99 protein-coding genes, 4 tRNA genes, 1 other RNA gene, 1 pseudogene and 1 riboswitch (2 of these 106 cut by a window edge) are annotated in these 115,343 nt (G+C 44.8%); of the genes and pseudogenes, 82 read left to right on the top strand and 23 right to left on the bottom strand.

Going from position 1 to position 115,343, the window contains the following annotated elements:
- From ACFI6L_RS03180 to flhB, 9 genes are all read left to right on the top strand, one after another.
- Nucleotides 1–1,558, top strand: partial view of a flagellar hook-length control protein FliK gene (locus ACFI6L_RS03180; protein WP_156078031.1) — the 3' portion only. It extends 758 nt beyond the left edge of the window; 1,558 of the gene's 2,316 nt are visible here — the last part of the coding sequence; its start codon lies off the left edge, out of view; its stop codon occupies nt 1,556–1,558.
- A gap of 227 nt (nt 1,559–1,785) precedes the next feature.
- The gene (gene fliL, locus ACFI6L_RS03185; protein WP_014948637.1) at nt 1,786–2,325 is read left to right on the top strand and encodes a flagellar basal body-associated protein FliL; all 540 of its coding nucleotides are present in this window, start codon (nt 1,786–1,788) and stop codon (nt 2,323–2,325) included.
- A gap of 27 nt (nt 2,326–2,352) precedes the next feature.
- Entirely contained in the window at nt 2,353–3,411 is a 1,059-nt protein-coding gene (gene fliM / locus ACFI6L_RS03190; RefSeq protein ID WP_014948638.1) for a flagellar motor switch protein FliM, read from the top strand.
- Between the two features lie 17 nt (nt 3,412–3,428).
- The gene (fliN, locus tag ACFI6L_RS03195; RefSeq protein ID WP_014948639.1) at nt 3,429–3,836 is read left to right on the top strand and encodes a flagellar motor switch protein FliN; all 408 of its coding nucleotides are present in this window, start codon (nt 3,429–3,431) and stop codon (nt 3,834–3,836) included.
- A 28-nt stretch (nt 3,837–3,864) separates the two neighbouring features.
- Nucleotides 3,865–4,317: a flagellar biosynthetic protein FliO gene (gene fliO / locus ACFI6L_RS03200; protein WP_462573403.1), complete on the top strand. Its 453-nt coding sequence runs from the start codon at nt 3,865–3,867 to the stop codon at nt 4,315–4,317.
- On the top strand, nt 4,310–5,065 hold the full coding sequence (fliP, locus tag ACFI6L_RS03205; RefSeq protein WP_014948641.1) for a flagellar type III secretion system pore protein FliP: 756 nt from the start codon (nt 4,310–4,312) through the stop codon (nt 5,063–5,065). Before fliO ends, fliP begins: the two co-directional genes overlap by 8 nt.
- Before the next feature lie 8 nt (nt 5,066–5,073).
- Nucleotides 5,074–5,343: a flagellar biosynthesis protein FliQ gene (fliQ, locus tag ACFI6L_RS03210; RefSeq protein ID WP_012517675.1), complete on the top strand. Its 270-nt coding sequence runs from the start codon at nt 5,074–5,076 to the stop codon at nt 5,341–5,343.
- A gap of 12 nt (nt 5,344–5,355) precedes the next feature.
- Nucleotides 5,356–6,135, top strand: coding sequence for a flagellar biosynthetic protein FliR (gene fliR, locus ACFI6L_RS03215; RefSeq protein WP_110287691.1), 780 nt, complete (start codon nt 5,356–5,358; stop codon nt 6,133–6,135).
- Between the two features lie 6 nt (nt 6,136–6,141).
- Entirely contained in the window at nt 6,142–7,266 is a 1,125-nt protein-coding gene (gene flhB, locus ACFI6L_RS03220; RefSeq protein ID WP_131137291.1) for a flagellar biosynthesis protein FlhB, read from the top strand.
- Between the two features lie 69 nt (nt 7,267–7,335).
- On the opposite strand, the gene ACFI6L_RS03225 is transcribed toward flhB, so the two are convergent.
- Nucleotides 7,336–8,310 (bottom strand): D-Ala-D-Ala carboxypeptidase family metallohydrolase, encoded by a 975-nt coding sequence (locus ACFI6L_RS03225; RefSeq protein ID WP_462573404.1) that lies wholly within the window; start codon nt 8,308–8,310, stop codon nt 7,336–7,338.
- Complete coding sequence (locus ACFI6L_RS03230) at nt 8,303–9,910, bottom strand: L,D-transpeptidase family protein (RefSeq protein WP_456252280.1); 1,608 nt, start codon at nt 9,908–9,910, stop codon at nt 8,303–8,305. Before ACFI6L_RS03230 ends, ACFI6L_RS03225 begins: the two co-directional genes overlap by 8 nt.
- A gap of 242 nt (nt 9,911–10,152) precedes the next feature.
- Between ACFI6L_RS03230 and flhA the strand changes: the two genes are divergently transcribed.
- From flhA to ACFI6L_RS03320, 18 genes are all read left to right on the top strand, one after another.
- Complete coding sequence (gene flhA, locus ACFI6L_RS03235) at nt 10,153–12,252, top strand: flagellar biosynthesis protein FlhA (RefSeq protein WP_039224872.1); 2,100 nt, start codon at nt 10,153–10,155, stop codon at nt 12,250–12,252.
- Between the two features lie 29 nt (nt 12,253–12,281).
- The gene (gene flhF / locus ACFI6L_RS03240; RefSeq protein WP_462573405.1) at nt 12,282–13,691 is read left to right on the top strand and encodes a flagellar biosynthesis protein FlhF; all 1,410 of its coding nucleotides are present in this window, start codon (nt 12,282–12,284) and stop codon (nt 13,689–13,691) included.
- A 5-nt stretch (nt 13,692–13,696) separates the two neighbouring features.
- Complete coding sequence (locus ACFI6L_RS03245; RefSeq protein WP_014948648.1) at nt 13,697–14,563, top strand: MinD/ParA family protein; 867 nt, start codon at nt 13,697–13,699, stop codon at nt 14,561–14,563.
- Nucleotides 14,560–15,291 (top strand): RNA polymerase sigma factor FliA, encoded by a 732-nt coding sequence (locus ACFI6L_RS03250; protein ID WP_014948649.1) that lies wholly within the window; start codon nt 14,560–14,562, stop codon nt 15,289–15,291. The genes ACFI6L_RS03245 and ACFI6L_RS03250 overlap by 4 nt, the downstream gene beginning before the upstream one ends.
- A gap of 36 nt (nt 15,292–15,327) precedes the next feature.
- Complete coding sequence (gene cheY, locus ACFI6L_RS03255) at nt 15,328–15,711, top strand: chemotaxis response regulator CheY (protein WP_012517682.1); 384 nt, start codon at nt 15,328–15,330, stop codon at nt 15,709–15,711.
- Nucleotides 15,712–15,745: 34 nt separating this feature from the next.
- The gene (locus ACFI6L_RS03260; RefSeq protein WP_014948650.1) at nt 15,746–16,501 is read left to right on the top strand and encodes a protein phosphatase CheZ; all 756 of its coding nucleotides are present in this window, start codon (nt 15,746–15,748) and stop codon (nt 16,499–16,501) included.
- 12 nt (nt 16,502–16,513) lie between these two features.
- Nucleotides 16,514–18,748, top strand: coding sequence for a chemotaxis protein CheA (locus ACFI6L_RS03265; RefSeq protein WP_462573406.1), 2,235 nt, complete (start codon nt 16,514–16,516; stop codon nt 18,746–18,748).
- Nucleotides 18,749–18,776: 28 nt separating this feature from the next.
- Entirely contained in the window at nt 18,777–19,907 is a 1,131-nt protein-coding gene (locus ACFI6L_RS03270) for a protein-glutamate methylesterase/protein-glutamine glutaminase (protein ID WP_462573407.1), read from the top strand.
- A gap of 28 nt (nt 19,908–19,935) precedes the next feature.
- Nucleotides 19,936–20,700 (top strand): ParA family protein, encoded by a 765-nt coding sequence (locus tag ACFI6L_RS03275; RefSeq protein WP_014997659.1) that lies wholly within the window; start codon nt 19,936–19,938, stop codon nt 20,698–20,700.
- Between the two features lie 7 nt (nt 20,701–20,707).
- Nucleotides 20,708–21,514 (top strand): chemotaxis protein CheW, encoded by an 807-nt coding sequence (locus ACFI6L_RS03280; protein WP_462573408.1) that lies wholly within the window; start codon nt 20,708–20,710, stop codon nt 21,512–21,514.
- A gap of 17 nt (nt 21,515–21,531) precedes the next feature.
- Nucleotides 21,532–22,023, top strand: coding sequence for a chemotaxis protein CheW (locus ACFI6L_RS03285; RefSeq protein WP_014948654.1), 492 nt, complete (start codon nt 21,532–21,534; stop codon nt 22,021–22,023).
- 59 nt (nt 22,024–22,082) lie between these two features.
- Entirely contained in the window at nt 22,083–22,517 is a 435-nt protein-coding gene (locus tag ACFI6L_RS03290) for a DUF2802 domain-containing protein (RefSeq protein ID WP_370242809.1), read from the top strand.
- Between the two features lie 110 nt (nt 22,518–22,627).
- Complete coding sequence (gene metA / locus ACFI6L_RS03295; protein WP_462573409.1) at nt 22,628–23,566, top strand: homoserine O-succinyltransferase MetA; 939 nt, start codon at nt 22,628–22,630, stop codon at nt 23,564–23,566.
- A 3-nt stretch (nt 23,567–23,569) separates the two neighbouring features.
- Nucleotides 23,570–24,637 carry a homocysteine S-methyltransferase family protein gene (locus ACFI6L_RS03300; protein ID WP_014997663.1) on the top strand — a complete coding sequence of 356 codons (1,068 nt, stop codon included), beginning with the start codon at nt 23,570–23,572 and terminating at the stop codon, nt 24,635–24,637.
- A 9-nt stretch (nt 24,638–24,646) separates the two neighbouring features.
- Nucleotides 24,647–27,271, top strand: coding sequence for a methionine synthase (gene metH / locus ACFI6L_RS03305; RefSeq protein ID WP_462573410.1), 2,625 nt, complete (start codon nt 24,647–24,649; stop codon nt 27,269–27,271).
- Nucleotides 27,272–27,294: 23 nt separating this feature from the next.
- Nucleotides 27,295–27,885 carry a DUF938 domain-containing protein gene (locus ACFI6L_RS03310; protein ID WP_338853203.1) on the top strand — a complete coding sequence of 197 codons (591 nt, stop codon included), beginning with the start codon at nt 27,295–27,297 and terminating at the stop codon, nt 27,883–27,885.
- A 79-nt stretch (nt 27,886–27,964) separates the two neighbouring features.
- Complete coding sequence (gene ppnP, locus ACFI6L_RS03315) at nt 27,965–28,249, top strand: pyrimidine/purine nucleoside phosphorylase (RefSeq protein WP_014948660.1); 285 nt, start codon at nt 27,965–27,967, stop codon at nt 28,247–28,249.
- 474 nt (nt 28,250–28,723) lie between these two features.
- A complete protein-coding gene (locus ACFI6L_RS03320) occupies nt 28,724–30,745 on the top strand; it encodes a methyl-accepting chemotaxis protein (protein WP_462573411.1) in 2,022 nt (673 codons plus the stop codon).
- A 135-nt stretch (nt 30,746–30,880) separates the two neighbouring features.
- Here the strand turns inward: ACFI6L_RS03320 and ACFI6L_RS03325 are convergent, their stop codons facing one another.
- Both ACFI6L_RS03325 and ACFI6L_RS03330 read right to left on the bottom strand, forming a co-directional pair.
- Entirely contained in the window at nt 30,881–31,768 is an 888-nt protein-coding gene (locus ACFI6L_RS03325; protein WP_039223024.1) for a LysR family transcriptional regulator, read from the bottom strand.
- Nucleotides 31,769–31,785: 17 nt separating this feature from the next.
- Nucleotides 31,786–32,754, bottom strand: a complete 969-nt coding sequence (locus ACFI6L_RS03330; protein ID WP_014948663.1) for a hydrogen peroxide-inducible genes activator — start codon at nt 32,752–32,754, stop codon at nt 31,786–31,788.
- Nucleotides 32,755–32,912: 158 nt separating this feature from the next.
- Between ACFI6L_RS03330 and ACFI6L_RS03335 the strand changes: the two genes are divergently transcribed.
- From ACFI6L_RS03335 to betI, 4 genes are all read left to right on the top strand, one after another.
- Nucleotides 32,913–33,566, top strand: coding sequence for a carbonic anhydrase (locus ACFI6L_RS03335; RefSeq protein ID WP_014948664.1), 654 nt, complete (start codon nt 32,913–32,915; stop codon nt 33,564–33,566).
- Between the two features lie 11 nt (nt 33,567–33,577).
- On the top strand, nt 33,578–35,215 hold the full coding sequence (locus ACFI6L_RS03340) for a SulP family inorganic anion transporter (RefSeq protein ID WP_014948665.1): 1,638 nt from the start codon (nt 33,578–33,580) through the stop codon (nt 35,213–35,215).
- Nucleotides 35,216–35,468: 253 nt separating this feature from the next.
- On the top strand, nt 35,469–37,892 hold the full coding sequence (locus tag ACFI6L_RS03345; RefSeq protein ID WP_462573412.1) for a TonB-dependent receptor domain-containing protein: 2,424 nt from the start codon (nt 35,469–35,471) through the stop codon (nt 37,890–37,892).
- A gap of 73 nt (nt 37,893–37,965) precedes the next feature.
- Nucleotides 37,966–38,541, top strand: coding sequence for a transcriptional regulator BetI (gene betI, locus ACFI6L_RS03350; protein ID WP_069943918.1), 576 nt, complete (start codon nt 37,966–37,968; stop codon nt 38,539–38,541).
- Nucleotides 38,542–38,769: 228 nt separating this feature from the next.
- Here the strand turns inward: betI and ACFI6L_RS03355 are convergent, their stop codons facing one another.
- Complete coding sequence (locus ACFI6L_RS03355) at nt 38,770–40,845, bottom strand: M13 family metallopeptidase (protein WP_110287704.1); 2,076 nt, start codon at nt 40,843–40,845, stop codon at nt 38,770–38,772.
- Nucleotides 40,835–42,160: a GNAT family N-acetyltransferase gene (locus tag ACFI6L_RS03360; protein ID WP_462573413.1), complete on the bottom strand. Its 1,326-nt coding sequence runs from the start codon at nt 42,158–42,160 to the stop codon at nt 40,835–40,837. The genes ACFI6L_RS03355 and ACFI6L_RS03360 overlap by 11 nt, the downstream gene beginning before the upstream one ends.
- A gap of 118 nt (nt 42,161–42,278) precedes the next feature.
- Between ACFI6L_RS03360 and ACFI6L_RS03365 the strand changes: the two genes are divergently transcribed.
- The 10 genes and pseudogenes from ACFI6L_RS03365 to ACFI6L_RS03410 all read left to right on the top strand — a co-directional run bounded on the left by ACFI6L_RS03365 (nt 42,279) and on the right by ACFI6L_RS03410 (nt 51,238).
- Nucleotides 42,279–42,737, top strand: a complete 459-nt coding sequence (locus tag ACFI6L_RS03365) for a regulatory protein RecX (protein WP_014948670.1) — start codon at nt 42,279–42,281, stop codon at nt 42,735–42,737.
- 297 nt (nt 42,738–43,034) lie between these two features.
- Nucleotides 43,035–45,632, top strand: a complete 2,598-nt coding sequence (gene alaS, locus ACFI6L_RS03370) for an alanine--tRNA ligase (RefSeq protein WP_462573414.1) — start codon at nt 43,035–43,037, stop codon at nt 45,630–45,632.
- Between the two features lie 134 nt (nt 45,633–45,766).
- Nucleotides 45,767–45,958, top strand: coding sequence for a carbon storage regulator CsrA (gene csrA, locus ACFI6L_RS03375; RefSeq protein WP_012517705.1), 192 nt, complete (start codon nt 45,767–45,769; stop codon nt 45,956–45,958).
- A 565-nt stretch (nt 45,959–46,523) separates the two neighbouring features.
- Nucleotides 46,524–46,615 (top strand) — tRNA-Ser (locus ACFI6L_RS03380).
- A 37-nt stretch (nt 46,616–46,652) separates the two neighbouring features.
- Nucleotides 46,653–46,729: transfer RNA gene (locus ACFI6L_RS03385), tRNA-Arg, on the top strand.
- Between the two features lie 53 nt (nt 46,730–46,782).
- Nucleotides 46,783–46,859: transfer RNA gene (locus tag ACFI6L_RS03390), tRNA-Arg, on the top strand.
- 141 nt (nt 46,860–47,000) lie between these two features.
- Nucleotides 47,001–47,434: pseudogene (locus tag ACFI6L_RS03395) on the top strand (acyl-CoA thioesterase).
- 542 nt (nt 47,435–47,976) lie between these two features.
- Nucleotides 47,977–48,264 (top strand): OadG family protein, encoded by a 288-nt coding sequence (locus tag ACFI6L_RS03400; RefSeq protein ID WP_462573415.1) that lies wholly within the window; start codon nt 47,977–47,979, stop codon nt 48,262–48,264.
- A gap of 19 nt (nt 48,265–48,283) precedes the next feature.
- Entirely contained in the window at nt 48,284–50,104 is a 1,821-nt protein-coding gene (gene oadA, locus ACFI6L_RS03405; protein WP_462573416.1) for a sodium-extruding oxaloacetate decarboxylase subunit alpha, read from the top strand.
- Nucleotides 50,105–50,107: 3 nt separating this feature from the next.
- Nucleotides 50,108–51,238, top strand: coding sequence for a sodium ion-translocating decarboxylase subunit beta (locus ACFI6L_RS03410; protein WP_462573417.1), 1,131 nt, complete (start codon nt 50,108–50,110; stop codon nt 51,236–51,238).
- Nucleotides 51,239–51,409: 171 nt separating this feature from the next.
- On the opposite strand, the gene ACFI6L_RS03415 is transcribed toward ACFI6L_RS03410, so the two are convergent.
- Genes ACFI6L_RS03415 through pspF form a run of 6 tightly spaced genes read right to left on the bottom strand, consistent with a single transcriptional unit; the run spans nt 51,410 to nt 58,006 of the window.
- Nucleotides 51,410–52,216, bottom strand: coding sequence for an ATP-binding cassette domain-containing protein (locus tag ACFI6L_RS03415; protein ID WP_014948676.1), 807 nt, complete (start codon nt 52,214–52,216; stop codon nt 51,410–51,412).
- On the bottom strand, nt 52,216–53,211 hold the full coding sequence (locus tag ACFI6L_RS03420; protein WP_014948677.1) for a peptide ABC transporter ATP-binding protein: 996 nt from the start codon (nt 53,209–53,211) through the stop codon (nt 52,216–52,218). Before ACFI6L_RS03420 ends, ACFI6L_RS03415 begins: the two co-directional genes overlap by 1 nt.
- A 1-nt stretch (nt 53,212) precedes the next feature.
- A complete protein-coding gene (locus ACFI6L_RS03425; RefSeq protein ID WP_014948678.1) occupies nt 53,213–54,106 on the bottom strand; it encodes an ABC transporter permease subunit in 894 nt (297 codons plus the stop codon).
- The gene (locus tag ACFI6L_RS03430) at nt 54,093–55,061 is read right to left on the bottom strand and encodes an ABC transporter permease (RefSeq protein ID WP_014948679.1); all 969 of its coding nucleotides are present in this window, start codon (nt 55,059–55,061) and stop codon (nt 54,093–54,095) included. Before ACFI6L_RS03430 ends, ACFI6L_RS03425 begins: the two co-directional genes overlap by 14 nt.
- Nucleotides 55,062–55,120: 59 nt before the next feature.
- Nucleotides 55,121–56,881: an ABC transporter substrate-binding protein gene (locus ACFI6L_RS03435; protein WP_014975926.1), complete on the bottom strand. Its 1,761-nt coding sequence runs from the start codon at nt 56,879–56,881 to the stop codon at nt 55,121–55,123.
- Nucleotides 56,882–56,884: 3 nt separating this feature from the next.
- Nucleotides 56,885–58,006 carry a phage shock protein operon transcriptional activator gene (pspF, locus tag ACFI6L_RS03440; protein ID WP_039226406.1) on the bottom strand — a complete coding sequence of 374 codons (1,122 nt, stop codon included), beginning with the start codon at nt 58,004–58,006 and terminating at the stop codon, nt 56,885–56,887.
- Between the two features lie 222 nt (nt 58,007–58,228).
- On the opposite strand from pspF, the gene pspA reads away from it, so the two are divergent.
- The 7 genes from pspA to maiA all read left to right on the top strand — a co-directional run bounded on the left by pspA (nt 58,229) and on the right by maiA (nt 64,682).
- Nucleotides 58,229–58,912: a phage shock protein PspA gene (gene pspA / locus ACFI6L_RS03445; protein WP_014948682.1), complete on the top strand. Its 684-nt coding sequence runs from the start codon at nt 58,229–58,231 to the stop codon at nt 58,910–58,912.
- Nucleotides 58,913–58,987: 75 nt separating this feature from the next.
- Entirely contained in the window at nt 58,988–59,227 is a 240-nt protein-coding gene (gene pspB / locus ACFI6L_RS03450; protein WP_014948683.1) for an envelope stress response membrane protein PspB, read from the top strand.
- Nucleotides 59,224–59,670 carry an envelope stress response membrane protein PspC gene (pspC, locus tag ACFI6L_RS03455; RefSeq protein WP_014948684.1) on the top strand — a complete coding sequence of 149 codons (447 nt, stop codon included), beginning with the start codon at nt 59,224–59,226 and terminating at the stop codon, nt 59,668–59,670. Before pspB ends, pspC begins: the two co-directional genes overlap by 4 nt.
- 203 nt (nt 59,671–59,873) lie before the next feature.
- Nucleotides 59,874–60,674: a phenylalanine 4-monooxygenase gene (phhA, locus tag ACFI6L_RS03460; RefSeq protein WP_014948685.1), complete on the top strand. Its 801-nt coding sequence runs from the start codon at nt 59,874–59,876 to the stop codon at nt 60,672–60,674.
- A 215-nt stretch (nt 60,675–60,889) separates the two neighbouring features.
- On the top strand, nt 60,890–62,446 hold the full coding sequence (gene tyrR / locus ACFI6L_RS03465) for a transcriptional regulator TyrR (protein WP_014948686.1): 1,557 nt from the start codon (nt 60,890–60,892) through the stop codon (nt 62,444–62,446).
- A gap of 416 nt (nt 62,447–62,862) precedes the next feature.
- Nucleotides 62,863–63,873 carry a fumarylacetoacetate hydrolase family protein gene (locus ACFI6L_RS03470; protein ID WP_014948687.1) on the top strand — a complete coding sequence of 337 codons (1,011 nt, stop codon included), beginning with the start codon at nt 62,863–62,865 and terminating at the stop codon, nt 63,871–63,873.
- 155 nt (nt 63,874–64,028) lie between these two features.
- Nucleotides 64,029–64,682 (top strand): maleylacetoacetate isomerase, encoded by a 654-nt coding sequence (gene maiA / locus ACFI6L_RS03475; protein ID WP_014975930.1) that lies wholly within the window; start codon nt 64,029–64,031, stop codon nt 64,680–64,682.
- Between the two features lie 45 nt (nt 64,683–64,727).
- Here the strand turns inward: maiA and ACFI6L_RS03480 are convergent, their stop codons facing one another.
- The gene (locus ACFI6L_RS03480; RefSeq protein WP_014948689.1) at nt 64,728–65,195 is read right to left on the bottom strand and encodes an Lrp/AsnC family transcriptional regulator; all 468 of its coding nucleotides are present in this window, start codon (nt 65,193–65,195) and stop codon (nt 64,728–64,730) included.
- Nucleotides 65,196–65,503: 308 nt separating this feature from the next.
- Between ACFI6L_RS03480 and ACFI6L_RS03485 the strand changes: the two genes are divergently transcribed.
- Both ACFI6L_RS03485 and ffs read left to right on the top strand, forming a co-directional pair.
- Nucleotides 65,504–66,562: a Glu/Leu/Phe/Val dehydrogenase dimerization domain-containing protein gene (locus tag ACFI6L_RS03485; RefSeq protein ID WP_014948690.1), complete on the top strand. Its 1,059-nt coding sequence runs from the start codon at nt 65,504–65,506 to the stop codon at nt 66,560–66,562.
- Nucleotides 66,563–66,648: 86 nt separating this feature from the next.
- An RNA gene (gene ffs, locus ACFI6L_RS03490) (signal recognition particle sRNA small type) lies at nt 66,649–66,745 on the top strand.
- Between the two features lie 15 nt (nt 66,746–66,760).
- Here the strand turns inward: ffs and ACFI6L_RS03495 are convergent.
- On the bottom strand, nt 66,761–67,042 hold the full coding sequence (locus tag ACFI6L_RS03495; protein ID WP_014948691.1) for a late competence development ComFB family protein: 282 nt from the start codon (nt 67,040–67,042) through the stop codon (nt 66,761–66,763).
- A 236-nt stretch (nt 67,043–67,278) separates the two neighbouring features.
- On the opposite strand from ACFI6L_RS03495, the gene ACFI6L_RS03500 reads away from it, so the two are divergent.
- The 8 genes from ACFI6L_RS03500 (at nt 67,279) to ACFI6L_RS03535 (ending at nt 80,598) form a co-directional block, all read left to right on the top strand.
- A complete protein-coding gene (locus ACFI6L_RS03500) occupies nt 67,279–68,367 on the top strand; it encodes a tryptophan 2,3-dioxygenase family protein (RefSeq protein ID WP_039226413.1) in 1,089 nt (362 codons plus the stop codon).
- Nucleotides 68,368–68,658: 291 nt separating this feature from the next.
- Nucleotides 68,659–71,607 (top strand): TonB-dependent receptor, encoded by a 2,949-nt coding sequence (locus ACFI6L_RS03505; RefSeq protein WP_039226416.1) that lies wholly within the window; start codon nt 68,659–68,661, stop codon nt 71,605–71,607.
- Between the two features lie 55 nt (nt 71,608–71,662).
- On the top strand, nt 71,663–73,132 hold the full coding sequence (locus ACFI6L_RS03510; RefSeq protein WP_462573418.1) for a tetratricopeptide repeat-containing sulfotransferase family protein: 1,470 nt from the start codon (nt 71,663–71,665) through the stop codon (nt 73,130–73,132).
- A 337-nt stretch (nt 73,133–73,469) separates the two neighbouring features.
- Nucleotides 73,470–76,307, top strand: coding sequence for a TonB-dependent receptor (locus ACFI6L_RS03515; protein WP_462573419.1), 2,838 nt, complete (start codon nt 73,470–73,472; stop codon nt 76,305–76,307).
- Nucleotides 76,308–76,376: 69 nt separating this feature from the next.
- Nucleotides 76,377–77,516 carry a 2OG-Fe(II) oxygenase gene (locus tag ACFI6L_RS03520; protein WP_462573420.1) on the top strand — a complete coding sequence of 380 codons (1,140 nt, stop codon included), beginning with the start codon at nt 76,377–76,379 and terminating at the stop codon, nt 77,514–77,516.
- Between the two features lie 17 nt (nt 77,517–77,533).
- Nucleotides 77,534–77,791 carry a hypothetical protein gene (locus tag ACFI6L_RS03525; protein WP_462573421.1) on the top strand — a complete coding sequence of 86 codons (258 nt, stop codon included), beginning with the start codon at nt 77,534–77,536 and terminating at the stop codon, nt 77,789–77,791.
- Nucleotides 77,792–77,846: 55 nt separating this feature from the next.
- Nucleotides 77,847–78,806: an aspartyl/asparaginyl beta-hydroxylase domain-containing protein gene (locus ACFI6L_RS03530; RefSeq protein ID WP_462573422.1), complete on the top strand. Its 960-nt coding sequence runs from the start codon at nt 77,847–77,849 to the stop codon at nt 78,804–78,806.
- A complete protein-coding gene (locus ACFI6L_RS03535; protein ID WP_462573423.1) occupies nt 78,784–80,598 on the top strand; it encodes a tetratricopeptide repeat protein in 1,815 nt (604 codons plus the stop codon). The genes ACFI6L_RS03530 and ACFI6L_RS03535 overlap by 23 nt, the downstream gene beginning before the upstream one ends.
- 6 nt (nt 80,599–80,604) lie before the next feature.
- On the opposite strand, the gene ACFI6L_RS03540 is transcribed toward ACFI6L_RS03535, so the two are convergent.
- The gene (locus ACFI6L_RS03540; RefSeq protein ID WP_014975937.1) at nt 80,605–81,162 is read right to left on the bottom strand and encodes a 2OG-Fe(II) oxygenase; all 558 of its coding nucleotides are present in this window, start codon (nt 81,160–81,162) and stop codon (nt 80,605–80,607) included.
- A gap of 460 nt (nt 81,163–81,622) precedes the next feature.
- Between ACFI6L_RS03540 and ACFI6L_RS03545 the strand changes: the two genes are divergently transcribed.
- From ACFI6L_RS03545 to ACFI6L_RS03570, 6 genes are read left to right on the top strand one after another with little or no spacing between them, the layout of a single operon-like run.
- Complete coding sequence (locus ACFI6L_RS03545; protein WP_014948702.1) at nt 81,623–82,384, top strand: DUF3450 domain-containing protein; 762 nt, start codon at nt 81,623–81,625, stop codon at nt 82,382–82,384.
- Nucleotides 82,385–82,390: 6 nt separating this feature from the next.
- A complete protein-coding gene (locus ACFI6L_RS03550) occupies nt 82,391–83,749 on the top strand; it encodes a MotA/TolQ/ExbB proton channel family protein (protein WP_462573424.1) in 1,359 nt (452 codons plus the stop codon).
- 1 nt (nt 83,750) lies between these two features.
- Nucleotides 83,751–84,275, top strand: coding sequence for a MotA/TolQ/ExbB proton channel family protein (locus ACFI6L_RS03555; protein WP_012517736.1), 525 nt, complete (start codon nt 83,751–83,753; stop codon nt 84,273–84,275).
- Nucleotides 84,276–84,286: 11 nt separating this feature from the next.
- Nucleotides 84,287–84,685, top strand: a complete 399-nt coding sequence (locus ACFI6L_RS03560) for an ExbD/TolR family protein (RefSeq protein WP_012517737.1) — start codon at nt 84,287–84,289, stop codon at nt 84,683–84,685.
- A 1-nt stretch (nt 84,686) separates the two neighbouring features.
- Nucleotides 84,687–85,298: an energy transducer TonB gene (locus ACFI6L_RS03565; protein ID WP_014948704.1), complete on the top strand. Its 612-nt coding sequence runs from the start codon at nt 84,687–84,689 to the stop codon at nt 85,296–85,298.
- Nucleotides 85,299–85,300: 2 nt separating this feature from the next.
- A complete protein-coding gene (locus tag ACFI6L_RS03570; protein ID WP_014975939.1) occupies nt 85,301–86,566 on the top strand; it encodes a tetratricopeptide repeat protein in 1,266 nt (421 codons plus the stop codon).
- A 229-nt stretch (nt 86,567–86,795) separates the two neighbouring features.
- Here ACFI6L_RS03570 and ACFI6L_RS03575 read toward each other — a convergent pair whose 3' ends face one another.
- Nucleotides 86,796–89,057 (bottom strand): tRNA(Met) cytidine acetyltransferase TmcA domain-containing protein, encoded by a 2,262-nt coding sequence (locus tag ACFI6L_RS03575; RefSeq protein ID WP_462573425.1) that lies wholly within the window; start codon nt 89,055–89,057, stop codon nt 86,796–86,798.
- A gap of 59 nt (nt 89,058–89,116) precedes the next feature.
- Between ACFI6L_RS03575 and ACFI6L_RS03580 the strand changes: the two genes are divergently transcribed.
- From ACFI6L_RS03580 to ACFI6L_RS03625, 10 genes are all read left to right on the top strand, one after another.
- Nucleotides 89,117–89,542 carry an acyl-CoA thioesterase gene (locus tag ACFI6L_RS03580; protein WP_012517742.1) on the top strand — a complete coding sequence of 142 codons (426 nt, stop codon included), beginning with the start codon at nt 89,117–89,119 and terminating at the stop codon, nt 89,540–89,542.
- A 130-nt stretch (nt 89,543–89,672) separates the two neighbouring features.
- A riboswitch (TPP riboswitch) is annotated at nt 89,673–89,776 on the top strand.
- A gap of 55 nt (nt 89,777–89,831) precedes the next feature.
- Nucleotides 89,832–91,922 (top strand): TonB-dependent receptor, encoded by a 2,091-nt coding sequence (locus tag ACFI6L_RS03585; RefSeq protein WP_110287715.1) that lies wholly within the window; start codon nt 89,832–89,834, stop codon nt 91,920–91,922.
- 17 nt (nt 91,923–91,939) lie between these two features.
- The gene (locus ACFI6L_RS03590; protein WP_014948708.1) at nt 91,940–92,203 is read left to right on the top strand and encodes a hypothetical protein; all 264 of its coding nucleotides are present in this window, start codon (nt 91,940–91,942) and stop codon (nt 92,201–92,203) included.
- Complete coding sequence (pnuC, locus tag ACFI6L_RS03595; protein ID WP_462573426.1) at nt 92,203–92,847, top strand: nicotinamide mononucleotide transporter family protein; 645 nt, start codon at nt 92,203–92,205, stop codon at nt 92,845–92,847. The genes ACFI6L_RS03590 and pnuC overlap by 1 nt, the downstream gene beginning before the upstream one ends.
- A complete protein-coding gene (locus tag ACFI6L_RS03600; RefSeq protein ID WP_462573427.1) occupies nt 92,804–93,655 on the top strand; it encodes a phosphotransferase in 852 nt (283 codons plus the stop codon). The genes pnuC and ACFI6L_RS03600 overlap by 44 nt, the downstream gene beginning before the upstream one ends.
- Nucleotides 93,656–93,866: 211 nt before the next feature.
- Nucleotides 93,867–93,943, top strand: a tRNA-Trp gene (locus ACFI6L_RS03605).
- Nucleotides 93,944–94,250: 307 nt separating this feature from the next.
- A complete protein-coding gene (locus ACFI6L_RS03610; RefSeq protein ID WP_278347138.1) occupies nt 94,251–94,979 on the top strand; it encodes an alanine acetyltransferase in 729 nt (242 codons plus the stop codon).
- Between the two features lie 8 nt (nt 94,980–94,987).
- Nucleotides 94,988–95,488, top strand: a complete 501-nt coding sequence (gene rimI, locus ACFI6L_RS03615) for a ribosomal protein S18-alanine N-acetyltransferase (protein ID WP_101563744.1) — start codon at nt 94,988–94,990, stop codon at nt 95,486–95,488.
- A 394-nt stretch (nt 95,489–95,882) separates the two neighbouring features.
- Nucleotides 95,883–96,179, top strand: coding sequence for a hypothetical protein (locus ACFI6L_RS03620; protein ID WP_014948713.1), 297 nt, complete (start codon nt 95,883–95,885; stop codon nt 96,177–96,179).
- 228 nt (nt 96,180–96,407) lie between these two features.
- A complete protein-coding gene (locus tag ACFI6L_RS03625; protein WP_014948714.1) occupies nt 96,408–97,337 on the top strand; it encodes a DMT family transporter in 930 nt (309 codons plus the stop codon).
- A gap of 7 nt (nt 97,338–97,344) precedes the next feature.
- Here the strand turns inward: ACFI6L_RS03625 and ACFI6L_RS03630 are convergent, their stop codons facing one another.
- Entirely contained in the window at nt 97,345–98,241 is an 897-nt protein-coding gene (locus ACFI6L_RS03630; protein WP_014948715.1) for a LysR family transcriptional regulator, read from the bottom strand.
- Nucleotides 98,242–98,433: 192 nt separating this feature from the next.
- Here ACFI6L_RS03630 and ACFI6L_RS03635 point away from each other — a divergent pair, with 192 nt between their 5' ends.
- The 4 genes from ACFI6L_RS03635 to ACFI6L_RS03650 are packed head-to-tail and all read left to right on the top strand — an operon-like array spanning nt 98,434 to nt 102,376.
- Entirely contained in the window at nt 98,434–99,633 is a 1,200-nt protein-coding gene (locus tag ACFI6L_RS03635; protein ID WP_156078058.1) for an MFS transporter, read from the top strand.
- Nucleotides 99,634–99,643: 10 nt separating this feature from the next.
- Nucleotides 99,644–100,552 carry a TIGR03571 family LLM class oxidoreductase gene (locus ACFI6L_RS03640; protein WP_278347137.1) on the top strand — a complete coding sequence of 303 codons (909 nt, stop codon included), beginning with the start codon at nt 99,644–99,646 and terminating at the stop codon, nt 100,550–100,552.
- Between the two features lie 21 nt (nt 100,553–100,573).
- Nucleotides 100,574–101,410 (top strand): 2,5-didehydrogluconate reductase DkgB, encoded by an 837-nt coding sequence (gene dkgB, locus ACFI6L_RS03645; RefSeq protein ID WP_110287720.1) that lies wholly within the window; start codon nt 100,574–100,576, stop codon nt 101,408–101,410.
- Between the two features lie 30 nt (nt 101,411–101,440).
- A complete protein-coding gene (locus ACFI6L_RS03650; RefSeq protein ID WP_462573429.1) occupies nt 101,441–102,376 on the top strand; it encodes an alcohol dehydrogenase catalytic domain-containing protein in 936 nt (311 codons plus the stop codon).
- Nucleotides 102,377–102,819: 443 nt separating this feature from the next.
- Here ACFI6L_RS03650 and ACFI6L_RS03655 read toward each other — a convergent pair whose 3' ends face one another.
- From ACFI6L_RS03655 to ACFI6L_RS03680, 6 genes are all read right to left on the bottom strand, one after another.
- Nucleotides 102,820–103,851: a DUF2955 domain-containing protein gene (locus ACFI6L_RS03655; protein ID WP_462573430.1), complete on the bottom strand. Its 1,032-nt coding sequence runs from the start codon at nt 103,849–103,851 to the stop codon at nt 102,820–102,822.
- Nucleotides 103,852–103,860: 9 nt separating this feature from the next.
- Complete coding sequence (locus ACFI6L_RS03660) at nt 103,861–104,934, bottom strand: HlyD family secretion protein (protein ID WP_049585766.1); 1,074 nt, start codon at nt 104,932–104,934, stop codon at nt 103,861–103,863.
- The gene (locus ACFI6L_RS03665; protein ID WP_014948722.1) at nt 104,931–105,386 is read right to left on the bottom strand and encodes a MarR family winged helix-turn-helix transcriptional regulator; all 456 of its coding nucleotides are present in this window, start codon (nt 105,384–105,386) and stop codon (nt 104,931–104,933) included. The genes ACFI6L_RS03660 and ACFI6L_RS03665 overlap by 4 nt, the downstream gene beginning before the upstream one ends.
- A gap of 220 nt (nt 105,387–105,606) precedes the next feature.
- Nucleotides 105,607–106,335, bottom strand: coding sequence for a two-component system response regulator YehT (gene btsR / locus ACFI6L_RS03670; RefSeq protein WP_462573432.1), 729 nt, complete (start codon nt 106,333–106,335; stop codon nt 105,607–105,609).
- 2 nt (nt 106,336–106,337) lie between these two features.
- Nucleotides 106,338–108,029, bottom strand: coding sequence for a LytS/YhcK type 5TM receptor domain-containing protein (locus tag ACFI6L_RS03675; RefSeq protein ID WP_423089272.1), 1,692 nt, complete (start codon nt 108,027–108,029; stop codon nt 106,338–106,340).
- 122 nt (nt 108,030–108,151) lie between these two features.
- The gene (locus ACFI6L_RS03680; protein ID WP_014948725.1) at nt 108,152–109,645 is read right to left on the bottom strand and encodes a carbon starvation CstA family protein; all 1,494 of its coding nucleotides are present in this window, start codon (nt 109,643–109,645) and stop codon (nt 108,152–108,154) included.
- A 346-nt stretch (nt 109,646–109,991) separates the two neighbouring features.
- On the opposite strand from ACFI6L_RS03680, the gene prfC reads away from it, so the two are divergent.
- The 4 genes from prfC to ACFI6L_RS03700 all read left to right on the top strand — a co-directional run.
- Nucleotides 109,992–111,581 carry a peptide chain release factor 3 gene (gene prfC / locus ACFI6L_RS03685; protein ID WP_014948726.1) on the top strand — a complete coding sequence of 530 codons (1,590 nt, stop codon included), beginning with the start codon at nt 109,992–109,994 and terminating at the stop codon, nt 111,579–111,581.
- Nucleotides 111,582–111,614: 33 nt separating this feature from the next.
- The gene (argS, locus tag ACFI6L_RS03690; protein ID WP_462573433.1) at nt 111,615–113,345 is read left to right on the top strand and encodes an arginine--tRNA ligase; all 1,731 of its coding nucleotides are present in this window, start codon (nt 111,615–111,617) and stop codon (nt 113,343–113,345) included.
- A 288-nt stretch (nt 113,346–113,633) separates the two neighbouring features.
- Nucleotides 113,634–114,200 (top strand): NADPH-dependent FMN reductase, encoded by a 567-nt coding sequence (locus ACFI6L_RS03695; protein ID WP_014975958.1) that lies wholly within the window; start codon nt 113,634–113,636, stop codon nt 114,198–114,200.
- Between the two features lie 219 nt (nt 114,201–114,419).
- A protein-coding gene (locus tag ACFI6L_RS03700) for a tetratricopeptide repeat-containing sulfotransferase family protein (protein ID WP_462573434.1) crosses the window boundary here: on the top strand, nt 114,420–115,343 show its 5' portion. Its footprint extends 1,035 nt past the window's final position; 924 of the gene's 1,959 nt are visible here — the first part of the coding sequence; its start codon is at nt 114,420–114,422; its stop codon lies off the right edge, out of view.

Below are 115,343 nucleotides of genomic sequence, written 5' to 3' on the forward strand. Positions count from 1 at the left end.
AAAACTATGGAAGCTTCCGGAGGATGTGGATGCGAGCGATATGCCATCGGTCATGGCTCATCTTTTGTCGCAACTTAATAGTAACAATGATGGTGAATTAGCCATCGAATCCCTGTCGTCTGAAGCACAACAAACACTCACTGCACTAACTTCACTTCTTATTGGTGGCAACGCTAACAATCAACAGAGTGGAAGTGATAGTGAAGCAAACAATGCGTCTTCAAATGCGCAAACCGATATCAATACTAATTTAGATAAAAAAGTAAAAAATGACAATGAGCTTTCAGCATTAATTGCCAAGCTCATGCAGACTGAGCACACAGAAAATCCCGAACAAGGTCTAGCGTCAGACACTGAAGCCGCAAATGCATTAAGCGGTATGTTAGAAACGTTAAATGGGCTATCTGAAAGCGGTAAAAAATCGGCTGATGAATCGCTCGTACTAAGTCTACTAGCAGATGAACTTAACAATATTCAGGCCAAATCTCTTGATGACAATCTCGCCGAGGCTCAAGAGTTATTGGCCGAGTTAACTTCAGAGGCAGCTGTTGTCGGCAGCGTGGCGGTAAATACAGCAGCATCAAACGACGCTAAATCAGTATCGTCTGAGGGGCTGTCAAACGTTGATAACAGCGGCGAGCAAACCAAGGTAGTTGATTCTTTTGGTGCTACAGAAATTTCAAGCGACCTGCTTTCAGCGATAAGTGAGCTATCGCCACAAAGCGCGCAAAAGGCAACAGAAGCGTTTGCAGAGCGTGTAGTCGCGGCTCTGCCTGGTGGTGCACAGCAACAAGCGGTGAAGGCTAACATTATCGCTGGCATTAACGAGTTTCAGCAACAAGTCCAGCAAGGTAGAGAGCCTGGCATTGATTTATCAACTATTGTAGCCGATGCCGCAAAAGATGCTGCGGTAAGTGCTGATGTGGTTGCTTCAATGACAGCGCGTGTAGACGGTCAAGCCAGTCAATTCTTAAATTTGATGACGCAAACTCAAGCAAGTGCTCAACACGCTATTGCTGGATTGGTCAATCCAACTGAATCGGTTATGCAGGAAAACTCTCAGCTTCGCGCTGAAGCGTCAAAAACTCAGCAGCAGTTTGAAGGTTTTGATAAAGCGGTCAATATTCATAAGAGCGACGGCCAGCAGCAGCTTAGTGAGAAAATTCGCTGGATGGTTAATGCGCGAAATACCATGGCTGAAATTCGCTTAGATCCTCCCGAGCTTGGCAGTATGCAGGTGAGAGTAAATGTGGCGGGTGACGCTGCAAGCGTGAGCTTTGTTGTGCAATCACAGCAAGCTAAAGATGCGTTGGCCGATGCTATGCCTAAGCTAAGGGATATGCTCTCAGAACAAGGTATTGAGTTAGGCGACGCCCAAGTTAGGAAAGATAATTCTTCTGGTCAAGAAAATGGCCAGCAACTTGCAGGAAACAGTCACCAAGGTCAGGGAGCTGGGGATCGTGGAGAAAATGACGGTGTAGACGACACGGATGGCATGCGGGTTATTGAGCAGTCGATTTCGCGCGCGGACAAGGGCGGCATAGACTTTTACGCTTAACCACATCCCGTATGAATTATTACCAATAGGTCGCATAGAGAGAATACGTAAACGCTGCTATGTTTTGAATGAAAGGAGTGAGCAGTAGGTGGTATTAGAGGGTATTAGGAAGCGTGAAGACGCAAAAAAGTACCCGTACACATATTGTTTTCCTCAAATAATGGCATTGCCATTTTTGACGGAACCTTGATAATACGTTTTTTCCGAGCATTACTGACGAGTTACACATGGCTGAAGAAGAATTACAAGTAGAAGAAGGCGGTAAAAAGAAAGGCAAAATGATGTTGATCATCATTATCGCTGTGGTTCTTTTAGGAGGCGGAGCAGCTGCCTATTTCTTATTGTTTGCAGGCGGCGATGAGCCAGCAGCCGAACAGCTTGCCGAGACTGATGCCGCAGCAGCGGCTGCGAGTGCACCAGCATCAGCAGCAGGGAAAGCTGAAATGGGCACTGCGCTTTACGTAGCGATGCCGCGACCATTTGTTTTTAACGTGCCGGGCGCAGGAAGAGACAGGTTGGTTCAGATAAAAGTGCAGTTGCTTGTGCGCGGTTCTGACAATGAAGAGCTGGCGAAGACGCATATACCGCTAATTGAAGGGACATTACTACAGGCTTTTAGTACTTCAAACGCAGACGATCTGGTTACCGAAGCCGGTAAAATTGAGCTTCGCGAGCAGGCAGTAACTGAAGTACAAAAAGCATTAAAGGACATTACGGGCAGCGATGTAGTTGAGCGCGTATTGTTCACTGGGTTTGTCATGCAGTAATGCATTGACTAAGTAAGGTAGAAGACGGTGAGTGATTTATTATCTCAAGATGAAATCGATGCCCTATTACACGGGGTAGATGATGTAGAAGAAGAAGAGGTCGGCGGCAGCGACTCTGATGCTTCTACGCTCGAGTACGACTTCTCCTCGCAAGACAGAATTGTGCGTGGGCGTATGCCTACGCTTGAAATAGTTAATGAACGTTTCGCACGTCACATGCGTGTGAGTTTGTTCAACATGATGCGACGATCAGCTGAAGTATCGATTAACGGTATCCAGATGATCAAGTTTGGCGAATATATTCACACATTATTCGTTCCAACGAGTTTGAACATGGTGCGTTTCCGTCCGCTTAAAGGCACGGGGCTTATCACCATGGAAGCCCGCTTGGTATTTATTCTGGTAGACAACTTCTTTGGTGGCGATGGTCGCTATCATGCGAAAATTGAAGGCCGGGAGTTTACGCCAACGGAGCGCCGTATTATCCAGATGCTGCTTAAAATAATCTTTGAAGATTATAAAGAAGCCTGGGCACCGGTCATGGATGTGTCGTTTGAATATTTGGACTCAGAAGTAAACCCTGCGATGGCGAACATTGTGAGCCCGACCGAGGTGGTGGTCATCAGTTCGTTCCATATCGAACTAGATGGCGGCGGTGGCGACTTCCACGTGTCCTTGCCATACTCAATGTTAGAGCCCATTCGCGAATTGCTTGATGCAGGTGTTCAAAGCGATAAAGAAGATACAGACTTACGTTGGAGTAAGGCGCTTCGCGATGAAATCATGGACGTTAAGGTGGCGTTAACTACGCATATGCTAGACGTTGATGTACCGCTTCGCGATGTGATGGAGTTTAAACCTGGCGATATCATCCCTGTGGAGATGCCAGAAACCATCACAGTATTAATTGAAGATTTACCCACGTTCAGGGCTAAATTAGGTCGCAGTCGCGACAATTTGGCACTGAAAATTGTAGAGAAGATTGCAAGACCGACTTCAGTGAAGTCTGAGCTACAGTTATTAACCCGCGGTGGGCGCATTATTGATAATGACGCAGAACTGCAAGTACTCGAAGAAGACCTGTAAGGTAGAGGGGAGTTCCCATGAGTGAAGACGGTATGGACGATTGGGCAGCGGCAATGGCCGAACAAGCCGAATCTGAAGCGGAACAAGAGGCTGGCGATAACGAAGACGTACAAGTTGCTGAACTTGACGAATTAACTGACGACGCGCCGATTACGCAAGAAGAAAAGAAAAAGCTAGATACTATTCTAGATATTCCTGTGACTATTTCGATGGAAGTCGGTCGTAGTCAAATAAGTATCCGAAATCTGCTACAGTTGAACCAGGGTTCTGTGGTGGAGCTGGATCGTGTTGCCGGTGAGCCACTAGATGTATTAGTTAATGGCACGTTGATTGCTCATGGAGAAGTAGTAGTGGTCAACGACAAATTCGGTATTCGATTAACGGATGTTATTAGTCAAATTGAGAGAATCAAGAAGCTCAGATAAAACTTCTTATAAAATAAGGGGTTGCGCAATGCTGCCCCTTTTATTTAGCCAGCTAGCCGTCGCGCAGTCGACCCAGTCAATTACCAATCCCACGTCGGTACTGTCAATTTTCCTTTCTTTACTTGTCGTTGTTGGCGTGATTTTCGCCCTTGCTTATGTGATGCGTCGATTTAATGTCACTGCGATGGGGGGAAATCAAATGAAAGTCGCGGCCAGCATGGTTGTTGGCACAAAAGAAAAGATCATGGTGATTCAGGTAGGTGAAGAACAGCACCTTATTGGCGTGACCAGTCACAACATCTCTCATTTAAGCAAATTAGATAAAAATCTCGATGTGCCTGTGAAAGGTGTGAACAAAACCACAGGCGAGCAGCAAAATGGCGCCGATGCGTTTAAACAAAAGCTCGTTGCTGCCATGGCGGAAAAGCTCAATCCCAACATAGAAAAGAATAAAACAAAGGAAGAGTCGAGAGATGCGTAAGTTTGCCTGGCTACTTTTAATACTGCCCTTATTACTTCTTGTTGAGCCCGCCTATGCTCAACAGGGGATTTCTGCAGTCACGGTGACAACCAATCAAGATGGTTCTCAAGACTATACCATGACGCTTCAAGCGCTATTTATCATGACGGCGCTAAGCCTTATTCCTGCGTTTATCATGATGATGACCTCTTTCACGCGTATTATTGTGGTGTTGTCTATTCTGCGTCAGGCGATTGGCTTACAGCAATCACCGTCAAACCAGATACTCATTGGCGTTAGTTTGTTTCTATCCATGTTTATTATGGCGCCGGTGTTTGAAGAGGTGAACGAGCGAGCTTTACAGCCTTACCTTAACGAGCAACTCACCAGTTTAGACGCTTTGGAGCAAGCCAAAGGCCCCATGCGCGCATTTATGCTTTCACAAACAAGGGTAAAAGACTTAGAAACGTTTGTACGGATAGCCGGAGATGAAGGAAAATACGCTGACACCAATGAAGTACCGCTGACCATCCTTATTCCAGCTTTTGTAACCAGTGAACTTAAAACCGCGTTTCAAATCGGTTTTATGCTATTTATTCCCTTTCTCATCATTGACTTGGTGGTAGCGTCTATATTGATGGCTATGGGTATGATGATGCTTTCACCTATGATTGTATCCTTACCGTTTAAGCTCATGTTGTTCGTGTTGGTTGATGGATGGAACTTGATTTTCGGCACGTTGGCGACCAGCTTCGGCATGGGCGTCTAGGAGGGCTTATGTCACCAGAAGTCTTTGTAGAAATACTGCGAGAAGCCATGTTCATGGTTATTGTGTTGGTATCTGCGGTGATTGTTCCAAGCTTGATCGTAGGCCTAGTTGTCGCTGTTTTTCAGGCAGCGACCAGTATCAACGAACAGACCATGAGTTTCTTGCCCCGCTTACTTGTAACGCTTCTCGCGCTGAGTTGGGGCGGAAACTGGTTGGTGCAACAGCTTATGGACTTTACTTTCAGAATGGTTGATATGATCCCGCAGGTTGTGGGATAGAAGGCTAAAGCTGTGGAAGTCGAACTCGCGACCATCAATCAATTTCTAGCGGACATGCTGCTGCCGTTTATGCGCATTAGCGGCTTATTCGTGGCCATGATTGGCTTGAGTGCTAAATCAATTCCCCCGCAGGTAAGAGCCTTGTTGGGTATAATGCTCACACTCATCATCATGCCGGTAGTGCCCCCGTCACCCATAGAAAATTTGGTGGATGTGGGCACATTTTTAATCGTTATTCAGCAGTTGCTAATAGGCATTGCTATTGGTTTTATATCAATGATGGTGCTCAATACCTTCGTGCTTGCAGGTCAAATTATAGCAATGCAAACCGGTTTGGGGTTTGCGTCAATCGTTGACCCGGTAAACGGTATTAACGTGCCCGCAGTCGGCCAGTTTTATCTGATACTAGCGACCTTATTGTTTTGGACCTTGGATGGGCATTTGTCCATGATCCAAATGATAGTCATGAGCTTTGAGGCGTTTCCCATAGGCGAAGCATGGTGGACCGGTGAACAGTTTCGCGATATTGCCCATTGGGCCGGCTGGATGTTCATATCGGCAGTGACCCTTTCCCTTGCGCCAATCGTCTCGCTGCTTATCGTGAACTTGGCGTTTGGCGTAATGACCAAAGCTGCACCACAGCTAAACATTTTTAGTATTGGTTTTTCCATTGCTCAGGTAATGGGGTTACTAATTATTTGGATAACACTTGATAACTTTACTGCACACTTCGAAACCCAATGGTATAGAGCCGAACAGTTTATGTGTGAACTATTGAATATTTGTTCGTAGGAAAACATGGCAGATTCAAGCGAAAAAACAGAAGACCCCACGGGGAAAAAACTCGAAGATGCCCGAAAAAAAGGGCAGCTAGCCCGTTCCCGTGAACTCTCTACGACCCTAGTACTTATCGTCAGTGCTTTTATGTTCTTGTTTGTGGGCGGGTGGATTGCTGAATCTGTTTTTAAACTTACTCAGAGAATGTTCATTCTCTCTCGTGACGAAACCTATGATATCACCCACATGTTTGGCGCATGGGGTGAAGCCTTTTCGGCAGTAGGTCCTGCCGTGCTGCTATACATGGTTGTGGCAATGATAGCGGGCATTTATGGCTCTATCGCCCTTGGCGGTTTTAACTTTACCTGGGAAGGTGCAAAACCTAAGGGTTCAAAAATGAGCCCTATTCAAGGCTTCAAGCGTATGTTCGGCATGAACGGCTTGGTTGAGTTACTCAAGTCTATAGCGAAAGTGGTGGTCATAATTGGCATGGCCATCGGAGCGTTACTGTTCTTTGAAGATGAAGCGCTCCACCTTGATATGGAGCTTTATCCGGGAAACATTTTTCACGCACTCGACATGCTTAAGTGGGCGTTTCTTATTCTGGTGTGCGGCATGATCCCTATCGCGCTCATTGATGTGCCTTATCAAATGTATAAGCACAACAAAGAAATGAAGATGACCAAGCAAGAGGTTAAAGACGAACGGAAAAATGCGGAAGGCGACCCTATGGTTAAAGGCCGAATTCGCCGTCTACAATATCAGGCTGCAACCAAGCGCATGATGCAAGAAGTACCACAAGCAGACGTAGTGGTGACTAACCCGACCCATTTCTCGGTTGCTATCAAGTATGATGAGAAGGGAGTGAGGGCGCCGGTTGTGGTCGCTAAAGGTGCTGATGAGCTAGCGATGCACATCAGAAAAATTGCTACCGCCAACGATGTGCCGTTGATCCCTTCTCCCATGCTTGCACGCGCCATTTTCTACTCCACTGAAGTGGACGATGAAATTCCTAACGCCTTATTTATGGCGGTAGCGCAGGTGCTCGCACATGTTTATCAGTTAAAAGCGCATAGAGCAGGTAAGGGCAAACGTCCTAAGCCACTTAAACGGGATTTGCCTATCCCACCAGAGTACCGACACTAACCCAACTGCTGAATGGGTGAAAATTGACTTTGAAGGTGGGGCATAGCTATTTGCCCCGAACCAACAATTCTACCAGCGCGCTAGGGTTCCTCTCACATCCACATGAACAAAAGGCCCGTGCGCCGCATTAGCACCGTAAATACCAAGCCCACCGATTCTTGGGCCGAAAGCGCCTTGTTTAGACATGTTTGATATAAAGTTCGCAAGCCATACCGCGTCTTCGCGGTTTACCACACCGTCTTTATTGAGGTCATCCATCACCCCATCTTTCGGTGACTGATCGATATAGAAATCCGCTGCGCCACCCCAAACGTGACGGCTGTACTGAACATTGCCAATAGCTTTGTTGTAGAACGGAGTGCGATATCCACTCATTATGGTTAAGCCTTCAACAGCATGCCCTTCGTCATTTAAGGTGTGCAGTATTTTTTCCAGTTTCAACAAAAGGCCTGCTCGCAAATGTACATATTTGGGAAATCCTTGTTGCTGCTTGGATAGAAATTGACCTAGGGTGAAATTGGGCGACAACCTTACGTCCGTTTGTTCTGGCGATACTTCAATAAGTCCTGATGGGGGTAAATAAATGGGATTGTTTTTTAAAGGCTTATCAGGATATTTACCAATTGTGTAGCCGTTTAGCTTACCTGTTTTGTCTACCTTTTCCAAAGATGTCATCACAAAGACGTTGAGCGTCGCAGTTTCACCTGACTGCGCGTTGGTGGTTTTAAGTACATAGTGCCCTGATTTCTTAGGTGCCATTATTGGCGCTTTCCCCACAACCCCGCTAACTATTGGAAGGTTCGAACTCGTCTTTAGTGCCTCACCGTTCGCATGGTGAAATTGAAAATTCCCAGTATGGTTTTTGTTGTCAAACTCAACAGTGAACGTTTTATTCGGCATTACGAAAATAGAGAAAATAGGGTAGGGAACCATATTTCCATTAATAGCAAGCTTAGAGTTGAGCATGTCATTGTCAAAGGAGCTCGCATCACCGGCGCGCACTACAGTTAAAAGAGCAATCAGTACTAACAAACACTTACGCACGTTTAAACTCCTTCAATTTCTCAATAATATAGCTGTCGCGATTGTATGCATCGCGGCGAAATACAATGGTTCCTGCTTCATCTGCAAACGCTGTGAAGTACACAATAAGAACCGGTATCGGTTTCTTCAAATACAGTGTACTGGTCTCTTCACTTTGAAGTAATTGCTCAGCTTGCGGTATTGCCTCTGTCTGGCCTGAATGAGTGAGTACCCATTGAGACAGCTTCAAAGGGTTAGAGACTCTGATGCAGCCAGAGCTGAAGTTCCTTTCTAATTTCGAAAAAAGGCTGTGATCGGGCGTGTCGTGAAGATAAATAGCATGCTTATTTGGAAGCATGAATTTCACTTTACCAAGGGCGTTGTGCGGCCCGGGTTTTTGCCTGAGTGTATAGTGAAACGTACCACGGCTAACATTTGTCCAATCAAATTCATCGACAGGGCTGAAGCCGCTGACACCGGCGGGCTGGGCTTCGTAACCTTGCTCAACCAATAAAGATGGATTGGTTTTCAATTTCGCCAGCTTGTCTTTAGTGGCTATACTGAAAGGCACGGTCCAGTAGGGGTTAAACACCATATACTTCATTGATTCAGCGAAAACGGGCGTTTGCCTCACTGGTGTACCGACAATCACAGGCATTCCCAATGTTTCTTCACCTTCAGTAAACCCTCTCAACTGAAACGACGCAATGTTAACGCGTAAATATGTTGACCAAGTTTGATGAGGAAGCCATCGCCAACGCTCTAAGTTTGCATCAATTCTTTCTAACCAAGAAAACGTGGTAGCATTTAATGCTTCTAAAGTGGAACTTCCCACAATACCATCTGGCTCTAAGCCCGCAGACATTTGAAACTGCTTAACCGCGTCCAGTAAATCTTTATCGAATAACTCTGAATAGGTGCCTGGCCCTAAAAGACGAGACTTCAGCAACACAACTCTTTCGCTCGTTGAGTTCAGCTTAAGTGTTGGGCCAACTGGAATTTGTGTGGTAACTGTAGATACAGCTGACAGTAGGCTTCGTTTCTTATCCAGCAGTAACTGGTATTCGTGGTGAGTAGGCCACATGGCCCGCAATGTTGCAGAAACACCGTTAGTTAATGCGTGATTTAGCGATGCCACAGGATCCGCTTCTCTTTGCTTAAGGAACCACTGCGAATCTGCATTGGCGGGGCTAACAAGCCCATTTAATCGATGCAGAGTTTGACTGATGAAGGCATCGGTTGCTAATACATCTAAGAGTGCTGTATTGGCGTCGCGACTTTCGAGCATTGATGCGTGGTAATACTCGGGCGAGAAGCCATGTAACTCTGAATCAGCAATTTCATGGAGGAGTTCCTGAAGACGGTTTTCAGCATCACTAGTACCAAACCATATAAGCTGATAGCCCTGTTGAGTGTAGACCTCGCTTACCAAAACTCTATTGTGCACACGAGATGGGTTACTATTTTGTGAACCGTATATCTCCACTGAATCAACTAGCAAATTCTCCACGCGCTGTCGTAAGTTAGGTTGTTTAGATGCATGAGCTACATGACTAAAAGTCAGCATGATGACAAGGCTGACCCAACAAAACGTTGCAACACGGTTTTGTAGTACTACCATGAATAATCCTTTTAAAACGAAGAGTAGGCCCTAGGAATAGTGACGTAATTATAAACTGTTCGTATGTCCCTCGGATACAAAATCTTAATCGCTCTATACAAGTCACTGTAGACAGTAATCACGCATGATTACAGCTCAGATTTAGTTAACTTTTGCGTAAAACACAAAGCTGGCACGTTAGTTGAAAACTCACTAGAAGATTCACATAAAGCGTCAATTTTCTGATAGAGAGACACCAAGCCATGCAGTTATCCGGTTATCTTCAGCGATTCGATAAAAATCAGCTGCAAAATTTTACCAGTGGTTTAGGCGCACCCATCGTCCTTTTGGCAATTATGGGCATGGTTATATTGCCTATGCCGCCATTCTTACTGGACGTGCTGTTTAGCTTTAATATTGCGTTGTCGCTAGTCATTATCTTGGTGGCTGTACTTACCCAGCGTCCAGTAGATTTCGGCATTTTCCCCTTGGTGTTACTTATCGCTACCGTTTTGAGATTAGCGCTTAACGTGGCTTCTACTCGCGTTGTTTTACTTTACGGGCATGAAGGCGGCGATGCAGCAGGTAAAGTTATCGAAGCCTTCGGTGAGGTCGTGATTGGTGGTAACTACGCCGTAGGTATTGTTGTTTTCGCCATCCTTCTTATTATCAACTTCAAAGTTGTAACCGCAGGCGCAGGACGTATTTCAGAAGTAAGCGCACGCTTTACGTTAGATGCTATGCCCGGTAAGCAAATGGCCATAGATGCTGATTTAAATGCAGGGTATATAGATCAAGATCAAGCACGTAAACGCCGTGAAGAGATTACCGCAGAAGCGGATTTTTACGGGTCGATGGACGGTGCGTCAAAATTTGTAAAGGGTGATGCGGTCGCAGGCCTTTTCATCATGCTGATTAATATTGTTGGTGGTCTTTTTATTGGCATGATTCAGCACGGGCTTTCATTCGGTAACGCTATAGAAATCTACACCATATTGACCATCGGTGATGGTTTGGTGGCGCAAATTCCTTCATTGTTACTTTCGGTCGCTACAGCCATTATCGTTACTCGTGAAAACGAGACTCAGGAAATGGGCAAAGAAATCCGCGGTCAGCTTGGTAATAATCAAGCTCTTTATATAGCCTCGGGCGTTCTATTTGTGATGGGTATCATTCCTGGGATGCCTCATATCGCATTCTTAGGGTTCTCATTCTTGATTGCAGGCTTTGCTTACTGGCAGTCGGTTCAAGAAAAGAGAAAGGCCGCAGAGCCCAAAGTGCCAGACAATGTGGTAAAAGATGAATCGGTTGCGCCTGAAGTGAAAGAGCTTGGCTGGGATGATGTTCAGCAGGTAGATACCATCGGATTGGAAGTGGGCTATCGCTTAATTCCTCTTGTCGATAAATCCCAAGGTGGCGAGTTGTTGACGCGCATTAAAGGCGTACGTAAGAAACTATCGCAAGAGCTGGGTTTCCTTATTCCGCCTGTCCACATTCGCGATAACTTGGATTTAGAGCCCAACACTTACACCATCGCTATGCTAGGCGTAACGATTGGGGACTCCATCATCAGTCACGATGAGGAACTTGCTATTAATCCAGGGCAAGTGTTCGGTAAATTAGAAGGGCGTGCCACTAAAGACCCCGCGTTCGGCTTAGACGCAGTATGGATTAAGCCCAATAAACGGGAGCATGCTCAAACCCTTGGGTACACAGTAGTAGACGCTGCGACCGTTGTAGCGACCCATTTAAGCCAATTACTCTCTAACAATGCATATCAATTATTAGGGCACGAGGAAGCGCAACAACTTCTTGATATGCTTGCCAAGCAGCATCCGAAACTGGTTGAAGGATTAGTACCAGACATTCTTCCGCTAAGCACCGTCGTGAAAGTACTGCAAACCTTATTGTTTGAAGGCGTGCCTATTCGCGATATGCGTACAATCGTGCAAACACTCAGTGAGTACGGCACGCGCAGCCAAGACCCCGATGTTTTAGTGTCTGCAGTGCGTATTGCCCTTAAACGTTTAATTGTCCAAGAAATTACTCAAGGTGCAAAAGAGATACCTGTCATAACCTTGGCGCCAGAGTTGGAACAGATGTTGCACCAGTCACTTCAAGCAGGTGGCGAAGATGGCGCTGGCATAGAACCAGGTCTGGCAGACAAGCTGCAAAAATCATTGCAGCAAGCCAGTCAGCAGCAAGAGTTAGAAGGAGAGCCTGCAGTACTCCTTACCTCAGGCATGCTACGACCCGTTCTGTCTCGCTTCTTAAAATATTCGGTTGTTGGGCTTCATGTTCTGTCTTACCAAGAAGTGCCTGACGACAAACAAATAAAAATAGTCAGTTCGGTCGGTCAATAATCTGACACTGGGTGATTGGAGAGGTTGCAATGAAAATTAGACGTTTCTTCGGCAAAGATATGCGTGAGGCGTTAAGCCAAGTTAAAGCTGAATTGGGCAGTGACGCTGTGATCATGTCAAATCGCAAAGTTGCTGACGGTATTGAGCTTGTCGCAGCCTACGACAAAGAGCCTGAAGCGAAGTTGCTTACGCCGAAAGCGTCTCCACAAGCCGCTGCAAAAACACCCGGTCAAAAGGCAGTGCCTAGCTTGAGCGAAATCATTGGTGACGACGGTCCTGATAGCCTTAAAGCACTGCTAGAAAAGCAGCACGGTGGAAATAATGGCGTGGCGAGTCCTGCGCAACCTAACCAACCAATGACAGCGAATGCTAAGCACGCCAATGAAATTGCTTCGCACTTAGACTTCTCAGAAGCCTTTATTGACGACGTAGAAGCCCAGCAGTCTTCTCATGAACCAGTTCGTCAGAACGCTTTCCCAGAGCATCAAGCGTCAAGTATGGATGATACCTCTGTGACGCAGTCAGCGGAGCTTGCGCAAATCAAGGAAGAGCTAGCGTCTCTTCGCGATGTATTGCAATATCAAGTGGCCGACTTGATGGAAGCTAAGAACAAACGTCAAAAACCTGTTCATCAATATCTAATCACCCGTTTAACCGATATGGGGTTAAGCAACGCGTTAGCGAAACAGCTTATTAGCTATACGCCGTCACATTACAACGAACGAGATGCATGGGTATATCTTCTTAACCTATTGGCTAATCGCATAAATGTGACAGGAAACGATATACTTAGCGCACAAGGTGCTGTTGCATTAGTAGGACCAACAGGTACCGGTAAAACAACTACCGTTGCGAAACTTGCTGCCCGCTATGCGCAGAAATACGGTGCAGAGTCGGTTGCGATGATTACCATCGATACGTATAGAATTGCCGCCTATGAGCAGCTAGCGACATACGGAAAGATTATTGGCTGCACGGTGAGAAAAGCGCAGACTAGTGAAGAACTTGCGGATTTATTATTCCAACTTCGTCATAAGCGACTAGTATTGATTGATACGGCTGGATTTAGTCAAAGAGATAGTCGATTAATTAAACAAATTAAGCAGTTTGATAACGGACAAATGCCAAATGTTAAAAAATATTTGGTAGCGCAAGCAAATACGCAATATCCTGCGTTGCAGAGAATCATTCAAGCGTATGATGATATTGAACTAAGTGGCTGTATTTTCACAAAGTTAGATGAGTGCTACTCTTTAGGAGAGGTGCTTAGTGCAGCGGTTGAATACCAATTACCGGTTAGTTATGTCACCGATGGTCAAAAAGTACCTGAAGACATTAAGATTGCAGAAGCGAAATCTTTGGTTTCCGCTGCTGCAAAGCTTTATAAAAAGTACGGTTTGAATCATACTAGTGGTAACAACGCAATTAAAACAGCATAAGCAGTATGATTGACGACCAAGCGAGTAGCTTAAGAAAAATGAAGCAATCACGGTTAATCAAAGTAATCGCCGTCACCGGTGGCAAAGGTGGCGTAGGTAAAACAAACATTACATTGAACACCGCTATCGCCATGGCGAAGCAAGGTAAACGTGTAATGGTTCTCGATGCGGACCTCGGTCTTGCTAACGTAGACGTTATGTTAGGTTTGCGTGTTGAGAAAAACTTATCCCACGTGCTTTCCGGCGAATGTACACTTGATGAAGTATTAGTGACCGGTCCGCACGGAATAAAGATTGCCCCTGCCACATCAGGCACGCAGTCGATGGCAGAATTGTCGCCAACGCAACACGCTGGCCTAATTCGTGCCTTTAGTGAGCTGCGCTCGCAAATTGACGTGCTTATCGTTGATACAGCGGCAGGTATTTCAGACATGGTGTTGAGCTTTTCAAAAGCCTCACAAGACATCATGGTCGTTGTGTGTGACGAGCCTACTTCATTGACAGATGCGTATGCATTGATAAAAATTCTGAATAGAGAGCACGGTGTTTTCCGCTTCAAAGTTGTGGCTAATATGGTGCGCGACGTGCGAGAAGGCCAAGAGCTATTTAGTAAATTAAGCAAAGTGACAGGGCGTTTTTTAGATGTTGCACTAGAATTAGTGGCGACAGTACCGTTTGACGAGAACATTCGTAAAGCAGTGCGTAAACAAACAGCCATTGTCGATGCTTACCCAGGTTCACCGGCAGCCGTTGCAATAACACAGTTGGCGAGTAAAGCCTTAACATGGCCTATTCCAGCGCAGCCAGGTGGCCATTTAGAGTTTTTCATTGAACAATTAGTTGCAGAAAAAGCCGTAGGAAGTCAGCGTTGAACAGCAAGGCAGCCGCTTATCAACAACAAACCGATAAAGCGCAGTTAGTCGAAAGACATGCGCCATTGGTTAAGCGTATAGCGCATCACTTGATAGCGCGATTGCCGGCTAGTGTTCTTGTAGACGATTTAATTCAATCAGGCATGATTGGATTATTAGAAGCCGCGCGAAACTTTGATGGTTCAAAAGGAGCCAGCTTTGAAACGTTTGCCGGCATTCGCATTCGCGGTGCTATGCTAGATGAAATTCGCAAAGGGGATTGGACACCGCGTTCAGTTCATCGAAATGGCCGAGCGATCACTGAAGCAATTTCGCAAGTAGAAAGCGAAACAGGCCGCGATGCTAGAGATTCTGATATTGCTGATAAGCTTAATGTAAGCTTGCAGGACTATCACCAAATGCTTAATGAAGTAAATGCCGGAAAGCTGGTAGGTATTGAAGATTTAGGTGTGTCAGAAGATGTTATTTCGACAGAGCAAAATCGAGGTAGCGACGCACCACTGGAAGATTTGATGCAAGGCGCTTTCCAAAAAGCGCTTGCCCATGCAATTACGACATTACCTGAAAGAGAAGCGATTGTACTTTCGCTGTATTATGATGAAGAGCTGAACCTAAGAGAAATTGGTGAGGTTCTTGATGTAAGTGAATCGAGAGTCAGTCAAATTCACAGTCAGGCCATGTTAAAACTCAAATCACGAATGAAGTCGTGGCAAGCTGACGAAGAATAGAAATTAATAACAATTAACCCCTCACTGGAGGCTATTTTGGACAAAAGCATGAAAATTCTCGTGGTCGATGATTTTTCTACCATGAGACGTATCATCAAAAACCTACTTAAAGATTTGGGTTTTTCCAACATCCAGGAAGCGGATGACGGAAGTACTGCATTGCCTATGTTGCAGCAAGGTGATTTCGATTTCGTAGTTACCGATTGGAACATGCCTGGAATGCAGGGTATTGACTTGCTTCGCGCGATTAGAGCCGATGACAAGCTCAAGCACCTACCAGTACTTATGGTTACTGCTGAAGCGAAGAAAGAGCAAATTGTTGCCGCCGCGCAAGCAGGTGTTAATGGCTACGTTGTTAAGCCGTTCACTGCAGCAACACTTAAAGAAAAATTAGATAAAATATTCGAACGTTTAGGTTGATCCAGACGCTCACCAGAGAAATGAGGTTTACTGGATGTCAACGAATGTAAACGTTCCAATTTCGTTGGAAGAAGCAAAACAGCTTGTCACCTACCTTGAAGAGGGTGACAACGCTTCAGCCAATGCCCTATTAGAAGCGGCCTCAATGAAAGAAAACGTTGAGTTATTTGCCGAAGTAGGGAAACTGACGCGTCAGCTCCATGACGCGCTGAATAATTTCCAAATAGACGACCGCATTAAAAATCTCGCGACCGATGATATTCCCGATGCACAATCCCGCCTAACCTACGTAATTGAAGAAACTGAAAAAGCTGCTAATACTACTATGGATGCCGTTGAAGCGAGCATGCCTATAGCTGAAATGCTGTCGGCGCGCATCGAAAAGGTTATGCCTGAGTGGAAGAAGCTGATGAATCGCCAAATAGAGTTGGGTGAATTCAAGGCTTTATGCGCAGACTTAGACGAATTGTTGGAAGAAGGTTCGGCACAGTCAGCTAAACTTACACAGTTACTTACAGAAGTATTGATGGCTCAAGGTTATCAAGACTTAACTGGTCAGGTTATTCGCCGCGTTATCGACTTGGTTAAAGAAGTGGAAGACAGCTTAGTTAACATGCTTACCATGTTTGGTGAACGCGACGGTGCAGAACAAACTAAACCATCTAGCGTTAAGGCCGATAAGGTTGATGGTGTAGAGGCAGAAGGCCCTATCATTGATGCCGATAAGCGCGACGACGTCGTGTCAGGCCAAGATGATGTAGATGATCTTCTGTCTAGCTTAGGTTTTTAGGGGAGCGGGCGCATGTCGTTTGATGTTGACGAGGATATATTACAGGACTTTCTAGTTGAGGCTGGAGAGATACTTGAACAATTACAAGAACAGCTCGTTGATCTTGAGAACAATCCTGAAGATGCGGATTTGCTGAATGCAATTTTCCGTGGTTATCACACAGTTAAAGGGGGAGCAGGGTTCCTGTCTCTTACCGAGTTAGTAGAAATTTGTCACGGTGCGGAAAACGTCTTTGACGTAATGCGTAACGGTCAACGAACACTAACCCCTGAACTGATGGATATTATTCTGCAAGCCACAGATGTTGTGGTTGAAATGTTTGAACGAGTGAAAGCTCGGGATCCATTAGAGCCAGCAGATGCACACCTAGTAGACTTGTTACACAAACTAAGTCGCCCGGAATCTCCAGATGAGAATATTTTTGGTGAACAAAGCGCGCCGGCGTCAGAACCTGAGCCCGCGATTGAAGAGCCAGAATTAGTTGTTGAAGAGCCTACTGCACAGGCACCAAGTTCTGGTGATGGCGGCGGTATTGACGAAATCACTGAAGATGAGTTTGAAGCGCTGCTTGATGAGCTTCATGGCTCTGGGGCACCAGGACAGTCCTCAGCGGCTAAAAGCGAACCTGCAAAGGCTGCTGCACCTGCTGCCGCTAGTGATAACGACGATATCACCGACGAAGAATTTGAAGCGCTGCTTGATGATTTACACGGCAAAGGCAAGTTTGGTGGTGAAGAAGCTGCGCCAACGGCAAATACACCAGCTCCAGCACCAGTTACGCCGAGTGCAGCTGATGATGAAGAAATCACCGATGACGAATTTGAAGCACTGCTTGACCAACTACATGGCTCAGGGCAAGGGCCTACCAAGCAGGGAGCCGTTTCAAAGGCGCCAGAGCCTCCTGTAGATAAGGCAGCAACAGAAGCGGTTCAAAAAGCGAAACAAGCAGCGCCAGCTGCGCCAAAATCGACGCCTGCTCCTAGCGCCGCAGCGCCAGCTAAAGCAAGCGCACCTGCTGCACCAAAAGCAGCGCCTAAAAAAGATGAGAAGAAGGCGGCACCAGCTGCGCCTCCTGCTGAGACTACAGTACGTGTAGATACCAAGCGCCTTGACCAAATTATGAACATGGTGGGCGAGCTTGTACTAGTGAGAAACAGGCTAATAAGCTTGGGTATCAACAGTAACGACGAAAGCATGTCCAAAGCCATTGCCAACTTAGATGTGGTAACGGGCGACTTGCAAGGTGCGGTAATGAAAACCCGCATGCAACCTATCAAGAAGGTGTTTGGTCGTTTCCCTCGCGTTGTTCGAGACCTCGCTAGAAGCTTGAAGAAAGAAATAACCCTTGAGCTTGTGGGTGAGGAAACTGATTTAGACAAAAACCTGGTTGAAGCACTGGCCGATCCACTTGTGCATTTGGTGAGAAACTCCGTCGACCATGGTATTGAAATGCCTGATGACCGTGCTGCAGCGGGTAAACCGCGCATGGGTACGGTTCAGCTATCGGCATCTCAAGAAGGCGATCATATTCTTCTAACCATCGAAGATGATGGTAAAGGAATGGATCCTGAAAAGCTTAAAGAAATTGCTATTAGTCGCGGTGTACTAGACGCAGACGCAGCTGCACGTATGTCGGATGTTGAAGCGTTTAACTTGATATTCGCGCCAGGGTTCTCAACCAAAACAGAAATTAGTGATATTTCTGGTCGCGGTGTGGGCATGGACGTGGTTAAGACCAAAATTAACCAACTTAACGGCACCGTGAACATAGATTCACAGCTAGGAAAAGGCACGCGACTGGATATCAAAGTTCCGCTAACGCTAGCCATTCTTCCGACGCTAATGATTGTTGTAGGAAAACAAACCTTTGCGTTACCATTAGGTGCGGTGAACGAAATAATAAATATGGACATCAAAAAGACCAACACGGTCGATGGCCAGCTAACAATGATAGTTCGTTCAAAAGCAATTCCGTTGTTCTTCCTTGGTGAATGGTTGATTCGAGGTCCCAAAAACATCGATAGAGAAAAGGGACACGTTGTTGTAGTGCAAATTGGTACACAACAAGTAGGATTCGTAGTAGACGCGCTAATAGGCCAAGAAGAAGTGGTTATTAAACCTCTTGATGCATTATTGCAAGGCACGCCTGGTATGGCGGGAGCCACGATTACATCAGACGGTGGAATTGCACTAATTTTAGATATTCCGAGCCTGCTTAAACGGTATGCGCGTAAACCCATCAAGTAAGGCGATGAATTAACAGGAATAATAATCCATGGTCTTTAAAGTCCTTGTCGTGGACGACTCGACTTTTTATCGTCGTCGAGTAAAAGAAATACTCGATGGCGATAGGGAACTTGAAGTTGTTGGGGAAGCGAGAAATGGGCGCGATGCACTTGAAAAAGCAGAAGCGCTTAAGCCGGATGTGATAACGATGGATGTTGAAATGCCTGTCATGGACGGCATTTCAGCTGTAAAGGCCATAATGGACAAACGGCCTACACCTATTCTTATGTTTTCTTCGCTTACGCATCATGGTGCGCAAGCGACATTAGATGCGTTAGAAGCGGGCGCGCTCGATTTCTTACCTAAGAAATTTGAAGATATCGCGCAGGACAGAAAAGACGCATCGCGCTTGTTGTGTACAAAAGTACGCTTAATAGCGCGTCGTGGTATTGGTCTTAAGCGTCCGTCGTTTCGCTCTACAGAGGCAAGAAAGCTTCCTGATAATGCGCCAAAGCAGGCGTTTTTTAAAACATCAGGGTTGCTATCAGGGCATAAAGTCGCAGCTAAACAACCAACCGTTTCGTCTGTTAGAGCAACGGGGAAACAGTATAAGTGTTTGGCGATTGGGGCTTCCACGGGCGGGCCAGTTGCGCTTCAAAAAGTGCTCGCTCCGTTACCCGCAGATTTTCCTTATCCTATTTTGCTTGTACAACATATGCCTGGGACATTCACCACGGCATTTGCTCAGCGACTAGACACAAACTGCAAAGTTAAAGTGAAAGAAGCAGAGCATGGTGACATTTTAAAACCTGGTCATGCTTATCTTGCTCCAGGCGGAAAGCAGATGTTGCTTGAGTCAGTTGGTGCAAATAAGCGCATCGCTATTGTCGACGCTAATGCCAATGATAAGGTGAATTATAAACCCAGTGTGGATCTCACTTTTAGCTCCTTAGCTAAGGCCTATGGTGGGGATGTATTGGGAATTATATTAACGGGTATGGGAGCTGACGGCAGAGAAGGATGTCGGATGCTCAAGGAAAAAGGCGCGACCATTTGGGCGCAGGATCAAGACTCTTGCGTAGTCTATGGTATGCCGCAAGCTGTGGCCGTTGCCAATATATCCAGCAAAAATATAAATATTGATGATATGAGCAGTTGCGTTCAAACCGAAATGCGATAGCAGTTTGAACCGTAATGGAACAGCAAATATGAAAGTGTGGACAGTAGCAAATCAAAAGGGTGGCGTAGGGAAGACAACCACTACGGTGAGCCTTGGTGGCTTGCTTGCACAGCAGGGCAAGCGAGTACTAATGATTGATACTGATCCGCATGCGTCGTTGAGCTATTACTTTGGCATTGACGCAGAAGCGTCAAGTCATTCTGTTTACGATATTTTTATTAAGTCTAATGACATATCTGCCGATAATGTAATGGACTGTTTGTGTCCAACAAAGTTGGATAACTTGTACGTGTTACCCGCAACAATGGCACTAGCAACCTTAGACAGAACAATGGGTAGCGAGCAGGGCATGGGGCTGGTTTTAAAGAAGGCCTTAGCTAAAATAGCAGATGAATTTGATGTGGCTATTATTGATTGTCCTCCAGTGTTAGGGGTATTGATGGTTAATGCACTAGCTGCGTGCGATAAAGTTATTGTGCCTACACAAACAGAATACCTTGCGTTAAAAGGGTTAGACAGAATGATTCGTACCATGGAAATTATGGGACGTTCGTTAGATAAATCCTTTGATACTGTAATTATTCCAACTATGTTCGACAAGCGCACAAATGCGGCGCTAGCATCGCGAAAACGTTTGATGGATGACTATGGTGAACGAGTATGGGAAGGGGTCATTCCCGTTGATACGCATTTTAGGGATGCAAGCTTGGTGCAGCTTCCTATATCAGCGGCATACCCAAAAACACGTGGTGTGTCTGCGTATGAGAAACTTTTAGCGGTATTGGAGAAATAACAATAACATGAGCAAGCAATCGCCTTTTGCCCGTGAAGAAGTGATGGAGGCCTACCTAGATAGCCTTCTCAAAGAGCCAGAAGCACCGGAAGATGTGACTGCGCGCACGGCAAAATTGCTTGAGCAGGCCTCTCAGCAGATGGCTGAGTCAGCACTTGCCTCTACCGCAAACGCCAATGAATCGTTGAAAAACGAACAAGAAGCGTTAGCGGAAAAAGTTACATCGTTAATTGAAACGCAAAAAGCAGAGACCATTGAGAGTGAGAAACACGAGGCTCACACCGAAACTTTAGTAGAAAGTCAGCAAGAAACAGCGTTAAGTCGCTCTGAAAAAACAAAAATTCCACTAAAGGATACTCTCGGTTTTCGCTTTCAAGCGCTATTCTTTGAGGTTGCAGGGTTGACCCTTGCGGTGCCGTTGACATCGCTAGGTGGGATCCACCAAATTGAGAAAATAGGTCCTTTATTTGGGAAACCTGATTGGTTTATGGGTGTAATGTTGCACAGAGAGTCTAAACTAAGTGTTGTTGACTCTGCAAAATGGGTAATGCCAGAAAAATATGACGAAAACCTCGCACAATCGCTTAACTACCGATATCTTATAATGTTAGGAGAAAGTACGTGGGGATTGGCGAGCGAAAAGCTTGTTAATACGGTCAATTTGACTACCGATGATGTTAAATGGCGCGAGTCCACAGGTAAGCGTCCCTGGTTAGCGGGGATGGTTAAAGAAAAAATGTGCGCGTTAATTGACGTTGAAGAATTAATATCTATGCTTAACAAAGGCTTAGGCAGTAACGACCAGACGCCATAGTATTGGGAGCCAGGTTCATGAGCGACGAAAGAATAAATAACAACGCCACCGACAGCAACGACGAAGTCCTTCAATGGGTAACGTACCGCTTAGGTGAAGAAACTTACGGTATTAACGTAATGCAAGTGCAAGAAGTATTGCGTTATACCGAAATAGCCCCTGTACCCGGTGCGCCCGATTACGTGCTTGGTATTATTAACCTGCGTGGTAATGTGGTAACTGTCATTGATACCCGTGCTCGATTTGGTTTACCTCCTACAGAAATTACGGACAATACACGTATCGTCATTATTGAATCTGACGAACAAGTTGTCGGTATTCTTGTGGACAGTGTTGCAGAAGTGGTTTACTTGAAATCTTCAGAGATTGATAGTGCGCCTAATGTAGGTACTGAAGAAAGCGCCAAGTTTATTCAAGGGGTGAGCAACCGTGACGGTGAACTACTTATTCTTGTTGACCTGAATAAATTGCTAAGCGACGAAGAGTGGGATGAGCTTAGCAACATCTAAATAAATGAATAGGCAGTGTCACTATCGATGCTGCCCACATTTCCCCAAGGGTTACGTCCATGGATTGGCAGCTTGCTGCACCTACCTTATTAGAACTCATACTGTGTGTTGTTGTAGTTTTGCTTACCGTTGCCGTAGGCGTACTACATTCACATATCAATCAGTTGCGCAAAGCGTTAAGCGAAAGCGAAAATAGCCACGCTGAAGCTATTGCACGTGCCGAAGCAATAGCCAAGAACGCAAACAATCAACAATCTGAAGCGCAAGCACGAAGTTTGGTCATTACTCGTCATCTTCAAGAATTAGATGAAAAGCAAACTGAAATAGAAAACCAACTTCGCGAACTGAAGCTACAAGACCCATCTCTACGCCTATATCAGCGTGCTGCTGACCTTGTTAAACAAGGCGCCAGCATTGATGAAATTATCGAAGCGTGTGACATTCCTCGCGCCGAAGCGGAAATGCTAGTGATGGTACACAAGCAAAATACTTAATATGTCGTACATCATATAAAAAAACGTTTAGACGTCTAGACGTAAAGATGTTGACATATTCCCAGTTATAGACACAATACAGATATTGTAATTTATCACTGGAGCCCTCTATGCCAATTCGTATTCCTGAGCAGTTACCCGCACAGAATGTACTACTAGGTGAAAATATTTTTACCATGGACATGGACAGGGCCGCCAATCAGGATATTCGTCCCCTTGAAGTTGGTATCCTTAACTTGATGCCAAATAAAATAGAGACGGAAGTGCAATTACTTCGTCTACTGTCGAATACCCCACTACAAATCAATGTGGACCTGATCCGTATTGACAATCAAGCGCCTAAAAATACCCCGCAGTCACACATGGATGCCTTTTATCACGATTTCTCAGCGGTAGCGGATAAGAAATACGATGGCCTTATCGTTACCGGCGCGCCCCTTGCGCTTATTGATTATGAAGAAGTGAAGTACTGGGACACCATGACCACCATATTGGAATGGGCGCAGCGTCATGTAAACTCGACCCTTTACTTATGCTGGGCTGCTCACGCCGCTATGTATCATTTTTACGGCATCACACGTGAACTAAGAGATGAAAAATTCTCAGGCGTGTTTAAACACAAAGTAAACGACCCGCACAATGAGTTACTACGAGGTTTTGATCCGACATTTTACGCAACTCACTCTCGATATGGCCATATTAAAACGTCGAACTACAACAGTGTTGAGGGATTGAGTGTTGTAGCTGAATCTGACGAAGTGGGTGCCTATATTGTTGCATCAGATGATAAGCGCATGGTGTTTGTAACGGGTCATCCAGAATACGATCCAGATACGCTAAAAGACGAATATCTGCGTGATCTTGCTGCGGGTCAAACTCCAGCAATTCCAAAAAACTATTTTGAAGGTGATGATCCAGCCCAGTCTCCTATTGTACAGTGGCGCTCACACGGCAGCCTATTGTTTACAAACTGGCTGAATTATTATGTCTATCAGACCACGCCTTACGATTTAAGTCAGCTAGCTGAAAAGTCACAGCCAAAGAGGTAGCACGTGAGCCAAAGACCAAATTCAAGCGCGCAGGCAACGCTAACAGAAGCCGCGAAAAAACGCATTCTTATATTAGACGGCGCAATGGGCACAATGATCCAGCGTCATAAGTTAGAAGAAGAAGATTATCGCGGAGAGCAGTTTGCCGACTGGCACTGTGACGTTAAGGGTAACAATGATTTGTTGGTCCTTACTCAGCCCGACATTATTTATCAAATTCACTGCGATTATTTTGAAGCTGGCGCGGACATTATCGAAACGAATACGTTTAATGCCACGACTATCGCTATGGCCGATTATGATATGCAGGCCCAATCTCGCGATATCAATTTAGCTGCCGCCAAATTAGCGCGAAAAGCGGCTGATGAGTTCACAGCCAAAACGCCAGATAAACCCCGCTTCGTAGCGGGCGTACTCGGCCCAACAAACCGCACTGCGTCTATTTCGCCAGACGTTAATGACCCGGGTAAGCGCAATGTCACGTTTGACGAATTAGTGGAAGCTTATAGTGAGTCTACCGAGGCATTAATTGAAGGTGGGGTAGATTTAATTATGCTAGAAACCATCTTCGACACATTAAACGCAAAAGCAGCAGCTTACGCGGTCGAGTCGGTATTTGAAAAGCTGGGTACATCGCTACCTGTTATGGTGTCTGGCACGATTACTGATGCTTCAGGACGAACTCTATCGGGGCAAACTGCTGAAGCGTTCTACTACTCAATGAGACACATCAACCCGTTTTCTTTTGGTTTGAATTGCGCTCTTGGTCCTGACCTGTTGCGCCAATACGTAGATGAAGTGGCGGCGGTCAGCGAGTGCTTAATATCAGCGCACCCTAATGCTGGTTTACCCAATGAATTTGGTGAGTACGATATGGAAGGCCCAGAGATGGCCGAGCACATCAAAGAATGGGCGCAATCAGGTCTAGTGAATATTGTAGGCGGCTGTTGTGGTAGCACGCCTAAGCATATCCGAGATATTGCTAACGCGGTCGAAGGCATTGCGCCAAGAGAAGTGCCACAATTTGAACCCAAAATGCGTTTGTCAGGCCTAGAGCCGTTTGTACACTAGGAGGGCATTATGAGCGCAGAATTTTCCACATTTATCAATATTGGTGAGCGTACCAACGTTACAGGCTCTGCTCGCTTTAAACGCCTTATTCTTGATGGTGATTACGAAGCCGCGTTAGATGTTGCAAGACAGCAAGTAGAGAACGGCGCGCAGATCATCGACATTAATATGGACGAGGCCATGCTTGACTCTAAGCAGGCCATGATCACATTTTTGAACCTGATCGCCTCCGAGCCTGATATTAGTCGAGTTCCTATTATGATTGACTCGTCTAAATGGGATGTTATCGAAGCTGGGCTTAAGTGCGTTCAGGGCAAAGCGATTGTTAACTCAATCAGCTTAAAAGAAGGGGAAGAGCTCTTCTTAAACCAAGCAAAACAAATAAAGCGCTATGGTGCTGCAACCGTGGTGATGGCATTTGATGAAACCGGTCAGGCTGACACGCAGGCTCGCAAGGTAGAGATCTGTCAACGCAGTTATAAGCTGCTTACTGAAGAAGTAGGCTTTCCACCCGAAGATATTATTTTCGACCCCAATATTTTTGCAGTAGCAACAGGTATTGAAGAGCACGATAACTACGCGGTTGATTTTATTGAAGCTACCCGTGAAATACGTAAAACCTGTCCGTATTCACATATTTCCGGTGGCCTTTCTAATATATCTTTCTCGTTCAGAGGGAATAATCCAGTACGCGAGGCTATGCACTCGGTATTTTTATACCACGCTATTCGAGCGGGCATGGATATGGCTATAGTGAACGCTGGTCAGCTAGAGGTTTATGACGAAATACCCGCTGAACTTCGCGATGCAGTTGAAGATGTTATCTTAAACCGCAGAAGTGACGCTACAGAACGCTTGCTAGACATCGCCCCAAACTATCAAGGCGACGGCAAAGCTGCAGCGAAAGAAGATTTAACCTGGCGCGAGCAGGACGTTAATAAGCGCTTGGAGCATGCCCTTGTGAAGGGGATCACCGACTACATCATTGAAGACACTGAAGTAGCGCGCCAGCAGGCTGAACGCCCACTACACGTTATTGAAGGGCCGTTGATGGACGGCATGAATGTAGTGGGTGACTTATTCGGTGAAGGCAAAATGTTCCTTCCTCAAGTGGTAAAGTCAGCCCGCGTTATGAAAAAAGCGGTTGCTCACTTACAGCCTTTCATTGAAGAAGAAAAATCAGACGATGCGAAAAGCAACGGCAAAATTCTTCTGGCCACGGTAAAAGGCGATGTTCACGATATCGGTAAAAACATTGTGGGCGTGGTGCTTCAGTGTAATAACTTTGAAGTGATTGATTTAGGCGTGATGGTACCAGCAGCCACCATTTTACAAACGGCTAAAGACGAAAACGTAGATATGATTGGCTTGTCGGGCCTTATTACTCCATCACTTGATGAAATGGTACACGTTGCCAAAGAAATGGAGCGTCAGGGCTTTGACATTCCGCTACTTATTGGCGGTGCGACTACCTCCAAAGCGCATACGGCAGTAAAAATTGAACAAAACTATCATGCACCTGTAGCCTATGTTCCAAATGCCAGTAGGGCTGTAGGTGTATGTCAGCGCCTTCTAAACAAAGCGTCTCGCGATATTTACGCACAAGAGCTCGCGAAAGAATACGATACGGTACGCGAACAGCACGCCCGTAAAAAGCCGCGCAGTAAACCAGTGACGTTGGCAGAGGCCAGAGGAAACGCCTTCAAGCCAGATTTTGCGGTTATGCCGGTAAAACCTGCTAACTTAGGTGTGACACCAGTTACCGCTGATTTGGCTACACTGCGCAACTACATTGATTGGACCCCGTTTTTCTTAACTTGGTCTTTGGCTGGAAAGTACCCCCGTATACTTGAAGATGAAGTGGTAGGAGAGCAAGCTCAGTCTTTATTCAATGATGCCAACGCCATGCTGGATAAAATTATCGAAGAAAACAGTCTTCAGGCAAAAGGCGTCATCGGGTTATTTCCAGCTAACCGCGTTAATGACGACGTGGAAATTTATACCGATGAGTCGAGAAGCCAAGTGCAAGGCATCGCTCACCATTTGCGCCAGCAAACCCTTAAAGATAAATTCGCTAACTATTGTTTAGCAGACTTCGTAGCTGAAAAGTCGAGCGGCATTAATGATTATATAGGCGCTTTTGCCGTTACTGGCGGTATAGGCGAGGACGAGCTGGCTGATAGCTATATTCAAGCGGGTGATGACTACAATGGTATCATGGTGAAGGCGGTAGCAGACAGGCTTGCCGAAGCTTTCGCTGAATACCTTCATGAGCAAGTGCGTAAGCACTACTGGGGCTATGCTTCTGATGAGTCGCTAAGCAATGACGAGCTTATTCGAGAAAAATATCAGGGTATTCGACCTGCACCAGGCTACGCTGCTTGTCCAGAACATACTGAAAAGCAGCTTATCTGGGATTTGTTGTCAGCAGAGCAGCATACGGGCATGAAACTCACGGAAAGTTATGCCATGTGGCCTGGGGCCTCGGTATCGGGGTGGTATTTCGCTCACCCTGATGCTAAATACTTTGCGGTTGCTAAAATCCAATCCGACCAAGTAGAGGATTACGCCAAGCGTAAAGGCTGGACTATAGAAGAGGCAGAAAAGTGGCTCGGCCCCAACTTGCGCGATTAATGCTGATAAAGGCGGTGAGTAGCATGGAAACCGAAAAGCCTTTTAGTCAGGCCTGTGAAAACAACAAGCGCGTCATTCTGAGCGTGCTTGAACGGGCATTTGCTAATTGTCATCAAGTGTTAGAAATTGGTAGTGGCACAGGTCAGCATGCCGTGTTCTTGGCTGAGTATTTACCTCATCTTATTTGGCACACAAGTGATCAACCACACTATCACGAAGGTATTGCCGCGTGGCTGAGTGATTCAAATACGCGGAATGTGAAACCTCCCATAGCATTTACCGTTGGGCAAGATGACTTTCCCAACCTCGACATAGACGGCATTTTTACGGCAAACACCGCGCATATCATGCAAAAAGAAGAGGCGAAGCTGCTCATGGAATCAGTAGCGTTGCACTTACCCAAAGGGGGCGTATTCTGTCAGTATGGCCCTTTTACACATAGTGGTAAGTTTACTTCTGAAAGTAACCAAGCCTTCCATACTTCGCTTTTAGCGCGTGGTTATGGTGGCTACCGCGATATCAATGAGCTTACTGCTTGGGCAGGCGAGTTAAGCTTGCAAGACATAATCGACATGCCCGCCAATAACCATATGCTTATTTGGCAAAAACGCTAAAGAAGTATCAAGGCTGCAGCACTTTGCTTTAAAAACAGTTAAAGCAAAGAAAGTCAGCACTCACATTAAAGGAGTAACTATGAGCTTTAAAGTAAACCATTATTTCGACAATAAAGTGAGCTCGATTGGGTTTGAATCTGCAAACGGCCCCTGCACCTCGGGCGTGATGTCGCCGGGTGAATATACATTTTCTACATCACAAAAAGAGCTAATGAAAGTGGTTGAAGGTGAGCTAGTTGTGAAGCTTCCGGGAAGTGACGAATGGCAATCTTTTGCTACAGGCACCAGCTTTAATGTACCCGCCGATGCTTCTTTTGACGTAAAAGTGTCTACGCCTACCGCTTATCTTTGCTTTTACAGCTAATTCTTAAAAGCGTTTAATTCACTCTGTATTTAAACTTTCGTAGAATTGACTTTCAGAGGTTGTAAAATTTCTCTGTATATCTCAAAGTATTAGAAGTGCAAGCGAGCTCGGCTCACTTGCGCTTTTATACTAATAAAACTAAACCTGAAATGTGTGCGAATTATCAGGGCCTGTTGACCTTTGATCTAAATGGAAGCCTTTTAATCGCGAAACAGTCCTGCAAGCCTAGTGGGCTAAGTTAAAGGGCTGTGACAAAGAGTAAAAGGCTTCCATAACGACCCCTTCGGGCAGCGCCTTTGTGCCATCTATACTGCGTTGAGTGTTTTCGACTTAGAACCACTAAACCGTCAAACATCCGCCTTGTCTAGATGGCACAAAGACCGCTGAAAAAATGTACAATAAAGGTCAACAGGCCCTAGTGCTGGAATACACTTTTCACACGTTGTGGCGTTTAGTAAACAATGAGAAGTACAAATGAAATCCATATCACTCCAAAAAAAGTTCATGCTTATCGTTGGCGGTAGCATAGCTTTGATGTTACTCATTACGGCGTTTTTCTTAGTCAATACCGTTGCAGATAACACCCGCAGTCGCGTAGAAAAAGAGCTTAAATCCTTAGTTGCACGTGAGGCTAATGACGTTGAAGGCTTCTTCGCAACCTATGGCGGCGTTGCTAGAGCGTTCCTAAGTAGTCCTTTTCTACAAGATTTTTTTACGCGCCATAACACGCGAGGAGCGCCCGAAAGCCAACTGGCTCAATCCAAAGATATCTATGCCACATTTGAGGGCATCAGCAGTCAAGATCCCATTATTAAATCGGCGTTCTTTGGTTCAGCAAAGACGGGTGAATACTTCTATGAAGAGGGCCGAGTCGGCGTCGACACTTCGGGTCCTGATGCTGGCAATCCTAACGCGGGTTACTTTGCAACTAAACGTCCGTGGTTTACTACTGCCGTAGAAAAAGGAAAGCTATATGTAACGCCTCCTGCTGTCGATTCCCAAGATGGAAGCGTATCTGCAGTAGTACAAACCCCGATATACAAGAATGGAGCGTTACTAGGCGTTGGCGGTGTCGATATTCTTATTAGCACGGTGGGTAAGGTCATAGATGCCATTCGTTATGAAGAACAAGGCACGGCTTTTTTACTCGATGAGAACCAAAACATTGTTTACTTTCCAAAACAGAGCAAAGCGTTGCCACTAAGCTCCTCTATTCGCAACTTTGACAGCGTGTTTGATAGCACTGAAGGATTTGGCAAGTTGGCAAGTAATATAGCGGCTAATGAATCTGGTATTGTGCACGTAACCTGGAAGGGGGAAGACTATGTTGCGGTTTTTGAGCACGCTCAGTTAACTAACCCACAAATGAATTGGTCGCTGGGCATTCTTATCCCTGCAAGCATCATTGATAGCCCTATAAATAATGCAATTACTACGGCAATTATCGTCGCCTTTGTGATTATTGGATTAATAGCGCTTATTACTTATTTTGCGAGTGCTAAAGTCACTCAGCCTTTGGTCGAAATGCGCAACGCAATGGCGGAAATAGCGCATGGCGACGGCGACTTAACTAAGCGTCTGGAAGTTAAGAGTAATGACGAAATCGGTGCGCTTGCTATAGAGTTTAATACCTTTACCGATAAACTAAGATCATTGCTAAAAGATACTGCCGCTAACACTAAGGCTGTTTCTGATGCAGCGGATCACCTTCGAGATGTGAGTCGCGCGACTAGCAAGGAAATTAACCAAGAGCGTAGTCAGGTGGACAACGTGTCTACGGCAGTGACCCAGATGGCTGCTACCGTCGTTGAAATTTCAAAAAATGCGGCACAGTCCAGTGACGCTGCGACTAAAGCAGATGAATTGGTACAAGCCGGCAGTGAGCAAGTGCAAGATGCCATGAGGGAAATTCGCGCGCTGGCTGACGCCATCAGTCAGGGGGTTGAAGTTGTGGGCGGATTGAGCAAAGAGTCAGATAGCATCGGTGCTGTAGTCGATGTAATTAACAGCATTGCTGAACAAACTAATTTACTGGCATTAAACGCAGCCATTGAAGCGGCGAGAGCCGGTGAACAGGGGCGCGGGTTTGCCGTTGTTGCAGATGAAGTTCGCTCATTAGCAAGTCGTACACAAGAATCGACGACTGATATACGAAAAATGGTAGAGCGATTGCAGGCGATGTCTGAGCAGACCAACAGTGTTATGCAGGAAGGACAAACCCGTTCTCAATCTGGTGTCGATAAAACAGAGAAAGTGGTCGAAACGCTTAAAGACATTACCCAGTCTATAGGTTTGGTTCACGAGCAAAGTACTCACATAGCACTTGCTACCGAGCAGCAAACGGAGGTGGCGCAAGATATTAATAAGTCGCTCGTAGCTATCACTGGTTTAAGTGATAAAACTAGTCAGCATGCAGAAGAGTTAGCTGTGGAGGCGACGCAGTTAAGTGCCGTCTCTGGTGACTTAAAAGAATTGGTGGGACAGTTTAAAATTTAGCGCCATTCATATCGTGAAGCGCGCATAATGGGCGACAGTCTTTAATTAGAGCGTTTTCGCTTGCCAACATTGTTGGCAAGCGAATTATTTTATTCCCTAGTTTGACATAAGTTTCTGAAATACTGTTTGGAACACCTATGGCTTGTGCGTTTGCGAGAGGGCAATGAAGTCATCTACAAATCCCAAAACGTCCTGCGCTTTTCTATGACCCAAGTACAGCGTTTTTGATACGCCTTGTTCACCAAGCGACCGACAAGTCAGGAGATCGCTTTCTTTTGATTCATCAATTAACCATTTAGGTAGCGCAGTAACACCACGTCCCGCTGCTACCATTTGTAAGATGATCTCGGTGGTTTCAATCGTTTTATGTTGCCTCACTGTGCAATTGGCAGGAGTAAGAAAATGCGTGAATACGTCCAGTCGACTGAGTTCTACGGGGTAGGTGATAAGCGTCTCATTGCTTAAGTCTTTCGGTGTAACAAATGGTTTCTCTGCCAAAGGGTGGTGCTTATCCATTACCAACACTTGTTCATATTCGAACACTGGCGTGTAGGTAATGGTTTCAAGTGAAAGAGGGTCTGGCGTGAGCAATATATCAATATCGTACCCGTGAAGTGCTTGTAAACCGCCAAAGGAGAACGCGCGGCGTACATCTACATCAACATCTGGAAAGGCTTTCAAAAAAGGCGCCACTACCTTAAGCAACCATTCAAAACACGGGTAGCACTCCATCCCAATACGTAATATGCCCTGTTTACCATCGGCGAATCTGCGTAATTGGGCTTCAGTATGCTCAAACTGGGGTAAAACTCGGTGAGCTAAGCCCAATACACTCTGACCCGCCTGAGTCAGCGTGAGTCTTCTGCCGTCTTTTTTCCAAAGCGGTACGTCAAAATGGGCTTCCAACTTTTTCATTGCGTGGCTTAACGCTGACTGGGTTAGAAAAAGCGATTTTGCCGCTTCTGTCATCGTGCCTTCAGCATCTATCGCTCTTACTATTCGTAAATGTTGTCTATCAATCATAATAAATTACAACCAGTTTAACGTTTTTGAAGAGGGCTTGGGGCAGCACTGACTATAGTCACGGCGTCCGACAGGCGAGTTTCAATTATCTCTTTTATGATAATTGATATTTCTCTAAAGGTCTTTCGTCCAGGCGCAGTGTTTCTCCACGCTAATGAGTGCTGACGTTCAATAGGCATATCGGCAATCTCACACACGTGTAATGCTTCAGGCTTGTGCAACTCAGAATGAATATAAAGCCCGGGTAGGAAGGCTACACCCATGCCCATTACCACCATTTGACGCAAAGTATCTAGGCTGGTGCCCTCATAATCTCGCTGTAAATCTGCCCCAATCTCATCGCAAATGCGCTGCACTTGATGATGAAAGTGATGTCGGTCTTCTAGTGTTAACACTTTCTCGCCGCTTATTTCTTCTGGTTTAACATAGGCTTTTCCTGACAATTTGTGATCAGAAGGCGTGACGAATTTTAAAGGCTCTTTGAAGAGTGGTTGCGTGATCAATTGAGAGTTTTCGCCTGAAAGTGGGGAAAGAATTAGGTCATATTCACCACGCAGTAGACCGTGTTGCAATGCGTTAGGGGCGCCTTCTCGAACATAGAAGCGCAAGCCGGGCTTCCGTTTGTGCAGATCTGGTAGCACAAAGGGAAGTAAATAAGGCCCTAGCGTTGGCGGTATCCCTAACCGGTAGGTTACAACTTCACCCTCGGACAAGTCTCGTGCAATTTCGCTGAACCGTTGAGAGGCCTGCAGCACCTCTTCCGCTGCATCAAGCAAGGCTTTACCTTGGGGAGATAACAGCGTTCCCGTGCGTGATCGTTCAAAAAGCGTTAGCCCTAAAAGGTTTTCTAGCGCACTGATCTGACTGGTCAGAGTAGGCTGACTAATTCCCAGTATTCCCGCTGCTTGCCTGAAGCTTAGGTATTTAGCCACTGCAACAAAATAGCGGATTTGGTTAATTGACGGGGTCTTTCCGTTGAATTGCATGGTGAAAATGGCTCTCTCTTACTATGCTTATGGGTAGTGTTACGTAAGCAGTGATAGTATTTAGCTATCGCGAGTTAGTATATTAAACTATTAATCTATCAGGTGAAACTGGCGTAATTACATAATCATTACAATTATTAAAAAATTGGGAGTTATATATGGATCACGTTATCTCAGGTGTTGCCAAATTCCAGAAAGAAGTTTACCCAAACAAAAAAGCTACGTTTCAAAAACTAGCTACTGGGCAGAACCCTGAAGTGCTTTTCATTACGTGCTCTGATTCACGTATCGACCCGAACTTAGTAACACAAACTGATCCGGGTGAGCTATTTATCTGCCGTAATGCGGGCAACATCGTACCTCCTCACAGCAACCAAACTGGTGGCATGACAGCGTCTATTGAGTTTGCAGTTGCTGCACTGGGCGTTTCTCACATTGTTATTTGTGGCCATACTGACTGTGGTGCAATGAAAGGCGCCATCAACCCTGAAGGCTTAAGTGCGCTTCCGCATGTAAAAGAGTGGCTAGGTCATTGCCGTGTTGCAACTGAAGTTGTTAAAGAGCGCTGTGGCCATTCAGACCTTTCTATTGACGACCTAGAAGCGGTAACGAAAGAGAACGTTGTTCAGCAAATTCAGCACCTTCGCACTCACCCTGCTGTTGCTGCAAAAATTGCAACAGGTCAGGTTAAACTTCACGGATGGGTTTATAACATTGGTTCAGGTGAAGTGCTTTACTACAACACTGAGTCTGGTGAATTTGATGTAATGGACGAGTCTACTGCCGAAGCACAACTTGCTCGCGGTGAATAAGGTCTATAACTATGGTAAAAATTAACCTTTCAAACCTACGAGGCGATTTTACCGGCGGTTTAACAGCCGGTATCGTTGCTTTACCACTGGCGCTTGCACTTGGTGTAGCGTCAGGCTTAGGCCCAATGGCGGGTCTGTACGGTGCTATTGCGGTTGGCTTCTTTGCCGCACTTTTCGGTGGTACACCAGCACAGATTTCTGGTCCAACGGGGCCTATGGTTGTTGTTCTTGCAGGCTTGTTCGCAAGTCTGTCAGGCGACGCCAGCCTTATATTCACAGCTGTGATATTGGCCGGTATATTCCAGATTGTTTTTGGTGTCCTTGGCGTTGGTCAATACATTCGCCTGGTGCCTTACCCGGTAATATCGGGCTTTATGTCGGGCATCGGTGCAATCATCATCATTCTTCAAATCGGCCGCTTGCTGGGCCATGAGCCGCCAGGCGGAACAATCGGCGCATTGACATACTTGCCAACCGCGCTTGCCGATATTGATTTTGCAACCTTAGCGTTAGGCCTTGGTACCTTGGTTATTGCCTACAAATGGCCACCGCAATTAGGCAAGTATGTGCCTGGCGCACTGGCTGCACTTATCATTGGCACGCTTGTAAGTTTAGCGTTGTCTGTGCCAATTCTTGGTGATATCCCGACGGGTTTACCTAGCCTTCACCTTCCAGTATTTGACCAAAGCAAAGCACTGCTTATTCTTGAAGCCGCGTTTATTCTAGCTGTGCTGGGAGCCATCGATAGTCTACTTACATCCCTTGTTGCTGATAACATGACGCGTACCCGTCACGATAGTAACAAAGAGCTAATCGGCCAAGGTATTGGTAATACATTTGCTGGTCTTATCGGCGGTATCGCAGGTGCAGGCGCAACGATGCGTACTGTTGTAAATATCCGTAGCGGTGGTAAGTACAACATTTCAGGTATGGTACACGCGCTAGTTCTTCTAGCAATTGTGTTAGGTCTTAGCCCGCTAGCAGCGCAAATTCCTCACGCTGTTCTTGCTGGTATCTTGGTTAAAGTTGGTTTAGATATCATCGACTGGAGTTACTTGAAGCGCGCTCACAAAGGCCCACGTTGGGACTTCGGCCTAATGATTATGGTGCTTGCGCTAACGGTATTTGTAGATCTGATCACAGCAGTTGGTGTTGGCGTGGTATTCGCAGCATTAGCTTACGTTAAGCAAATCGCACAGCTGCAAATTGAAGAGCTTAAGAAAATCCCTGAGTCGTTAAACGACCCTAAAGAAAATGAGCTATTGGAATCTCTTAAAGACAAAGTATCAATCTTTAGTTTTGGCGGACCACTAAGCTTTGGTGCGGCTGCCGATTTGGGCCACCACGTTCGTGAGCGTGTGAAGCCGGGTTCTAAAGTCACCATTTTAGATTTCTCGCGCGTTCCACTTATGGATGTTTCTGCTGCTATGGCAGTTGATACAGTTACCTCAGATGCACTAGCGGCAGGTCGTCAGCTGGTTATTTGTGGTGCTAATGCAGAAGTCAATAAGGTGCTTGAGGGCGTAAACGAAGCGCACCCAGGTATCCCTAACTTTGACACGCTACACGACGCCTTGCTTTACGCAGAAAAGCAAGTAGCCGGGACTGAAAGCAAAAACACCCGTTTTCAAGCCGCAACGCAGTCGTAAAGTAATATCAAGGTAAGATAAACCTTTCCCTTTTGGCCCTCCTTAGTGAGGGCTTTTTTGTGTCTGTTAGGCAAAGATTTCTTTGCTAAATTTCTGGCGCCGTTTATAGCTGATGCGTGTTTACTTGGATGTCATTGAATAAACAAACATGAAAAATGTTTTATTAATTGATTGTTCAATTAAACTTAACGCTACTGTAACAATTCCTCCCTAGAGTAGTGAGTAAACATTACACAACTACTTTGGGAAACACATGAAAACACACAATAAACTCTCGTTAGCTGTACTTGCAGCACTTTCGTCTATGACTACACCTACAGTGGCGTGGGCAGAGGAAGCAGAGCGTGCTGACGAAGAGCGCATAGAAGAAATTACCGTTGTTGGGCGAAGCGTTTCTTACGCGAATAACGCAACGAGCGACGATATGTTTAAACAACAGGCTAATCTTAGCAGTGTGCTAGCCGCGGTTGATAACCTGCCGGGTGTGCTTATTAACGAAGGTGATACCTTTGGGGCTGATGACTGGTCAACGTCTATTGTTATTCGTGGCTTTCAAGTAAACCTAAACGAGCAGCAAATTGGCATGACGGTAGATGGCATCGCCAACGGTAACTCGAATTACGGTGGTGGCGCGAAAGCGAATCGCTATATTGATACCGAAAACGTAAAAGGTGTTGAAGTTTCTCAGGGTACGGCGGATATCGCTTCCCGTTCACACGAAGCCTTGGGCGGCACACTGAATTTCACCACCATTAACCCGTCTGCGGAGCAGGGCTTAATAACCAGTGTAACTGCGGGTTCATTTGATGCTTCAAAATACTATGTACGCTACGAAACAGGCGAAATCTTTAAAGATACTTACGCGTGGATAAGCCTTTCAAGTCAAGAAAGTTCTGACTTTATGCAGCAGACAGCAGAGAACACCCGTGATCATTTAGCCATGAAGTTTATCTCTACCGTTAACGACGTGTCTCTTACAGGTTACCTGTCTTACGACGATACCCACGAAGATAACTACCAGCGCATATACGGGCTGGCGCAATATGAGCAAAATCCAGATTGGGACCAGTTAACTGACGAGTGGACAGGCGTGCCTTATCAAGATCAGGCGTATCGTCGAGGTTGGTCTACCCTACGCGAAAACCTTTTCGCTTATTTACAGGCTGACTTTACTATTGGCCAGGTCGATTTTATGACTAACGTGTATTATCACGACAATGAAGGACGCGGCGAATGGGTTCCACCCTATATTGTTGATATCACTGATGACGGAGCAGAAGGGCACTCAGAGCTTATTGTTGGAAATACAGTATTCGGTGGAGAGGAGCTGGGACAAATCTACTTTGTTGATAGACAAGGCAACCAGCTAAGCCCTATTGAGGGGTGTCAAAGCTCACTGACCTTCCCTTATGGTGGTGCAGGTGCAGAATATGATCCAGGCTGTCATGCGCAAGGCGCTATTCCAGTGGGCTCATATCGTCACACCCATTATGATAAAGAGCGATTTGGCATTAATGCTGATGCTGTGTGGTACACCAAAATTGGTGATTTTGATAATACCGTACGCTTTGGTATTTGGTGGGAAGACTATGAGCGTGGCGAGTCTCGCGATTGGCATAAAATTACCAACTCGTCTATTAGTGTCGATTATGACAACGTGCCTTACTGGGTGCAGTACGACAGAACCTTCCCAGTTGATACCTTGATGTACTATGTGGAAGATGAGCTTGATTTAGGCTTTGCCCGCATTCGCGCTGGTGCCAAGAAGTTTAACGTAGATATCGAGAAAACGGACAACTTTGATTCAGCCAACAACTTAGCGGTGAATACTGACTCAGATACCTTATTCTCAGCCGGTATCGTCGCACCTTTACCCATTGAAGGAGTGGAAGTTTTCGCAGGTTACGGTGAGAACTTTGCGGCAATCAAAGATGCACAACTAGAGCGCAACGATACTGACCTTCGCTTTATAAAGCCAGAAACCGCTGACAACATTGACGTAGGTTTCCGCTATTCTTCACCTGGTTTCAATGCCAGCGTGACCTACTACAATATTGAGTTTAACGACCGTATTCAATTTACCAGTAACGAAACCTCAGAGGGTATAGACTTTCTTGAAGCAGCCGCGGGTGGATACAAAAACGTGGGCGGTATTGAGTCTAGCGGTTTTGAAATTTCAGCAGACATTATGCTAACCGAAGAGTTTTCGTTGTTCACTTCTATTACCTTAAGCGAGTCAGAATATGTTGCGACGGTAGGTAGTTCAGGTACGCAATACGATACACTTGACGATGCGCTGGCAGCCATCGCTGACCCTGAAAACCCTGAAGTGTCACTGGTAGCTATTGAAGGTAATACGGTTATCGGTACGCCTGACACTATGGCGGTAATTAGCCTTGATTGGGCACGCGATAACTACTTTGCAGGCCTGTCTACCAAGTACGTTGATAGCCGCTACCTGGATATTGATAATGCAGCACAAGTTGATGACTATATCGTTAGCGACTTCTATATTGGCGGCTTTATCGAAAACATTGGTTCAGGTGCTGAAGAGCTAGAAGTGCGTTTAACAGTAAACAACCTGTTTGATGAAGACTATGCGTCTACCATTGCACCAGGTGCATTTTGGATTGGCGCACCTCGCGCTGTTGCAGTCAACGCACGCTTAACCTTTTAATCGTGATATCATGCCTGCGGCGGCATTGTGCTGTCGCAGGTTATTTTTTAGATTTAAGGTTTGGAGTTGTAGCATGCCCAAGGTGGGAATGGAGCCAGTTCGCAAGAAGCAATTAATAGAAGCAACGCTAGAAGTGATGGCAGAAGTTGGCTATCACGGTACAACGATTAGCTTAATTAGCAAAAGAGCTGGGCTTTCTTCAGGGATAATCAGTCACTATTTTGGTGACAAGCAAGGTTTAATTGAAGCAACGATGCGCCACCTTCTCGATGCGCTAAAAATCACGCAGCGTATTGACGATCCCCTAGAGCGGATTGATTTCATTATTGAAAATAACTTTTCACAAACGCAAGGGGCGAGTTCCGCCACCAATACTTGGTTCAACTTCTGGGCGTTGTCACTTCACAACGAAGGCTTGCATCGTTTGCAGTGTATTAACCACAAACGCTTAGAGCGTAATTTAGCGTTTAGTTACCGCAAGCTACTTAAACCTGAGCAGGTCAAAAACGCCGCTGCGTCTACCGCTGCATTAATTGATGGGTATTGGCTTCGTTATTCCATGGGCAGTGTGGGTAACGGTGATTTTTCGGAAGCTGTAGCCCGTTGTAAGCAATACGTTCGCGATTTAGTTGCCCAATACGGAAGATAAATAAGCAAACGGAAGTTAAACAAGTACTCGCGGCTGGCGTATAAGTACCACTGATCGAATACTGATTAGAAAAATAAAAAGGGCGGTTCGAGATAAGTCGAACCGCCCTTTTTAATTATCTACACTTTCTAAATGAGCTATGCGGACTGGTATTAGCTGGCGCCAGATACAAATCGCTATCCGGCGCGAGAAGCTAGCATGTGCTCACTAAGTGCTTAACTCAATGAGTTACCAAATTCTTACGCGCTCTTCTGGCGCAAGATAAAGTGCATCACCTGGTTTCACGTCAAACGCTTCATACCATGCATCATGGTTTCTTGGAGCTTGTGCACGATAACGACCAGGCGCGTGTGTACCTGCGCGAAGTTGATTCAGCATGCTTTCTTCAGTGCGTTTTTCTTTCCACACTTGTGCCCATGCAAGGAAGAAACGCTGATCGCCTGTTAGGCCGTCAATTACCGGCGCTTCTTTGCCGTTAAGGCTAAGTTTGTAGGCGTGGTAAGCCATGGCTAGACCACCCACGTCACCAATGTTTTCACCCAAGCTGTTGCGACCATTTACGAAGTTACCTTCGATAGGCTCGTACTGGCTGTATTGCTCGGCTAGCATATCCGCTTTTTCTTCAAACGCTGCGCGGTCAGCATCGGTCCACCAATTGCGCTGAATACCGTTTGCATCTGACTTCGAGCCTTGATCGTCAAAACCATGTCCCATTTCGTGACCAATTACCGCACCGATTGCACCGTAGTTAACTGCTGCGTCGGCGTTTGGATCAAAGAATGGTGGTTGCAAAATAGCCGCTGGGAATACAATTTCGTTGAACGAGCTATTGTAGTAGGCGTTAACGCGCTGCGGTGTCATACCCCAGCGATTGCGATCCGTTTTCTCTAGCTCACGTTCTACCGATTGGTCTTGGAAGAATGTGCGTAGGTTTCGAACATTGCCTACTAAGTCTTTGTCGCTGATGGTTACGCCGTCGAAAGACTGCCATTCGTCTGGGTAGCCAATTTTAGGGTTAAATGCCATTAGCTTTTCTTTGGCATTTACCTTGGTTTCTTCGCTCATCCAGTCTAGGTTTTCAATACGCTCACCTAGTGCTGTACGCAAGTTTTCAACCAGCTCTGCCATCTGCTCTTTTGAGCTTTCTGGGAAGTATTCGTTTACGTAGATCTTGCCGATAGCAAAACCAAGTGACTCAGTACCAGACATTTGGCTCACTGCGCGTTTCCAACGAGGACGAGGCTCTTGCTGACCGCTTAGTGTACGACCAAAGAAGTCAAAGTTGGCTAGGTAGATATCTTCAGAAAGGAAATCCGCATTGTTTGAAATAGTGTGATATTTCAAGTACGACTTCCAATCAGCGAGATCAGCTTCGTTAATAATTTTAATAACGTCTTTTACTGGCTCAGGCTGTGTAATATTTAGCTCAGGTACCTTATAACCGGTTTGAGCAAAATACGTATCCCAATCAAAGCCAGGGTACTCGTCAGACAGCTTGCTACGTTCAATCTGGTTAAGAGTAAGATCGCGGTCACGGCGTTTTTCGCGAGGCCACTGAATTTCTGCAATTTGTGTTTCAAGGGCAAGAATGTTCGCCGCTTTTTCAGCTGCGTTTTCTTCGCCTGCAAAATTTAGCATCTGCTCGATGTGCGCTACATAAGCTTCACGAATTTTAACAAAACGTTCGCTATCGCTCAGGTAGTAGTCGCGATCAGGAAGGCCTAAACCACCAACACCAACACTTAATTGGTATTCATTTGGGTCAAGGCGGTTGTACCACATACCGCCGCCAATTGGCGTGGTTGAGCCTACTAACCAGCTGTTACCAAATGCTTTGGTTAGGTCAGTTTTGTTTTCAATGCTATCGATAGACGTGAGTACGTCTTTAATTGGCTCAATACCTTTCTCGTTGATAGTATCGGTATCCATATAAGCAACGAAAAAGTCGTGAACAAGCTTCTCTTCTGCATTTAGTGAAGACTTTTCCATTAGCCCATCAATGATGTTTTTAACTTGCTCTTCACTACGCTCTGCAAGACCCGTAAACGCGCCGTAGCGAGTTTTGTCAGCGGGCAGCTCGTAGTTGTCGTACCATGTACCGCTCGCGTACATGAAGAAGTCATCACCAGGTTTTACCGCTTCATTGCGAGCGGTCAAGTCTACGCCAAAAGAGCCTAGTTCCGCTTCGCCCTTCATTTCTGGCGCTTCAACATTGCTGGTTTGTTCTTGGGCTTGTTCAGGCTGACCGCAACCAGCAAGTCCCAAAGATGCCGTAATCGCTACGGCAAGAAGTTTATATTTCATCGTTTTTCTCGTTGTGATTATAAGTGTCGTCGTTAGGTGCAGTGACACTCGTTGTTTTTAAAGTAGGCACAAATTCCTTGTTAAACGGTAAAGCATTCCGTGCCTGATTAAAATAGCTTGCGATATGTGGCGTTTCTCGCTGTAAAAAGTCTGCTACAGCAGTGTGAAACGACGGATGTTGTAATTTGTGATGAGAACGGCAATAAATGGGCTCGAAGCCTCGAAGTATTTTATGTTCACCTTGGGTGCCGGGATTAAAAAGCGATAGCTTTTTCTCAATGGCGAATTCAATGCCTTCAAAATAACAGCAGGCAAAATGTAGCCCGTCTATTTCTTTCAGTGCTCCCCAGTATCTGCCATACAGTCCTGTCTCATCATAGAAAAAGAGGGCGCTGGCTACTGCTACCTCATTCTCTATTGCCGTCACTATAAGCATGTTATCGCTCATGCTCTCGACTAGCTGCTCGAAGAACGCATCGTTCAAATATCCCACGTGACCGCTTCGTTTTAAATAGGTTGCTTTGTAACACTTTGTGAAAAACTGCAGTGTCTCTGGACTAATCTCATTGCCAGTATGATGGGTAAAGCGGACGCCTTGCTCGTTCAGTTTACGTCGACTTTTCTTGATATCTTTTCTTTTGCGGGAGGTAAGCGCGTTAAGAAAATCGTCGAAATCACCATAACCGTAGTTATGCCACTGAAACTGAACTGCGTATCGGGTCAGGTAGTGGTTGGGAATACTGGGTTGAACTTTGAATTGGTCATTAGGCAAATCAGCGGCTAATGCACTGGCCTCAGGCTCGCCTTTACCAATAAGTTGAGCCGAGGTGCTTTCATTGGGAAATAGCCAATGAAAAGAAGATAAAGCCTCACCAAATACGGACTCTACATACGCTGTCAATGTATTTTCCAGTTCACTTAAAAGTGACGGAGTAAGCGCAATGTGTCCATCAGAAAGTAGTCTAGAGCCTGTTACAGGCGTGAAGGGGATGGCCGATATCCATTTAGGATAATAGTCGAGACCGTGCTGTGCATAAGCATTAGCCCATGCGTGGTCAAACACGTATTCACCGTAGCTGTGAGTTTTCAGGTAGCCGGGAATAACGAGATTAACAGGCCCATGCTGGCTCTGCGCTATAGCAATATGGCAAGGCTGCCACCCAGATTCATTGCTGCACGAGCCGCTGCGTTCTAGCGCATGTAAAAATTCATAAGAAACGAAAGGACCCGATTCTTTTGCGAGGTATTGCCAGCGCTCTTTAGAGATCTGTTCAATCGAATCTATTATTGTTATGCGATAGTTGGATGCTGTCATGCAGTTTACATCATGTAGAGGTTAAGTGCGTAAAACGCTAGATAGTCGCAATGTACGAGTAACTAACGCTAAAATAACGCGGTTTCTACGTTTAATACAGAAGAGTAAGTTTACAAAAATGTCAGAGTTCGACCGAAAAATCATTACCGACGCGATTACTCGCATGCTGGCACGACGAGAGCATAGCTTTAACGAGATTATGCGAAAGTTGCAGCAGAAGGGAATAGCGAGTGATGCTTTCATGCCTATTCTGGAGGAATTCAAAGATGCTGATATCCAAAGCGATGCTAGATTTGCAGAAAGCCGAGCTCGCGCACTGTATTTAAAAGGGAAGGGACCCCGCGCAATTAAATTAGACTTACAGCAATACGGTGTAGATGAAAGTACCGCAGAACACGCAATGAGAGAGATTGACGCTGACTGGTTTGAAAGTGCTAAAAAAGTAAAAGAGAAAAAGTTTGGCGAGTTTTATGAAACCGAATTCGCGTTGAGACAAAAGCAGAAACAATTTCTTCAATATCGTGGCTTTTACCAAGATCACATTGAATATGCTGTAAGCGCAAACGAATCTAGCTAAAACGGCTGGTTTATGCTCATGTTTACCGACAAATAGATGCCGTTGGCGATTCGTTTTATGAATACTGGCTATTTTCGTCTACTTAAAGTGAAATTTGAGCCTATCTTCTCCCCGTTACACTTAACAAAATTGCGTTATCCATGGTATTGTTGCGCAAATTTGTGTGCATTTTAATTATCCAGAGAATTATAGCGAGGATAAGCGTATTGCGTATTCGCAAACTGCCCCGATTATAAAGCTCATTAGAACAGGCAAATCGCACGTTTCAAAAATAGAATAAAGGAAGTTAGGTTTTCAATGACATTATCAACTGCTGACTTACGTAACAAGTTTATCGATTATTTTAAAAGCCATGGCCACCAAGCGGTGGCGAGCTCGTCACTGGTTCCGGCAGATGATCCCACACTTCTTTTTACCAACGCGGGCATGAACCAGTTTAAAGACTGTTTTTTAGGTGCGGAAAAACGCAGCTATACCCGTGCGGTATCGTCACAGCGCTGCGTTCGCGCAGGTGGTAAGCATAACGACCTTGAGAACGTAGGTTACACTGCGCGTCACCATACCTTTTTTGAAATGCTGGGTAATTTCAGCTTTGGCGATTATTTCAAAAAAGAAGCGATAGAGTTTGCATGGAATTTCCTTACCAAAGAAATTGGTTTGCCAAAAGAAAAGCTCTTAGTCACCGTTTATTCTGAAGATGACGAAGCTTTCGACATCTGGGAAAACCATATTGGTGTTCCAAAAGAAAAGATTATTCGCATTAGCACGTCAGATAACTTCTGGTCTATGGGCGATACCGGTCCATGTGGTCCTTGTTCTGAAATCTTTTACGATCACGGTGCGCACATTTGGGGAGGTCCTCCGGGAACACCAGAAGAAGACGGCGACCGCTTTATCGAAATTTGGAACCTGGTATTTATGCAGTTTAACAAACAAGCTGACGGTACCATGGAGCCACTCCCTAAGCCTTCAATCGATACCGGTATGGGCCTAGAGCGTATTTCCGCTATCTTGCAGAACGTGCACAGCAACTACGAGATCGACCTTTTCCAAAACTTGATCAAATCAGCAGCATCAATTGTTGGAAGCGAAGATTTAGAAAGTAAATCGCTACGGGTTATCGCCGATCACATTCGTTCGTGCAGCTTCTTAATTTGCGATGGCGTTATGCCATCAAATGAAGGGCGCGGATACGTATTACGCCGCATTATTCGTCGCGCTGTTCGCCACGGCTATCAGCTTGGCGCAAACGATATCTTCTTCTATAAACTTGTGGCATCACTTGCCAAAGAAATGGCTGAAGCGTATCCAGAACTTGTAGACCAGCTACCGGTTATTGAAAAAGTACTACGTGTTGAAGAAGAGCAGTTTAGCAAAACGTTAGCCCGTGGTATGGCTATCCTAAACGATACATTAGAAACTCTAGAAGGCGACACAGTGCCGGGTGACGTAGTGTTCAAGCTTTACGACACCTATGGTTTCCCTACTGATTTAACCAATGATGTAGCACGAGAGCACGACCTTAAGATTGACGAAGAAGGTTTTGAAGCTGCTATGCAAGCACAGCGTGCCCGTGCACAGCAGGCTAGCAACTTTGGTGCAGACTACAATAGTAAACTCGCCATTGACCACACAACCTCATTTACTGGGTACACCGATGTAGAAGGCCAGGCGAATGTGGTTGAACTTATTGCCGACAATGCGTTTGTTGAGAAGCTTGAAGACGGTCAAGAAGGCGTTGTGGTATTAGACAGCACACCGTTCTACGCTGAAAGTGGTGGTCAGGCTGGAGATAAAGGTGTGCTTCGCGTGGCAAACGGTGAATTCATCGTTACCGACACCCAAAAAATGGGTAATGCGTTTGCACACAAAGGTATTGCTAAAGGTTCGGTATCTAAAGGTGATACGGCAACCGCAGCGATTGATGCAGCAAATCGTGAAGCCATTAAAAAGAACCACAGCGCAACGCATTTACTTCATGCAGCACTGCGTGAAATTTTAGGTGAGCACGTAACTCAGAAAGGTTCATTGGTTGAAGCGCCGCGCATGCGTTTTGACTTCTCGCATTTTGAGGCGGTAACGGCTGAGCAGCTTGCTGAGATTGAAAGACGAGTTAACCAAGAAATTCGTGCAAATCACACGTTAGCAACTGAACTAATGGATTTGGATGAAGCCAAAGCATCAGGCGCAATGGCGCTATTTGGTGAAAAGTACGACGAAAAAGTTCGCGTGGTAACCATGGGGCCATTCTCTGTTGAGCTGTGTGGTGGTACTCACGTTACACGTACTGGTGATATTGGCTTGTTTAAAATTACCAGTGAAGCGGGTATTGCATCGGGCGTTCGACGTATCGAAGCAGTTACTGGCGAGCATGCACTTGAAGTCGTGCAAACCCAACAAGCGACACTGTCTTCATTGTCTGCGTTATTGAAAACAGACAGCCAAAATGTACTTGATCGCGTAGTTTCTCTACAAAATCAGACTAAAGAACTAGAAAAAGCACTCAATTCTGCGAAACAAAAACTGGCGAGTCAGCAAGGTGCTGATATGCTTAGTAATGCAGTAGAGATAAATGGCGTTAAAGTTCTTATTGCGAATTTGGAAGGTGTTGAAGCGAAGTCATTGCGTTCAATGATGGATGACATTAAAAACCGAATTGGTGAAGGGATCGTAGTATTAGGTGTGGCTAATGACGCGAAAGTGAATCTTATTGCTGGCGTTACTAAAAACCTCACTAGTAAAGTTAAAGCGGGCGAGCTAGTTAACTTTGTTGCATCACAAGTAGGTGGCAAAGGGGGCGGTCGTCCAGATATGGCACAGGCAGGCGGTGACCAGCCTGAAAACTTGGGCCAGGCGCTAGATTCGGTTAACGCTTGGTTACAAGATAAGCTATAATTATTTTTGTGTATAACAGTGAGTTTTTGAAGTGACGCAGAAACATGGAATCACTGTCGCTTCCATCGGGTCGTGCCGATGGGTTGGCAAATCTTAATGGATGATGTTCAGTATTAAGGAACAGGAGCAAGCGAATGCTTATTTTGACTCGTCGAGTTGGTGAAACGCTTATGGTTGGTGACGATGTAACCGTTACCGTACTAGGTGTAAAAGGGAATCAGGTACGTATCGGTGTGAATGCACCAAAAGAAGTTTCTGTGCACCGTGAAGAGATATACATGCGCATTCAAGCAGAAAAAGGCGGTCAGCCAGGCTCTGCAGAATAATTGCATTATACGCTTCATTGGAAAAGGTCAGCTTACGCTGGCCTTTTTTGTTTTAAGTGAGTAAATCTTATCGGGCTTTAGCGCAAGTCTATTGTTTCTGTTCTATTTCGCCAGAAATGACGTTGTGATGTCTCGCGCTAACGACCAAGTTAAGTCTCTGGGTCGTGCACAGCTTTTTTCTAGCACAATGCCTTCTGGGTGGACGATTTTTAAATAGAGACATTTACCGCTTTATTTGAGATTTTGGAGCGTTTTTAAATAACTTAAGTAAGTAATACGAATCAGCGTACTTGGTTATGAACAATTAAATTCAAAACTTTTTGATATTATTTTTGAAAAATTGACTAAATTATTAAGGCGGGTCAGTTAAAACTGCAATGAAGCTGCGCATATTCAAATGCAAATTAACGAGCATCGTTAAATAAAATTCGGTTTAATTGCTTGTATTGCGAACAAATTACTGGTTTTTTGCTCGAATCGTTTAAAATGGCAGCGGGTGAACAATTTCTTTATAAAAAAGGTTTGACTCAGGCCAATGAATCCGTAAAATGCACCCCGCAGTCAAGGAGAGGTGGGTGAGTGGCTGAAACCAGTTCCCTGCTAAGGAACCATACGCATATACGCGTATCGAGGGTTCGAATCCCTCCCTCTCCGCCATTATTCGTTGGCAGTGACGGCCAACAACAAGTTTTGCGCGTGTGTAGCTCAGCTGGATAGAGTACCTGGCTACGAACCAGGCGGTCGGAGGTTCGAATCCTTCCACACGCGCCACTTATTTTAAAGCGTCACCTTTTGAGGTAGAATTCAAAAGTACACAAGTTTACGCGTGTGTAGCTCAGCTGGATAGAGTACCTGGCTACGAACCAGGCGGTCGGAGGTTCGAATCCTTCCACACGCGCCATATTGAAAAACCCACCTTTTTAGGTGGGTTTTTTCATTTCTACTCCTTTTATTTTTGTTCTCTCCACTTTCGTCTAAGCGCGCTGTTCAAAATTTAAGCTAAACTTAATGTGTCTAACAGCAGTAAAGCGCGAGGTACGCTATGGCACATCCATCTACTACTTTTCGATTTTTAGCAGAACCTACCGACGTAAACTTTGGCGGTAACGTTCACGGTGGCATGCTCTCTATAACAGCTTAATGAAATGGATTGACCAAGCAGCCTATGCCTGTGCCGCGCAGTGGTCCAAATGTTACTGCGTCACGGTGTCTGCCAATGGCATACGTTTCATAAAACCTATAAAAGTAGGTCAGCTAGTTGAGATAACCGCATCGTTGGTACACACTGGAGCGTCAAGTATGCATATCTATGTTGTGGTTAAATCGGGCGACGCCACGGAAAACACTACGTCGGTCGCAAATCGCTGTTTTATAACTTTTATGGCGGTGGACTGTGAGGGAAGCCCAGTAAATGTGCCTGCTTACGTACCCGAGGATGAACGACATATGCAGCTAGATTTATACCAGTCCGCATAGATAATCACCCACTCAGCGAGAGTTAAAATGTTCGTAATCGCGGCGTGTTACCGTAGGTATAGTGGTTCTACATCGAGGTGACACAACAAAGAGTACGGACATTTTAAACTCGCCCTTCGGGAAGGTCTGGCAAGCTTCCTAGCTGCATTCTGGGAATTTGAAAGGGAACAGCCATTCCTGCATTCCCACGCTTTGCTAGGAAACTTGCCAGCGCCTTCTGAGTGGGCGATTATCTATGCGGATTGGTATTGTTGGCGATGCATGCGAAAGATTTCGCTAAACAGCTAGACAGTGACTTTACGGAAAATATAGGCTTTCATTAAGGCGTGAGTATAAATGAACGTAAATGTAGATTGCTGGCATCGGCAACGCTTATGCTAATTCCTAAAATATACTTTTGTTGCAAATTTATTAAAGAATAATGCATTAAGTTTCATTTTGGCGGGTTTTATTCATTTTAAAGTGGTTTTTTATGCTGCTTTGTTGTGTTTTGAAAAACCACGTGATACTTATTCAGGTACAAAATAACAACAGGATTGAATATGGATTCGGGATCCGTCGCTAGCCTGCTCTTTGAAGCAGCTTCTCTTATGCTTATAGGAATGGTATTCGTTTTCTCATTCTTAGGGCTTCTTATTGTGAGTATTCATCTCATTGCCCGATTTTGTGAAGCTTTTCCCGGTGAAACAGCAGTGCCTTCAGCTAATTTAAAAGGGCCTTCAGCTAATTTGAGTCGAAACAATCAAGCGGTACAACCAGGAATAGACGGAAACGTTATCGCAGCTATTTCTGCCGCAATTCATACCCATCGCCAAAATTCTAAAAAATAAAGCCTAATCAGGAGTTACCATGTCTAAGCCTCTGGCCCTTACCGAGCTGGTTCTGCGTGATGCCCACCAATCCCTTCTTGCTACGCGCATGCGTATTGAAGATATGCTTCCCATAGCGGAAAAACTAGATAAAGCTGGCTTTTGGTCAGTTGAATCTTGGGGTGGTGCTACATTCGATGCCTGTATTCGTTATTTAGGGGAAGACCCTTGGGAGCGCATCAGAAAGCTAAAAGCAGCCATGCCTAACACGAAACAGCAAATGCTGTTGCGTGGTCAAAATCTATTGGGTTACCGCCATTATGCTGACGATGTTGTCACTCGCTTTGTAGAGCGTGCTCACGAAAGTGGCGTAGATGTATTTAGAATTTTTGATGCCATGAATGACATTAGGAATTTGAAAACCGCAATAAAAGCGACCATAGACAGTGGCGCTCACGCGCAAGGGACAATTTCTTATACGGTAAGCCCTGTGCACAATCTTAAGCTTTGGCTCGAAATGGCGAAACAGCTTGAAGACCTAGGGGTTCATTCTATCTGCGTAAAAGATATGGCTGGGCTTTTAAAACCGTACGAGTGCGAGGCATTGATTACCGGATTAAAAGAAACGGTTGATGTACCTATTGCCATGCAGTGCCATGCCACAACAGGGTTGAGTACGGCGACGTATCAAAAAGCTATCGATGCCGGCATTGATATGCTGGACACGGCTATTTCTTCAATGAGCATGACTTATGGTCATAGCGCAACTGAGACCATGGTTTCTATCGTAGAAGGTACAGAGCGCGATACGGGTATTGCACTACCCGAACTAGAAGAAATTGCCAGTTACTTCAGGGAAGTAAGAAAGAAATACAGCAAGTTCGAAGGCAGTCTCAAAGGGGTAGATGCACGTATTCTTTTGGCTCAAGTACCGGGCGGAATGCTAACCAACATGGAAAGTCAGCTTAAAGAGCAGGGCGCTGAAGATAAATTCGAAGAAGTGTTAAAAGAAATTCCACGGGTAAGGGAAGATCTTGGGTTCATTCCTCTTGTTACGCCAACCTCACAAATCGTGGGCACGCAGTCAGTGCTTAACGTACTCACCGGCGAGCGTTACAAAAGCATTACAAAAGAAACCGCAGGCGTTCTTAAAGGTGAATATGGCGCTACCGCAGCACCAGTAAACAAGGAGTTGCAGGCGCGTGTGCTTGATGGCGCAGAGCCCGTGACATGCCGGCCTGCTGACAATATTGCACCAGAGCTGGATACACTGAGTAAAGAGCTTGATGAACTGGCTGAGAAAAAGCAACTATCGCTGTCAGACGATAAAATTGACGATGTTTTGACTTATGCCTTATTCCCACAGATAGGCCTTAAATTTATCGAAAACCGCGGAAACCCTGACGCATTTGAACCTGCACCTAGCGATCAAGAATCACAAAGTTCGAATGCACCTAAGCCTGCTGACGCCAAGTCAAACTCACAGGGGGCTACAACGAGTGAAACTTACGATGTAAATGTAGATGGAAAAGTGTATCGCGTTGAAGTGGCGCCTTCAGGTACGCTGACGAGCGTTACACCTGCTAGTGGCTCTCAGACGCAAGCACAGCCTCAAACTAAGAGTGCTGCGCCATCAGCCTCTACTTCTTCTCAGTCTATTGATGCACCGCTTGCAGGTAACGTGTTCAAAGTCTTGGTGAGAAACGGCGACAGCGTGTCAGAAGGCGATGTGGTGATGATCTTAGAAGCCATGAAAATGGAGACAGAGATCCGCTCCGCATACACCGGTACGGTCACAGACATTACCGTAGGTGAGGGCGATGCCGTAACCAGTGGTCAACCGTTAATCTTATTGGGGTAGTACATGGATAAGTTAATGGTACTTTGGGATAGTACCGCGCTTGCGCACTTTGAAGCCGGCCAGCTTATAATGATGGCAGTGGGTTTCGGCTTGTTGTACTTGGCAATTGTTAAAAAGTTTGAGCCATTGCTTTTACTGCCCATTGGTTTTGGTGCATTGCTTACTAACATCCCTATTGCTGGTTTTTCAGAAGCGGGTGGGTTGCTGCACTACATATACAAAATCGGCATAGATACAGGGGTATTTCCTCTGCTCATCTTTATGGGGGTAGGCGCAATGACTGATTTCAGTGCGCTTATTGCTAACCCCAAAATGTTGTTACTTGGCGCAGCTGCGCAGTTCGGTATTTTTGCTACCTTGTTTGGCGCGATAGCGTTAAACCTTATACCTGGCTTTGAGTTTACGTTAAAGGACGCGAGCGCCATTGCTATCATAGGTGGCGCGGATGGGCCGACGGCTATTTTCCTTGCCTCACGGCTTGCACCTGATTTGCTTGGTGCGATTGCAGTCGCTGCATACTCTTACATGGCGTTGGTGCCTATTATCCAGCCGCCCATCATGAAAGTGTTGACCACAAAAGAAGAACGCGAGATAAAAATGGGTCAACTACGACCTGTGTCAAAGCGAGAGAAGATTATTTTCCCGCTTGCTGTTCTGTTTATGACTATCTTGTTTTTACCTGCAGCAACGCCACTTGTCGGTATGTTCTGCTTCGGTAACTTAATGAAAGAGTGTGGCGTGGTAGACAGATTGAGCAAAACAGCCCAAAACGAGCTCATCAATACGGTCACCATTTTCCTTGGTTTAGCAGTAGGATCAAAGTTATCAGCTGAAGCATTCCTTACGGTCGAGACTTTAGGTATTTTGGGGCTTGGGGCTATCGCGTTTGGTATAGGCACTGCCGCAGGCGTACTCATGGCCAAGCTAATGAGTAAGCTGTCGGGTGGCAGTATAAATCCACTGATTGGCGCAGCTGGCGTCTCTGCTGTGCCGATGGCAGCCAGAGTGGTGAACAAAGTTGGGCTAGAAGCTAACCCTCATAACTTCTTACTTATGCATGCAATGGGGCCTAACGTGGCTGGCGTGCTAGGTAGTGCGGTTGCCGCAGGTATTCTATTGGCTCTGGTTGGCTAGAAAGCACAAATGCATTGCTGTACAAGGGGCAATTTATTTGCCCCTTTTTTATTGCATGGCGTTTGTTCAAAAAAAGGCTTTCTAGGGTTTTCTTTTTGTGACGAGTAGAGCGTGCCAGTTCGGTACGTAAGTGCGCTTCTCAAAGAAAACAGCACCCAAACGATAAGCTCTTTATTCTCGAATTGTGTTTTGTGGCACCAGAGATTGGTAGGCGGTAACGAGTTTCTTAGTGCGCGTATGCTGGGGCCACCTAAAGATAGTTTCGGTCTTGCCTTCTTCTACAATTTCACCGCCTTCCATCACAATAATCCTGTCTGCAATGTGTCGTACAATACCCAAGTTGTGACTAATAAAGATAAACGCCAAGCCAAGTTCTTGCTGAAGCTTCAATATAAGATTCACCGTTTGCGAACGAATGGAAGGGTCTAACGCTGCAAAGGGTTCGTCAGCCACCAACACTTTGGGCTTTAACACAATGGCTCTGGCTAGCGCTACGCGCTGCTGCTGTCCATCAGAAAGCATATGTCGATAAAAGTAATAGTGTTCGCGCAAGAGGCCTACCTTCACCAACATATCTTCTATAATTGGTTTGCGTTCTGCTTCGCTTAGACCTGTATTCAAACGCAATGGCTCATCCAAAATTTTTCCCACAGGAACCGATGGATTCATCGACTCGGAGCTATGCTGCAAGATCATACGAATGTCATGGGTACGTTTTTGTTGGCTATCTTTAGACTGGTATTTGGCTAAATATTTGTGCGTGTTAATTTCAATTTCACCTGCATCAGCAGGCAGTGCACCTACCAAGAGCTTAGCCAACAAGGATTTACCTGAGCGGTTTTCACCAATAATTGCAATGGTTTCACCGCGCTTTACGCTTAAGTTCACTGGACCAAGTTGAAAAACTTCAGGACGTTTTAGCCAACGTTTCCTTTCGTTATGAATAAACGTGAGATCTTTAACCTGCATGATATCCATTACAGCTTCTCCATATGTAGAGGGAAGTGACAGCTGTAATTGTGATCGTGAATTTTACGCACGGCTGGCGTTTGTACACAGGCGCGCTGTGCACGAGGGCAGCGCGGACCTAATCGGCAACCAATAGGCAAATGCTGTAGTGTGGGAATAGAGCCACCAAGCGTGGGTAGCAGCGATTTCGGTGGTAAATCTTTTCTGAAGCTCGGCGCACTGTCTAGTAATGCTTTTGTGTAAGGGTGCAGAGGGCGCTTCTTAATGTGCTTCATTCTACCTGATTCTACAGTCTGCCCTGCATACAACACCGTCATAGAGTGAGACATACTTGCAATTGCCAGTAGGTCGTGACTAACAAACAAGATCGAGAGCGAGCGGGTCTGATTCAAACGCGTGAAGAGCTTCAGAATTTGTGTTTTTGTTGTAGGTTCCATTCCCCGAGTTGGATCATCGGCGATGAGCAATTTAGGTTGTGAAACCAAGGCCATCGCAATCATGAATTTTTGACCTATGTCAGCCGGTATTTGATGAGGAAAAGCGCTTAAATAATGCTTGTGGTACTTTATTCCTACTTTGTGAACGGTGCTTATTGCGATCTTTTTGCGGTGTTGTGCTCGTTGCCAGAACCAGCTCCCTTCAACAAATTCATCGGGAATGCTCTCTTCCAACTGCTCTCCAAGCGTTGCCGATGGGTCTAAACTTGCCTGTGGGTTTTGGAACACGACCGCTATTTCTCGGCGCATTACCTCACGACGCTGCTGCACAGACATACTCAGCAGGTTTTCACCATTCCAACTCATGCGGTCAGCCGTTAAATTCCATTGGCTAGGAAGGGCTCCGCAAATGGCGGACACGATCAAGCTTTTGCCTGAGCCAGATTCTCCTACCAGTGCGCGAATCTCCCCGCTGCTAACTGACAGGTTAACCTTGTCCAACGCTTTAATTGCGCCATCGCTGCTCTGCATTTCCAAGGTGAGGTTTTTAATATCAAGCATTGGCATATTAATGACTCACTCTTTTTCTAAGTGCTGAACGCAAACCGTCACCCACAATGTTGATAGATAGCACCATGAAGAATATTGCCATGCCGGGGACGGCAACGTTCCACGGTGCTAGATAAGCAACATCTAGCCCATCAGCTAGAATAACGCCAAGTTCAGGAAGCGGTGACTGTGCGCCTAAATTCAGAAAACCAAGTGCAGATATGTCGATAACGGCAATAGAAAGTGCAAGCGTGCCCTGTACAACCAGCATTTCGGTCATGTTGGGTAGTATAGAATGAACAAAAAGTTGCCATCTACTGGCACCGTCCAATTTAGACGCCACTATATATTCTTTTTTCATTTCGGCGCGCACAAAACTTCTTGTGTGGTGCACAAACTGTGGAATAAGTGCAAGGGTAATTGCCCACATGCTGTTAACCAGACCGGTACCCAATATTGCAACGATAATAATCGCAATAAGTAGCGTGGGAATGGCCATAAGTGCATCGAGTAAGTGGTTGACGATACTTGAGCGAACACCTCGCAGCATGCCAGCAAAGGTCCCAAGGCTAACGCCGACTAACATGGCAAGCACAACAGTAATGAATGCGGAGCCTAGTGTGATGCGACACCCATAAATTATGCGGGTAAATAGGTCTCTACCCAACGCATCAGTACCGAAAATGTGCGATATAGAGCCATTAGCTAACCAGCTAGGCGGTATTAACAGTCCGTCGATATTTTGTTCCACGGCATCATAGGGAGTGATGATTGGTGCGAACAGCGCGCAAACAACAAACAACGCCAGCATAATCAGGCCAAGCATGGCGATGTGGCTCGCTTTAAATGATGCCCAAGTCCGTTGCCACGGCGACGGATGGAATTCTTCGTCGTATAAACTAAACTGTGGCACGTTCGTATTTCTCTCTGCTTGGGTCAATCATTCGGTTAAACAAATCAACGAGAATCGTGAGTGTAATTACTACCGTGGATACTGCCATCATACCAATTCTAAGGGCAGGGTAATCTCGCTGATAAATAGCTTGAATCAGCCAATTACCGATCCCCGGCCAAGAAAACAAGGTTTCGACAATCATCGCGTTCGTTATTAATGTCGTAATTTGTATCGCCATTAGCGGTAAAATGGGCAGTAACGCGTTGCGCAGAATATGACGAAAGAATATCTGCCAACTTGAAAGGCCTCTAGATATTGCTGCAGCGATATAGGGGCGGTGTTTCACGTCTATAACAGAACGTCTTGTTATACGTATCATCGAAGCGGTGGCGATAGCACCAATGGCAAACGTAGGTAATGCTAAGTGCGATAACGCATCCTTGAAGGCTAAGGTCTTGTTTTCTATGTCAGACAATAATATATCAATGAGAATAAAGCCTGACACGGGTTCGATGTTATAAAGCAAACTGATACGACCCGACAGCGGTGCAGCGTCTAGCTGCAAACTGAAAACCAATATAAGCAGGAGCGCAAACCAAAAAACAGGAAAAGAATAGGTTGTTATACTTGCACTATTTATTAGGTGATCCGACGTTGAATAGCTGCGAATCCCCGCATAATAACCAAGCGGTATTCCAATGAATAACGCCATCAACATGGCATAGGTTGCCAGTTCTATTGTGGCTGGCATCGCAATACCTACCTCTTCTCTTAACGGCAGGCCTGACGTAAAGCTGTATCCCCAGTCACCAGTGAGCAAATTGCCTACATAATAGAAAAACTGGAAAATATAGGGCTGATCTAGTTTAAATTGCCGCTCCAATGCCGCGCGTTGAATTTCATTTTGCGGCACGAGTCCTGTTAGGTTTTCAAGTGTATCGCCTGGAAAAAGGTAGGCGAGTGAAAACGACATAATCGCTAACACCAAAAGCGTTAATATAAATAAAGTGCAGTATCTTACGAGGATCTGGATCACAGTGCTTTTTTTACTCCACCAAAGCGTACACCGCCAAAGGGATTAATGGTCATTCCTTCTAGTTCATTCCTGTATGCCTGATAGCGATAGGCATGTGCGATGGGAACAAGAGGAAGGCGTTCGTATAATAATCGGTTAACTTGCCGGTATATGGCTGTGCGTTCTTCAATATCATCTGTCTGAAGAGCGTCGTTGAGTAACTTATCATAGTCTTCACTGCACCACATGGCACGATTTGTACCTGAGGGTATAGCGCCACAGCTCAATAGCGGACGATAGAAGTTATCTGGGTCTCCGTTGTCGGCAGACCAACCAATTAATACCGAGTCGTGCAGGCCTTCCTGAAGATGGCGTCTGAAGGTAGTCCAATCGTAACTGACAATGGTTGCTTCTACGCCTACATCACGCAAATAACGCTGAATGAGCTCGGCCATCTTTGTTGCGTTAGGATTGTAAGAGCGTTCAACAGGCATAGCCCATATCGTCATAGAAAAGCCGGCCTTAACTCCGGCGTCAGCTAATAATTTGCGCGCTAGAACTGGATTGTAGGCGGTATCGTCTGCGTCATTTTGAAACGCCCAGCTTGCCGCAGGCAGCAGGGTCTTAGCTCTAGTAGCACTGTCAAAATACACCGCTTCTAGCAATGTGTTCTTATCGATTGCGGCCGCTAGCGCACGTCTTACATCTGGGTTATCAAAAGGAGGGCGTTGAGTGTTAAACGCCCAAAATCCAATGTTTAGTCCTGGTTTTTCCGCTAGCGTCAGATCTTCTTTTGCCCGAATCACTTCAAGTTCAGTCTGTGCAGGAAAAGCGGTAGCGTCACATTCACCTGTCATTAATTTAGCCAGTCTCAGTGAGCTTCTTGGCGTAATGTCAAATATAAGCTGCTCTACAACAGGGCGCGTTTCGTCACCGTTTTGTGCTGTACCATCTTGAACAGTATCTTCGCCACCTTGGCCATTTTCAACTTCTTGGTTGGCACTCTCTACAGTATTGTTATCGCTTAGGACTTCATCACTCGTAGGCGCATCTTCCATTTGGTCACGCCAATAGTTGTCGTGGCGCAGGAACTTAATGAAATGATCTTTGCGATAGCTATCGAATTTAAAGGGGCCAGTACCTACTGGAAGCTCATCGATTTTGCCCGGCGTGCCGGTCTGTGCCAGCTGGTTAGCATATTCTTCTGATAAGATAACGGCGAAATCGGTTGCTAGATTTGCCAAAAATGAGCTATCCCTGCGCTTAAGCGTAATTTCAACGCGGTAGCCGTTTACGCGCTCTACCGACGCGATATTTTGTGCAAGGCCTATGCTTTCGAAGTAGGGATAGCGCCCACCAGATACGTAGTGGTATGGATGGGAGCGTAGGCGCCATCTGTCTATACTGAAGATAACATCGTCGGCGTTAAAGTTTCGTGTTGGCGTGAAGTAGCGCGTATTGTGAAACCATACATCCTTTCTCAGTTGAAAAGCGTAGGTAAGACCGTCATCACTCACTAACCAGCTACTCGCCAAACTAGGCACGATGCGGCCAGACTCAGGGTCGAAATCAAGCAATCTGTCGTAGAGCTGGTGTGAAGATGCATCTGACGTTGTACTTGATGTATCTAGCTGCGGATTGAAGGTAACTGGATTGCTTTCTGAGCAGTATATAATACCCGTATTGTAAAACGCTTGTTTGTTCTGCTTAGCACAGGATGCAACAAGAAGCGCTGTACATATACATAATGACAAACGCTTTACCAAACCATGGGACATGTTTTACGCCTCGACGCTTTCCGCGGAAGAATCTAGTAAGTTATATTTCTTGAGATAGCCTCGCAGCTGATGATACGTCAGGCTCAATTTTTCAGCAGTCTTCTTCTGATTAAACTGACTGTCAGCAAGTGCCTGTTTTATCATATCTATCTCATGTTGTTGAGAACGTTCTTTCAAATCTATGGGATATTCAACAATTTCTGGCTTTTTCACTGGTGCCAGTGGCGTAATGTCTGCACTTTCAATGCGTTCATTGGTGGCAGCGGCCTCTGAAGGGGACTGAGTAACGGGTGAGTCGGACGTATTCACTCTGTCATTGGTCTTCACTCTACCTTTCGGGCGATAAGCTGACTCAAAGGGGTCAAGAACGATTTCATGTACGGGCAGATGAGGATTATTTGTTCGATACACTGCACGTTCGACCACGTTCTTTAGTTCACGTATATTGCCTGGCCAATCGTAGTCAAGAAGGGTCCGCTTTGCCTTCTCTGTAAAGCCGCTGAATAATTCCATTTCCATTTCACGGGCCATATTAATAGCAAAGTTTTCTGCCAACATCATGATATCTTCCCTACGCTCGCGTAGCGGAGGAATGGTAATTACGTCAAAGGCAAGTCGGTCGAGTAAGTCTGCACGAAATTCACCTGCATCGGCAAGCGCGGGCAAGTCTTCGTTTGTAGCTGCAATAAGGCGTACGTCAGTTTTTACTGACTTGCTTCCGCCAACGCGCTCAAATTCGCCATATTCGACAACGCGCAGTAGCTTCTCCTGAATAAGGCCAGAAGTATTAGCTAGTTCATCAAGAAATAAGGTGCCGTTGTGGGCCACTTCAAAGCGACCTTCGCGGCGTTTTGAGGCACCGGTGAACGCACCTGCTTCATAACCGAATAATTCACTCTCCAATAGGCTTTCACTTAAGGCAGCACAATTAAGCTTAATATAGTTTTGATCCCAGCGCTTAGATAAGAAGTGAAGTCGCGCGGCAATAAGCTCTTTACCTGTGCCTCGCTCACCAATTACCAGCACGGGTTTATCTAGCGGTGCAATTTGTGAAATTTGCTCTAAAACTTCTAGAAAACTATTCGCTTGGCCAAGTAAATTGTCTTGCTGTCGATACCTACTCATTAAATCCCTCAAAAGTTAGTCATTTCGACCAATTAATAGTGTAGAACAAAACATGTTGAGAAACGAGTATTATTTGAACTTATAAAAAGTGTATGAAAAATAGCAGGTTAGTACAGTTATAAAGTTGGCAAGCATATTGAATACAACTAATACCAAGAGTAACCTATTTATCAAGTGTGGTGTTTTTTAAACACTTACCATTTTTAGCAAGAGGTAATTATTATGGGTATCTTCTCGCGTTTTACAGATATTGTGAATTCGAATATTAATGCGCTTTTAGATAAAGCGGAAGATCCTGAGAAAATGGTTAGATTAATCATTCAGGAAATGGAAGACACATTGGTTGAGGTGCGCTCAGCATCAGCAAAGACCTTAGCCAACAAAAAAGAAATTGTTAATCAAATTGCAAAGTATGAAAGCGATGCAAGTGACTGGGAAGCCAAAGCTGAGCTTGCTTTGAGCAAAGACAGAGAAGACTTGGCGCGTGCTGCGCTGCAGGAAAAGAAGAAGTCTGCAGAAGCTGCTGAAGCGTTAAGTAAAGAGCTGGCTATTGTTGATGAGCAAATCAGCAAACTTCAGGATGAAATTGGTCAGCTTCAAGAAAAGCTAGCGGATGCGAAGAGTCGCCAAAAAGCGATTATTATGCGCCAGAAAACTGCAAGCTCTCGTCTTGAAGTGAAAAAGACGCTGGATAGCACTAAAGTAGATAATGCGATGGGACGCTTTGAGCAATATGAGCGTAAAATCGATGACCTTGAGTCGCAGGTTGAAGCTTACGATCTAGGTAAGAAAACGTTACAGGATGAGTTTGCTGAACTAGAGGCCAGTGACAAAGTTGAAGACGAACTTGCTGCGCTTAAAGCGAAAGTAAAAGGTGCAAACACAAGCACCGAAAAATCAGAATAATAAGAATAGGGTGTACCCTCCGGATGTGAAATCGGAAGGAGGGTAATTACATCAGAGTTTGTAGGAGAGATTGAGATGGATGAAGGTACGATTGCAATGTTGGTGATGCCCCTTGTGGTGTTTTCAATATTCGTTGCTCCAATTTGGCTAATATTACACTATCGAAGCAAGAAGCAAGTGAATCAGGGATTGAGTGCAGAAGAGCACGCATCTTTGCAAGACTTAGCCGAGAAAGCCGAGAAAATGAGCGAACGCATTGAAACTCTAGAGGCCATTTTAGACAGCGAGGCACCTGAGTGGAGGAATAGAGCATGAGAAACGGTAAGCAGCTCTATCGCAACCCAGAAAATGCAAGAATTGCAGGCGTGTGCTCGGGTGTAGCTGAATATTTCGGCTTAGAAACTTGGTTAGTAAGGATTTTAGTTGTAACAGGTTTCTTCTTGTTAGCCGGACCTTTCATATTTGTTGCATACATTGCAGCTTGGTTCATTCTCGATAAAAAACCTGTTGGGTTAAAAAATGCACCAACGCAACCTGTTTTCTCAAAAGGTAAGGGATGGACAAATCCCAACGGTGGTCAGGTAAAAAGCCCAAAAGTGGAAGTGAAAACGAAAGTTTGGCAGGCGGGCGAGCCACCAAAACAAGCGTTTCACGATATTCGTAATCGTTTTGAAAAAGCAGAAGTTCGACTTCGTAAAATGGAAACTTATGTAACGTCTCGCGAATATCAACTCAATAAAGAAATTAGCCGTCTTTAATTAGCGATGGCGCACCAAGCAAACTTGAATTAAGCCGCTCGTAATGAGCGGCTTTTTGTTATATAAAACAATGTGTTTACTTGGTTTTGTAAAATTCCTGTTACAGCAAAATCGAGTCGCTCGTAAGAGCTTACACTTTTCGACGTCGCGAATTTCATTAGACTGATAGACAAGTTTTTTAACTCTTATTGGTTACAGAAGTTATGCCAAAATCAACGCAATACCAGTCGAGACAATCTGACGAGAATGGCATTATCCATTGGTCAGACGAAGAGAACCAAATTTGGTCTGAACTCTATGCGAGACAAATTCCGCTGGTGAAAGAAAGAGCGTGCCAAGAATACTTGGACGGGCTTGATTTGTTGAAGTTAAATGAAAAGGAAATTCCTCAGCTACCCGACATCAACAAAGTACTGATGGAGAAAACGGGTTGGCAAACAGCTGAAGTGCCTGCGTTAATTAATTTTGGCGAATTTTTCAGATTACTGGCGAATAAGCAATTTCCTGTTGCCACCTTTATTCGCACCAGAGAAGAATTCGATTATTTGCAGGAGCCGGATATTTTCCATGAAGTTTTCGGTCATTGTCCGCTACTAACGAATCCTGCATTTGCTCATTTTACTCACACTTACGGAAAGTTGGGTCTTGCTGCCAGCAAAGAAGACCGAGTTTATCTCGCTCGTCTTTATTGGTTCACCGTAGAGTTTGGATTGGTTAGAGCCAAAGATGAATTGAAGATATACGGTGGAGGCATCTTATCTTCTCCTGGCGAGACAATATACGCGTTAGACAGCGACACACCTCTGCGTAACCCGCTCACTGCTATTGATGCATTAAGAACACCTTATCGCATCGATATTATGCAGCCTCTTTATTATATCTTACCGGAATTCGACCATCTGTTTGAATTAGCGGAAATGGATATTATGGCACTCGTAGAAGAAGCGAAGTCTTTAGGGTTATTTTCCCCACTTTTCCCACCTAAAGAGAAAAAAGCCAGCTAACACTATTGTTAATTAAATGTGTTTTATATAGGATGCCGCTCACTGAAGCGGCATCTTTTTTATTTGGTGTGCGCGGCCTTTTAATTATGCTCTCTACGCGTTCTTAAATGTGTGATTCATCGCAAATTTAACCATCTGTAACATTTATCTTGTTATCTTTTTGTAAAAGTATGATATTCTGTACATATATGTTTACAAAATAGCTATAACACCCTATGCGTCTAGAAATAAGCTGTCAGGACCGTCTTGGTATCACTCAAGATGTTTTAGATATTCTCGTTACTAAAGAAATAGATTTACGCGGTATTGAAATTGACCCTGCGGGGAAAATTTTCCTTAATTTTCCCAATATCGAATTTGCAGATTTTCAACACCTCATGCCTCAAATTCGCCGCATCGATGGTATCGACGATGTGAAGACGACGCTTTTCATGCCAGGAGAGCGTGAAAAAAATCAGCTTTCCGCTATTTTAAGAACGTTGCCCGACCCTGTGTTTTCTATCGATGCCAAAGGCAATATCTTGCTATGCAATGAAGCGGTATGCGCGGGGCTAGAAATTCCGAGTAGTGAAATAGAAGGCATTGAAATTGGCGAAGTTGTGAAAGGCTTTAACTTTACTAAATGGATGGACGGTAAATCGCCTGGCCCTCAGTCTTCGAAAGTGAAGTTTATTCAACAGGATTACCTAGCCGATATGCTGCCTATTACTGTACCTGACGGCGAGCAGAATATGATCATGGCAGGTGCTGTGGTGATATTAAAATCAGAGATGCGACTAGGACAGCAATTTACCGCGTTCCACCAGTCTCCCACTGATAGCTTTGACCGCTTTGTCACTCAATCTCCGTTTATGAAGCGAGTCGTTCATGAAGCCAAGCGAATAGCTGATTTGGATGCACCTATTTTAATTTTTGGTGAAACAGGCACAGGCAAGGAAATGATTGCCAGAGCCTGTCACCAGTCTAGCCGTCGCAGTGAAGGAGCATTTTTAGCTTTAAACTGCGCGTCTTTACCTGACAGCGTGGCAGAAACCGAATTATTCGGTTACGCAGCGGGGGCATTCAATCAGCCTAATGCAAAAGTGGGGCTATTAGAGCAAGCAAAAGGCGGTACGCTTCTTCTCGATGAAATTGCTGATATGTCTTCTCAGCTTCAAGCTAAACTGCTCCGCGTTCTGGAAGACGGCGAATTTAGAAGAGTAGGGGATTCTGAGCCAGTTAAGGTAGACGTGCGATTTATTTGCACCACCTGTCGTGATTTAGGTCAGCTTGTAGAAGAAGGACGATTTAGAAAAGAATTGTACTACCGCTTAAACGTACTAAGTTTGGTTATGCCTTCTTTAAAAGACAGAAGGCAGGATATCGTTCCTCTTGCCGAGTCTTTCATCGTTCAACACAGTACCAAGTTAGGTCGCCGTCCTGCGAAACTCAGTAAATCCTGTGTTGATTTTCTGCAGCAGTACCCGTGGCCGGGTAATGTGAGACAGCTACAGAATGCGTTGTATCGCGCGTTATCACTCCTTGACGGTAAGGAGATTACCAAGGAAGACATTCAGCTTCCAAGTTGTGCGCCAAGCGTCACTTATATTGACGAAAACTTTGACGGCACATTAGACGAAGAAGTGAAGAAGTTTGAAAAGGACTTGCTCAAGCGGTTATATCCTTCCTACCCAAGTACCCGTCAATTGGCTAAAAAACTGGGGTTAAGTCATACGGCAATTGCAAATAAGTTACGTGAGTACGGCATTAACAAGGCAACGGTAAAGCTTTAATTATATGGGAGCATTGACCTTTGCCATAGGGTGAAGGTCAATGTGACCAAGTATATTTGGCTTCGTTTAGCAAAGTAAAAGTGGCAAATGGTCTACGCCAATTTTTATATTGATAATGCGTTTTTGTGCCTCAGAGCAATATCAATTCATCTGTTACGATAAATTTACATCGCCCACGGAGCAAGCGGGCAGCGCTATACCTGCTCAACAGAGGCTTACTAGCGTACATCCTTTCTTACAGCCAAATAAAACTTCGTCAACAGATCACTTCTCAACGCACACCAACTAGTGGCATAACTATAATCATGGAATTGTGTGTGATGCTGCCGCGTAAAAAGATATAGGTCTTTTATTCAGAACGTATTAATAAAAGACAAGAGCGCCAAGCTGATGAATAATTTTTCGAGGAAAGAACAATGAAACTAGCAACCTATAAGAATGAAACCCGAGATGGCTGCCTAATGGTAGTGTCGAAGGACCTTTCTCGAGCATGTAGTGCACAGGACATTGCGAAAACGATGCAAGACGCACTGGATAATTGGAAAGAGATTGCCCCTCAGCTACAGATGAAATACCAAGCGCTAAATGACAATGCGTGTGACAGCGTGCCGTTTGACGCATCTCGCTGTGAGTCGCCTCTTCCTAGAGCTTACCAATGGGCTGATGGAAGTGCTTACGTGAACCATGTGGAATTGGTGCGAAAGGCGCGTAATGCAGAAATGCCGGAAAGCTTTTGGACTGACCCATTGATGTATCAAGGTGGTTCCGATGACTTTATTGGACCCGAGGATGACATCATACTTCCAAGTGATGATTGGGGAATCGATTTTGAAGGTGAAGTCGCTGTTGTTACCGATGACGTTCCTATGGCGTGTACGCCTGAACAAGCTTCAGAGCGCATTCGACTTATTATGTTAGTTAACGACGTGTCACTTAGAGGGTTAATCCCAGGCGAACTGGCGAAGGGGTTTGGCTTCTTCCAATCAAAACCTGCGTCTAGCTTTTCTCCGGTTGCTGTAACACCAGATGAATTAGGTGATGCGTGGAAAGATAGCAAAGTGCACTTGCCTTTGCGTTCAACCTACAATGGTGAACTATTCGGTAAGCCTGAAGCGGGTCAGGACATGACGTTTGATTTTGGTCAGCTAGTCGCGCATGCCGCCAAGAGCAGAAACCTAGGTGCAGGTGCTATCATCGGCTCGGGTACAGTGTCTAATAAACAGGGTACAGATCATGGCTCTGCCATCGCTGAAGGCGGTGTGGGTTATTCATGTATTGCAGAAGTGCGCATGATTGAGACTATTCGAGACGGCAAACCTTCTACTCCTTTCATGCAGTTTGGCGATCGTATACGCATAGAAATGCTAGATAAAGAAGGTCACTCTGTTTTTGGCGCCATTGAACAGCAAGTTAAACCGCTTAGCTAAAACTTTAAAATGAAAAGTAGTGTGGGCTAATAACGCGGTTTACTCAGTAGGCACGTTGTTGTTTTCCCCACTATAATTATAAGAGGGTGTAGAGCGTTTAGATTCATCAAAGCCCTGCACTCCTACCAAAAACGTTTAATAGGTGTGGTAGTACCATGAGTATAAAACTTTACGGCTATTGGCGTTCGACCGCCTCTTACCGCGTGCGGATTGCGCTGAATTTGAAAGGGGTTGAGTACGAGTATGTACCTGTACATCTTGTAAACAACGGTGGCGAGCAGCATAGTAGCGAATATACGCGTCTCAATCCCGCGCACCTTGTCCCTACTTTGGTTGACGAAGACGAAGATATTATTTTGAATCAATCGCTATCAATCATCGAATATCTTGATGAACGGTATGAAGGCGAACACCAGCTGGTTCCTGAACATCGAACAGAGAGAGCCAGAGTCAGAGCGCTAGCACAAGATATCGCGTGTGATATTCAGCCTTTGGGTAATCTACGTGTACTGAATGCGCTAAAAGGGAATTTTGAGGCGTCACAAGATGATGTGGCGAAGTGGGCATCCCACTGGATAACGCTGGGGTTCGACGGCATTGAAAAGCGTCTTCAGACCCAAGCTGGAAAGTTCTGCTTTGATTTCGATGTTACGCTGGCTGATATTTGCTTAGTACCCCAAGTGTATAATGCGCAACGTTTTAACGTCGATATGAGTCGCTACCCTTTAATTAGTAAGATAGCGAAGAATTGTAACGAGTTAGATGCTTTTGAGCGGGCTAAGCCCGAAAATCAAATAGACGCCACTTAGACTGACGGGGGAGAGTAGAAATGTACTCTGACCCCATTTTTTGAGTTATTGGCGTTTAATCGGTAGCTCGGTGGTGTTTTTCACCTGCTTTAAGGCGAAGGTTGAGCTTAAATGATCGACAAGAGGCAGGTGAGTTAATTTCGTTTTAAGTAAGAATTCGTACTCTTCAATACTTTCCACTATCACTTTTAGTAAGTAATCTTTTTCACCGCTGGTGGTATGACACTCCACGATTTCATCGATGTTTTGTACGGCATTTTCAAAATCGGTTAGCGAGTCACCGTCATGGTTTTTCAACGTGACATAGATAAAGACCGACACACCTAAATTCAGTTTTTTGCTGTTTAGCAATGTGACTTTACCAAGAATGATGCCGTCGGCTTCCATTCGTTTGACACGTCTCCAGCACGGAGTGTGCGACAATCCTACACGCTGGCTTAAATCTGCCATCGACACCGTGGCGTCTTGCTGAAGTACGCGCAAAATCTCACGGTCAAATTTATCCAATTTCATTAACACTGTTTCCGTCGTTTTTATGATGTTTATTATATATCAAAAAAAATTCTAGGATAGCTGTCCTAGAAAAATTGTAATCAATTCTATTGCGTTTCAGTTTGTAAATTTCATTAACAAACTTTGCAAGGCCTGTCCTCAAAACAATCGGATACACTTGGCAAAATGTTGCTGATCTTTGCGAGGCCGATAAGTGTACCGCAAATCATCTTCAGACTCTCACATCATCCCAAATGAGCGGCGTTTCGTTTTCGTGACAGCTAGACCTTGGGTAGGCTTTAATTCATCACAGTATTAATAGGGAAAATATGTCAGTTTTTGATCACCCGGAGTTCAATAATCACGAACACGTTGCGTTTTATCATGACGAGAAGGCGGGCTTGAGCGCCATTATTGCTGTACACAATACCAATCTGGGGCCAGCACTTGGCGGTTGTCGCATGTGGCCCTACGTAAATAGTGGTGAGGCATTGACCGATGTGTTGAGACTGTCAAAGGGGATGACGTATAAAGCAGCCATGGCTAACTTGGAGCTTGGCGGCGGTAAATCTGTGATCATCGGCGACCCTCGTAAGGCTAAATCGCCAGAAATGATGAAGGCAATGGGCAAGTTTGTTGAATCATTGGGCGGCAAGTATTTCACTGCTGAAGATTCAGGTATTTCAGTAACGGACTTGCAAACCATGGCAACCGAGTCGGATTACATCGCTGGTGTTAATGCTAAATACCACTATGCGGGCGAAGTACCTGACGGAAACCCGGCTCCGTCTACAGCATACGGTGTGTTTGTGGGTTTAAAGGCGACGGTAGAGTACGGCTTGAAGCGCAGCCTTGATGGCGTCAGTGTTGCTATACAAGGTATGGGGCACGTTGGCTACCGTCTTGCCAAGCACTTGCATGAGCACGGTGCCAAGCTTTATGTTGCGGATATCTATCCCGAAGGTGTTGAAAAAGCAGTATCTGAATTTGGTGCGACAGCTGTAGCGCCGGAAGAAATACTGAGCTTAGATGTGGATGTGTTAGCGCCATGTGCGTTGGGTGCAGCCATTAACGATCTGTCATTGCCTGAAATCAAAGCCAAAGTAATTGCAGGCGCTGCAAATAACCAGCTTGCACGTGAAGATATTGGTGAATTGCTTCAACAGCGCGGCATTCTGTATGCGCCAGATTACGTGATCAACGCGGGTGGCGTTATCGACATCTTCCATCAGCGTATGGAATCGAGTTCTAATGAAGCGCTTCGCGCACATATTGAGCAAATCGGCGAAACGCTAAAAGAAATTTATACCCGTGCAGAGCAAGAAGGGGCGGCGACAAACCGTGTTGCTAACCTTATTGCCGAAGAGAGATTTTCTTTAAAGGGTTGAAAACTCTCAACCAAATAGTCATAATGCGCCCCGCACTCAGGCAGGGGCGAATGACTTTGCTTTGAATGCGATTTTCTATGGTGGGCTTTTGGTCCTCCCGCAATGATACTCTGTGAACCCGGTCAGGCCTGGAAGGGAGCAGCCGCAGCAGACGACTCATGTGCCGGGATGTGGCTGGAGGCCCGCCACCCAAATTCCTTATTCGTCTTCTTTTTTAGTCTTTTCTATTTCATCTAAGTACTTGAGTGCTTTACTAATAGCATGCTCAACATTCATTTCCATTTGATTTCGTTCGCTCTGAGGCAGGTAAAACGCCATGTCTACTTCGTAGCGGATATAACGTGGTGGAACCTGATTTAAGGCAAGACAGCACAAGTCTGCTAAGTAATCAGGACTTTTCGTGGTATCGAGCCCCAGCTTACTGATTCTTTCTAAAACCAGGTGTTCATAATAGTTATGGATGTCGTCATCTAGTTTCATGTTCATTCCCCTTATAATTGTTGTTAGCGCCCTGCGTAAAAGTGCTGTGGTATGCAAATATGTTGTGCGGAAGATACAGCACTTGTCCAACTAATTGGACACATTTTTATACAAGCTAAATGGCACAACACGAACCTTGGCTATATATCCTTATAATGTATAGCTTGTATTCTGTGGATGTCGAGTCGACGGTGATAGAATTACGAAGTTAAACAAAGCAATAAGGCAAGAACGACATGAAAAAAAATATAGAGCCCTGCTACTACGGCGATTACCTACAGCTTGATAAGATTTTGGGGGCGCAGGACTTACAGAGTGAGAAGTACGGTGACGCGGCGCACGAAGAAATGCTGTTCATTATTGTTCACCAAGTTTATGAGCTTTGGTTCAAGCAGGTTCTTCATGAATTAAATGCAGTAATTGATACGTTTAATCAAGAAACAGTTAAAGATCAGCAGCTAACGCTAGTGGTGCATCGCTTACAGCGAGTCATACAAATTCAAAAGTTAATGAACGATCAAATTGCTATCATGGAAACCATGACGCCACAGCAGTTTTTGTCGTTTAGGGACTACCTGGTGCCCGCGTCGGGCTTCCAAAGTATACAGTTCAAGCGTTTAGAAATATCACTAGGCCTAAAGCGTGATTTCAGAATCGACTTTGATAAGCAAAGCTTCTACAACCGTCTGACTGATAAAGATAGAGCGTTATTGGAAACCCTTGAAAACAAACCTAGTTTGTTTGAGCTGGTCGACAAATGGCTTTCAAGAATGCCGCTTCTAAAAACGGAAGGTTTCGATTTTTGGCAATATTATAAAGATGCGGCAGACGAAATGTTGAAAGACGACCACCATACAATTTCAACTAGTGACATGCTATCTGATACAGAGCGGCGACAAGAGCTAAAAGACTTACAAGCAACGATGGAGAACTTTGATGCGTTGTTTGATGATACGCAGTTTGAAAAGTTAAGAGGCGAGGGCAAATTCCGCTTAAGTCATAAAGCATTGCTTTCTGCATTATTTATAAAGCAGTATTCTGAAGAGCCTATCTTTAATCTGCCGTTCCAGCTTATTACCGCACTCACAGAGATAGACGAGCAACTCACTATATGGCGCTATCGTCACGCAATGATGGTTCAGCGCATGCTGGGCACTAAAATTGGCACTGGTGGGTCGTCAGGACATCATTACCTCAAGAAAACCACTGAGTCTAATCGTATCTATTTAGACTTTTTTAACATGGCAACCTTCTTACTTCCCAAAAGTGCATTGCCAGAATTGCCTGAAACTGTAAGAAGACGACTGGGGTTTTATCTCCAATAGTTTGAAAAGTAAGCTTTTATGCGTTTTTTCTTACTGTTATTCGTCGCATTTTTCTCTGCATGAAATTTAAACGTAAACAACAAAATCAGTAAGTTAGCTGCACTTTTATGGTGCAGCTAACCGCATCCTATCGAAGAGCCCTTGATTTTCATCCTGTCAATATGTCAATTATACAAAAGGATAATTTTAAAAAATCCTAATAAAAACATTAGTTTAATTCTGTTTTAAGGTGTTTTTAAAAAACCTAAACAGAGAAAAACTTTAATAAGAAATGAAAACCAGGGAAAAACAATGACGTTTAATAAAACGCTTACGGCGGTGGCTGTTGCCGCGTCGATGGGCCTCTCTGCGCCTGTATTCGCGCAAGAGTCCAAAGGTACAATTACTGGCACATCAGTATCAGCTAGTACAGAACAAGCTCTTGCAGGAGTAGAAGTTACTATTGTAAATCTGGAAACAGGGTTAACCAGAACTATTGTTACAGACAGTGACGGTAGATATACCTTTCCTCTTCTTCCACCTGGCAATTATAGCTTAACCGCTAAAAAAGATGGCTTCTCTGTTGCGCAAGAAAAACAATTCAGTGTAAGGCCTTCAGGTAAAACAAATTTGGATGTCGCTCTCGAAGCGGGTGATATCGAAAGAATCTCTGTGCGTGGAACTTCAATTTCCAATATCGATGTGACTTCGAGTGAGTCACAGCTATATGTTGACCAAGAGTTTATATCTAAAGTTCCAGTACCTCGCGATATTTCTTCAGTAGCGCTACTTGCTCCGGGTACCGTTTCTGGTGATTCCGACTTCGGTAACTATGCTTCGTTTGGCGGTTCTTCAGTTGGCGAAAACGTTTACTATGTGAACGGTATTAACGTTACAAACTTCCGTAACGGATTGGGGGGCTCAGAGCTTCCATTTGAAATGTACGAATCTTTCGAAGTAAAAACAGGTGGTTACTCAGCCGAGTTCGGGCGTTCAACAGGTGGTGTTATTAACGCACGGACCAAGAGCGGTAGCAATGAATTCAAATGGGGAGCCAGCGCATATTACGAGCCAGCAGCCCTTAGAGCTCATCAACCCGACGTATTCTACAGAACTCAAGAAGATGCAGAAGAGGCTGGAACAGCCTATTACGTTGTTAACAAAGAAGACGAAACAGGTGAGACAAACGTCAACCTGTGGGCTTCTGGCGCGCTTATTGAAGACAAACTCTTTTTCTTCGGCTTAGTAAATCAAAAAGTACGTCAGCGTGATTACGCAGAGACTACAACGATCTACGACCGCGAAGGTAACGACACGTTACTCAGTGCAAAGCTTGATTGGTACATTACGCCCGAGCACATACTAGAATTTACGGCATGGGATAATACTGAAGAGCTAGAATCTGAAAAGTTCCTATATAGCCCAGATAGCGACAATGTGGGATCGTCGTTAGGTGAATATACGCTGGAGCGTGGCGGCACGACTTGGGGAGCTCAATATACAGGCATCATTACCGATGATCTTACCGTGAGTGCCCAATACTCGGTTAACAAAACGAGCTACAGCAATCTGAATAATGGCGCCAATCCGCTAGGTGATGCTCCGGTTATTTACGACAGGTTTACCAACATAGAGTACGGTGCTTACGGCTTAACGACGCCTTCAGTTCAAGAAGATAAACGTACGGCTATTCGTTTTGACGTAGAGTGGTACGTTAATGCAGACCATGTCCTCAAAATTGGTATCGATAATGAGGACCTTGAGGCTTATGAAAATACTTCTCGCGCAGGTGGCGTTGCATACCGATATGAAAACTGTGGCGATAATCTAGATGAGCCGAGTAATGCAGACTGCCAAGTTCGCCAAGAGTTTTATGTAAACCAGGGCGACTTTGAGACCAAGAGCTTCGCTTATTATGTTGAAGATACTTGGACAGTGACAGACAACATTACTGCAAGAATTGGTCTTCGTAATGAAACCTTCGAAAACTTTAACAAAGCCGGTGAAAAATTTGTTGATGTAAGCGATCAGTGGGCACCACGTTTGGGCTTGAGCTGGGATGTAAAAGGTGACGGTGAGAGTAAAGTATTTGCAAACTACGGCCGCTACTATCTTCCAGTTGCGACGAATACAAATATTCGTCTTGCGGGTGATGAACTCTATACACGCCAGTATTTTGATGTTGAGTCAATAAATGATGATTTCACGCCTGTATTAGGCGAGGCTACTGGCAGTTTGACGGTATACAGTGACGGTACGCTTAAAGGAACGACAGAAACAGTCAATGCCGACCTCGACCCTATGTATCAAGATGAATATATTCTGGGTTATGAGCAAGTCATTAACGAATCTTGGAGCTTCGGTATTAAAGGGACTTACCGCGACCTGAAAAGCTCTCTGGAAGATATTGCTATCGATGCAGGCTTCGACGACTACATTCAACAAGAGTTTGGTTCATCGTGTACACTATGTTCTGGCTTCCATTATTATGTTTTAACAAACCCAGGCAACGATGTAACAATTACCACAGATCCAGATGGAGATGGTGATGTACCATACGGAACATACACTATTCCTGCTGATATGTTGGGTTACCCTGAAGCTGAACGTCAGTATGCCGCGGTTGATTTGACTGTTGACCGAGCGTGGGATGATATTTGGATGATGAGCTTCACCTATACGTGGAGCCATAGTTGGGGTAACACTGAAGGTGCTGTTCGTTCTGATAATGACCAAACAGATTCTGGTTTAACAACAAACTTTGACCAACCAGGCCTTCTTGATGGCGCATATGGTAATTTACCGAATGACCGCCGTCATGCTGTTAAACTAACAGGTGCTTACCAGCTCTTTGAGAACTTTACACTGGGAGCAAACTTCCGTTGGACATCAGGTAGACCACTTAACTCTTTTGGTTATCACCCAACAGATCTTTTCGCAAGCTACTATGATGCGGAGTCATTTGTAAAAGATGGTGAGTTAGTTTCTCGTGGCTCTGAAGGTCGTACGCCTAGTACTTGGACTTTGGATTTGAGTGCGAAATACCTTATTGAGCTAGAGCAAGCGGACGTAGCACTTCGTGCTGACATCTTTAACCTATTCAACAATGATGATGCTACTCAGCTTAACGAAATAAACGAGCGTTATGCTGGACAAAGTGATGAAGGTATATTCCTTGGAGAATACAACCCAAGTTACGGGTTGCCTACATCTTTCCAAACGCCACGTTACGTGCGCTTCAGTGTAGAAGTAAATTTCTAAACAAGGTCGAAAGCCCAGCATAGTGCTGGGCTTCTTTTTTACTATGAATCATCTATTGCAAAAGTTAGTTTCAGCCTCAAAATCAGTCAATAAGTCACAGGTTGAGGCGATAGTTAGCGACTTAATCAACTTACAAGCACCTTTACAAGAAAGATGGGTTGGAGTAGGGCAAATAGCAAAATCGTTTGGCAGTTATAGACTAGCTAAGCGCTGTATCGAAAAAGCGCTTGAACAAAGCCAAAGTGATCAAATGGTAGCGCAAGCCTTGGGAATGCTCTCTGATTTAGGAAAAACCGAGTTGGCATACGAATACCTGCAGTCTATCGGCAACAGAGTGTCGTCGTCTGTAGTGCTATTACACTTAAAAGGAGTACTCGCTTATCAACTGGGTTACTTCACTCAAGCAAAGCAGTCGCTTAGAGAAGTCTTAATAAAAGTCCCAACGTCAGGGGAAACACTCCACTTATTATCAACGATGTCTGATACAGAGGAAGCAAAAGAGCTACAGAAGGAACTAGATACCTTATTATCTAGCATGGACAAGGCCCCTTTATCAGTGTCCAAAGCATGCTTTTACAACGCCTTAGGGAATACCTACCTAAAAACCTCCGAAGTGGTTACCGCTTACCAATATTTTGAAAAGTGCGCAGAAACCATGCGAGCGATCTCACCAAAGGATAAGTCATTCGATTACTCATTAATTGAGGATTGGAGAAACGAGAACGTTGAGTGCGCAGAGGTTAAACCTTCTAACTTCACAGATGAAAGTGTTTCAACGAAAAGCTCTCCAATTTTTATTTTGGGAATTCCTCGAACTGGAACAACGCTTGTAGAACAAGTCATCATTCAAAATACAGAAGCGCAGAGTGTGGGGGAAATAGATGCCTTTCCGATGGCAGTAGATAACGTATTAAAAACTAAAAATGCTCTAGAGCGCCTTAAAACACTCGCTCTTTTAGATGAAGAAAAATGCAGTATGATAGCTGACGAGTATTTTAAGATTTGTAGCGAATATGGGGTATCAAATGCCCTGATCGTTGACAAAAGCTTAAGTAACTTGAGATATGCTTATGCAATCAAGCACGTTTTTAATAAAGCAATCTTTGTTGTCACCAAAAGAAATGAAATTGATAACGCATGGTCAATATTCAAGACGCAATTTAGTAATAGTTTACATTGGTCTTGGGATATTAGAAAAATAAAAAGTTTTATTGATAATGAGTCTAGATTAGCGAAAATTTTGGCTAATTCTAAAGAGGTAGCACCAATAGTAATACAGCTAGAAACCTTGCAAGACCAGCCACAGGAAACAATAAAACAAGTAATTAATAGGGTTTACGAAAAGCAAGGCGCTACTCGTGAGACTGAGTTGCTATCTTTACCTCCATATGAAGCAGGAAAAGTAGATACAATAGCAGTAAGAACTGCAAGTATGTATCAGGCTCGACAGCCGATAAGCAGCGACCATGCACACTCTAAAAATATCCCCCCCAAGTTCGAAAAAACATATTCAGAAATTCATTAGTAGAATATTTGAACTGTAAGCGGCCGTCATCGATTTTGCTGTTCGCCGCATAGATGAGTTCATTAAACTTTAGTCTTGGTTTAAAGTGTATGAAAAGTGAGCTAAAAAAGCTTAGCGTTGTAAAGTATATGTAAAATGTAAGTTAATATTTACAGATTAGAGTTAAAAGACAAAAAAAAATTGAACTTTTGTGAAACACCCGTCTGATCCCAGTTGACCCTTCGCACAGGATGTGGTTATTATCAAAGTGAGGCTTTGACCTTACTAATAATAATTCGTTATATAAACGATTTAAGAAACACACACTAAGAGTTTTAGTGGTCCAGGGAGACAATACATGTTTACAAACTCTAAGCTGGCTAAATCAGTGAAGTTAGCGTGCGCATTCGGTGCTGCATCATCTATCGGCTTCACTGGTGCAGTTAACGCACAGGAAACCGAACAAGCAGCGGAAGCAGTAGAAAAAATCGAAGTAACAGGTTCACGTATCCGTCGTACAGACATCGAAGGTGCAAACCCAGTTACAGTAATGTCTCGAATCGACATTGAGCGATTTGGTGTAACGTCTATCGGTGACGTTCTTCAGGCTATCCCTTCTGCAGGTTCTGCTATTAACACCAACAACAACAACGGTGGTAATGGTACAACTACAATCAACATTCGTGGTATCGGTTCAAACCGTACTCTTGTTCTAGTTAACGGTAAACGTTGGGCTCCAGGTCTTACTGGTTCAGTTGACCTTAACAACATCCCAGCAGCAATTATCGAGCGTATCGAAGTACTTAAAGATGGTGCGTCTGCTGTATATGGCTCTGACGCGATAGCTGGTGTTGTAAACATCATCACTCGTCAAGATTTTGAAGGCGTTCACGCGTCTGGCTACATGGGTCAGTACGATGAAGGCGATGGTAACAAAGAACAGTGGGATATTGGTTTCGGTACCTCTAACGACAAAGGTAACGTTTACTTTAATATTTCTTATGTAGAAGAAGAGCCAACATTCGCGGGTGATCGTGAAATTTCAGCGGTTCCCGTATTCGGTGCACCTACTGGTTACGGCGGTTCATCAGGTACACCTAATGGCCGTTTTTGGTACTTCGATGACGAAGGCACTTCTTTCAACGTTCAAAATGATGGCAACGGTGGTCTAATCCCGTGGACCGGAAGCAGCGCTTTCAACTTCGCGCCACTTAACTACCTTTCAACGCCTCAAGAACGCACCAATATTTATTCTCAGGGTCGTTATGAACTGACTGATAACCTTACTGTAAACGTTACAGGTTTTTACGGTAACCGTCGTTCGTCTCAGCTTCTAGCGCCTACACCTTTATTCGTGGGTAACGCAGCAGGTACTACTGGTATCACTATCGCGGCTAACAACCCTTATAACCCAACGGGCTTAGACCTGACTGACGCAGCTGGTTTCGGTGAGCCTAACAGTCTTTTCTTTGCCGGTCGTCGTATGCTTGAAGCTGGCTATCGTCAGTTCGCTCAAAACGTAGACCAATTCCAATTTAACGGTGGTTTTGAAGGGGTTATCGAACTAGGTGATAAGGAGTTCTTCTGGGACGCTACTTACACGTACGCAGATATCACGCAAAATACGTTGACTGACGGTTTGCTAAACATGGACCGTGTTGCATTGGCGTTAGGCGATGTTGACGCTTGTAACAATTCTGATGATGGATGTGTACCTCTGAATTTCTTTGGTGGCGCAACTGCAATTGGGGAAGGTACAATCACGCAAGAACAGCTTGATTACATTCAATTTACTGCACAAGATGCATTGAATTCTTCTCTTGAAAGCTACACTGCTAACCTTTCTGGCGAAATCATGGAGCTTCCAGCAGGTTACCTTGCTTTTGCTACAGGTTATGAAAAGCGCTGGCAGTCTGGTTACGATCAGCCGGACGCGCTAATCGCAGCGGGTATTACTTCTGGTAACTCTCGTCAACCAACTTCAGGTTCATTTAGTGTTGAAGAATTCTATCTAGAGCTTGCTGTTCCTCTACTTTCAGATATGCCTGGCGTTGAGCAACTAGACCTTGAACTAGCGACTCGCTACTCTGACTACAGCAACTTTGGTGATACAACAAACTCTAAAGTTGGTCTTAAGTGGCGTGTAAACGAAGACTTAATCGTTCGTGGTACATGGTCTGAGGCGTTCCGTGCTCCTTCTCTATCAGAGCTATTCTTGGGTAACAGCGATAGCTTCGTTACACTTCAAGACCCTTGTAATGGTGGTGAAGCAGGAAACCCAAGCGCACCAGGTTGTGCGGGTATCCCATCAGCTTACGAGCAGCCTAACCCTCAAATCAGAACAACCGTTGGTGGTAACGCTGACCTACAGCCTGAAGAAGCAGAGAGCTTCACATACGGTTTCGTATACTCTCCAGCACAAGTTGAAGGCTTATCAATCACGTTTGACGTATTTGATATCGAAGTTGACAACGCAGTATCAACTGTTGGTGCGCAAAGTATCCTAGATGCGTGTGCTGAGACTGGTACGCAATTCTGTTCACTAATCGAACGTAACTCAGGTGGTGTTGTAACTGAGCTATTTAACGGTCTTGTGAACCTTGGTGGTCAAACAACATCTGGTTTCGATTATAACGTTGCTTATAACTTCGAAACTGAATTTGGTGATTTCCGTCTTAACTGGGATGGTACTTACGTAGATGAGCGCACTACTATTATCGTTGACCCTGTAACTGGCGAGTCAATTACAGAGAATGACGCAGGTCGCGCTTTTGACCGTGACGTAATTCCACGTCTTCGTACCAACCTGTCTGTTACTTGGGCATACGAAGATTGGACTGCAAACTACCTAGTACGCTTCATCGGCCACACTACAGAAGCTTGTTCGTTCGATGACGATACGGATGAGAATGGTAACTACCTAGAAGATACGCTATGTAGTGATCCAGGTGAGACTACATTTGATGATGACGGTAACCTAGTTAAAGATAGCTTCAACGAGCTTGAAGATATGGCTTACCACGATGTGTCTGTTGGTTATGCAGTTACTGATAACCTTCGTCTAACGCTTGGTGTTAACAACCTTTGGGATACAGACCCAGAAGTTTCTTACACTACGTTCGCGAACAGCTTCGACCCATCAATGTATGAAATCCCTGGAAGATTCTTCTACGGTCGTGTAAATCTTGAATTCTAATTCAATGATTGCATAAGATTTTCAAAAATTTAAAGGCCTCGTAAGAGGCCTTTTTTGTAGGAGAATATTGTGAAGAGCATTGAACAACTCCTGACAAAAGCAGATTTGCATTTTCAAAGGAACGAATACAGTCAAGCTTATGATTGTTTACGCATTGCTGGTCAGTCAGGACATATGTATGCCGCATTAGACTACGCTTATCACATCGCACCAAATAGCCCCAAAGCAGCTATCGACTATCTGAGCGCATTACCAGACAACTCAAAACCTACTGTAAGGTTTCACTGTTTACTCATTTCACGGTTTTATCTATTTAAAGAAATGAATTATGAGCTGGTGAGTGAGCTCGTCAGGCTTGCTTCAGCAGGGCATGCAGAGTCCTTAATTGTATTACTTAGTTGGACTGAGCAAAACACATCGGTTTACGCTCAATTGAAGGTTACATTAGGTCGCCATAATCCCAACATTTATCGTCAATTGTTTATGGGAGACCCTATTTACGCCGATGTTTCTACGTCTTTATGTGAAGATACAACCATCACCACGGTACTTGAAAAGCAAACCTCGCTACTAAATAAAACTAAAACTGCTGTTGATAGCAACGGTATCGTTTGTGAAATGAGCGGCGTACTGTCAGATATTGAATGTGACTACATGCTTCTTCGATACAAAAGTTTACTTCAGCCATCTATGGTTCTAAATCCATTGAATGGTAATCCCATGAAAGATGATATTCGCACGAGTGAGGTCGCTATTATCACTAATCAATGGGTAGATTGGATAAGTCGCGAAGTAGAAGTGAAGATGAGCCGTATGTCTGATACAAAACCTCAGCATGGTGAACCACTAAATTTACTGAGGTACAAAGATGGCCAAGAATACAAACCGCATTATGATGGGTTTACTGATACTCAACTAAAGCAAACCAGTATTATTGAAGAGGGAGGCCAGCGTACCCATACGATACTGGCATACTTGAATTCATTGAGTGAGGGCGCTACTCACTTTCCCAAGTTAGGAATAACGATCTATCCAGAAAAGGGAAAACTAGTGAGTTTTCTTAATGTTGATAAAAATCTGGCGCTAGAAAAACAGAGTTATCATTGTGGCCAACCTGTCTTCACAAATGAGAAATGGATGCTTACAAAATGGGTGAGGTCAAATCGCACCGAATATGGTACGTTAGTTTTCGGAAGTAATTGTAAATAAATGTTCAAGGAAGCAATATGAAAAAATTTATTCTAGTTAGTCTAGTGGCAGCATTCGCAATCTCCGGATGTAATTCAACATCAAACTCTTCATCAAGCGATGTGGCAAGCAATGAAGACGACGGTATGGTGTGTAAAATGGAAAAGAAAGTCGGTTCAAATATGATGCGCCGAGTTTGCTATACAGCAGAAGAAAGGGAAATGATGGAAGAGGCCGCACGCGAAAGCTGGACTCGTATGCAAAGAGGGACTGAAACTTCAGGCTCAGACTTGTAAAGTGAACGAAGGCTACTATAAAGTAGCCTTCTCGTTTCTAACGCTACTTATTAAAATGACAAAGCAAATTGAACAAGCCCTTAAACAGCAGAATTTTGATGTCGCTACAGCGCTTTATTTAGAGTGGTACGAATCTTCTCCCCTTGACTTCAATATCGAAGGTAGTCAGCCTTCACGTGTTAAAGCTACACATATTGCTAACGCCGCAAATCTAGCGCGAAGAGCAGGTTTCAACGAACTGCAGTTTATTAAAGATATATCTCCGCGATTAGGGGAAATGGTCAAAGTTTTGTTTGGTCTTGCACAACCTTCTTTTTCAAACCCGCTTCAACGACCTAATTTCATTTATATTCCTGAGCTTACCAGTAAACCGTTTTACGATATTCAGGAATGTGAAGGATTAAAGAGTTGGATACAGACATTGCAGCCTTTTAAAGATGAGTTGTTGGGTATAGGCAAAGTATCAAAAAGTAAATATGTTGAAGAGTTTGAAAATCTACCGAATTTGGAAGAGTGGAACAAGCTAAGAGATGAATGGCTTTCTACCCATCTAATAAAAGGTGGGGAACACAGTGAAGTGTTTAAATCGTTAAGTAAACCGCTCCGTGAAGTATTGGAAAAGGCACCATTGGCGCATTGTCCACCTCATGCACCTGAAATGTTTGTTTCTGTGCTAGAGCCTGGGGCATACATCCCTCCGCATTACGGAATTTCAAATTGTAAGCTTACCGTGCATATACCTTTAAAAGTCACAAAACATGCATCGTTGCAAGCGGGAGACGAAATATTCAAGTGGGAAAATGAACAATCCGCGATGATCTTCGATGATAGCTTTCTACATTCCGCAAAAAATGAGAGCGATGAAGTAAGAATTGTGCTCATTTTTGATATATGGCATCCAGACTTATCTTCGTTAGAAAAGGAAGGATTGGCAAAGTTTATGACAAAATTTGCTGTCTGGAACAATGGGGTAGGTAAGTTAGCTAACTTAGATGCACAGTTACGAAGAAAATAATAATAGTATGAATATAGTACAACAGCTCGTCTCAGCTTATAACCAGAAACAATATCAGCAGATTATCCAATTTATTGAGAAGCAGTTATTTCTGTTGCAAAAAGACCCAGTATTTATTCAACTATTCTGTGGCTCGCTTCGCCAAGTTCAGCGAGTGAAAGAAGCTGAGAAATATTTAGTAAAAGGGCTGAAGAAATTTAAAAATCACCCCGAATTATCAAATGCTTTAGGTAATTTATACCTATCCACTCGGCGAATTGACTTGGCAGTATCGACCTTTCAAAAGGCGAGTGAATTAGCGCCTAATAATGTTGATTTACACTATAATTTGGCACGTGCACTAATTGAAAAAAATGCGTTAAAGCAAGCGCGTATAGCAGCAGAAAAAGTTCTAGCGTTAGTGCCGAATCACGTGCAAACGAAGCTAATTTTGGCAGACATTTTTTCGAAGCAATCAGACTTTAATGAAGCCATAATCGTCTTAAAAGATGTCTTAGCTATTAGTCCAGAAAATATTGTTGCTTTGAACAATATCGCCAATTTGTATCGCAAAATTGAAGACTATGAACAAGCATTAAAGCATTTTGAATTAGCGCTTTCTAAAACTAATGCTAACCCTACTATTTTAAGAAATTATGCAGCAGTACTCGCGCTATCAAATCAAAGAGAGCGCGCGGAAATGGTGTATCTGAAAGCATTGAAAGTTGCACCACCTGATTGGGAGCTTCAGGAGGAGCTGGCCAAGTTTCTATGGGAAGAGGGAGTTGATGCGCCATTTGTTCATATTGAGTCATATATCAAACGACAACCTGAAGACGATAGCTTCAGGTTTCGTTTTATTCAGTTGCTAATACAAGCCGACGAATATCATGCGGCAAAAGAGCAATTAGACTTACTTACTACAGAAGCGATTAAGACTCACGAAATTGCGCCATTGAGGGCCAGAGTGCTCAGAGAACTAGGTGAGTATGAGGCTTCTATTGTTGAAATAGAAAATGCCAAAATACAGTCAAATAAAGTGGCGCTATTAAGTGAGAAGGGCTATTCGCTGCTTTGTTTGGGGCGCGCAAAAGAAGCACTCAACTGCTTCAACCAATTGATAAAAATAGAACCACTAAACCAAGGTTGGTGGACAATGTTATCTACATGTTGGTCTATGGCCGAACAAGAAAACCGTTATAAATGGTTGTGCGACTATGACAAGCTTGTTTACGTTAACGCTATTAAACCTAGTCCAGTTGATACTGCTAATTTCAATGAAAAACTAAAAACTGCCCTTGTAGAAAAACATCAGAATCAACGGCATCCTATTGGACAATCATTGAAGAATGGGACGCAAACATATGAAGATTTATTCGTCACATCCTTACCTATCATTAAAGAATTGTCGGAAAACATTTTAGCGCAGGCAAAACTATTTACCGCGCAACAGTGTTCAGACAAAACCCATCCGTTTTTATCACGGTTAAGCGATAAGCTTAAATATATCGGTTCTTGGTCAGTAAGGTTAAGAAATGGAGGCTTTCATAAGTCTCACTACCATCCAGAAGGATGGTTAAGCGGCGTTTACTATGTGGATGTGCCTAAAGCCGTTGATACGGGTGGGCAAGGCTGGTTGATGTTTGGTAGGGCTGATATTGCGAATCAACGATTTGAAGGGGATTATGCAGTCAAACCCGAAGGGGGGACGGTCGTTCTGTTTCCATCATACATGTGGCACGGTACTAACGCTTTTACCACTGATGAACACAGATTAACCGTTGCCTTCGATATTATTCCAAACGAAAACTAAACGTAGTTACACTTTTTCTAGCTTAAACGCCAGGGTGTAGCGGGGCGTGTAACAAATTCTATTGGGCGGTCTACCGACGTGTTTGATCGCACCATGGAAAATTGCAACACGAGCAGGTTTTGGTGTGCACGCGAATAAGCAATCGTCGTTGTTGTCATAGAACAACGTTTCTCCTCCCCACTCAATGTCCCATTCAGGTGCAATATAAACCAAAACAGTGAACTCATTCGCATCAGGTGCACAATCTGTGTGCGTAAAAAGCATATCTCCATACGATGCGTGATTCACATATCCTCTATAAGCACTAAAATCTTGTTTTGTAATACCGCGAATGGCCTCAATCGCTCTGTGGTATACGGGGAGGGTTCTAATTTGCTCAGATGTTAGATTCACTGCCCAATGCCGATATTCTTGTGTATCAGGTCTAGCAATTTCGTCTCGCTTGAATGCACTTACTTGTAAACCTTTGAATAAGCTCTCCGCTTCTGCCTGAGTACAAAGGTCGTCGAAGATCCACAGGGGTTTGTTCTCAATCGTAATGTGGTGAGTTGGCGTGAATGTCATTGCATACTCGTCTGTATTTTGGATTTTTCATGAAGTTTATACGATTAGCCCTTCTTTTAATAGCAAGTAACATCTAGGTTAAAAATCATATCTAATTTTTGCGAGTAGACAGAAATGCGCGCTGATAAATTGTTAAATAAACTTGGTAATTGATTATTAGTTAATCGATTAAGGTGTCAGTTATGCTCCATTCTTGTTTGATGTCATTATTTTGGAATGAAATCTGCACTGCGAATGAACACAAATTAGGCAGACGGAATGAAATCTACTAGGTGTAAACAGTGTGTTACTTGACTAAACGTAACATTCCATGTGAGTATAATACGTTCGTAGTACTGACAATTGACGTCGGCGCTACATTCCTGAAACAAAATTGTGAAAGTTTTATACGCCCCTTGCCCGAATATTTTCCTATCGGCGAGGATTCAAATAAGAAATTTGGTTGGGAACTATGTCCAAAATGAGCAAGAGAACTCTTATTGCTTCTACTGTTATGGGTGCATTCGCACTAACAGGTAGCGCAGTCTCTGCAGATACGCTTGAAGATCTTCATAAAGAAGAAGCGAAAATCCACGCGGCTGCAGCGAAATCTCAAGAAAAAATCAATACGTTGTTTGAACAGTCTCAAGAACTACTTGTTGAGTATCGTCAAACAGTAGATGAGACAGAAAACCTTAAAATCTACAACGATTACATCGCAAGCCTAGTTGCAGACCAGCAACGCGGTATCGATTCATTACAACGTCAGATCGACAGCATCGAACAAACTAAGCAGGGCATCGTTCCTCTTATGTTCCGCATGATCGACAGCCTAGAGCAGTTCATCAAGCTAGACCGTCCAATTCACTTAGACGAGCGTCTACAGCGTGTTGAGCGTCTTCGCGACCTTATGGCTAACTCTAACGTAACTGTTTCAGAACAGTTCCGTCAGGTACTAGAAGCTTACCTAGTAGAAGTTGAATACGGTACTAAGATCAACTCTTACCAAGGTACTATCGACGACGCAGGCACAGAAGTTACTGTTGACTTCTTTAACCTAGGTCGTACGGCGCTAGTTGCACTTTCTCTAGACCAAACTCACGCATGGGTATGGAACAACGAAAGCCGCGCATGGGAAAAACTGGGTGACGAGTATCTGTCTTCAGTTGTTGACGCAGTTAAAATGGCTAACAACGTCATTCCTGCGGATCTGATTAAACTACCAATTAGCGCAGCGGAGTAATTGTTAATGAAACCAGTATTCAAATCTCTTTTAGCCGCTGCGACAGTTGCAGTTGCAGCAACCGGAGCGCAGGCTCAGGAAGCAAAGAGCCTGAAAGACCTTCTAGACCAGGTTCAACAGAACCGCGTTTCTGAAGCTCGCCTAGATAAGCAACGCGAAGCTGAGTTCCAATCAGCACGTGCTGACAAGCAAGCACTTCTTCGCAAAGCACAAGCAGAACTTAAAGCTGAACAAGCTCGTGGTGACCGTCTACAGAAGCAATTCTCAGACAACGAAGTTACATTAAACGAGAAAGCTGCTGAGCTAGACCAAGCTACAGGTACACTTGGTGAAATGTTCGGTGTGGTACGTCAAGCATCTTCTGAAGCTTACGGCCGTATCTCTACATCAATCGTAAGTGCACAATTCCCTGGCCGTGGTCAGTTCCTTGCTGAAATGTCAGAAGACTCTAAAGGTCTTCCAAACATTAAAGAACTTGAAGACCTATGGTTTGCTCTTCAGAAAGAAATGACTGAAGGCGGTGAAGTAGTTAAGTTCACTACAGAAGTTGTTAACCTTGACGGCGGTTCTTCACAGCAAGAAGTTGTTCGTGTTGGTACTTTCAACCTTGTTGGTGAAGCTGGTTACCTAGCGTATGACGCTGAAGCTGAAGTTGTTCAGCCTCTTGGTCGTCAACCAGATGGTCACTTTGTAGCTTCTGCTGACGAACTAATCGGCGCTACTTCTGGTATTGTTCCTTTCTTTGCTGACCCTTCTCAAGGTGCAATCCTTGGTCTATTGAAGCAAAAAGCGACAATGTCTGAGCGTTATCATGCTGGTGGTCCAGTTGGTTACACAATCACAATTATGCTTGCGATTGGCCTACTAATTGGTATCTACAAAATGATCACACTAACGATCACTGGTGGAAAAATGCGTTCACAGCTTAAGAACGTAAACAATCCTTCAGAAGGTAACCCACTAGGTCGTATCCTTAAAGTTTACCAAGAGAACAAGACTGCTGATGCAGAAAACCTTGAGCTTAAACTTGATGAAGCGATTCTTCGCGAGCTTCCAAAAATTGAAAGCGGCATCAACGTTATCAAGATCTTCGCAGCGATTGCTCCTCTACTAGGTCTACTAGGTACAGTACTAGGTATGATCGAGACATTCCAAACCATCACACTATTCGGTACAGGTGACCCACGTATGATGGCAGGAAGTATCTCTATGGCTCTTGTAACTACTGCTCAAGGTATTATCGCGGCTCTGCCTCTAATCCTTACTCACAGCATCGTAGCTTCTCGTAGCAAGTCAATCATCCACATTCTTGATGAGCAAACTGCGGGTATCGTAGCTGCTCACTCAGAGTCGGAGAAAGCGTAATATGAATTACCTGATTGGATTATTCGAATCGGTCAGGGACTTTATCGCTACCGGCGGTGACGTACTATACTTCGTTGCTGCCGCGCTCTTTCTCATGTGGGTTTTAATGATTGAGCGTTACTGGTATTTAACCTCGGTCTTCCCAAAGGTGAAGAAAAACATCATCGCGAATTGGGATGCCCGAGCAGATACCACATCATGGTATGCGCATAGAATCCGTGACGCGTGGATTTCTCAAGCGTCAGACGACCTTAACGCTAGAATGCTGATTATCAGAACCATTATTGCAATGTGTCCACTAATCGGTCTACTTGGAACAGTAACCGGTATGATCAGTGTTTTCGAGACAATGGCAACACAGGGCACCAGCAACGCTCGTCTAATGGCAGCTGGTATCTCTATGGCAACGATCCCGACAATGGCGGGAATGGTAGCCGCGCTATCTGGACTGTTCATCAGTTCACGTCTTGAAGCGAAAGTGAAGCTGGCAAGAGAAGGGCTAGTTGATAGCCTGCCACATCATTAGAGAGAGAGATTATGGCTCGAAAAGTCAGAACCGAGGAAGAAGATGCACAGATCGACATGACGCCCATGTTGGATATCGTGTTTATCATGCTGATCTTCTTTATCGTTACCACTGTTTTCGTTAAAGAAGCAGGGATCGAAGTCAACAAGCCAGATGCGAGCCAGGCGATTCTTCACAAAAATGCAAACATTTTCATCGCCGTAACTGAAGACGGAAATGTATGGCTAGATAAGCGTGAAGTTGCGCCGGACAGCGTAAGAGCGAATATTGAAAGACTGCTTACCGAGCAGCCTACTGACTACGTAATCATTCAAGCTGACGTAAAAGCGAAGCATGGTTTAGTAGTTGAGATTATGGATCAGGTTAAAGCCGCTGGCGTTAACCGAGTCTCGGTAGCGGCAAGGGGATAAGATGTTACGTATAATTGTATCTATACTTTTAGGTGCTGGTGTTGCATTTGCCCTTTTCGTTCTAATGGCCAAGTTGATTGAAAATTCATCTAGACCAGCAGACGAAGTACCGCCTGCACCGGTTATCGATATTGTAATGCAGGAACCAGACGACCAGACGCAGACGCGTACTCGTGTTCCACCACCACCGCCACCTCCGCCTCCACAGCCTCCTAAAATGGAGCAAGTAGAGCCGGAAACAGCGGAACCTGATGCAGATGGCTTTAGCTTAGCTATTCCAGCTATCGACACAGGTGGTGTTGGTGTAAACATCGGTGGTGTTGGTGCAATGCAGCGTGATGGTGAAGCAACACCTATCGTTCGTATCGACCCGAAATATCCACCTGATGCAGCCCGTGACGGCCGTGAAGGTTGGGTAAGACTGTCTTTCACTATCAACGAAGTTGGTGGTGTTGAAGATATCGAAGTTATCGAAGCTGAACCTAAGCGCGTATTCGACCGTGAAGCACGTCGTGCTCTACGTAAGTGGAAATACAAGCCTAAGATCGTTGATGGCAAGCCAGTTAAACAACCTGGCATGTTCGTACAGCTAGACTTTAAACTGGAGCAATGATCATGATGAAACGTACATTCAAAATGTCAGCCGTTGCTTTAGTGCTAGGCGCAGGTGCGGTGCTTTCAGCACCCGCTGCCCTAGCGCAGTCAGCACCTGTTGTTTGTCCTGGATATGAGAAAGGAAAAACAACGCTTGTAGGTGAGCGTACCGGTAAAAAAGTTCAGAAAGCTTTTGAGTTCTACAATGAAGACCAAGTTAATGAAGCACTAAACGTACTTTACGAAATCGACGCATCTGACGATTTCGATAGAGCTTACGTAAAGCGTTTTATTGGTAACTTACTTGCTGCGCAAGAAGGTCAAGGTGGTAAAGCTTTAGGGTATTTGGTTGAATCAGTTGAACCAAAAGTTCTAAACGACCTTGAACACTCTCAAACACTTAAATTACTAGGTGATTTGAGCATGCAGGAAGAGAAGTACACTGATGCCATTAAATGGTATAACAAGTGGATGGACTTCACGTGTAAAGAAGACGCAGACGTATATACGCGTTTGGCACAGGCTTACTTTGAATCTAAGCAACTAGCGAAGATGGTTGAGCCAGCAGACAAAGCGATTGCTTTGTATGAAGAGCCAAACAAAAACCCGTATGTATTAAAGCTAACTTCTTACTACGAGCGTAAGATGTACCCTGAAACGGTAGCTGTGGCGGAAGATCTTGTTAGAACTTTCCCTCAGGAAAAAACTTGGTGGTCACGTCTTGGCTTTTTCTACATCTTAGTTGAAGACTATAAGAAAGGTCTTTCAACTCTAGAACTTGCTTATATGCAGGGCTATCTAGAGAAAGAGTCAGAAATAAAGACGCTTGCTCAGCTTTATCAAAGTAACGGTATGCCTTACAAGGCGGCCAAGTTGCTTGAAAAGCACGTGAAAGAAGGCTTGCTAAAAAATGATGCCGATATGTTAGCAAACGTAGCTAATGCTTATCACCAGGCAAAGAACTTCAAAACAGCTGCCGACTTGTATGCACAAGCTGCTGCTAAGAGTTCAGACCCTGAGCATTATCGTAAGCAAGGTACACTTTTACTTGTAGCGGAAGACTACAAAGGCGCTATTAAAGCACTAGAGAATGCTCTAGAGCGTGGTGCTGAAGACCCTGAGAAGATTCACTTCACGTTAATGGAAGCGAACTTCTACGCAGGTAACTTCAAGTCTGCTTACAAGCACGTACAAGAAGCTAAGAAAGATCGCTCTCTACGCCGCAACGCTGCAGCGTGGGAACCTTATATCAAGGAAAAAGCGAAGAACCGCGGTATTAGTATCTAATATGTGGTTTTAGCAAAAAAGCCTCCCTTTGGGAGGCTTTTTTTTGCCCTTAATTTAGTAAGTGAGCTTTTCTCGAATGGGATTTTATTTATAGGGCTTTAACACCAGTCCGCATAGGTCATTACCCACTCAGCTAGAATTAAAATGTTCGTAATCGCGGCTTGTTAACGCAGGTATAGTGGCTCTACGCCAAGCTGATTATTTGTACTTTCAGGCTACAGACTTTCTATTATTTGAAAGCAGGCAGAAGTGCTTCTCTTATAATAATAGTGACTTCTTTTAACCCACTTGCTTTTAGGTTTTCTTCGTTGAATGTAGAAACAAGTTGCTTCGCATTCATATCTGAATGTGCAAGTACTTTTCTGAGAAAGCGCTTCGTGTTAATGATTTCAACAAGACGCCATAGCGTATACAGTATTGTGTTATTTGGCTTGTTCAGTTGAGTATTTGCGCTTGGTGTAGGCTGAGTCTCTGCATAACGCGCAATTTTATGTAATATCGGCCAAACATCATCTAAAGTGCGTGTGCCTTGGGTAAAATGTACTAACTTTTCTACATAGATTGTCAGTATGCTAATGGGCACGTTGTCTAACTGGTTATCGAATTTAAAGCTCTCTTTTAGCGCTACCAATTCAGAAAGCAGTTTTTTTGCTCTGTTGGAATGAGGATATAACGCTAGTGCACTGGTTTCGCCACTGGCTTTATTAGGCTTTCGCCCATAGTCTACAATCTCAAATCCATTTCTTGTCCAAAAGCTGTCTAACTTAAGTGTCGTTCCATAAGAAGTACAGATAGCGTCAATACTTTGCTTCTTGGCTTCATCACTAACTCTTTGTAGCAAGTAACTGCCCATACCCTTACTCTGCGCAAGCGTATCGACGGCAATACGGTTAATACGCCAATATCTAAACGTTGCTGTTTTTGCATCAGCAGACAACAGAGCAAGTCGCTGTGCACCTAAATGCCCTTTAGGACGACGCTTTCCAGACGCAATCCCCAATGCGGTATCGTTCAGGTAGTCGCTACCTTCAGTATTTATGATTGCAGCACCTATCACGTTGTCGTTGAATTTAAGTATGGCAACAAGTACATCCGGGCTATCCATCAAGCGCATAAAATCATCGGGCGTAGTTTGATAATGGGCTAATGAAAGTAGCGACATTATTTGCTGAAGCGATTCTTCGGAAATGCTTTTAAACGAACTTATGGAAAAATCGTAATCTATCGATGCATTAATACTGTTTTTGAAATTAATCTCGCCAATATTGCGCGCCGCATCTCTGTCCTCAAATAAACAAGTCGTATTGAAAAATGCTTCAATGGGATCATGTTCGAACCATCGTAACGGCGTTGATAGTCTTAAATGGATAGCTGATGGCGGTAAACTAGGGATGAGTTTGTGAATAAAGCCGCTGCCTGAGCCTTCATAACCCAAAAGCGTAGTACTAAGCACCCACTGCTTGTGGTTTGCTATAATCCGGTATACATCCGGGAGGGGGATTGAAGCCGCTTCATCAACAATTACAACGTCATACTTTTCATCTTCTGTGGAATATAACAAGGTACTGTCAGGGGGCACCCATTTTACACTGCCTAATGTCGTTGTCTTATTCTTATCACCAAGGCTTAGTTGTGTTCGAATGTTAGCGGTGGATGGTTGTTGTGTTCTGACACCGGCTATTTCTTGTTGTTGAATACGTGAAAGTACGTTCTTCACATTATCGAAGCGTTCACTGGTTAATAGTACATTTTTACCCTGTCTGATTAGGCTTTCAATGAATATACCTAATAATGATGACTTGCCTCTGCCTCTTGGGGCAGTAATTAGCGCGTTTAGTTTATTAAGTGAGTGTGCTTGATATAAACGACTGTATGCCTGCTCTTGCTCTTCTGATTTAAATAGTGAGCCTCTATAGACGTTTGATGTTAAGCCTTCGCTAATACGGTACATAGCCGTATCTGGAAGCGTGGTTTTTTCTTCAGTGTGAAATGCCACGTAGTCGTTGTTACGCAGGTGCTTTATAAAGCGTTCGAGGTATCGACTTTGTGTAAGCGTAAACCCCTCCGACAGGAACGAGACCGAAATATTGTTGACCCATTCACTCAATGCAGGGCAAATAAGTATTAAACAACCACTGCGTTTAACGATCCCCGCCACTGCCATCACGTCGCCAGGTTTGAATGAATCGCGACAGTCTAATGTGGCAATGTCACATTCGCTCCCCAGTACTTGTTTGCGGTTCTTTCCCTTAAGTGTATCGCCAGCAAAATTCACAACGCTTATAGATGAAACTTCATCTACAAAGGCTTGAACGCTACGTATGGCAGCTTCACAAAAATCATCATTGCCAGATATTACAAGCATTCTCCGGTGAAGCGGGCAAGTCACGTTTGATAAGTGTGAAGCGTGAGAGCTTTTTTTGCAGCCATTTTCGCCGCTATTTTCAAAGTAGGGGGCTAATAGCCATTCGCGTAATTGAGTTAGCGCCATGAATCAGTTTTTTCGGTATAATCTAACGCTATAGTAGCGATTTATTATGAGGAATTCGAATGCGCTTTCTTTCTCGGCGTCTAGTTATGCCAAACGACCTTAATTACGCCAATTCTTTGTTCGGTGGCCGCGCGTTAGAATGGATAGACGAAGAAGCTGCAATTTGGGCTATTTGTCAGCTAGAAACTAATTGCTTGGTAACTAAGCATATTGGTGAAATTAGTTTCGAATCACCGGCTATGCAGGGTGATATCGTAGAGTTTGGTCTAGAAACTAAAGCTGTAGGCCGTACGTCTATTACCGTAAGCTGCTTGGTACGCAACAAAGCAACCAAGAAAACCATCTGTTTTGCAGACGATATCGTTTTCGTAAAGGTTGACCCTGATACGCGTCAACCAACCGCACACGGCAAAACGTTGGAAGGTTTAAAAGCACAAACTGACGATGAAGTACGTCGCCTAAATATGAATATTGACGCTGAATAGCCCTAAGCTTTCAACGCCTTATATCATATATAAAACCTTACGTTAGCTTAACGTCTTATCTGCTTGACGGCGTGTATCGAACTGGTAGACTCCGTCGCAGAAGTTGAGTTTGCTAGTTTTAGCAGCGCAACACTATACCAAGGGGTGTCCGTTTTCGGTCTGAGATCCACATTCGTGGGAACCCTTAAACCTGATCCGGATAATACCGGCGTAGGGATGGTTCACAATATAGCCTTATCACCTGCCGTTAGACCCGGATCTTTTTTCTTAAATAAGAATAAGAGATCCCATGTATAAAACACTTTTCACACTTTCACTGCTTGCTAGTTCCGTTGCGGCCTATGCGCAACAAACCAATGTAAGTAACACTTCAGATAGCACGCCATCAGATATTGAGCGCGTCATCGTATCTGGTGATTTTCGTCAAACTACACTCGACCAGTTAAGTGCTAGCGCGACCATTTTAGATCAAGAGCGTCTTCGCAGTAGACAGCCGAGCCATATCGACAGTGTGCTAAACAGTATTCCAAACGTAAACTTTGCAGCTGGTGCGTCTCGCGGCCGCTTCGTGCAAATTCGCGGTATTGGAGAGCGTAGTCAGTTCGCCGAGCCTATCAATCCTTCTGTAAGCTTTATCGTCGATGAATTTGATTTTTCAGGCCTTGCTGCGGCAGGTCTTATTTTTGATACTAAACAACTAGAGGTATATCGCGGACCTCAGGCTACCTTATACGGCACAGGTGCATTGGCCGGAGCGGTTAAACTCTCCAGTAATGACGTGGGTAGCGACGCCCCAGACTACGTTGAAGCCCGCATTGGGAACAAAGAGAGTTACCGTATTGAAGGCGCCACTGGTGATGATATCAACACGGATTGGGGCTATCGTGTTGCGCTGGTTCATAATCGCAGTGATGGCTTTGTAGAAAATACGTTCTTAAATAGAAGCGATACCGCGAATATCGATGAAACCGCACTGCGCTTTGCCGTTGAAGGCAGTGTAGATGAGCGAACCACACTAGCGCTTACTTATCGCTGGTACGATATCGATAACGGTTACGATGCATTCTCGCTAGACAATGACAACAAAACGCTGTCTGATGAACCTGGATTTGACGAACACCAAACCCACGCTGTTAGCGCGCGCTCTACAACCAATACAGCAGCGGGCGACTTTATTCTAATTGCCACCCATGCTTCTCACAATATTGCTTATGGATACGATGAAGACTGGACATTCACAGGGTTTCACCCGTGGGGTTATACGTCTTTTGACGCCTATTATCGCGATGTAGAAACACAGACCGGAGAGATGCGTTTCGTGTCATCTGACAGTGCCGCACTTTTTGATGGTATGACTGACTGGACAATAGGCGTATTTTATAAAAGCACGGAAGAAAAGCTGCTGCGTCAGTACACTTATTTGGATAGTGACTTTGCCAGTGAATACACGCCTACGACGACCGCTATATATGCTCAGACTGAAAGTCGTTTGAACGAAAATTTAGTACTTGTAGCAGGGTTAAGAGTCGAAAACTACGATTTTGATTACGCTGATAACAACCAGCTCACTCGCGCGTTCGACACCACCATGGTAGGCGGGAAAGTCGCGCTTCAGTATACACAGGGCGATCACTTCTATTACGGCAGTATTTCACGCGGATATAAAGGGGCAGGCTTTAACCCCGACAGCCGCGTGAATGACAATCAGCGATTCTTCGACGAAGAGTATAACTGGAACTACGAAGTAGGCGTTAAGGGCCCATTACTTACGCCTGACCTAATTGCTCGCGCTGCAATTTTCTATATGGATAGAAAAGATACTCAGGTGAGCGATTTTGACGTTATCACTCGTGATGACGGTACGGCAGGGTTCGTAGATATTATTGATAATGCTGATTTAGGAACAAACAAAGGAGCCGAGCTGGAGCTTAGCTGGATTGCTAGTGAAGCATGGCAGCTTGATGCAAGTGTTGGTTACCTAAGCGCTACCTTTGAAGGGTATACGCTTGCAGACGGTACTGAAGTGTCTGAGCAAAGACAGGCTCAATCACCTAAGTGGACAGCAAACCTGTATAGTGAGTACGCACTTACAGATAACATGCTTTGGCGTGTAGATGTAGATTACAAAAGCGAATACCGTTTTTCTGACGGCCATGATGTAACCTCGCCAAGTACTACGCTGGTTAATTCGGAGATTGTGGTGTTACACGGTGATTGGCAGACATCACTGTGGGTACAAAATGCCTTTGATCGTGAGTTTTACACCCGTGGATTCGGTGGTTTCAGCAACGACCCTCGCGATGAGTATGCCTTCGATGAGCCATATTACCAAATAGGTAACGGTCGTCAGTTTGGCGTTACTGTTAAGTACGCGTTTTAAAATAAAAGGAAACAGACATGCAAGTTATGGTTGAACTGTCGTTGTACCCATTGGTTAACGAATACATTCCACCTATTCAAGATTTCATTGATAGGTTAAATAGCTATAGTGATATTGCAGTTTCAACAAGCTCAACCAGCACGCAGGTTACAGGTGACTATGGCGTGGTTATGAAAGTACTTGGCGAAGAAATGCAAAGGACCCATGAAGAAGTGGGGCAGGCTATTTTCGTTGCTAAGTTTTTAAACTTTGATGCCATGCAATCTAGAAAATCATCTTAATGGCTAACTTTTTTTCTGAGTTTACCTCACAAATTGCCGCTACTTCGCTTTTAGAGTGGGTAGCGGTTGTCCTCGCTATTGCCTATGTGCTGTTAGCCGCAAAACAGAACAGCTGGTGTTGGCTGTGCGCTTTTGTGAGTACCGCAATTTACACCTGGCTATTTTGGCAGGTGACTTTGCCATTTCAGTCTGCGCTTAACTTCTTTTATATGATAATGGCGGGATACGGTTATCATCAGTGGTCGAAAGGGGCGGAAGATGGCGATGTTAAGCCAGTGCTTCATTGGCCGTTCTGGGCTCATTTGCTCATTGTGCCGAGTATGTTATTGCTCGCTTGGGTTCTGTCTGAGGTGGCAGGCTCACAGTTCAATAGTGAGTACCTACTATTAGATGCGAGCATTAATTTATTGAGTGTAGTCACAACATTTATGGTGGCGCATAAAATCCTGCAAAACTGGGTTTATTGGTTTTTCATCAATTTAGCGTCCGCCTATTTATACCTGCAAGTGGGTTATGCATTATCTGCTTGCCTGTTCTTAGGCTATGTTGGTTTTGCGGTATTTGGGTATTACCAGTGGCTAGTACAATATAAAAAACAAGGTGAACAGGTTGGATATCATCGCCACGCTGCAAAAGGCGCTTAATCTTAGCGATAGTGCGAAAATTTCGTCACACCCTGCTGGAGCGGTAAATCACGTTTACCGCGTTCAAGAGCTCGCAGATAGTCAGTTCCCCTTGATTGCAAATAACCTTCAAAGTAGTGGGCAACCAAAGTCGGATCATAACCCTGTCGACTTAGCGGTGAAATGGATGGGCGATGATGACTTTAGTGGGGTTAATCGTGCGCACCAATTTGCTTTGCAGCAACAGCTTTATAGGTTGGGAGTAGCGCCGCAACCTATATGGTTAAGCGATGATGAAACCATCTGGGTTGAGCAGTGGCTAGAGCACAGTGAAAGTGCGACGCTTTCAATGCTTGAGCTGGCCAACACCCTCGCTCGTATTCATTCTTTGCCCATTACCGCTAGGCCATTAGATTTAGCATCAAGATGGCAGCATTATATTAACGTTGCACAGCTCGATATGAGCAGTGAGCTTTATCTAAAAGCCCAATCATTGCGGAAACAAGTAATAAAAAGTGAACAATACGATGACGACTATGTGTTATGTCATAATGACTTGCTAACTAATCACTTATTACTGAGCGCAGATAACTCACTCAAAATTATTGATTGGGAATATGCCGCCATGGGAAACCGCTACTTCGATTTAGCAAGTTGCTGCCTTATCAATAAACTTGAAATCAATGAAAGTAGAGAGCTCGTTAAGCATTACGCCACGCTAATGAATATCGATGAGCACGACGCGATAGCGAAATTTGATCTGCACACCGAGATTGTCGCTATCACTAATGACCTGTGGTTTGCTGCGCTTAACGCCAATAAGGTCTAATTGTCATAAACTGCTCCGCATTTAAAAGTGACGCTGCATAGAAGTCGGTTTAAAAGCGAGCAATAAGACAAAACACAGGTGATGGATAAAGCCTATTTGGTGTTATTCGATTGAAAAAACAGCGCATTGCGTGTTAATTAAGCATGCAGTGCATGGTAGTGATAAAAAGGCTTTACCTTTTTAATGTCATCCGTATAATGCACAGCGCGCTAGGGGTGTAGTTCGAATTGGTAGAACAGCGGTCTCCAAAACCGATGGTTGGGGGTTCGAGTCCCTCCACCCCTGCCACTTTCTCTTCTTGTGAACGTTTACGTTCAAATCCTAAATCGTTTCTTTGTTAAATTCTTCTTAAATTTTATTGGTTTCTGTTGCTAGTGCTTAATTTGCTGCAGCTGTTTTATTTCCTCTTATACCAAGGGCTAGGCATTATAAATTCGCGAATAATACTTAAGAATCAACGCTTATGAATTAGCGCTTGAGCATTAAAGAGCAAGTACAATCCAAGCAAAAGAACGCGATAGTTATTCAACCAAGCCTGCAACTTTAGTAAACTAAACAAATATAATGAACTATTCACGTTAGGTGTTTTTACGCAATGTCTCTTACTTCATATCAGCAGGCGGTTTTACAGGAAATGGGGATCCCTGTTTGGATCACCAAAGACGCCTACACTGAGCTAAAGCAGGAAGACCAAGCGAAACAAAACAACGCCAATGCAGCACAACGCAACGTCGGCAGTACAAATAGTTCATCGACACAGTTACCCTACAGCCAAAGCGCTCAAACCAATAAGCCGCCTTCAACGCCAATATCTCAAGAAGAAAAGCAATCACGGCTTGCTCAGTTGAGAGCAAATGTTGGCAGTAGCGCGAAAGATAAGGCTAAGCCTAAAGACGGCGGGGCAGCAAAACTTTCCACGCTTGGCGCATCGCACAATGAAGGGAAAGTAGGGCAAACCGAAACAGGTGCTTCACAGTCACACAACACTTCGCCGTCTTACGACAATGCGGTTGCCTCGCAAGAGTCTTTAACAAAGTCTATTGGCGCAAAAGGGCCGGTATCGCCTGAAGGTATCCCGTTAAGTGCCGAACAGAAAGCAAAATCACAGCAATGGCTGAAGGACTTGCAGCTAGCCTGTGTTCAGTTGGGTATACCGTCACAGTGGGCTAGCACCATAATGATTGGCCGTACGCTATCGGTAACCGAAACGGCCATTATATTGCCAGCCACACCGCTTAAACTCACAGCTGTGCAAAAACGGGAGCTGTGGGCGCAGCTTATCAGCGCAGCACGCGAATTAAACCATTCAGCTAACGGCCAGTAGTCGCGTCGATGAAGTTAACAATCGTACCGCCACAAGGCTTTAACGAGCACATTGAACTTGCGCATGCTATCCATCAAGAGGCACAAGTGTCGCCTTGGAAACTAAGTACCTTCGCGGATTGTTTCACGGAACCCTATTACGGGGTGTTTGCCTTTGAAAATGACAAGATTGTTGGCTATGCCATTATGCTTGAAGTCGTTGATGAAGCTACGCTGATGGATATTGCGGTAGACAGTGGCGCAAGAGGCAAGGGGGTAGGTCGCGCTTTAGTTGATTTTGTCATTGAGACATCGGTAAAAAATGCAATGCGTGAAATGTGGCTAGAAGTGCGTGAAAGTAACCATACTGCTATTGCGCTTTATGAGAGCTCGGGGTTTCAGCATATAGAAACCCGCAAAAATTATTACACCGTAAAAAATAATGATGACGGGCATGACAAGAGTAATGGAAACAGCGCACAAAAAGAAAACGCTAAAATCATGAAGTGGACAAATCCCACCTTAGCCTAGGGCCTGTTGACCTTTGGTGTACGAATTTTGGTCTAAATGGAAGCCTTTTAATCGCGAAACAGTCCTGCAAGCCTAGCGGGCTAAGTTAAAGGACTGTGACAAAAAGTAAAAGGCTTCCATAACGACCCCTTCGGGCAGCGCCTTTGTGCCATCTATACTGCGTTGAATGTTCTCGATTTAGAACCACTAAACCGTCAAACATTCGCCTTGTCTAGATGGCACACAGACCGCTGCAAAAATGTACAACAAAGGTCAACAGGCCCTAGTGTTTGTATTCCTAGGCATATACGTTTCGCGTATATCAAAGCATTATCTGAACTCAGCATACGCTTCCAGACCATAGCCGTGCGTGTTTAAATTAGAACACGTCCCCATCAATCAAGGTAGAAATAGCATGGCTAAAGTGCTCAACAAGGCTTTAATCTCATCAAAACGATTTGCTATAAATGTGGTTACCTACAAAGAGGGTCATAGCGTGTTAGAACATAATGACCCTATGGGCAGCGGGCGTTACTTTAAATTTAATGTAGTACTAAAAAAGCCGAAGCGCGGCGGTCAATTTTGGGCAGAGAAAGTCATCTTTAATCTCTTTAACCGCATTTACTTTTTTCGGCCAGATAAGTACATGCACAGCGTAAGCAAAATAGAAAGAGGTGAGCGGAAGCTGCTGTCTGTTGCATTGTACCTGTAAGTCAAAGTGTTTATCAGTGATTAACCACCCGTATAGCAAAGTTTCCACAAGGTTTTAAAAAGTTGACCATTTGGTCGATAAATTGGCGTGTTTACACGGTCAGGAAGGTTTTAATCCCTTGCTAATTCACTTATATTTGCGCCCACAAAATTCTCCGCCTACATTCAGCTTACCAGGCGGTAGAAACTTCTCTTAACGCAGTTCGTGTAATTGGATTTTTTAAAACGCATGTCTTCATCATCGGTGGCGGAAAAAGAGCAATCAAAAGGCATTAAAATGCTTTTGGTTGCGGTGTTGTGTTTAGGGCTTAACTGGCCAGGCATGAAGTTAGGGCTTGAGATTGTAGGGCCTGTATGGATGGTGTGCTTGCGCTTCTTGTTAAGCCTTCCGGTACTCGCGCTGTTTGTACTTATCACCAAAAAACGTTTACCGGTGCTCAATCGTAAAGATCGCTCGGTGGTGTTTGTCGTTGCCTTTTTCCAGTTTATCCTATCAATGGGGCTTATTACTGTCTCACTGCAGTTTATTCCTGCCGGCACGGCCAGTATTCTTATTTACACTACACCGCTTTGGATGCTGCTTATCGACACTCTATGGTATCGGCAACGTCCGCCTTCTAAGCGATTAATTCTAACCGGTATATCTACCATTGGCTGTGCAATGATTTTATTTGCTTCGGGACAACCGGGCGCATGGCTACCGCTCTTTGGTATGTTGCTGGCATCTGCATTGTGGGCGGTCGCTATTCGAAGAGTGTCTTTTCATAAGTGGAAGGGAAGCGTCATTGAAGCTGTCTTCTGGCAGTTTACCATCGCAGGTTTCGCCATGCTTGCTATTGCACTGATAGTTGAACCAACACCTAATTTTGGGGCTTACGATATAAGCGATTGGTTACTATTGGCGTACATTGGGCCAGTGGCAACGGGTCTCGGCTTTGGGCTTATGGTAGCAGCGGGGCCTAAATTGCCACCAGATAAAATTGTACTTATTAGTACACTTACGCCGATAGTGGGTTATGTAAGCTCTGTGATATTGCTTAAAGAAACGCTGCTGCCTATGGTTATGGCCGGCGCAATATTGATGATAGCCGCGCTAATAGTAAATGGCCTCCCCCAAAGCACACTTAAAAAAATATTAGGTAAAGGCCACGCGAAATAAAGGTAAGTTAAAGAGTTAGTCGAGGCTGTATAAAATCTAAAAACGCAGAGATACGAGACGATACCGCGCTATTTTTATAGTATACCGCTTGTACCGACTCTCTGCGGTTTGGGCTGACGATGTCGTCACGAAATAGCGCTACCAGCGAGCCTGCACTGATATCTTTGTGTACCATAAAGTGAGAAAGTAACGCGATACCTTGACCTGCCAAGCACAGCTGGCGAATAGTTTCGCCGCTTGACGCACGAAGACTGTACTGCAAGTTAATATCTTGCTTGAGCGGCCATTTATTTAGACTTGGTGAGTCGCTAAAGCCAATCAGTTTGTGTTTGTTTAGCGTGCTAATTCCATCCTCACCTTCAGATATGGGATATTTTTCAAGATACTGTGGGCTTGCCACAATATGCAGCTTACTTTTTCCTAAACGTCTAGCGTGCAAGTTAGAGTCGCTTAAATCACCAATACGTATTGCGATATCGGTTTTATGTTCCAACAGGTCGATAATGCTGTCGTGACTGGTGATATCGAGTGTTATGTCAGGAAATGCTTCTCGAAATTCACCCACTAACGGCGCTAGCTGGTGGAACACAAACGGGCTCGCAGCATCAACCCGAAGTTTTCCAGAAGGAGCCCGCTTTAATAGCCGTAATGCTTCTTCACCTTTTTCTAATATATTTAGCCCGTCTCTGGCATATTGCAGGAAAAGCTCACCTTCTTCTGTTAATTCCAGCCGTCTGGTAGTGCGATTCAATAGAGTTACATCTAAGCCATCTTCAAGACGAGTAACTGCTCTACTAACTTTTGCAACCTGCTGATTGAGTAGATTGGCAGCACTGGAAAAACTACCTGTATCCACAACGGTTAGGAACGCTTCTAAATCTTCAGTTTTTGATGAGACTGGCATCGCACACCTTATATTTTCAAATATCGCAAAAGTATTTTGTCATTAGTGCTGTTTTTTGCAAATAAATTTATCGTCAAACTGTACGCACTTTATTAATGGCTTTCAAAAAACGGTGTAGTTGTTCGTTCTAGAAGCCAATGGTGGCGTTGTTAATCAAGCCATCTCGTTAATTACTTTTTGAGGATAATTGAAATGCCTATTGCATTATTTGCGTTAACGTTAAGTGCGTTTGCTATTGGCACAACAGAGTTCGTGATAGTGGGGCTTGTCCCCACCATTGCTACTGATCTTGGCGTTACGTTACCGAGCGCAGGCTTACTGGTAAGCTTGTACGCCGTTGGTGTTGCCGTTGGCGCACCGGTTCTTACCGCCCTTACGGGAAAGTGGAATAGAAAGCATGTTCTGCTTAGCTTAATGGCGCTATTTGTGGCTGGTAATATTCTTGCTTGGCAAGCGCCTAGCTACGAGAGCTTAATTTTAGCTCGCATTTTGACAGGCTTAGCGCACGGTGTGTTCTTTTCCATAGGGTCAACTATTGCTACAGGGCTAGTGGCGAAAGAAAAAGAAGCCAGTGCTATTGCCATAATGTTTACGGGCTTAACCGTAGCCTTAGTTACTGGCGTACCTTTGGGTACCTGGATTGGTCAAAACTTCGGTTGGAGAGCAACCTTCCTTGTGGTTTCTGCGCTTGGCACACTTGCGCTAATTGGCAGTGCGTTGCTGGTACCGAACAACCTTAAACAAAGTAAACCGGCCACCTTGAGTGAACAAATGAAGGTGTTGGTTCAGCCTCGTCTGGTATTAGTGTATCTAATGACGATATTAGGCTATGGCGGCACATTTACGGCATTCACCTATCTCGCTCCTATATTGCAGGAAGAGGCGGGGTTTGCGCCCTCAGCTATCAGCTTAATTATGCTTGTTTACGGTGTATCTGTCGCGGTAGGCAATATTTATGGCGGCAAGCTTGCTGACAAAAAAGGCCCAATCCGCGCGTTAACTATCATCTTTTCAGCCCTTGCAGTCATCTTGTTTGCCCTGACGTTTACCATGGGCAGTAAAGTTGCCGCAGTGATCACCGTTTTAGTGTGGGGCGCCTTCGCCTTTGGCAATGTTCCAGGACTTCAGGTGTACGTTGTTCAATTAGCAGAGAAGTTTACCCCTAATGCTGTTGATGTGGCGTCAGGTTTAAATATCGCGGCATTTAACATTGGCATAGCAGTGGGTTCAATTCTGGGAGGTGCAATTGTAGACGGCATGCAGTTATCTGATACCGCATGGATTGGCGCAATTATTTCTGTGGCAGCGTTACTTGTTACACGTTACAGCGGCTACTTAGACAAGCGCGCACTCAGTACTGCGAATACGGCGAATAGCACAACGAGCGCGTAGGGAGGTCATAATGACGACAAATACCTTTGATAAGCTTGCACAACATACGTTCTCAGTAGGTGTAGAGCTTCCGCTAGATAACGACTGGGCGCATTTCGACGCCACAAAAGGTACGCCATTCGGCGTACCTGATATGACCGAGCATCACAGCCGTATTCAATTAGCCGACAAACTAGGGTTTAAAGCAGCGTGGGTACGAGATGTACCGGTTTACGACCCTAGCTTTGGTGATGCAGCTCAGGTTTTCGAAACCTTCACTTACCTGGGCTATTTAGCGGGTATTACAGACAATATTCTATTAGGCACAGCCGCTGTTGTTTTGCCTCTTAGGCAGCCATGGCTTGTTAAAAAGGCGGCAGCAACGGTGCAGCAGCTAAGTAACGACCGCCTTATACTCGGTGTAGCCAGTGGGGATAGACCGGTTGAGTATCCGTTGTTCGATGTCGATTTTGACAGTCGCGGCGAGCAATTCAGGCAGTCACTGGAAATTGTAAAGCACGGTGAGAATTCCCTTAAGCCTGGCATGTCGCTGTTACCGCGCTCAACCACGCCGCCTTTGTACGTTGCAGGGCTCGCTCAGCAAAGCCCTCAGTGGGTTGGAGAAAATATGGACGGTTGGTTGGCGTATCCAGGTACACCGAACGACCATGCAAAGCGCGTAGAACTATGGCGAAATGTCGCGGGCAACAAGCCGTACGTTAGCTTTATTCATCTTAATTTGGTTGAAGACGATGAAGCGCCCATAAAACGCCACCGATTCGGGGTTGAAACTGGTGTAAATGGGCTTATCAAAGAACTCAATGCAATGAAAGACGCGGGGGTTGATCATATTGGCCTGCACTTCAGACGTAATACGCAACCAGTAGAAGGCGCGATGCAGCGTATTGCTGACAACGTATTACCTCACTTTCATAAATAACGGAACCAACAAGGAGGCATCATGCCGAATGTAAATCAGTCACAATCTAAAATTCCTTCGCTAGGTGTAGGCACGTTTCGCTTAAAAGACGATGAAGCCTATAACAGCGTGACAATGGCACTTGAAGTGGGTTTCCGTCACATTGATACGGCGCAAATTTACGGCAATGAAGAAGCGGTAGGTCGCGCTATTAAAGACGCTATTGCAAACAATCTTGTTGCACGTGAAGACCTTTATGTCACCACCAAGGTGTGGAATGACAAGCTGAATAAAGCAAGCTTTGTGGATAGCGTAAAAGAGAGTTTGGAAAAGCTTCAACTGTCGTACGTTGACCTGCTACTTATTCATTGGCCGTCACCGGAAAACGGCGAAAGCATGGAAGAGTACCTAGGTGAATTGCTGCGCGTTAAGGAACTGGGACTCACAAAAGAAGTTGGTATTTCTAACTTTACCGTGGCACAAATTGAAGAAGCGGTGAGTATCTTGGGCGAGGGCGTTATTTCCACGAATCAGGTAGAGGTACACCCTTATCTTACTAATGAAAAAGTGCGTGCAGCGTGTGAGAAACACGGTATCACAGTAACAGGATATATGCCGTTTGCTGTTGGTAAAGTGCTAAAAGACGAGACCATCATCGCAATTGCAGATAAGCATGGTGTGAGCACTGCTGAGGTAGTGGTAGCCTGGGAGCTGGCCCATGGTTTAGTCACTATTCCATCGTCGACTAAACGCAAGAACCTGGAAACCAATTTCAAAGCGCTTGAACTTACCTTGAGCGCTGACGATATCGCAAAGATTGACGCGCTAGATTGTGGCGACCGTCAAGCTAACCCAGATTTTTCACCTGCGTGGGACTAATCGGAAAAATCACTGTGTTAAGGAGCTTTTATGCAAGCTAACGTTTGGCAATTTGAACAAGCTGGCGCATCGCTGGTAAAACAGGTGCGCGAGTTTTCTGAGCCGAAGGCAGGGCGTATTGTCGTGCGCAACTATGCTATTGGCATTAACCCAGTTGACTGGAAGTTTATCGATGATAACCCGCGCGACTGGGAAAAAGGGCACATTCCCGGTGTGGACGGTGCGGGTGTTGTTGTCGCTGTAGGTGAGGGCGTTGATAACAATCTATTGGGTAAGCGTGTGGCTTACCATCATAGTCTAGGTGAAAACGGAAGTTTTGCCGATCATAGTGAAGTGTATGCTAGCCGTGTAATGGTCGTGCCGGAAAGCGTTGATTTTGCACTAGCTGCTGCGTTGCCATGTCCAATGCTTACTGCCTGGCAAGCGTTTAGTAAAGTGCCGGTCCGAAAAGGGGCTGACGTGTTAGTCAGCGGTATGGGCGCCGTTAACAAATTGCTGGCGCAAATGCTTTCTCAGGCCGGTTTTAATGTACATGTTATCTCAGGGAGCTTTTCGCAAGAGCAAGCCGATGAGATGGGCGTAAAAGCCATCCATCGCGTTAAACCTGAAGGACAAACATTTTACGCACTTTTCGACGCGAACGGGCCAGACTATGCGGCGTCACTTGTACCGCTTCTTGAAGCAAATGGTCACGTAGTGAGTATTCTAGGTCGTATTGAAGTGCCTGTTGATGCGCCTTTTACGCGTACTATTTCTTATCATGAGATAGCGCTCGGTGCGCTGCATGATTATGGCGATTTGTCACAGTGGCAGCGTTTGGTGAAAGACGGTGAGGCTCTACTTGAGCAAGTTGCTGCGCAAATGTTGGTTGTCGAAATACCTAACGTGTTTGAATTCGATAATTTGAACAACGCGCTGCAATTTTCAAAAGAAGACAAACGAAAGGCAGTGGTTGCGGTTTCATAAAGCCGGAATGATTAAGGTCCTTCTCTATCCTTAGCGATCTAAAGGCTTCCTCTGCTCGCCTAAAGGCTTCGACGATATCGTCGAAGCCTTTTTTATTGGGTCAGTACATTTCAAGGGTCTGTTGACCTTTGTTGTACATTTTTGCAGCGGTCTGTGTGCCATCTAGACAAGGCGAATGTTTGACGGTTTAGTGGTTCTAAATCGAGAACATTCAACGCAGTATAGATGGCACAAAGGCGCTGCCCGAAGGGGTCGTTATGGAAGCCTTTTACTCTTTGTCACAGTCCTTTAACTTAGCCCGCTAGGCTTGCAGGACTGTTTCGCGATTAAAATGCTTCCATTTAGACCAAAATTTGTACACCAAAGGTCAACAGGCCCTAGAAGTAGCAAATCAACTTTTCGTCCACAAATTTTAACCAGTAAGCGTTATAACTACAGGTCTTTTAAGTAAACGTGTGGTGTCGTGTAGGCTGGAATTTGTTAAGTAGACTGTGTACTACATAAATAACGCACAGGCTAAGTGCAATAGCTACGACTACCGATGAAAAGCGATACAGCGCACTATAAATAATATCCTGTTGTGGAGAGAGTGACTGGCCGTACAAAATGCCAAATGTGGTAAGTACGCCAAAGCCAGTGCCAGCACCACCACCGCTAAGCACATGCTGGCGGCTGATGAAAAATACCAATATCCATAAGCTGAAACTTGCGAAAAACAACGTGTCACTGTAGTTGAGCAAAATGAGCTGGGCGAGCAGGGCAAGATTACATCCAATTAGCGTGCCCAGCGCTCGCTGCCAGCCACTCAATGTGGCTCCTTTCCAACACAGTGGAAAAAGAATCAATACACTTGCTGCTTGTGCTGATATCGAATCTACTAAGTCGAAGGTTTGAAATACAGCAAACGATAGCGTGGCGACAGTGGTGCATAATATGACTTCGTGGCGAATACTTGCTTTATCTTTTGCCGCTTTGGGTAAAGGCGTGCGCGGCTCCTCATCGGGAAAAACAATATGCAAAGCGAATGCAATTATCAATGCCAACTGAATTGCACCGATGTTTGATATCACTAATGCGTAGATATCTATTCCATCGCTGCTGTAGCTGGCAAAGTGTAGCTGCAGCGAAAGTCCTACAAGGGAAAACGCACCGAATAAATACAGCGTACCTTTACTCATTTGCCAAAACAGAAAAGCGAAAGTGATGGCGATTAGCGGCGTGATCAGCAATGGGTGGCTTCCGAACAAGCCGTATACCACTAAAACAGCCGCCGCCGGAAAGATAGTTGCGGCAAGAAATTGTCGAATAATGTGACCATTTAAAACGGCTACCAGTCCAAGCAACAAAATAGGGTACAAGGTAAAAAATATCGGATTAGGCCAATCCAGCGCTTTCGATATAGCAAAGCCCAACGTGGCGCCGGAGGCGATCCTAAGCATCTGCTGGACATCATTTTTACTTAGCTGTGAATCCATAACTTAAGTCTAATAAATGAAGTGCAGCAGGCTTATAAAGTGAATCTGAATGTTCGCTGCCACACTTTCAATAGGGTTGTCTGGAACTATCTGCACGGTAGCGCGAGCGCCACTGGTGAGGTGGCTTAACGATATTTCTTGTTCTTCAAGCTTAATGTGGACACGTTGGCGCTGTGCATCTCGTACCCATCGATTCGACTTTTCAACGCTTGCAAGGGTGCCGTTGGCGGCAAGTTGTCCGTCGCTTACACCAGCTTCAAATTCTTCCACTTTAGCTTCAAATACTTTGCCCGGTAGTGCATCAAAAACGACGTTAGCGCGAATGCCTTCTTTTACATTGGCGAGTGATTTCTCTCGAAAATCTGCAACCACATCTAGCGTGTTATCGACAACTGAGGCAAGGGGCGTACTTTGTTTAGCATAAGTGCCTTGAGTTACCTGCATGTTTGCCATTATGCCGTCATGCGGTGCTTTAATTTTGGTATAGGCTAAGTTCAACTCTGCCCGTTTAACCGCATTTACCGCTTCTAGATATTTTAGGTTTTTGTCACCTTGCTTACCTCTTGCAACAACTTGCTGGTTTAGATCGGCTTCAAGCGCACTAATTTCAGCTTCAGCGCTTTTAAGTTGCGCGTACGCTTTGTCCACGTTTTGTTGAGATACCGCTTTAGTTTGAACTAAGGAATTGAGTCGTTGAAATTCACTATTGCGTTCGTCGTAAACCGCCGATGCAGCGTCTATTTTGGCTCTAATCGCTTCCGCTTTCGCATCTATCTGAGCATTCTCTAACTCCACATTTGCCAAATCAATTTGCGCCTTTTCAAGGGCAATTAGGTAAGGTGTCTCATCTATAACAAATAAAACCTGCCCTTCCTTGACGGTTTGGTTATTTTTGACAAGTACCTCATTTATCGGCCCATTTATCTGAGGAGAGATTTGCGTGACCTGATGATAGACTCTCGCCTGTGGTGTCATTGGCATGCGTATATCTGCAATAATAAAGTAGATAAAACAGATGGCAAAAGCGACTAAAGCCAGCTTTATATACCTAGCAAATTCCTGATCTGGTGTTCGTTGACTCACTTAAGTGACTCCAATAATTTTGCGGCATTAACTTCAATTTTTTGAACACATTTAGCCATAATGCGTAACTCTTCTTCAGATACTCCTGCGTACACTTCATCTCGCAGCGCCATCAATGTACTTTCGATATCATTCATTCGACCTTTGCCCATATCTGTGAAGTAAAGTAAGCGACTTCGTTTGTCGTTAGTATCGGTAACGCGTTTGATTAACCCGGTAGTTTCGAGCTGTTTAATTGTGCGAGTTAAGCTAGGCATTTCTATTTCCAAGCTTTCAGCCACCATCTGTTGCGTACAGCCCTCACCAAGTAATGACATGTGAATCATTACGCGCCATCTAGACTCTGTAAGATCGAGATGAGCGACCGATTCAGTGACAGTTCTTCTGCACTTTTGCGCAGTGCGGGCAAAAAGCGCAATAAGTTGAAGTGGCATAGGTTCTGAAAATGACATGTAAAAACCGTTGATTTACTTAGCATGCTAACTATTTTATTTGTTTAGCATGCTAAGTAAATGCCATTGAGATGAGAAAGAGATTTTGCAAGTTGAGCGTGAATTGAACGGGTGAAGGCTCTCCATCGAGCAGGAAAATGTGGCTATTTGTCTTACGGTGCCTGAAAATTAGGCATACTCTCTCAGTCCTTTTTAAGTTAATACAGCCTTTGTGGTGTGATTAAAGCGTTAATAACGACTTTAGCTTTTTGAGATATCGACGGCTCACGGGAACTGAATCTCCCGTCTTCATTAGAAGCGTAGCAAGGCCATTATCCAAGAGTTTAATTTCCGCAACGCATGATAACCTCACCAAGTATTGCCGGTGACACCGAACAAGCGCGGTTCTCTCTTCTAAGATTTTCAAAGTGAGCTGCGTGTCTGCTTGTTGTTCTAGCGATCTAACATGTACGCCCGCCACATCGCTGTAAGCAAACTGAATATCAGATTCGGGTAGAAGTAATATGCGCTGATGACCTACGCAAGGAATATGTACTAACGTGGAGGAGGCAATGGCGTCAATGTCAGTTTGGGGCTGAGTTCTCTTTTTAAGCCTGGCAAGTGTTTTATCAAGCCGCTCTGGTTCCACAGGTTTGAGCAAGTAATCAAACGCGTTATCTTCAAATGCCTGAAGAGCATACTGTTCAAATGCGGTGACCAGCACAACATAAGGCATGGTGTCTAAATCAAGCATAGCCAGCATATCGAGGCCAGAGAGCTGGGGCATTTCTATATCAAGAAATATCACATCCGGACGGTGTTGTTTAATTAATGCCAACCCCTCTATTGCGTTCGCGGCTTCCCCTAAGACATGTACTTCATTGGTTTCGTTGAGTAACTGGCAAAGCTCCTCTCTGGCGAGCGGTTCGTCGTCAATAACAAGCGCGCGAAATGCTGAGTTCTTAGTCATTGTTAGCCCTGATGAGAATGGTAATGAGTGTGTGGAATGGAAAAGGACATCCGAGTGAACTGGTTAGTTCGACATTCGATCACCAGGCCTGCTTGTTGACCAAACTGATGAATAAGTCGTTTATCTACAATATCCATCCCTAAACCTGCGTGTTGCTCTTTTTTGGGTTTGTACAAGCCAGCATTATCTTCAACGAGAATGTGAATGTGGTTATCTGTTGTACATCGTACATTCAAAGTTAAATGCCCACCCTCTATTCGTTGGGCGATACCGTGTTTAACCGCGTTCTCTACCAGTGGCTGTAACGTAAAACTTGGTAGAAGCGCTGACATGGCAGCATCGTCACATTTGATGGCAACCTGCAGGCGTTCGGCAAAACGCGCCTTCTCGATTGCCAGATAAGCATTAACGTGGTCGATCTCTTCTTTTAGTGTCACCACCGCGGTGTTTTGCTTTAGGTTTATTCTAAAAAAGCGTGACAAGCTTAGCACGAGCTCTCTAGCCCTTTTGGGATCGCGACGAATAATAGCGCTAATCGTATTGAGCGCGTTAAATAGGAAATGAGGGTTGACCTGTGCATGTAGCAGCTTGATTTCAGACTGTGAGAGCAGATCTTTTTGCTGCTGATACGCGCCGTAAACAATCTGACTAGACAGTAATTGAGCGATACCTTCTGCCATTGACAGGGTAACCGTCGACATAAACTTCCGTTTGGGTTCGTAAAGCTTAATGGTACCTACCACCTCAGAGCCTGAGTGAAGTGGAATAATCAACACTGAACCCAGCGGACAATTTTTGTTTAATGTGCACTGATAAGGGCGCTCAGCGCCATCTAAATGGACTATTTTGTTATTGTTCAGTGACTCCATCGTACTTGATGACGATATGGGGGTGTTTGGTAGGTGATGATCGGCACCCGTTCCGATAAACGCCAGAATCTTTTCCTTATCAGTAATCGCTACCGCACCAACATTCGTTTCTTCATAGATAATACGTGCTACTTTTTCTGCATTAACTGGGGTGAATCCAGATGTGAGCACGCCCACTGAGCGATCTGCTATGGATAGTGCACGTCGTGAAAAAGTGGCAGAGTACTTTTCAAAAATCGTTTTTTTGTCAGATAAGATACTGATAAAAAGTGCGGCCCCCACAGAATTTGCAATAACCATAGGTGCGGCTATAGCGCTGACCAGTGCGTAAGACTTTTCAAAAGGCTCAGCAACGGTAAGCAGGATAGCCATCTGAAACAACTCTGCTACAAAGGTAATGACACCAACTTTCCATGGGTTAAAAAGATCTAGACTTTTGTTCTGTCGAACATAGTAAACGTGCATGAGGCCGCCGATAAGACCTTCCAGCGTGGTGGAAATAGCGCAGGCAACATCAGTAAAACCACCCAATGAATAACGATGAAGGCCGCCGGTCAATCCTACGGCAAACCCAACTACTGGACCGCCTAGTAATCCTCCTATAACTGCCCCAATGGCTCTGGTATTGGCAATGGCGTCGTCTATTTGCAGACCAAAATACGTGCCCAGAATACAAAAGGAAGAAAAAACTACATACACCAAGTACCGGTGTTTGCGATGAGAAGAAATGCTGAGAATAGGAAGAAAAAGCGGTGTCTTACTCAGCATATATGCGAGCACAAGATACACACACATTTGTTGAAGTAGCGAAAGTATGAGTTCCATGCTTGCCAATATTACCGCCGATTAAAAATGAGCCTCATTATAACCCATGTCAAAAGTACAAAATAAATAGCCGCCCTATATAAAGGGCGGCTCATCATATTACACGTGTTTAGTGTAGGTAGTTACGCGTCTACCGGTTGGGAAGGTTTTTCAACATTCACAGATGATGGCTCAAGCGGCGCTTCACCTTTCCCCTTGGAAATTCGAATGACGTAAACCGTGGTGATTAGCGATGCGATAAGCCCGATGGTTGTCGATACATTCATCGCCATACCGAAACCCAAGGTGTCGTTGTTTAGAATAAAGGTAACGCAAACGGCCGTCATAAATATTGCTGGTACCGTAGTTATCCAGTGCAGTTTATTATGTCTTAATAAGTATGCAGACGCGGTCCACAGCATCATGACGGCTGTTGCTTGGTTGGCAAATCCGAAGTAGCGCCAAATTACGCCGAAATCGACTTGGGTAAGAATACCGCCAAGCACAAACAATGGGGCGGCCATGAACAAGCGGTTACGTATACCTTTTTGTTCAACGTTAAAGTACTCGGCCATGATAAGACGACTTGAGCGAAATGCGGTGTCGCCAGACGTAATAGGAAGAATAACCACGCCAAGAAAGGCCAGTACGCCACCAACAACACCTAAAAGACCGAATGATGAGGCATAGACAACGTTTCCAGGGCCACCATTGGTAATAGCTGCCGATAGTCCTTCTAAATTGTCGAAGTAAGAAAGGGCAATGGCACACCAGATAAGGGCAATCACACCTTCACCTATCATCGCACCAAAAAACACAAAACGCCCGTTCTTCTCGTTCTCCATACAGCGAGCCATAAGTGGGGACTGGGTGGCATGAAATCCAGAGATAGCGCCACAAGCAATAGTGATAAAGAGCGCCGGCCAAAGAGGCATATCGTTAGGATTCAAATTCGTCAGCATATCGCTTGCCGTGAATTGGCTAAGTATCGAGTGCTGGTCAGAATAGCTGGCAGCGGCTAATAATCCCACCGACATGAAAATAAGAAGGGCTCCGAAAAACGGATAAAAGCGACCAATAATTTTATCTACAGGAACAATGGTAGCCAAAATATAGTAGGCAAAAATAATGGCGACCATGGTGCCAACTTCAACATGCCATGATGTCTGATCATTAACGAGGTTTGTGATCATGCCTGCGGGCGCTGAGACAAAAACTACACCTACCAGTAGAAGCAGCACAATAGCGAACAAGTTCATAAAGTGCTTAGCGCCTCGGCCCAAATAACGGCCAGATAAGCTAGGCACAGATTCGCCATTGTTGCGAACTGACAGCATGCCTGAAAAATAGTCGTGAACAGCGCCGGCAAAAATGCACCCTAATACAATCCAAAGCATGGCAGCTGGGCCATATAGTGCACCCATAATAGGACCAAATATAGGGCCTACGCCAGCAATGTTCAGAAGCTGAACGAGATACACCTTCGGTGTAGACATGGGAACAAAGTCTACGCCGTCTTTTTGGCTATGTGCAGGAGTGGGGCGTGCTGGTGTGACGCCAAATACCTTCTCAACAAAGGCGCCATATATAAAGTAGCCAGCAATAAGCGCGGCTACGCAAATTAGAAACAATATCACAGGGCGTTGTCCTTATTTTTATAAATAGGGTTTATAAAAAGGGTCTGTCACTTGTGTTGTAAACGGTGTGTACAACAATGTTTGAAATAGGTTAACGATGTGAAAGTGTGTATGCATGAAAAAAAGCAGTGAGTGGTCGCATAGCAAATTAAGCGGTAGGGAGTATGTAATTTCGCTCTACTGTTACGTGCAGTAAAATGCTAAAATCCGCGCAATTAATTACCAAGCCGTATCAAGCGTTTTACCGCAATACTGAATTTGCGCGGAAAAGCATTGCTTATCCGTTATGAAACGCGCCTGTAAGTAATTGATTTACAGGGATAATAGATAACGAAGATAAGTGTTGATGTCAGATAAGAAGCTTCTAGAAGAGATTAAAAAGCGACGTACGTTCGCAATCATATCGCACCCGGATGCGGGTAAAACCACGATTACCGAAAAAGTATTGTTATTCGGACGCGCCCTGCAAACTGCCGGTACCGTTAAAGGTAAAAAGTCAGGTCAGCATGCTAAATCTGACTGGATGGAAATGGAAAAAGAGCGTGGTATCTCGGTAACCACCTCGGTCATGCAGTTTCCATATAGCGATCACTTAGTAAACCTGCTGGATACTCCGGGGCACGAAGACTTTTCTGAAGATACCTATCGAACACTGACGGCGGTTGACTCATGCCTTATGGTTATCGACGCAGCGAAAGGTGTAGAAGACCGAACCCGTAAACTTATGGAAGTCACCCGTTTGCGCGATACGCCGATTGTGACTTTCATGAACAAGCTTGACCGTGATATTCGCGATCCTATGGAACTGCTCGATGAAGTAGAAACCGAGCTTGATATCCTGTGTGCACCAATTACTTGGCCAATTGGCTGTGGTAAGAGCTTTAAAGGTGTATATCACCTTCACCGCGACGAAACTATTTTGTATCAAAGCGGCCAGGGTCACACTATCCAAGACGTGCGCATCATCAAAGGGTTAGATAACCCTGAGTTAGATACTGCGGTAGGAAGTGACCTCGCTGAAACCTTGCGTGACGAGCTTGAGCTTGTACGCGGTGCATCTAACGAATTTGAACAAGAGCTTTTCTTGGAAGGCCAGTTAACGCCAGTATTTTTCGGTACAGCATTAGGTAACTTCGGTGTTGATCATATGCTTGACGGTTTGGTTGAGTGGGCACCTGCGCCACTTGGCCGCGAAACCGAAGAAGGGACTATCGAAAGTACCGACGGTAAGTTCAGTGGCTTTGTATTTAAGATTCAGGCCAACATGGACCCGAAACACCGTGACCGCATCGCATTCTGTCGTATTGTGTCGGGCAAGTACGAAAAAGGCATGAAAATGCGCAACAGCCGATTAGGTAAAGATGTGCGTATTTCGGATGCATTGACCTTCTTGGCTGGTGACCGTTCATTGCTAGAAGAAGCCTATGCCGGCGATATCATCGGCTTGCACAACCACGGAACCATTCGCATAGGGGACACCTTCACGTCAGGCGATAACTACCGCTTTACGGGTATTCCAAACTTTGCGCCTGAGCTATTTAAACGCATCCGCTTGAAAGATCCGCTTAAGCAAAAGCAACTGCTTAAAGGACTGATCCAGCTTTCTGAGGAAGGGGCGGTACAGGTGTTTAGACCGCTTGCCAACAACGATTTGATTGTGGGCGCAGTAGGTGTGCTTCAGTTTGACGTGGTAGTCGCGCGATTAAAAGCCGAATACAACGTAGACGCGCTTTATGAGCATATTAACGTGAGCACTGCCCGCTGGGTTTACTCTGACAATGAGAAGAAGCTTGATGAATTCCGCCGTAAAGGTGAGCAAAATCTTGCACTAGATGGCGGCGATAACTTGACGTACATCGCACCTACTATGGTGAATTTACAGCTAGCGCAAGAGCGCTACCCTGATATTCAGTTCAAGAACACGCGCGAAAATTAAGCTAATAAAGATTAAACAAAGACACAATATATTATGAATATACATGCACTATTAGTTAACCGTTTCACTGAAGCTCTACAAGAAATGGGCGTAGAAAATGCGCCAGTGCCAGTTTCGCGCAGCGCTCGACCTGAATTTGGTGAGTATCAGTTTAACGGCGCGATGGCGCTAGCCAAGCAGCTTAAGCAAAAGCCGCGCGATATTGCAGAGAAAATTGTTGAGACTGTAAAGCTCGACGATATTGCCAGCAAGCTAGAAGTGGCGGGCCCTGGTTTTATCAACGTTCATTTAAATGACGAATGGCTGTCTAATCAGTGTGAGTTGTCGCTAACCGACCCACGTTTAGGTATTGCTAAGTCAAAAGAACAAAACATTGTTGTTGATTACTCATCGCCTAACCTGGCCAAAGAAATGCACGTGGGCCACCTGCGTACTACTATCATCGGCGATGCTGTGGTTAAAGTGCTTGAGTTCTTGGGCCACAACGTTATTCGTCAAAATCACATGGGCGACTGGGGCACACAGTTCGGCATGTTGCTTGCGCACCTTTCAGACAAGCTACAAGATGAAGTGGCTGAAACTGCGCTCTCTGATCTAGAAGACTTTTACCGCGAAGCCAAAGTACGCTTTGACGAAGAAGAAGGTTTTGCCGACCGCGCCCGTGAATACGTAGTTAAGCTGCAGGGCGGTGACGCTCAGTGTCTGGCGCTATGGGAAAAGTTCATTGACGTGTCTATTGCTCACTCAGAAGAAGTGTACGACAAGCTAAACGTAAGCCTGACCCGTAAAGATATTATGGGTGAGTCGGCTTACAACGACGATTTAGCCAACGTAATCAGCGACCTTAAAACGAAAGGCCTTGCAGTAGAAGACCAAGGTGCGCAGGTGGTGTTTATACCTGAGCTTGCTGATAAAGAAGGTAATCCTGCGGTTTACATCGTTCAAAAGTCTGGCGGCGGCTATTTATACGCAACGACAGACCTTGCGGCAATGCGCTATCGCAGCGGCAAGTTAAACGCTGACCGTACGCTTATTCTCACTGACGCTCGTCAAGCGCTGCACTTCAAGCAAACTGAAATTGTGGGCCGTAAAGCAGGCTTCATGAAAGAAGAGCAAACTTACGAGCATTGCCCGTTTGGTATGATGCTAGGCAGTGACGGTAAGCCATTTAAAACTCGTACTGGCGGCACGGTTAAACTGGTTGAATTGCTTGATGAAGCCGTTGAGCGTGCGGGTAAACTCATTGCTGAGCGCGACAACGATTTAAGCGAAGACGAGCTTAAAGAAGTCGCTCACAAGGTGGGTATTGGCGCTGTGAAATACGCTGACCTATCTAAAAACCGCACAACTGATTACATGTTTAACTGGGACTCCATGCTAAGTTTTGAAGGTAACACTGCGCCTTACCTTCAGTACGCCTATACCCGTGTGAAAAGCTTGTTCAGAAAAGCGGGCGTGGATATGGCCACCATGCCAGTAGATATCAATATTGCTGAGAAACAAGAGCACGCGCTAGCTGTATTACTTATGCAGTTTGAAGAGGTGATTGGTACAGTATCTCGTGAAGCCACGCCTCATGTACTGTGTACTTACCTCTATGATGTGGCTTCAGCATTTATGTCATTCTACGAAGCGTGCCCGATGTTAAAAGACGGTATTGAGCCAGCCGTACGCGATAGCCGTCTAGCGTTGTCAGCTCTGGTTGCCAAGACGCTAGAGCAAGGATTAACCCTACTTGGCATCGAAACACTAGAAAAAATGTAGTGTTCGCGGTACAACATACATATTGATAACAAAGAGGCTGACATTGATTGTCAGCCTTTTTTTATGCGAAACATAAGCGTCAACCCTACAACGCTCGTTTGCGCTAATCGTGATCGTTATACCAGTGGGCATAGATTATTGCGTACTCAGCGAGACTTAAAATGTTCGTAATCGCGGCGTGTAACCGCAGGTACAGTGGTATAACATTTCGATTAGAACCGATAGGGCGATAGCTTCCTATAAATCAGACAACTAGAACACTACTTAAATTAACGACAGGAAACTCAAATGACTAAGATCCTTGCATTTGCAGGTAGTACCCGTAAAGGTTCATTCAACCAAGCTATTATGAAAGTTGCCGCAGAGGGCGCACGTGAAGCTGGCGCAGAGGTTACCGTTATAGACCTCGCTGACTTTCAAATGCCGTTGTTTAATGAAGATGAGGAAGCCGAGTTTGGTATGCCTGAAAAAGCACAGGCGTTCAAAGAATTGCTAATGAGCCATGATGGTTTTCTTATTGCTTCACCAGAATACAACTCAAGCTATCCCGCACTGCTAAAGAATGCCATCGACTGGGCATCGCGCATGGGGGAAGGCGAAAAGCCATTACAAGCATATCGCGGTAAGGTGGCTGGAATTATGGCTGCGTCTGCTGGTGGGCTAGGCGGCATGCGCGTGCTGGTGGTACTGAGAATGTTACTTGAAAATCTAGGTACTATGGTGCTGCCGAACCAAAAGGCTATTGCGAAGGTAAATACGCTTATGGAAGATGGCGCAATTACGGATGAAAAGACGATTAAGCAGCTTAAAAATTTGGGTAAAGAAACTGCCGAGCTTGCCGCCAAAGTAAAATAGCTGAAAGTAGGTAATCAAATTTGAAGCCTACTAAATAAAGACTGGCCACCTTGTAATTGCAGTATCTACACGTGGCTAGTCTTCGGTGAATGTTCGAGGTTTTAGTTTTGTGCACGGTTAGTTGAGGGTGCTTAAATTCAACTTTTAGCGTGTTACTATAGACAAATCATTACTGCAAAATCTGCTACAGACGCACATATCTCCAAAAATAAAATATTCATGAAACTTACTCAAGAAATAATAAATCAAGCAATGCAGGCGTTCGGTGCCGGTGAATTTAGCCGAGTCATATCGACGCTTTCTCCTGTCTATGAGCAGCATCCAATGGCAAAAATGGTATATGCTACGGCACTAGGAAAGGTTGCTGAATTTACTACGTCGTTTGAAATATTTGAAAGCCTTCAGTCTGATTATCCTCAAAACACTGATGTGGCGTATAATTATGGTCTATTGCTAAAAGAAGCTGAGCGGTTTGATGACGCACAAAAGCAGCTTTCAAAAGCGATAGCAATTAACCCAAACTACCACGTTGCTTTTCATGCACTTGGAAATTTAATGTCTGAGCTTGGCCGATATGAAGAAGCACAGTTAGCATATGAAAAAGCAATAGCAAAAAATCCTAAAAATATTCAGTACGGACAAAGCCTGAGTAAGTGTCTTTATCAGCAGGAAAAATGGTCTCAGTTGGTCGCGCATATTAAAAGAGAGGGTCTTCATCTAAGCGATAAACTTAGCGCTGAACTGTATACAGAAGCCTGTTACAGAATTCATTCGAGAGGAGAATTAGCTAAGCAGAGTAATATGCTAAGTTCAACGTACTCAGATTCTTATTCGATCCACTATTTTTTGGCGTTGTCAGCATTGGAGTCGAAGCGTTACGTTCATGCAAAGCGTCATCTTGAAAAATCACTTTCCCTCGCTGATTCATCGGATAAAGAAGAGTTACTGACGTACTTAGACTATGTTTCTTGGCTACTCAATGCCACTAAAGACAACCTTGATGTCCTCAATAGAAAGTTTGAAAACACCGATAACATTCAGTTACTAGAGCTGGCCTTTAATATTAACGAAAACAGGCGTGAGCTAGCTGAAGCTGAGAAGTTTCTTGGCAAAATTCAATTAATTCAAGCTGAGGGCGACAAG

The sequence above is a fragment of the Alteromonas sp. G4i35 genome, from assembly GCF_054960375.1.

Excerpts from the sequence above, each read along its gene's own strand:
- ACFI6L_RS03555 (WP_012517736.1), top strand. The coding sequence starts at position 83,751 with ATGAATTACCTGATTGGATTATTCGAATCGGTCAGGGACTTTATCGCT.
- ACFI6L_RS03650 (WP_462573429.1), top strand. The coding sequence starts at position 101,441 with ATGCAAGCTAACGTTTGGCAATTTGAACAAGCTGGCGCATCGCTGGTA.
- ACFI6L_RS03355 (WP_110287704.1), bottom strand. The coding sequence starts at position 40,845 with ATGAAATATAAACTTCTTGCCGTAGCGATTACGGCATCTTTGGGACTT.
- dkgB (WP_110287720.1), top strand. The coding sequence starts at position 100,574 with ATGCCGAATGTAAATCAGTCACAATCTAAAATTCCTTCGCTAGGTGTA.
- ACFI6L_RS03550 (WP_462573424.1), top strand. The coding sequence starts at position 82,391 with ATGAAACCAGTATTCAAATCTCTTTTAGCCGCTGCGACAGTTGCAGTT.
- pspA (WP_014948682.1), top strand. The coding sequence starts at position 58,229 with ATGGGTATCTTCTCGCGTTTTACAGATATTGTGAATTCGAATATTAAT.
- ACFI6L_RS03620 (WP_014948713.1), top strand. The coding sequence starts at position 95,883 with ATGGCTAAAGTGCTCAACAAGGCTTTAATCTCATCAAAACGATTTGCT.
- ACFI6L_RS03530 (WP_462573422.1), top strand. The coding sequence starts at position 77,847 with ATGACAAAGCAAATTGAACAAGCCCTTAAACAGCAGAATTTTGATGTC.
- ACFI6L_RS03640 (WP_278347137.1), top strand. The coding sequence starts at position 99,644 with ATGACGACAAATACCTTTGATAAGCTTGCACAACATACGTTCTCAGTA.
- ACFI6L_RS03675 (WP_423089272.1), bottom strand. The coding sequence starts at position 108,029 with ATGGAACTCATACTTTCGCTACTTCAACAAATGTGTGTGTATCTTGTG.
- ACFI6L_RS03365 (WP_014948670.1), top strand. The coding sequence starts at position 42,279 with ATGTCAGAGTTCGACCGAAAAATCATTACCGACGCGATTACTCGCATG.
- ACFI6L_RS03330 (WP_014948663.1), bottom strand. The coding sequence starts at position 32,754 with ATGCAATTCAACGGAAAGACCCCGTCAATTAACCAAATCCGCTATTTT.
- ACFI6L_RS03495 (WP_014948691.1), bottom strand. The coding sequence starts at position 67,042 with ATGAAACTAGATGACGACATCCATAACTATTATGAACACCTGGTTTTA.
- fliL (WP_014948637.1), top strand. The coding sequence starts at position 1,786 with ATGGCTGAAGAAGAATTACAAGTAGAAGAAGGCGGTAAAAAGAAAGGC.
- ACFI6L_RS03610 (WP_278347138.1), top strand. The coding sequence starts at position 94,251 with ATGTCTCTTACTTCATATCAGCAGGCGGTTTTACAGGAAATGGGGATC.
- ACFI6L_RS03535 (WP_462573423.1), top strand. The coding sequence starts at position 78,784 with ATGCACAGTTACGAAGAAAATAATAATAGTATGAATATAGTACAACAG.
- ACFI6L_RS03570 (WP_014975939.1), top strand. The coding sequence starts at position 85,301 with ATGATGAAACGTACATTCAAAATGTCAGCCGTTGCTTTAGTGCTAGGC.
- ACFI6L_RS03280 (WP_462573408.1), top strand. The coding sequence starts at position 20,708 with ATGAGCAAGCAATCGCCTTTTGCCCGTGAAGAAGTGATGGAGGCCTAC.
- ACFI6L_RS03410 (WP_462573417.1), top strand. The coding sequence starts at position 50,108 with ATGGATAAGTTAATGGTACTTTGGGATAGTACCGCGCTTGCGCACTTT.
- fliP (WP_014948641.1), top strand. The coding sequence starts at position 4,310 with ATGCGTAAGTTTGCCTGGCTACTTTTAATACTGCCCTTATTACTTCTT.
- ACFI6L_RS03415 (WP_014948676.1), bottom strand. The coding sequence starts at position 52,216 with ATGGATATCATGCAGGTTAAAGATCTCACGTTTATTCATAACGAAAGG.
- ACFI6L_RS03585 (WP_110287715.1), top strand. The coding sequence starts at position 89,832 with ATGTATAAAACACTTTTCACACTTTCACTGCTTGCTAGTTCCGTTGCG.
- ACFI6L_RS03485 (WP_014948690.1), top strand. The coding sequence starts at position 65,504 with ATGTCAGTTTTTGATCACCCGGAGTTCAATAATCACGAACACGTTGCG.
- phhA (WP_014948685.1), top strand. The coding sequence starts at position 59,874 with ATGCCAAAATCAACGCAATACCAGTCGAGACAATCTGACGAGAATGGC.
- ACFI6L_RS03420 (WP_014948677.1), bottom strand. The coding sequence starts at position 53,211 with ATGCCAATGCTTGATATTAAAAACCTCACCTTGGAAATGCAGAGCAGC.
- ACFI6L_RS03270 (WP_462573407.1), top strand. The coding sequence starts at position 18,777 with ATGGTCTTTAAAGTCCTTGTCGTGGACGACTCGACTTTTTATCGTCGT.
- tyrR (WP_014948686.1), top strand. The coding sequence starts at position 60,890 with ATGCGTCTAGAAATAAGCTGTCAGGACCGTCTTGGTATCACTCAAGAT.
- rimI (WP_101563744.1), top strand. The coding sequence starts at position 94,988 with ATGAAGTTAACAATCGTACCGCCACAAGGCTTTAACGAGCACATTGAA.
- ACFI6L_RS03275 (WP_014997659.1), top strand. The coding sequence starts at position 19,936 with ATGAAAGTGTGGACAGTAGCAAATCAAAAGGGTGGCGTAGGGAAGACA.
- metA (WP_462573409.1), top strand. The coding sequence starts at position 22,628 with ATGCCAATTCGTATTCCTGAGCAGTTACCCGCACAGAATGTACTACTA.
- ACFI6L_RS03525 (WP_462573421.1), top strand. The coding sequence starts at position 77,534 with ATGAAAAAATTTATTCTAGTTAGTCTAGTGGCAGCATTCGCAATCTCC.
- ACFI6L_RS03635 (WP_156078058.1), top strand. The coding sequence starts at position 98,434 with ATGCCTATTGCATTATTTGCGTTAACGTTAAGTGCGTTTGCTATTGGC.
- ACFI6L_RS03695 (WP_014975958.1), top strand. The coding sequence starts at position 113,634 with ATGACTAAGATCCTTGCATTTGCAGGTAGTACCCGTAAAGGTTCATTC.
- ACFI6L_RS03245 (WP_014948648.1), top strand. The coding sequence starts at position 13,697 with ATGATTGACGACCAAGCGAGTAGCTTAAGAAAAATGAAGCAATCACGG.
- ACFI6L_RS03630 (WP_014948715.1), bottom strand. The coding sequence starts at position 98,241 with ATGCCAGTCTCATCAAAAACTGAAGATTTAGAAGCGTTCCTAACCGTT.
- ppnP (WP_014948660.1), top strand. The coding sequence starts at position 27,965 with ATGAGCTTTAAAGTAAACCATTATTTCGACAATAAAGTGAGCTCGATT.
- maiA (WP_014975930.1), top strand. The coding sequence starts at position 64,029 with ATGAGTATAAAACTTTACGGCTATTGGCGTTCGACCGCCTCTTACCGC.
- ACFI6L_RS03580 (WP_012517742.1), top strand. The coding sequence starts at position 89,117 with ATGCGCTTTCTTTCTCGGCGTCTAGTTATGCCAAACGACCTTAATTAC.
- flhF (WP_462573405.1), top strand. The coding sequence starts at position 12,282 with ATGAAAATTAGACGTTTCTTCGGCAAAGATATGCGTGAGGCGTTAAGC.
- ACFI6L_RS03665 (WP_014948722.1), bottom strand. The coding sequence starts at position 105,386 with ATGTCATTTTCAGAACCTATGCCACTTCAACTTATTGCGCTTTTTGCC.
- ACFI6L_RS03320 (WP_462573411.1), top strand. The coding sequence starts at position 28,724 with ATGAAATCCATATCACTCCAAAAAAAGTTCATGCTTATCGTTGGCGGT.
- ACFI6L_RS03560 (WP_012517737.1), top strand. The coding sequence starts at position 84,287 with ATGGCTCGAAAAGTCAGAACCGAGGAAGAAGATGCACAGATCGACATG.
- ACFI6L_RS03325 (WP_039223024.1), bottom strand. The coding sequence starts at position 31,768 with ATGATTGATAGACAACATTTACGAATAGTAAGAGCGATAGATGCTGAA.
- pspC (WP_014948684.1), top strand. The coding sequence starts at position 59,224 with ATGAGAAACGGTAAGCAGCTCTATCGCAACCCAGAAAATGCAAGAATT.
- ACFI6L_RS03500 (WP_039226413.1), top strand. The coding sequence starts at position 67,279 with ATGAAAAAAAATATAGAGCCCTGCTACTACGGCGATTACCTACAGCTT.
- ACFI6L_RS03545 (WP_014948702.1), top strand. The coding sequence starts at position 81,623 with ATGAGCAAGAGAACTCTTATTGCTTCTACTGTTATGGGTGCATTCGCA.
- ACFI6L_RS03400 (WP_462573415.1), top strand. The coding sequence starts at position 47,977 with ATGGATTCGGGATCCGTCGCTAGCCTGCTCTTTGAAGCAGCTTCTCTT.
- ACFI6L_RS03335 (WP_014948664.1), top strand. The coding sequence starts at position 32,913 with ATGGATCACGTTATCTCAGGTGTTGCCAAATTCCAGAAAGAAGTTTAC.
- pnuC (WP_462573426.1), top strand. The coding sequence starts at position 92,203 with ATGGCTAACTTTTTTTCTGAGTTTACCTCACAAATTGCCGCTACTTCG.
- oadA (WP_462573416.1), top strand. The coding sequence starts at position 48,284 with ATGTCTAAGCCTCTGGCCCTTACCGAGCTGGTTCTGCGTGATGCCCAC.
- ACFI6L_RS03565 (WP_014948704.1), top strand. The coding sequence starts at position 84,687 with ATGTTACGTATAATTGTATCTATACTTTTAGGTGCTGGTGTTGCATTT.
- ACFI6L_RS03505 (WP_039226416.1), top strand. The coding sequence starts at position 68,659 with ATGACGTTTAATAAAACGCTTACGGCGGTGGCTGTTGCCGCGTCGATG.
- ACFI6L_RS03285 (WP_014948654.1), top strand. The coding sequence starts at position 21,532 with ATGAGCGACGAAAGAATAAATAACAACGCCACCGACAGCAACGACGAA.
- ACFI6L_RS03515 (WP_462573419.1), top strand. The coding sequence starts at position 73,470 with ATGTTTACAAACTCTAAGCTGGCTAAATCAGTGAAGTTAGCGTGCGCA.
- ACFI6L_RS03340 (WP_014948665.1), top strand. The coding sequence starts at position 33,578 with ATGGTAAAAATTAACCTTTCAAACCTACGAGGCGATTTTACCGGCGGT.
- ACFI6L_RS03260 (WP_014948650.1), top strand. The coding sequence starts at position 15,746 with ATGTCAACGAATGTAAACGTTCCAATTTCGTTGGAAGAAGCAAAACAG.
- csrA (WP_012517705.1), top strand. The coding sequence starts at position 45,767 with ATGCTTATTTTGACTCGTCGAGTTGGTGAAACGCTTATGGTTGGTGAC.
- fliO (WP_462573403.1), top strand. The coding sequence starts at position 3,865 with ATGCTGCCCCTTTTATTTAGCCAGCTAGCCGTCGCGCAGTCGACCCAG.
- ACFI6L_RS03470 (WP_014948687.1), top strand. The coding sequence starts at position 62,863 with ATGAAACTAGCAACCTATAAGAATGAAACCCGAGATGGCTGCCTAATG.
- argS (WP_462573433.1), top strand. The coding sequence starts at position 111,615 with ATGAATATACATGCACTATTAGTTAACCGTTTCACTGAAGCTCTACAA.
- ACFI6L_RS03480 (WP_014948689.1), bottom strand. The coding sequence starts at position 65,195 with ATGAAATTGGATAAATTTGACCGTGAGATTTTGCGCGTACTTCAGCAA.
- flhB (WP_131137291.1), top strand. The coding sequence starts at position 6,142 with ATGGCAGATTCAAGCGAAAAAACAGAAGACCCCACGGGGAAAAAACTC.
- fliQ (WP_012517675.1), top strand. The coding sequence starts at position 5,074 with ATGTCACCAGAAGTCTTTGTAGAAATACTGCGAGAAGCCATGTTCATG.
- btsR (WP_462573432.1), bottom strand. The coding sequence starts at position 106,335 with ATGACTAAGAACTCAGCATTTCGCGCGCTTGTTATTGACGACGAACCG.
- pspF (WP_039226406.1), bottom strand. The coding sequence starts at position 58,006 with ATGAGTAGGTATCGACAGCAAGACAATTTACTTGGCCAAGCGAATAGT.
- ACFI6L_RS03655 (WP_462573430.1), bottom strand. The coding sequence starts at position 103,851 with ATGGATTCACAGCTAAGTAAAAATGATGTCCAGCAGATGCTTAGGATC.
- ACFI6L_RS03430 (WP_014948679.1), bottom strand. The coding sequence starts at position 55,061 with ATGTCGTTTTCACTCGCCTACCTTTTTCCAGGCGATACACTTGAAAAC.
- metH (WP_462573410.1), top strand. The coding sequence starts at position 24,647 with ATGAGCGCAGAATTTTCCACATTTATCAATATTGGTGAGCGTACCAAC.
- ACFI6L_RS03590 (WP_014948708.1), top strand. The coding sequence starts at position 91,940 with ATGCAAGTTATGGTTGAACTGTCGTTGTACCCATTGGTTAACGAATAC.
- flhA (WP_039224872.1), top strand. The coding sequence starts at position 10,153 with ATGCAGTTATCCGGTTATCTTCAGCGATTCGATAAAAATCAGCTGCAA.
- ACFI6L_RS03540 (WP_014975937.1), bottom strand. The coding sequence starts at position 81,162 with ATGACATTCACGCCAACTCACCACATTACGATTGAGAACAAACCCCTG.
- prfC (WP_014948726.1), top strand. The coding sequence starts at position 109,992 with ATGTCAGATAAGAAGCTTCTAGAAGAGATTAAAAAGCGACGTACGTTC.
- ACFI6L_RS03575 (WP_462573425.1), bottom strand. The coding sequence starts at position 89,057 with ATGGCGCTAACTCAATTACGCGAATGGCTATTAGCCCCCTACTTTGAA.
- ACFI6L_RS03230 (WP_456252280.1), bottom strand. The coding sequence starts at position 9,910 with ATGGTAGTACTACAAAACCGTGTTGCAACGTTTTGTTGGGTCAGCCTT.
- ACFI6L_RS03360 (WP_462573413.1), bottom strand. The coding sequence starts at position 42,160 with ATGACAGCATCCAACTATCGCATAACAATAATAGATTCGATTGAACAG.
- ACFI6L_RS03625 (WP_014948714.1), top strand. The coding sequence starts at position 96,408 with ATGTCTTCATCATCGGTGGCGGAAAAAGAGCAATCAAAAGGCATTAAA.
- fliN (WP_014948639.1), top strand. The coding sequence starts at position 3,429 with ATGAGTGAAGACGGTATGGACGATTGGGCAGCGGCAATGGCCGAACAA.
- ACFI6L_RS03310 (WP_338853203.1), top strand. The coding sequence starts at position 27,295 with ATGGAAACCGAAAAGCCTTTTAGTCAGGCCTGTGAAAACAACAAGCGC.
- ACFI6L_RS03290 (WP_370242809.1), top strand. The coding sequence starts at position 22,083 with ATGGATTGGCAGCTTGCTGCACCTACCTTATTAGAACTCATACTGTGT.
- ACFI6L_RS03345 (WP_462573412.1), top strand. The coding sequence starts at position 35,469 with ATGAAAACACACAATAAACTCTCGTTAGCTGTACTTGCAGCACTTTCG.
- pspB (WP_014948683.1), top strand. The coding sequence starts at position 58,988 with ATGGATGAAGGTACGATTGCAATGTTGGTGATGCCCCTTGTGGTGTTT.
- ACFI6L_RS03265 (WP_462573406.1), top strand. The coding sequence starts at position 16,514 with ATGTCGTTTGATGTTGACGAGGATATATTACAGGACTTTCTAGTTGAG.
- ACFI6L_RS03435 (WP_014975926.1), bottom strand. The coding sequence starts at position 56,881 with ATGTCCCATGGTTTGGTAAAGCGTTTGTCATTATGTATATGTACAGCG.
- alaS (WP_462573414.1), top strand. The coding sequence starts at position 43,035 with ATGACATTATCAACTGCTGACTTACGTAACAAGTTTATCGATTATTTT.
- betI (WP_069943918.1), top strand. The coding sequence starts at position 37,966 with ATGCCCAAGGTGGGAATGGAGCCAGTTCGCAAGAAGCAATTAATAGAA.